The sequence below is a fragment of the Clostridium fessum genome (assembly GCF_027698965.1).
Classification (GTDB): domain Bacteria; phylum Bacillota; class Clostridia; order Lachnospirales; family Lachnospiraceae; genus Otoolea; species Otoolea fessa.
The window spans coordinates 288,356-403,698 of the sequence record NZ_JAQEQF010000002.1; the positions used below are offsets into that span (position 1 = coordinate 288,356).

The following is a 115,343-nucleotide window of genomic DNA, read 5'->3' on the forward strand; positions in this document are numbered from 1 at the left end:
CTTCCTCATAGACATCCGTCTCTTCTTCCTGCCAACCTTCTATCTCGTTCTCCGACGGTTCCGGCTCTTTCCAGACTACCTCACCACGTTCATTTTCTGTCGGAACCGGTCCGGTCTTTTCACTCACTGCCGGATGTTCCATCGTCTGTTCCAGATTTCGATTTCTCTGTGCCTCCATCTGGCGGTTCAGTTCCTCTGCCCCGCGCACGACTGTCGGGGAATTTTCATCAAATTCCGGTTCTTTTTTCAGGAAATCATCGTTTGGATCCACCAGCGCATGGCGCAGATCCGCGATCAGCTCATACGCATTCTGGTAACGGCGTTCCGGCTTTTTTTGGGTACATTTTAAAATAATGCGGTCCAGGCTTGCCGACACCTCCGGGTTGATGCGGCTCGGCGGCTGCACCGGTTCTTCCAAATGCGCCAGTGCCACTGAAACCGGGTTATCCCCGTCAAACGGAAGTTTTCCTGTTAGCATCTCATACATCGTGATTCCCAGTGAATACAGATCGCTTCGTCCGTCGCTATAATTTCCTTTTGCCTGCTCCGGCGAGATATAATGCACGGAACCGACCGCATTGACCCCGATCGTCTGGGACGATACAGCTCTGGCAATACCGAAATCCGCCACCTTCACCTTGCCGTCACGCGAGATAATCATATTCTGCGGTTTGATGTCCCGGTGCACAATATGCTGGTCATGTGCCGCTGCCAGCCCCTGCGCTACCTGGATGGCAATTCCAATCGTTTCTTTGACGCCCAGATGACCTTTCTTGAGAATGTAGCTTTTCAGCGTGATTCCCTCGATGAGTTCCATGACGATATAATGAAGACTGCCCTCATCCACAACGTCATAAACACTCACAATATTTGGATGGGAAAGCCCTGCCGCCGCCTGCGCCTCCATCTTGAATTTGCTGACGAAATTCGCATCCTGGCTGTACTCATCCTTTAAAACCTTGATCGCCACCAGACGGTTCAGAGTGTGGCATTTTGCCTGATACACCTCTGACATGCCGCCCGTACCAATCAGTGAGAGGATCTCATAGCGATCCTGCAGATAAGTTCCCGGTTTCAGCATCATGATTCTCTCACCTCCTTGATCTGCGGGTCAATCAATATGACCGCGATATTATCTTTCCCGCCGTTCTGGTTTGCGAGCGCCGTGAGCGCCCTTGCCTTGGTGTCCAGGGTTCCCGGCAGAAGCACCATCCGGTAAATTGCTGAATTATCCACCATATTGGTTAACCCGTCCGAACACAGCAGTATGTAATCGCCCGGATTCAGTGAAACCTCAAAGAAATCCGGCTCCACATGCCCACCGATCCCGACTGCGCGGGTAATGATATTTTTCTTCGTCTCATATTCCCGGCTGCCGCGGCTCATCTGTCCCAGCGAGACCATCGCCTCCACGTAGGAATGATCCCGGGTAATCTGATGAATGCCGGAGCGCTCAATCCGGTAGAGACGGCTGTCCCCCACGTTTGCCACATAGAGTGTATTTCCCTGAATTGAAGCCGCTACCAGCGTTGTTCCCATGCCGGCAAGCTCCTCGCGCTCACAGGAAAGGGTATAAAGTTCCTGATTGACTGCCTCGATCCCCTTTCGAAGCGCCGCGACCGGCTCATTCTCACCACTCTCTTTGATATATTCCGGCATATGCTCGATCAGATAGCGCGAAGCAAAATCTCCCGCCTGATGACCGCCCATTCCGTCCGCCACGACAAACAGGTTGGAAAGTTCTCCCACCGGCTCCGTGCTGGCAAACTGAGCATCCTGATTGACCTTACGCGTTTTTCCGATATCCGTCAGTGCGTATGCTTTCATTTGACTGCCGCACCTTCTTTCTCCTGCTCTTTATCCATATAGCTCTTCCGGAGCTGTCCGCAGGCACCGTCTATGTCGCGCCCCATCTCGCGCCGGATTGTCACATTGATTCCCTTGGATTCCAGACATCCCTTAAATGCTTCGATCGCTTTCCGTCCCGACTGTACATAAGAGCGCTCCTTGATCGGATTGACCGGAATCAGATTCACATGCCCGTGCTGATCCTGAATCAGCGCCGCCAGCTCGCGCGCCTCGTCCAGATTGTCGTTGACTCCCTGCACCAGGCTGTACTCAAACGTCATGCGGCGTCCCGTTTTTTCAAAATAGTAATGACAGGCCGCCAATACATCCTTTAACGCATATGTACGCGCGATCGGCATCAGGCTCTTCCGCACCTCGTCATTCGGCGCATGCAGAGAAAGTGCCAGCGTGATGGTCAGTCCCTGATCTGCCAGCTCCCGGATCTTCGGAACCAGCCCACAGGTGGAAACCGTCACATTTCGCTGACTGATATGCAGTCCGCCTTCCTCCGTCAAAAGATGGATAAAGCGGATCAGGTTATCGTAATTGTCCAGCGGTTCACCCGATCCCATCACAACCACGTTGGAAACGCGTTCGCCTGTATCGCGCTGAATCTGATAAATCTGGTCCAGCATCTCCGACGGGCGCAGGTTCCGTTCCAGGCCGTCCAGGGTCGAAGCACAGAAACGGCAGCCCATCCGACACCCCACCTGCGAGGAAATACAAACGGAATTTCCATGCTTATAACGCATCAGGACACTCTCGATGACATTGCCGTCCGCGAGGCGGAACAGGTACTTGCGGGTTCCATCGATCTGCGAAATCTGCACCCGTACCTTTTCCAGCGATACATACTCGCACGCGTCCTGCAGCTTCTGCCGGAGTACCTTGGAAAGGTTTGTCATATCGTCAAAGGAAGATGCCAGTTTTTCATGCATCCACTGATAGATCTGGGCGGTCCGGAATGGTTTTTCGCCCAGACTCACCAAAAAGGCACGCAGTTCCTCCTGCGTCATTGATTTTATATCCTGCTTTTCCATATCGGACTGCCTCCCTCTCTCCTATATGCACTCTCGGAGCCTTTCCTGTATTCATACACTGTTCCGTCCAGTTATCCTTTTCTTTTCATCACAGAGATGAAAAATCCATCACAAGGATGAACGCCCGGATAGAGCTGGATGTATCCCTCTTTCAGGCTGTCTTCCTGAAAATCAATCCCCAGACGACCACTGATATCAACCGGCTCAAATGGATATTCGTTTAAAAACCATGCCCGGTTTTCATCATTTTCCAGACGGTTGACCGTGCAGGTGCTGTAAACCAGCACTCCACCCGGCTTCACGTACTGCCAGACCACCGACAGCATCTGCCGCTGCAATGCAGCCAGGTCCCGGATTCCGTCCATTGAAGCGTTGTATTTGATATCCGGCTTGCGTCCGATAATGCCAAGTCCTGAACACGGCAGATCGGCAATGACCACATCCGCTTTCTGCTCCATCGAAGCATCGAATTCACACGCATTCCAGGCGCAGGCAGAGACGTTTGTACAGCCGCTGCGGGCAATATTCTCCTTGATCAAAGATACCTTGTAATCACTCACATCCCGGATCTCAACCTGTCCAGTTCCGTGCAGCAGATCCGCCGCATGAAGCCCTTTTCCACCCGGTGCCCCACAGACATCGAGTACAAAATCACCCTCTTTAATACCCGCCGCATCACCAGCCAGCGACGAACTCAGGTCCTGAATCCGGATTAGTCCTTCGCGGAACGCATCCAGACTCTCTGGATAGTCCACTCCCGTCAGACGGTAAACGCCGCTTCCCGTCGCTGTCTCCTCTGCCGTCACGCCCTGGGCAGACAGGGAGGCAAGAATCTCTTCTTTCCCTGCACGGCTCTCGGCAAACCGCACCATAAACGGACGTTTCTCCAGACCAGCCTGTGCCATCCTGTGCGTCGTCTCTGCCCCATAGTTTTCCTCCCAGAGAGATAAAATCCAGTCCGGCATTGAATACCGCACTGAATCATCCGGGAAGGTCAGTTTGCCTTTTCCACGCACCACAGAACGCAACACACCATTTACAAAGCCGGAAAGTCCGGAAAATCCGCGTTTTTTCGCAAGGCGCACCGCCTCATTGCACGCCGCCGAATCCGGTACACGGTCCATATAATAAATCTGGTACACGCTCATCCGCAGAAGTGTGCGGATAAACGGTTTCATCTTATGAACTTTTGTTTTGGAATATGCGTTGATAATATAATCAATCTGGATTTTATACTCCACCGTCCCGTCCACAATCCGTTTTAAAAACGAGCGGTCTGATTTTTCCAGATACTGATATTTAGAAAGAGCCTGAAAAAGGGCCAGATGTGTATACTGTCCCTTTTCCAGAATCTCGGTCAAAATTTCGACCGCTATTTCACGCAGCGCAGTTCCATCAGTCATCGCGTCGTCCTCCAAATAATATAATCAGACGCAGAAGCTGTAAAATCGAACCAGCCGCCGCTGCCACATACGTCAGTGCCGCCGCACCAAGCACCTGTTTGGTATATCCAACTTCTTCCCCGCGAAGAATCCCTGTTGAATCAAGCAGACGTACCGCACGCGCGGATGCATTGAACTCAACCGGAAGCGTCACCAGCTGGAACAGCACCGACAAGGAAAATAAAAGAATTCCAAGTGAAACGATCGGAGATCCCATGCCGCCGATCAGGACACCAATCAGGATCATAGGCCAGGAAAGCTGTGCGCCGATGTTGACCACCGGCACCATTGAACCGCGCAGGCGCAGCGGAACATACTCAGATGCATCCTGCATCGCATGTCCGCACTCATGCGCCGCAACACCGATCGCCGCGACCGAAGTAGAACCATATACACTCTCAGATAAATTCACAGTCTTGGTCCGCGGATCATAGTGGTCGGTCAGACTGCCTGCCACCTGGCGGATCTGGACATCATAGATGCCCTGTGAATTTAAAAGCTGTCTCGCCGCCTCGGCTCCCGTCATGCCAGTCATGCTCCGGACTCTTGAAAACCGCGCGTAGGTGCTTTTCACCTTCGCAGATGCCCCTAATGACAGAAATACACCAATTAATACCAGAATCATCGTCGGATCAAACATACTGTAATATCCATATCCGTATCCGTACATATCACTCCAACTCCTTTCAAACGCCTGGCTGCCTGTAGCAGTTCAGTTCCTGCTGAAGCATTCATTTTATCCGAGCTTTACTCCCGTTTCCACCGGATATCCGCGTAAAAATGCCGCCGTATCCATCCGCTTCTTGCCTTCCAGCTGAAGTTCCCGAATTGTGAGAAGCCCTTTGCCGGTCTGGACAGAGAATGCATCTTTACCGACACGTACCACCTGTCCGAATGTCTCCGGTGACGGCCTTCCCGCCGCATCTTCCTCGACATCCGCCGACCAGATTTTCAGGGTTTTTCCTTCAAATTTTGTATAAGCGCTCGGCCATGGATTTAAGCCGCGAATCAGGCGCTCAATCACTGCCGCATCCATCGACCAGTCGATCTGCCCCATCGACTTATCGAGCATTGTCACATGGGTTGCCTCTGCCTCATCTTGTTTAACCGGATGCAGGATTCCCGCCTCCGCTTTCTCAAGCGTGGAGAGAATCAGCTTTCCTCCCGCAAGGCTCAAGCGGTCAAACAGGCTGCCGCCTGTCTCTTTCGGATCCAGGCGTACTTCCACGGTATCCAGGATATCTCCGGTGTCCAGACCGACATCCATCTGCATCGTCGTCACACCGCTGACCTCATCGCCATTGATGACCGCCCACTGGATCGGGGCTGCCCCACGGTATTTTGGCAGAAGCGACGCATGGATGTTGATACAGCCGTATTTCGGCAGGTTCAGAATCCGCTCCGGCAGAATCTGGCCAAATGCAATCACGACGATCACATCCGGCTGAATCTTCGTCAATTCCTCAAAAAATGCCTCATCCTTGCGGACGCGCACCGGCTGATACACCGGGATTCCATATTCCAGCGCTTTTTCCTTGACAGGCGGCATTGCCATCGCCTTGCCGCGTCCCTTCGGCTTATCTGGCTGTGTCACCACCGCCGCTACTTCATGCCGGCTCTGATAGAGCGCTTCCAGTGTCGGAACCGCAAAATCCGGTGTTCCCATAAATACGATCTTCATATCTGCCTGTCACCCCACTCTTGTTTCTCTCTCATTCTGGCAATGTGCTTTATTCTTCCTCTGCCGCTACATCCTCTAACGGACCTTCTACCAATTCCACATACAGATGTCCGTGCAGATGATCGCACTCATGGCAAATCGCACGTGCCAGGAAATCATCTGCTTCCAGGACAAACTCTTCCATTTTTTCGTTCAGCGCGCGTACCTTTACGTGGCTCGGACGGGTTACCAGACCAGCCTTGCCCGGAACGCTTAAGCAGCCTTCCTGACCAGTCTGGCTGCCGGACATTTCCTCGATGACCGGATTGATCAGGACATACTGGTTGCCGTCCTCCACGTCGATTACTACGATCTGTTTGCGGATACCGACCTGCGGTGCTGCCAGACCTACGCCACCGGCTGAATACATCGTGTCAAACATATCCTCTATCAGTTCAAGTGTGTGATCGGTTACCTCCGTCACTGCCTTACACTCTTTTTTCAGTACCTCATCGCCAATAGTTCTAATTGATCGGATTGCCATTTTATACACTCTTCCTCTCTATGATATATCGTATTGAATCTGGACCGCCTGCCATTTTGTATCTGCGGCAGCCAAGGTTTCAATCTGACCCCTGATTTGATCCAGTATAGCACATTTTTCACACTTTATATATAAAATTTTTCTGTAGATGTCATTAACTTTGTATACCGGTGCCGGAACCGGACCGATACACTCGGCACTTTCGCGCAGCCGCCGCGCCGCCATTTCCGCACATTCATCCAGCACCACCTCATCGCCGCAGGCAAAATAAACCGCAGCCATCTGGCAGACTGGCGGATAATGAAGCAGCCTCCGGTAATTGATCTCATGGCTGTAAAACAGCTCATAATTCTGCGCCGCTGCCGCCTGCACGGCATAGTGTTCCGGCCGGTACGTCTGGATGACCACATCGCCGGGCTTCCCGGCGCGCCCCGCTCTGCCAGCCGCCTGCGTCAGAAGCTGGAACGTCCGCTCCGCGCTGCGGTAATCCGGCGTATTTAAGGAAAGATCCGCCGCCAGGATTCCGACCAGCGTCACTCCCGGAAAATCATGCCCTTTTACAATCATCTGCGTGCCGATCAGGATATCTGCCTCACGATTTGCAAATGCCTCCAGAATCGCTTCATGTCCGCCTTTTTTTGCCGTTGTATCCGCATCCATCCGCAGGATCCTCGCATCCGGAAACCGAATTTTCGTAAATTCTTCCATCTTCTGCGTTCCGGCCCCAAACCCGGCAATATACGGTGATCCGCAGGACGGACACTGCTTCATCAGCGGAATCGTATAGCCGCAGTAATGACAGACCAGACGGTTCTTCCCGTGTAGTGTCAGGGAAACATCACAATGCGGACAGGTCACCGCCTTTCCGCAGGAACGACAGGAAACAAAATTGGAATAGCCGCGCCGGTTCATAAAAAGCATCGCCTGCTCGCCACGTGCGAGTCTCTCTGTCAACATTGCATCCAACGTCCGGCTGAACACCGATTTATTGCCTACCTGCATCTCCGCACGCATATCAGCGATCTGTACCTTCGGCAGGATACTTCCCGCCACTGCCCGGTGATGCAGGGGCAGAAGCACATATTCGCCATTCTGCGCCCGCAGATACGATTCCAGAGAAGGAGTCGCTGAGCCCAAGACCAGCGAAGCCCCGGAAAGCCGGGCGCGCTCCGCCGCTACTTCCCTTGCATGATAGCGCGGCATCGTCTCGCTCTTATAGGCGCCCTCATGTTCCTCGTCGATCAGAATCAGTCCCAGATTGGAAAATGGGGCAAACAGCGCCGACCGCGGTCCGATCATCACGGAAACCTCGCCCCGCGCCGCCCGTTCCCACTGATCATAGCGTTCTCCCGCAGAGAGACGGGAATTCAGAATCGCGATCTGATCGCCAAATCGCCGGTAAAACCGCATCACCGTCTGATATGTCAGCGAAATTTCCGGGATCAGCAGAATCACCTGCTTTCCATCCCGCAGGACACGCGCCATCAGCTCCATGTAGACTTCGGTCTTTCCACTTCCCGTAACGCCGTGAATCAGATACGTTTCACGTTTCCCCGTCTCATAATCCTCACAGAAACGGTCAACCGCCGCCTGCTGCTCTTCATTGAGATGCACGGTCTGTCCGGCTGGACGCGGCAGTTTTGCATGGTTTAACCCGCGTTCCTCACGGGAAACTTTCACTGAAAGCTGTCCCTGTTCCTCCATCGGGCGGATCGTCGCCAGGGTCAGGTCAAGCTCCCGTCGGGCAAATTCCATCGGAATATCCAGATTGTCCCGGAATGCCTCAAGGAGCCGCACCCGCGCCTTATAATGCCGCTTCTGTGCCGCCAGGATTGCCGCTTCCAGCTCTTCCTGGTTTAAAAGACAATGCAGCGTCTTTTTCTCGCGCGGTTTTATCTTTTCCTTGACGGGAAGTACGGTTTTGAGCGTCTGGTTCATCGTCGCGCCATAACGTTCCCGCATCCACCACGCCAGACAGATAAGCTGAGATTGCACCGACATACTGCCCGGTGCGATCCCAGCTATCTCCTTGATGCGGGATGGGTCATACTCCGCCGTATTTCCCATTCCCACCACATATCCAGTCCGAAGTGAATTACCCTTTCCAAACGGTACCGTCACGCACGTTCCCGCCGTAATCTCCTCCGCCAGATGCGCCGGAATCCGGTACTGAAACGGGCGATCCACCTTCTCATGGGATATATCTATAATAATATCCGCGTATTGATACGCCATGATTCCTTCTCTTTCTATTTCTAATTCAAGTCGAACGTCCGTGAGATTTGGCGCGTGATTCTGGTCAGCGAAGCTGACATATTCTTTACAGAATCACTGCGCATCCTCGCGGAGCGTTTATCTCAGTCGGAGAATGGACTCCTACTGAGACAAACTTGCTATTACTTACCACCTGAAGAGGTGGGAGTCTTCTCGACTGAGATAAACCTCGCTGCCGTCTCCCCCAGCTTCATACTGTTGGAACCCTTAAACAGGACTGCATCTCCCTCACCGATCTGTGCATCCAGCCAGTCAAGCATATCTTCTTTTTCGTCCTCTTCAAACGAAACGACATGCAGATCCGGTTTGACTTTCTTTGCTCCCTCGGCGATCGCCTGCGCCAGTTCGCCATATACAACCAGGATATCGACCGGTTTTTCCGCCAGAAACGCACCAACTTCACGGTGGAACTGAATCGTATTCTCTCCCAGTTCCTTCATATCCGCCAGAACCGCAATTCTGCGTCCTGCCGGCAGGGAAGAAAGCACACCTATCGCCGCTTTCATCGAATCCGGGCTTGCATTGTAGGTATCGTCCACGATCGTATAACCATTTTTATGATAAATCTGCTGACGGTTCTTGAACCCGCCAAATTCAAGCAGCTTTTCCGCTGCATCGGCAAGCGGCACACCGTAGGCATCCGCAACCGCCAGGGCAGCCAGCGCATTCATGACATTGTGCTCGCCCATAACAGTCAGCTTCACCGGGACGCGCACCTCGCCGTGTACCATCGTAAAGGACGGAAATCCATCCGGATATGAAAGATCCTCGGCGCGGTAGTCGTTATCTGCTCCAAGTCCATAACGGACGGTATGGCAGCCTGCTTTTGCATGCACGGTGGAAAGCATATCATTATCTCCATTTACAAACAGGATTCCGCCTGCCTTCATACCGTCCTGGATATGCAGCTTTTCTTTTAAGATATTCTCGCGGGAGCCCAGATTCTCAATATGCGTCACACCGATATTCGTCATGACTGCCGAATCCACCGCCGCAATCTCCGCGATCACCGCCATCTCGCCCGGCTCACTCATTCCCAGTTCCAGCACGCCGATCTCATCATTCTCAGAAATCTCCGAGATCGTGAGTGGCACACCGATCTGGCTGTTGTGGTTTGCCGGTGTCTTGAATGTCTTATATTTCGCTGAAAGCGCCGCCGCCACCATTTCGCGCGTCGTCGTCTTTCCCACGCTGCCGGTGATACCAACTAACGGGATAGAAAGACGTGCCCGCAGGCAGCGCCCGATCGTCTGCAATGCCAGTTTCGTATCTTTCACCTGGATCAGCGCGCCGTGAAAGCCCTCCGGTGCCGCCTCATGCTCCGAAGTCAGTGCGGCTGCCGCCCCATTGTCCATCGCCTGAACCAGGAAACGATGCGCGTCTGATTTCTCCCCGATCAGCGGAACAAACAGATCCGCCCCGCGCATACTCCGGGAATCAATGCTGATGTGTTTTAACTCCGTATCTGCATCTCCGCAGAGCAGTGTTCCCGACACTGCTTCCACGATATGTCTGACTGTAATATGGTCCATATTTTGCCTCCAAATTGATTACATATGCAGCTTCTTCACCGTCTCCTGCACTACTTCCCGGTCAAGGAAATGATAGCGCACGCCCTCGATCTCCTGATAATCCTCATGCCCTTTTCCGATGATCGCGATGATATCGCCATCTTCCGCATGGGACAAGCTGTACTCAATCGCTTCGCGGCGATCCGGGATTTCAACGTATTTGCCATCGGTTTTTGCAAGTCCGACCTTGATATCTGCCAGAATATCTTCCACTTTCTCAAAGCGGGAATTATCCGCCGTGATGATCGACAGATCTGCCAGCTTTCCGCCAATCTCTCCCATCGAGTACCGGCGATCGCGCGCCCGGTTGCCGCCGCATCCGAAGACGCAGACGAGACGCTTCGGCTTGTAGTCGCGCAGCGTCAGAAGAAGACTTTCCATGCTGACCGCATTGTGGGCGTAGTCAACGATCACGGTGCACTTTGCTGATTTATATACAATCTCCATCCGTCCATCGACCTGGATATGTTCCAGCGCATGGCAGACTTTCTCCTTCGGCAGATCAAAGAAGCTGCACACGCCCGCTGCCGCCAGCGCATTGTCCACGTTAAATTTGCCCGGAATGCCGACACGCAGATCGCTCTCATATCGTCCATGCGTCTGAAATTCGACGCCCACGAAATCATGTTCGCGTACATAGTGAATGTCATCCGCTGTAAAATCAGCCGCCTGTTCCAATGAAAAGGTCAGGATCTCTGCTGTCGCCCCTTCTACGATCGCATCAAAGTACGGATCATCGCGGTTGACGAGCGCTGTCCGGCAGTTTTTCAAAAGCTGCTTTTTGTAGTAAAGATATTCTTCAAAACTTGCATGTTCATTCGGGCCAATATGATCATTGGAAATATTCAGGAAAATTCCATAATCAAAGAAAAGTCCATCTACCCGGTGCATCAGGTAGCTTTGGGAAGAAACCTCCATCACGATGTAACGGCAGCCCGCTTCCACCATTTTTGCAAAATATTCTTGCAAAATGTAGGATTCTGGCGTCGTATTTTTGGTCGGATAATGATTCTCACCGATCACAGCGCCGTTCGTTCCGATGAGACCCGTCTTCTGTCCGGCTGCCTCCAGAATCGCCTTGATCATATAAGTGGTAGTCGTCTTTCCCTTCGTGCCGGTCACACCGATCGCCGTCATCTTCCGCGCCGGATAATCAAAACGTGCCGCCGAAAGAAGCGATAGCGCGTTCCGTCCATTCTCCACTTGAATGACCGTCACGTTCTCAGGCGCCTCAACCGGATGCTCGACCACCAGAACCGGCGCGCCCTTTTCAACCACATCCGGAATAAAGGTATGCGAATCGACGTTTGCCCCGCGCATACACACAAACACCGTCCCCGGCGCCGCCTTTCTTGAATCGTAGACCACCTCGTCAACCTCCGTCTCCAGGCTGCCCTGCAATAATGTATACGGCAATTCTTTCAGCCAGCTTTTAAGCTTCATAGGATACCTCCTGATTTTGATATTTTATAATGATTTCGCTTTTTAATATCCTTCTTCCATCATGTTTTCAAACTGCTCCATGCTCATCAGCACCTTACGCGGCTTCGTGCCTTCTTCCTCACCGACCACGCCTGCATCTGCAAGCTGATCCATGATACGCGCGGCACGGTTGAAGCCAATCTTAAACATACGCTGCAGCATGCCGATGGATGCTTTGTCTTTCTCAATAATAAATTTACCTGCCTGTGCAAAATAGGCATCGCGCTCACCGCCGCCAAAGCCCGCATCCATCGCCGTCGAACGGATCTTGGACTCAACCTCGGCGCTGTACTCTGCGGTCAGCCCCTCCTGTTTCAAAAATCCGACCACATCCGAAACCTCATTGTCGGACACAAACGCGCCCTGTACACGCTGCGGTTTCTGATAGCCCGACGGATAGAACAGCATATCGCCCTTTCCGAGCAGTTTCTCCGCGCCATTCATATCAATAATGGTACGGGAATCCACTCCGGAAGAGACGGAAAAAGCAATTCTCGACGGAATATTTGCCTTGATCACACCGGTGATGACATTGACCGATGGTCGCTGCGTCGCAATCACCAGATGAATGCCCGCTGCACGCGCCAGCTGGGCCAGACGACAGATCGAATCTTCTACTTCGCCCGGCGCTACCATCATCAGATCGGCAAGCTCATCCACGATAATGATGATCTGCGGCAGTTTCTCCGGTTTCTTCGGATCGTCGATATCCGCGATCGACTCAACCTTGGCATTGAAACCCTTAAGATCGCGCACGCCGTATTTTGCAAACTTCTGGTAACGGTCGGTCATCTCTGCCACCGCCCAGTTGAGGGCGCCGGACGCCTTTTTCGGGTCGGTCACAACCGGAATCAGAAGATGCGGAATACCGTTGTATACACTTAACTCAACCACCTTGGGGTCGATCATGATGAGCTTGACCTCGCTCGGCTTCGCTTTATAAATCACACTCATGATCAGCGTATTGATGCAGACTGATTTACCCGATCCGGTCGCACCCGCGATCAGAAGATGCGGCATCTTCGCAATGTCGCTGACAACCGTCTGACCTGCGATATCTTTTCCGACCGCGAATGCCAGCCGGGACGGATATTTCTTAAATGCCTCTGACTCCAGCAGATCGCGCAGCAGAACCACATGGTTCTCCTTGTTCGGAACCTCGATACCGACCGCCGCCTTGCCAGGAATCGGTGCCTCGATACGGATGTCCGCCGCTGCCAGATTTAACTTGATATCATCCGCCAGCGCTACAATCTTGCTGACCTTGACACCCTGCTCCGGGTGAAGCTCATAGCGGGTAACCGTCGGTCCACAGCTGATGTTTGTAACCGTCACGCCCACGCCGAAGTTCTGGAGCGTCTGCTGCAGCTTGATCGCTGTCTCCCGGTACTCCTGATCCGAGAAATCGGTCTGTCCCGTACCGCGTTTTAAAAGTGTCAATGGCGGGAATATGTATTCTTTCTGGATCTTCTTTTCTTCCTCTTCCTTGCGCTCGATCTGCTCTGGAACCGTCAGTTCCTCAACTGGAAGTGCTTTTCGTTCTTCCCGTTTCTGCTCCAGTTTTTTCTGTATCGCCTCTGTATCTGTCTCGATCACCTTTCCGGATGCGGTCACGACCGTTTTGGAATCCTCCGGGACAAAGAAACTGCCCTTTGTCTCGCCCCGCTCTGATTCCAGCGTCTTATAATAGCCATCGATTGGTTCGGAATCCGTTTCCCCAGATATAGGTTCGTTCCATTCATCCTCATTCCCCATCGAAACGGTTTCCCACTCGTTTTCCGATGGCTCAAAGACATCCTGATGCCCTAAATCTGTATGAACCTCCTCTGCGGTCAAACCGGACGCCGCCTCCGCAGCCGGTTTCTCCCGTGTCTCTACCGGATAATAGCCTGGACCTTTCTGACTCTCGCCGCCGGCAAATTCTTCCATCGTCCGGGTATCACGGCGTACATACAGGCGTTTCAGAAGCTGGTCGCTCGCACTGTCCTCTGTCTCTGCAGGCTCCTCTGCAAATTCTGTCTCCTTTACTGCCCGCGCCGTCTCGCGCTCCGATTCTTCCTGAAACTGGGATTCTGAACCAGCGTATGCATATGTATCCTGCTCCGATTCCACCGGCTCTTCTTCATGCTCCACCGGCTCTTCTTCATACTCCATCGGTTCTGGTTCTACCGCTCCGCCACCGTGGAATATCTGCCCGCGAAATACATCTGCCGGATTCTCCTTCTCTACTCCCTGTCCGGAATCCTGTGCCAGATTTTTTCCCTCTGCCGGAACATCGGTCCAATCATCATAAGCCGCGGCCTCATCCTGCAAGTTTTCCTGCCTTCCATGCATCTCACGAAATTCCTCCGGTGCATCCTCCGGTCCCAGCACGGTTCCCTCCGGGACTCCTTCCGAGAAATTCCGCATCACTGGCAGCTCGGTCAGCTTGGCACCCTCGAGATCAACGCCACGGACCCGCTGCTCCTCCCGCAGACGGCGTTTTTCTTCCTTTTTCTCCTCATGTATCTCACGGCGGCGGCTCATATCTTCTTTCGCATACTCATATGCCCTTCCGCTGCCCTGTTTAACGAAGTTTACCAGGGAACGCTCCGTAATGCACACAGCACCGAGTGCCAAAAGCACCAGCAGAATCAGAACTGCTCCGATCGTTCCCACTGTTCCGCACAACAGCAACATCAGAATGCCACCGATAAAACCGCCTCCGCCTGCCTGCGCGTAATAATCGCCCAGATTCCAGTCCAGATGCTGACCGCCTCCCATAAGAAGCTGGGAAAGTCCGCAAAATGCCAGAAGCACCTCGCCAACCGCCACCAACTTGGCTACGGCTTTCTGGTTGCCTCGGTTTGAAAGATAAAAACAAGTTCCCATAAATAAAAGGAATGGCACCAGATACCCCATCACGCCGAATACGCCAAGCAGAGTCGATCGCAGAAAACTTCCGACAAAGCCGCAAAGCCCGAAATTGCTCAAAAACAAAAGTACCGATATTGCAAATGATACAATAATCGCCACTTCCGTTCCCATAAATGCCCCTGTACCACTTTTCTCCACCGGCTCCGGCGCCTGGCTGGCGCGGCTTCGGCTTCCTGTTCCCTTCTCGGTACCTTTTCCGGACGAAGCTTTCTTCTTCCCCCTACTCTTTTTCTCGTTCAGCGTCTCCTCCGCTTTCTTCGCCGCAGGGGACTTTCTGGATCGCCCGGCTTTTTTCTCTGTCCCAGCTGTCTCCCCGGCACGCTCTGTACTCTGTCTTTTCCTGCTTGTATCTGCCACCTGTCTCATGCCTCCAACATTTCCCATGTATCTGCGGTTCCTCCTGTTTCACAAAATACAGCCTCCCGCAGACTGCTTTTCTCATTTTACATTCTTATTATCTCATTCAGTATACCCAAATTCAGGGAAAAAAGCAACGCTTTCCTAAAATTTTCGCACGTATGTTCTACCTTCTTTTCAAATTTTCACTAAAATCCGTGTTCGTCATCCGGTCGTGTGCATCTATTTCCTGTTTCTTCCCATCGATCGCCCGGTTCAGCCATGCAAGCGCTTCCCGGATCCCGCCGCATTCATCGATCAGTCCCTCCTGGACCGCCTCCCCGCCAACCAGGACCGTTCCCAGATCTTTTGTCATCATCTCCGTATTGAGCATCAGGCTCCGGAGGCGCTCATAGGAGATCTGACTGTGTCCGGACACAAAGCTTAAAATACGATCCTGAATCATTTCAAAATAATCATACGTCTGCACGGCACCGATCACCATCCCCGTCATCCGCACCGGATGTACCATCATCGTCCCGGTCGGGACAATAAAAGAGTGATCGACCGCCACTGCGAGCGGCACACCGATCGAATGGCTGTCTCCGATGACCAGTGAAACGGTCGGTTTGCTGAGCGAAGCAATCATCTCCGCCAGTGCCAGTCCACAGCTTACATCGCCGCCCACCGTGTTAATCAGGACTAAAACTCCCTCCGTCTCACCGCTCTCCTCGATCTCCGCCAGCTTAGGCAGAATATGCTCATATTTCGTCGTTTTCGTATTGCCGGACAAATTTTCATGTCCCTCTATCTCTCCGATGATCGAGATTAATTCAATGTGATTGCCATTCTTTCCCGTAATATCCGTCTGTCCATTTTCACGCTTCTGAATCGGATCCTCCTGCGCCTGTTCCCGACTTTCTCCCACTTTATCTGCCTGCTTGTCCCACGCTTCATTTTCCCATTCCCTGTTTTCACGATTTGCCCGAATCATATTTTCCTCTTTTCTGCGCTCTTTCCATCTTACACGCGGATTCAATGTTTTTTCTCAACTGCCTAATTCATTCTTAGTATTCTGTCTTCCTATTATCTTTATTCACTGAAACCGCTTTTTATACAAACAAGGATGTGCCTTGGCACATTCGGGCGTCTCGCGCGGTCACTTGCGACATGTTTCTGCTTCGCGCGAGTGCGCATCCCCGCGATGCGTTTTTTATTTCATAGGACACAATTTCCTATGAAACAGAAAAAGAGAGCTGGGAAAAGCTGCCTTTTCTCCCTGCTCTCTTTCAAATATTTTTTATTGACTTTCCATGGAATTAATCGCCCAGTACATTGACGATCTTCGCCGGGGTACGGTAATTCCAGGTGGAAATCTTGATACCATCCCTTGCATTCGATGCATGGCACACGCGCCCGCCGCCGATATAGAGTGCTACATGGTTGATCGTTCCACCGCTGTTTGTGTAGAAGATCAGATCACCCGGACGCATCTGGGAAGAACTGATACTTCTTCCTGCTCCCGCCTGGGAACCCGAATGATGCGGCAGGCCGACGCCGAAGTGTGCCATAACCGACATCGTAAATCCAGAACAATCCGTACCATTTGTCAAGCTGGTACCGCCCCATACATACGGATTCCCAAGGAACTGAGTCGCGTAGTTTGCGATCTGCGCACGCTTGGAGGAGCCGCTTGAAGATGCTTTCTGGCTGCCAGAACCACCGTTACTGCTGCTCTTGCTTCCAGAGCCTCCCTTGCTGCTCGCCGCCTTGGTCTCAGGCTCCGGGGTCTCCTCAACCGGTGTAAACTCGATCGCCTCATTTAACGCATACCGGACATCGACAAATTCAGTCGCTACATAGGCACTCGTCTCATCCAGTGCAATCTGCACCCAGCCATCCTGCTGGCTCATAACCGAATACCGCTCGCTGTTGGAAATCTGCGTCCAGATCGGCGCGTCCGTGTTCGGCTCCGTACGGGCATTCAGACGGTCAGTTGATACGATCGCCATCAGCTGTGCAACCTGCAGTGCCTCCTGCTTCGCCGCATCTCCAGTCAGAATAAATTCGGATTTAACATAGCCAGTAACCGGACCGGACTTGATCTTATACCAGCCGCCATCCTCGGTCGTTTCCAGAATCTCACCACCGGACTTGCTCGTCATCTTACCGATGATCTTCGCATCCTCCTTCGGCTCCACGCGGATATTTAAGTAGTTATTGACATTGGAAATACCCAGATTGTCATACATATTGAGAACCATCGTCCGCAGATCCAGCTTACGCGCTTCATTTAACGCATAGCGCACATCCACATAATCCGCTGAAATATAGCCCCCGCTGATCTGGATCCAGCCGTCCTGCTCGCTGACAATGGAATAACGCTCATTTTTCAGCGCCTGTTCCAGCACCTGCGCGTCCTCACTCGGCTCACTCCGGATATTCAGCTTGTCAGTCGTGATGACCGCCATCTTCTTGACCAGCTCAAATGCCTCTGTTTTTGCCGCCTCGCCGGTCTGTACAAATTCTGAACTGATGTAGCCCTCCAGACCGCCGGAAGATATCTGATACCAGCCTTCCTGGGAATCGTCCAGAATCTCGCACGCACTGCCGCCCATCAGTTTGCCAATGACATCGGAGGTTGTACTGGCGCTCTCACGCATATTAAGATAACCAGATACATCCACAATACCCAGATTCTGGTAGGACTCGACTACATTTTTCTTTTCTTCGTCCTCTTTTGCCTGTTCCTCATCCTCCGGCAGCGTCTCTCCGATCACGGTTCCCTGCGCCTCTGCCTCGGATGCCGATGCCACCCGGGCGTTTCCAGAACCTCCGAACGTGCCGCCCTGTGCCAGCTTCACGATGATAACCAGAGCCAGCACCACAATGACGGCACAGCCCCCGATCATGAACCAGTGCATCGGATCTTTGCCATTTCGTCTCTGACGTGCTTTCTGCAGGCGTTCTTTATAATCTTCTGTCTTTTGCTCTTCCATCTTATCCTCTCCCTATCAGTCTCCCAGCATATTGACAATCCGGTACGGATTCCGGTAATTCCAGGTAGAAATCTTGATGCCGCTTCTCCGGCTCGCCGCATGGACGATCTGACCATTGCCAATGTACATCGCCACATGGTTGACCGTTCCCTTGCGATTCGTATAGAAAATCAGATCGCCCGGACGCATCTTCGAAGAATCAATCTTCGTACCCGTCCGCGCCTGTTCCCGGGACACCCGCGGCAGGGACACGCCCGCCACATGGCTGTATACATACTTTGTAAAACCAGAACAGTCCACACCCGAATGCGGGTCATTACCGCCCCAGACATAACGGTTTCCGACAAACTGAAGCGCATAGTTGACAATCTGGGTCCGCAAGGATTCCTTTTCTTTTAATGGGGTAAATGGGATCGCCTCCGGCAATGCATAACGCACATCTACGAAATCAGTCGCCACATACGCACTCGTCGTATCGAGCGCAATCTCGACCCAGCCATCCTGCTGGCTTATAACGTCGTAACGCTCATTGTTAGAGATCTGCGTCCAGATCGGCGCATCCGTGCTCGGCTCCGTGCGGGCATTCAGGCGGTCGGTTGAAACGATCGCCATCAGTTCTGCAACCTCCATCGCCTCCTGCTTCGCCGCATCTCCTGTCAGGATATACTCCGCCTTCACATATCCAGTGACGGGACCCGACTGGATCTTATACCAGCCGCCGTCCTCGCTCGTCTCCAGAATCTCTCCGGCAGACTTGCTCGTCATCTTACCGATGATATTGCCATCCTCACTTGGCTGATCGCGCACATTCAAGTAATTATCCACACTGGAAATACCTAGATTTTTGTATAAATTCAGCACCATCGCACGCATATCCAGCTTCCGCGCCTCATTGAGTGCGTATTTGATCTCTGCATAATCCGTGGAAATATAACCGCTCGAAATCTGAATCCAGCCATTCTCCGGCTCACTCTCGACCACATAGCGCTCATTTTTTAATGCCTGACCGACAACCTCTGACTCCGTGTTCGGCTCTTTTCGGATGTTCAGGGAATCTGCCGTGATGAGCGCACGCTTTTCAACCAGTTCCAACGCTTTTTTCTTCGCCTCATCCCCGGTCAGAACAAACTCTGAGCTGATATAACCGGAAATACCGCCAGATTCGACCTGATACCAGCCTTCGGCTGAATCATCCACGATCTCACACGCACTGTCGCCCATCAGCTTGCCGATGATGTTGCCATCCGTGCTCGCCGTCTCACGCATATTCAGATAACCGGACACCTGCACGATACCCAAATTTTTATAGGAAGCTACCACTGCTTCTTTCTCTTTGATCTCCTCCGCTCTGGACTCTTCGGATGCCTCGTCCTTCGAAAGCTCTGATGCTGTCGCCGCCCCATTCTTTGCAGTTCCGGCTCCCGCCTGACGGCTGAGCAGGGACTTGCCTGCAAATGCTGCAACTGCAAGAGCAATCACCACCCCTGCTGCTATCACTCCGAAGCGCAGATTCTGACTCTTATCTTCGCCCTGGCGCCTGCGCGAATGTCCCGCGGATTCCCGGACCGGATTTGGTGTCTGATCCTGAGCTGGTTCTGATTCCTGACTCTGAACTGCTTCCGGCTCTTGAATCCGCTCCGCCGCTGGCACCTGTTCTGACTCCTGCGTTTCTTTTTTGTTTTCTTCTTCTAACATATGGATCGCTCCTGATTTTTCTTGAAATTATGACTTAATATCTTAAACGTAATTTTTATTTTATCATATTCGTAGGGAATTGCCAAGGAAGGATGTGGAGGAAAAAATGAATTTTCTATGAATGAATTATTACAGAAGTGTTAAGTTGTATATAAACGGTTAAGTCGTGAAAGGGGGAATTAGTTGGAAATATGGGAGAGGAGAATGCCCTCCGACCGCTCGCGCCGCCGGAGGGCATTCTTTCTCACTTATAGTCGTGGTTTTTAATTTGTTGACCCACTTTTCATTCCGTATACTTTTTGTCTGTTATCGGTTAATGATTTTGATAAAAGCCTTCAAATCTTATAACCCCTGCTTATTTGGCAAGCATCATACGATCATTCGCAAATTCTTCTCCGCTTACCTTTTCAAATCTCTCTAACAGGTCTTCTACCTGCAGATTCTTCTTCTCTTCCCCTGCTACATCGTAGATAATCCGACCTTCGTGCATCATAATCAGACGGTTGCCGATCTGAATCGCATCTTTCATGTTATGGGTAACCATAAGCGCGGTCAGATTTTGTTCGTCTACGATCTTTTCGGTAAGATCGAGGACTTTGCGGGCTGTTTTAGGATCGAGGGCGGCGGTGTGTTCGTCTAAGAGAAGGAGCTTTGGCTTCTGGAGAGTTGCCATCAGAAGGGTGAGCGCCTGGCGCTGTCCGCCGGAGAGTAAACCCACTTTGCTGGTCATACGGGTCTGAAGCCCCAGATCGAGCTGTGCCAATGCCTCACGGTAGAAGTCCTTTTCATTCTTTTTGATGCCCCAGCCGAGTCCTCTGGATTTGCCGCGGCGCAGTGCCATGGCAAGGTTTTCCTGTATCTCCATATTGGCGGCGGTGCCGCGCATCGGATCCTGGAAGACTCTGCCGATATATTTAGCGCGTTTGTATTCTGGCTCCCTGGATATGTTTACACCGTCGATCTCGATTTTACCAGAATCGATCGGATATACGCCTGCGATCATATTTAACATGGTGGATTTTCCAGCACCGTTTCCGCCGATGATCGTCACGAAATCGCCCGGTGCCAGGTGTAAGTTGATACCGTTTAAGGCTTTTTTCTCATTAACAGTTCCTTTATTAAAAGTTTTCTTTACATTTGTTATCGTCAGCATTACTCCTCGCCCCCTTCTGAATAATCTTTTCTCAGCCGATATTTAGCGAGTGCTACCGGAATACAGAGTGCCAGTGCTACAATGACAGCAGAGAGCAGCTTCATGTCGTTTGCATCCATACCCATGCGGAGTACAACCGCACGGATCACAAAGTAAATGACCGAACCGACAACCACGGAGGTCAGTTTCCAATAAAAAGAGGTCAATCGTCCCATCAGGACTTCGCCGATGACGATCGCCGCCAGACCAATGACGATCGCACCCGTACCACTTCCAACATCACCATATTTCTGGCTCTGGCAGACGAGTGCGCCGGAGAGAGCGACCAGGCCGTTGCTGACCATCAGGGATAAAAGCTTCGCCATACGAGTGTCCACGCCCAGCGCACGCACCATATCCTCGTTGTTACCGGTTGCACGCATCGCACTTCCGATCTCGGTTCCGAAGAACCAATAAAGAAACAGAATAGCCGCCACCGCCAGCACAATTCCAACGATCATCGATGCCTGTGCCTGAGTCATCCCGAAGGAAGTAGCCAGACCACTGATAAGTGTCTTGACTTTCAGAAGCGGCAGATTGCTCTTTCCTCCCATGATCCGGAGGTTGATCGACCAGAGGGAAATCTGGGTCAGAATTCCTGCCAGAATCGCTGGTATCTCAAATACAGTATGAAGAATACCCGTTACGGCACCAGCCACGACACCGGCTGCCACTGCAACTAAAAGTGCCAGCACCGGATTTACTCCTTTGTTGACTACCAGGACTGCACAAACGCAGGCACCCAGCGCGAAACTTCCGTCTACCGTCATATCCGCGATATTCATCAGGCGGAATGTAATGTAAACTCCCAATACCATGATTCCCCAAAGAACGCCCTGTGCGACCGCGCCCTGCAGGGATACTAATAAACCGCTCAAACTTTTACCTCCCCGTGTTTCGTATTTTCTTCACCTGATTAACTGTAAAGACTGCCAGATCGGCATATTTATTATATGCTTCTGATCTGACAGTCCATCTCATTTGAAGTTTAGATCTTTCTGGTACTCTTTATTTCTCGAGTCCAGATACATCGATTCCCAGCGTCTGCGCTGTCTCTTCATTGACACTCAGCTCGCACTTGGAAGCGTCCAGATAGCCGATCGGCATCTTAGAAATATCGGCGCCCTCAGTCAGAATTTTAACGGCCTGCTCACCGGTCATGTAGCCTAACTGGTAGTAATCAATACCGTAAGTAGCAAGACCGCCTGCATCTACCATGCCCTTCTCGCCGCAGATAACCGGAAGTTTATTCTCATTTGTTACCATCGTTACGGTCGCCATACCAGCTGCGATCATGTTGTCGGTCGGTGTGTATACGCAGTCTACATTGCCAACCATAGATTCTACAACGGTAGGAATCTCATTGGAATTGGAAACGGTGTAATCTTCATACTCAATACCGGCTGTGTCGAGTGCTTCTTTCGCCATGTCAATCTGAAGAACGGAGTTTGCCTCCGCGCTGCAATACAGAAGTCCGACCTTCTTTACATCTGGAATAATCTGCTGCATCAGGTCAATCTGCTCTTTAACCGGAGTCAGATCAGAAGTACCCGATACGTTGCCGCCCGGAACCTCGTTGCTCTCTACCAGACCGGAAGCCGCCGGATCGGTAACAGCGCTGACAAGAATCGGAATCGAATCCGTCACACCTGCAACTGCCTGTGCTGCCGGGGTTGCGATTGCAAAAATCAAATCATCTTTATCGTTGACCAGTTTCTCTGCGATCGTCTGGCATGCAGACTGCTCGCCAGCTGCATTCTGCTGGTCGATCTCGTATTTGATGCCTGCATCGTCCAGCGCTGCCACGAAGCCCTCATTGGTCTTATCCAGTGCCACATGCTGGGTCAGCTGTAATACGCCAATCTTATAAGTCTCGCCGTCTGCTGTCTGCTCTGCCTCTTTGCTTTCTTCTCCGTCTGCGGACTCCGCTGCTGTCGTGTCCGTACTTGCTGTCTGTCCTCCGCAGGCTGCTAGGGATGCCGCCATCGCGCCAGCCAGCATCAGGGCTGCTAATTTCTTTGTCTTTCTCATAATATCATCCTCCTGAACCTTTTCAACGTATGTAACAGATTTTCCTCTTATGCATCAAACCATGATTTATTTTTCACTTTAAAGAGCTGAACTGTTACGCTTTAAAGCAATCATACTACAAACTCCAAAAAGAGTCAACCTAAAATTCCGCTGTTTTTTAGGGAATTCAGGTTGACTCCTTTTTATTTTGCTTCCGCAATCTGCAGTTTCACCGTAAACGTTGAACCTTTTCCGACTTCCGACTCTACCTTCACGCTTCCATGATAAAAATTCACGATATGCTTGACGATCGAAAGACCAAGCCCGGTGCCGCCCTGTTTGCGGCTGCGCCCTTTATCCACCCGGTAAAACCGCTCAAAAATACGGCTCTGGCTCTCCGCCGGGATGCCGACGCCGGTGTCGCGGACCGTCAGTATCATATCCGCGCCCCAGTGCTTGACCTGCACCCAGATTTCGCCGCCCTCGTTGTTGTACTTGACCGCATTTGTCAACAGATTGTTAAACAGCTCCTGCATCTGGCGCAGATCGGCTTGAATCGTGAAATTCTCGCACTCTTTATGGACTGTGATGCCGCGGGACGCCGCCTGCGCGGCAATCGAGGACAGGCTGTCCTCCAAAAGCTCCACCGTGCGGATCGTCACGATATCCGCTTTCGCCCCGCGGGATTCCAGACGGGAGATCATCAAAATATCATCCACCAGGTTCGTCATCCGCATCGCCTCTTTTTTTATGCGTCCCAGAAAATCACGTGCCGTGTCCGGATTCTGCGCCATGCCGCTTTCCAAAAGTTCGACATAACCGCGGATCGAAGTGATCGGCGTTTTCAGCTCATGCGATGCATTGCTGAAAAACTCCTGCCGGATCTGTTTTTCTTTCTCGATGCGCTCCAGATATTTCTTCATATTCCGTGACATCCGCGTCGTCGTGTCCGCAATGACATTGATCTCCTCATACGGGCATTTTTCAAACTGAAAACGCGTGTAGTCGTCATCCATCCGCACCATTTCATTGGAAATTTCCTGCAAAGGGCGCGTGATTGACTGGGAAAACCGTTCCGCCTCCATCACTGACGCAAAAAAAGCTATTCCAAAGCTCAAAAATGCTGCCGGAATCAGCATCAGGATATATTCACCCAGCCCGGTTGAACTGGCAGAAAGGCGCAGTATGTATTTACCGTCCGATGAACATATCGCCGCGTACGCCATCTGCATTCCCAGCGTTCCGGAGCGGCGCACCGAATATCCATAGCCTGTCTCCAGCGCGTCCTTCACTTCCTTGCGCTCCAGATGATTTTCCATCTGATTCACCTGCGGCACTTCCGTATCCGCTACCACCGTGCCATCCATCCGGATCAGCGTATAACGGCTATTATTGTTGTTCGTAAGGTTGCTCAAACCCATCAGCTGTTCTTCCACATTTCCCGTATAATCCAACATACGGTCAACGGATTCCAATGCAAAATGCATGTCCTCCCTTGACCGTTTGAGCAATACACTGCTGGTAACCACCAGAGCGATAAATGTATTCAGAACCAGCGCCAGAAATAACAGATGAATAAATTTCGTCAAAATCGCTTTTCGCATCGTTTCATCACTTTCCCGCTTCTTTTTCCTTTAAAAACCGATAGCCCACGCCGCGCACTGTCTTGATCTGGGCTCCGGCGTCATGCAGCTTCTGCCGGAGTGTCTTGATGTGCATATCCAGCGTTCTCGTCTCCCCATCATAGTCATAGCCCCAGATATGGTCGAGAAGCTCGTCGCGCGTCACCACCCGGTTGATATGTTCCATGAGATATGTTAAAAGTTCAAATTCCTTGAGTGTAAGCTCCGTCCGGTCGCCGCAGGCAATCACCTCACGCGTCTCCCGGTTGATGCTGACTTCACCGATCGTCAGGCTGGAAACCTCCTCTTTTGCAGGTTCCACCCGCTTTAAAAGGTTTCTGACGCGCGCCGAAAGCTCCAGGATACCGAAGGGTTTCGTCATGTAGTCGTCAGCACCGTTGTCAAGTCCCTGTACAATATCCATCTCACGATCCTTTGCCGTCAGCATCAGAACCGGGGCTGCGGCAAAGTCCGGCATCTCCCGGATCTTGCGGATCGCAGCCATGCCGTCCATCCCCGGCAGCATCCAGTCGAATACAAACATCGCCGGATACTCCCGCTGCGCCTCCCTGCCTCTCCGGAGCAGATCCGAGAGGCTGTCAAGCGCTTCCTCTGCCGTCTCAAATCCGCTGGCGCAGTAACCGAAGTTTTCCAGTGCCACGCAGATCAGATTCCGGATATTTTCATCATCCTCAATCACATATATCCGATATTTCATTACTGCATCTCTTCCTTTACGTAGCCAGCTACATTCTTGGCATGATCCGCGATTCTCTCATAATTTGCCAGTGCATCCAGGAAGATAACACCGCCCTCAATCTTGCAGTCTCCATTGGAAAGACGGTTCATATGGTTATCGCGCATCTCCTCTTCCATACTGTCAACCTCTTCCTCCCAGCGGGCAGTCTGACGCACCTTCTGCATATCATGCGCCTGACGCGCCTCCACGGACGCCTCGACCGATTTAAGCGTTGCATCTGCAATCGTCCGCAGCTCTTCCAGCGCCAGATCCGAGAAATCAATATTCACATTCTCAATCCGCTTCTTAGCAAGCTCTGCCAGGTTTTCACAGTGGTCACCGACACGTTCAAGATCACCGATTGTATAATACATATTCTTGACGAGAAGATGCTGTTCATCATTCAAGGAGAGGTTGTTGATCTTTAAGAGATATTCGGTCAGCATTTTCTCCATGCGGTCGATCGTCTCTTCATTTTCAAATACCTGTTCACAAAAATTATCATCTGCATCTATTAAGGCTGCTGTCGCTATTTTTAAGTTGGCAACCGCTACCTTGCCCATGTTGACAACCTCGTTGCACGCCGTCTCAATCGCAAAGGACGGAGTTTCGAGGATACGGTCGTCTAAGTGACGGATCATCTCGGTCTCGACACTGTTTGCCGACCACTCTTTCTCCGTCTCCTTCGGTTTCGGAACAATCACATCCGATGCCTTTACCAGGAAACCGGCAAACGGAAACATAATACAGGTGTTGACAACGTTAAATACCGTATGGAAAATCGAGATTCCCACACTGTCCGCACGCGTCATCGCAAGTTCCGGATTCATCATAAACACGATGTATAAAGCAACGCCAAATACAACTGCACCTGTCACGTTGAACAGAAGATGAATGACCGCCGCACGCTTTGCCGTACGGGTCGTACCGATACAGGATAACAGTGCGGTCGCACAGGTACCAATATTCTGTCCCAATGTGATAAAAACTGCCGACTGCCAGTTTACCATGCCGTTGATCGCCAGCATCTGTAAAATACCGACGGACGCGGAACTACTCTGGATGATTGCGGTAACTGCCAGACCGACTAAAACACCTAAAAGCGGATTCTGTCCCAGTACCCGGAAGGACTCGGAGAAGATCGGCGCATCCCGGTACGGCTCAATCGAACCGGACATGAAAGAAAGACCGATAAACAGGAGTGCGAAACCGATCAGGACTTCGGCACCCTCTTTTTTCTTGTGGCTCTTCGCAAACATCGTGATGAATGCGCCGATACCGAAGAGAACCGGTGCAAAGAACTCTGGCTTTAACACCTCGCCCCACTCACTCATCGACACAATCCAGCTCGTCACAGTCGTACCAATGTTGGCACCCATGATGATGCCGGTCGCCTGCAGAAGATTGATAATTCCGGCATTTACGAAACCAACGACCATAACCGTCGTCGCGGAACTACTCTGAATGATCGCGGTAACGCCCGCGCCCACCAGCACGCCCAGCAAGCGGTTCGAAGTCAGGATCTCAAGCACACGTTGTAAACGGTTGCCCGCAAACTTCTGCAGACCATCCGCCATCGACTCCATTCCATACAGGAACATTCCCAGTCCTCCAATGAACTGAAAGAGTGTTCCCAAAGTACTAATAGACATACATATTCTCCCATCATCTTTTGATCTTTACACATAGTATGTCTTCACTATATCAAATAAATGTAAAAATAACCAGCAGGAAATGTAAAATCTGTGTAAAATCTGATATTCGCAACACTGTACTGCCTGAATGAGAGGATGGTTACAGGACAGCCCGGTACCAATCCTATAGTGCCGGGTTGCGAAAGCCATCTTCCACAAACCGCCCGCTCGCAAACATCGCCTGAACAGCAGCCCGGTAGTCAGACAGCTTCTGTGCCTTCTTAATCCTCTTCAATTCTTTTTCACATCCCGGAAAATGGCACTGGAAATAGTACCAGAGTTCCTTCATTTTAAACAAAGTATTCCGGTCGCCGGACATGATTTCTGCATAACCGGTCAGGAGGCGATCGTGGAACTGCTGGAAGGATTGGAGATGAGTCGAGGATGGCAGATTCCGCACCTCTCCAAAAATCCACGGACTTGCAACCGCCCCACGCCCAAACATCAACGCGGCTAATTTCGTTTTTTTCCGCATTTCGCCTTTGTCAGACGATTCATCTTGTCCTACAATTTCTTCCATGAGCGCAGACGCATCCGCCGCCGAAAAAAGATTTCCATTATAGCTGACCGGGCAGCGGCTCTGCTCCAGCGCATACGCAAATGATTCCATCCGTATTTTCCCCTTATAATAGTCCTCGCGCACTCTCGGATGCACAATCAGTTCTTCCAGCGGATAGTGATTATAGATAGCAAGCAGGCGTGGAAATTCAGACGCTTCTTTCATGCCGATCCGGGTTTTGATCGACAAACGCACCGGCTTTCCATCCGACGCGTGGATTTTTTCCAATCCGTTGCAGACTTCCTCCAGAAACAAGCTCAAATCTTCCGGCTCGGCTAAAAATCCCGCGCCCTTTTTCTTCGTAACCACCGTTCCCGACGGACAGCCCAGGTTCAGATTAACCGTCCTATATCCATACTCCGCCATTTCCTCGCAAACCCACAGAAAATCTTCCGCCGAATGCGTCAGAATCTGCGGGATCAGGCATAATCCCTGATTATGCTCTGGAAGAATATCGTTCCTCTCCCTGGATGTCAGCTTATGACTGGAACCTGGTGCAATGAACGGACTGTAATACCGGTCAACGCCCCCATAAATGACTGCATGCGCCTGCCGAAATACGTATCCCGTGATTCCCTCCATTGGTGCAAAATCTAATTTTACACTCCTTGCATCGTTCGCACTTATACGATTCGCGCCCACTTTTAATGCCTCTGGCTGAATCATTTTCTTCACGCTTCATTTCCTCCCAGTGATATGATATAGATCGGATTCTGCCCTTTCATCAAATGACTGGAACCAATCTTCTCCGCTTTTGCAATCTGCATGGACAGAATCTCCGCCTCTATCCCGCGCTCTTTCAGGTAACTCATAAGCACTGTCAGAGACTCCAGCGCAATCAGGTTGATCACAATCCGGATATCTGGGTTCAAGCGGAACAATTCATCCAGAATCTCGCGCATCTGTCCGGTTGTTCCCCCGATAAATGCCCGATCCGGTCGGTGAACACTTACCTGTGCAAATGTCTCCGGCGCCTTTCCCGGCACGATCGTGACCGCCTCTGTTCTGGCTTTCTCACAATTTGCCCGGATCAGTTCAACCGCCTCTTCCTTATATTCAAACGCACACACATGAATCCCCGGACAGCTTACCGCCGCTTCCACACTGACAGAACCCGTTCCCGCGCCAATGTCCCAGAACTCACAGCCCTCATACAATTCCAGCTTGGACAATGACACGGTCCGCACCTCACTCTTCGTCATCGGGACCTTGCCCCGGATAAACCATTCATCTCGCATTTGCTACTCCCCATTTTCTTGATTCTCATATAAATTCACTCAATTGATATATTTTTGCTGACTCCCTTTGGCACATACATCCAGCCATTTTCGCAAAAAATCTGGACAGGATGCATAATAGAGATGCGGAAATCCGCCAATCTGTCCTCCCTTTTCATGGATGCAGCGCCAGCTTCGGTTTCCGGTCGGTTTGACTGCCTCCCAGTCGGTGCCCGGATCTTCGCTCTCCCAGTAATGGAACTCATGCCCGTGAATTTCCTGACCGGATGAGGTCAGCAGACGCACATAGCCAAACCGGCGCAGGCGGTTCGTCCGGTAAGCGTCAAATGGATAAACGCCAGCCATTTCCCAGTGTTTTCCATCGCTTCCTTCAAGAGTACGGTGTAAATATAAAAATCCACCACATTCCGCCAGAAACGGCATTCCCGCCGCAATCGACCGCCGGATACTCTCACGCATCGCCGCGTTCTTTGCCAGTTCCCGTGCATAATTCTCCGGATAACCACCGCCAAATAAAAGCCCATCCACTCTGTCCGGGATTTTTTTATCCCTCAGTGGACTGAAATAAACCAGCTCCGCCCCCATCTGTTCCAGAAGGCGGAAATTTTCCTGATAGTAGAAGCAGAATGCCTCGTCACGGGCAACACCGATGCGGACGCGCGAGGTGACTTTTTGCTCTTGACATGCTGGGAATTTCGCTATACTTTCCGCCTCCATTGATTCGTTTTCTGCTTTTTCTTTCTCTTTGTTTTCTATCCTCAATGGCAGCATCCCTGCCACTTCCAGCATCCGCTCCACCGCAATCGATTTTTCCATCTGATCTGCCAATCGCCCGATCCGCTCGCGCAGCCGATCGATCTCGCCCGGCAGAAAAAGTCCCAGATGGCGGCTTTCCATGCGGTATTCCTCGGATTCCGGCAGATAACCAAACACCGGAAGCCCCGACGCCTCTTCCACGGCTGCTGCCAGCCGCTCATAATACATCGAAGAAACCCGGTTCAAAATCACTCCGGCAATATGGCTTTTTTTCCGGAAATGTAAAAATCCAGATGCCATTGCTGCCGCCGACAACGATGCGCCCTTACAGTCCAGCACCAGAATCGCCGGCGTGTCTGTGATCTCTGCAATCTCCCAGCTGCTGGCGGACGTTTCTGTTCCGCCCAAGCCGTCATAATAGCCCATGACACCCTCTAAAACTGCGATTCCCGCCTGTTCTTCCCGCACTGCATCCACCAAAACCTTCCGCACGCCTTCCGCTGGCATAAAAAAGCTATCGAGATTTCGCCCAGGAATGCCGAGCACATAGCGGTGAAACATTGGATCGATATAGTCCGGTCCACATTTGCACGCGATCGGATTCAGACCGCGGCGGCGAAGGATTTCAAGCAGTCCGCAGGTCAAAAGAGTTTTTCCACTGCCGCTTTTGGGGGCGGCAAGCATGATGCGTGGACATGCTCTGACAGAAGCCTCATGTGGCAAAAGTTTATCTGCATCATTTTTATATGATTCTGTTACTCGAACATCGGATGGCATTTTTTCTGACACCATTTTCTGTTCATATATCAACTTCTCTACATTTTTTGTTTCTGTATTGTTACCATCTGTAATCTTTTCCTCTTCGTTCTGCCCACGCTTTATTTCATCCGTGACTTCCAGCAGCATCAAGCTCAAATCCGCAAATTCCAATTTTTTCATTTCTTCCGCGGTTCCGCTCCGGATCTGCTCTTCCGGGTACGATAAGTTTTCACCAACCGTCACCTGTACATTTCCATATCCCGCCTGTGTCAGACGTTCACAAAACTGTCCAGCTCCATTTTTGCCGCCCATGAGGATAAACGCACGCTTAGCCGGTTCTTCTGGATCACACAGACGTTTCATCACCCGATCGACAGACAATTCTCTTCCATGTGCGGAATAAATCGCCGCATCTTCCCAGTGCGTCCCCAGGCGTGCCGCCAGATAACTGACACAGGATGTACCCGGATAGACGGTAAATGGATAACCAGCTTCCCGCAGCCGCTCTGCCATCCTGGATGCCCCGCTGAAAAAGCCGGTATCACCCGAATACAGGATGACCGCCTGCTTCCATTCCGGGTGCTTCGATACAATCTGTATCACATCGTCAGGAAGATATGCTTTATAGCACTTCGTTTCTTTTTCCACCGCAGCCGCTGATTCCTGTCTGTTTTCAGCTTTTCCTTCCTTGCTAATCAGCAAATCATTCTGCAGCGCTCTCTCCGCGGATTCCAGCATACGCCCCGCGCCAATCAAGGCGTCACTCTCTCGAATTGCCCGAAGGACTTCCCCTGTCATCTGGGACGGCTGTCCCATGCCAATTCCCGCCAGAATCAAATGTGTTTTTAACTCTCCAACATTCCCCTCATCCGCCTTCTTCAGCACCTCCATTGCCTCTTCCAGCGAAATACCATCCTCCTCCGGTCTGCGGATCACAACCACTCTGGTTCCATTTTCACGCGCCGCTTCCACCTTTTCCTGAAATCCGCCCGCACGCCCGGAATCTTTCGTCAATAGCCACTCCGCTTTTGTCTGTCGGAGAAATAGCGTATTCATTTCGGTGGAAAAAGGTCCCTGCATCGCAATCAGATGGCTGCCAGTTATCCCCAATTTTTCACATTTCTTCAAAACATTCGAAGTTGGAAGCACTCTCGCATACACCCGTTTTTGATAATCTGGTATCTGGCACAGGGCTTCCAGTTCTTTACTGCCGGTTGTGGCAAAAATCACGCCGGAAACAGAAGAAAGAAATGACACTGCCTCCTGAATGGAATCAACCTCGACCCAATCACGTGCTTTGTTTTGTTCGCCCTCTGCGCGCAGGCACCGTTCCAGGCGGACACCGGTCCGTCCGCACGCTTCCTGGATTTCTTCTGAAACAAGTCTGGCATGCGGATGTGTTGCATCGATCACAAGATGAATCCCCTGGTTTCGGATAAATTTTTCCATCTGGTAACGATCCATCCGTCCACGTAAGACTTTTATCACTGAGGATGCCTGAACCGTTTTCAAGTTTTTCTTTGCAAGGCAAGTATTGTGGTTCAAATCTGGATTCCCTGCATTCCCAGATTCCATCAGCTCCTCCTGCAAAAGCTCCTCTCCATACTCCGAAGCCACGCTGACCCACGCCTCAATCTTTTCCCGGCTACAATATTCCGCCAGCAGGCGCCCTTCTGTCGTTCCTCCAAATATCCATATTTTACACATCGCGGTATCCCCTCGGTGTCACCAGACATCCATTTAACATCTGCGTTTCCTTATTTCCAATAAATACGGTCGTAAACATATCCACCGGCGTCTTTTCCAGTTCTGCCAGTGTCAGCAGGTGCACCGCCTCGCCCTCGCGGCCAATATTCTGTACATATCCGCAGGCAGTCTCACCACTTTTATACTCTAAAAGAATCCGGCAGGCACGCTCCAGATAATCGTGGCGTTTCCGGCTGGATGGATTGTAGAGGCAGATAATAAAATCCGCTTCCGCCGCTGCACGCAGCCTTTTTTCGATCACTTCCATCGGCGTCAGAAGGTCACTCAGGCTGATCACCGCAAAATCATGTCCCAACGGTGCACCGAGAATGGCTCCGCCTCCCAGCGCTGCCGTCACTCCTGGAATTACTTCCACGTTCACATCCGGGTACGCCTCTGCCATCTGCAGCACCAGCCCCGCCATGCCATAGACGCCGCTGTCCCCACTGCAGATCATTGCTGTTTTCCGACCATCCTGCGCCGCTTTTAATGCCATCTCACAGCGTTCCTTTTCCTGGCGCATCGGCGTTGTCAGAAATTCCGCCTGTGGATAAAATTCTTTTACCAGGTCCACGTATACCGTATAACCGATGATCACCTGGCTTTCCCGCAAAATGCGGTCTGCCCGGACCGTCATCTGTTCTCTCGCCCCCGGTCCAATTCCGATCACGTATAATTTTTTTTCTTCCACTGCTGCCTCCTTACTTGCTCCGATGCCGGAACCGCTACTGCTGCCGTCACACCGTTAAACGCCATTTTCTGTACTCTCAGATCAATCGCAGGCAGATTTTTCTCATCCATCTCCCGTTCCCGGTAAATCCGGCGCACCCCCATGACGGCTGCACGCTCACAAACATTTCCTACCCCTACTGTCTTCCGCACAAACGGCGATTCTGCAAACTTCGTACCGGCACTTTCCAGCTCTTCCGGGGTAAAACTCCACAGTTCCACATCCCACTCCTTCGCAAGCGCCAGAAATGCCATCTCATTTTTCTTCCGATCTACCGTTGCAATCGCCCGCACCGCACTTTTATCAATCATCGCCCGAGAAAGTGCCACTCTTGCCATCTCCCGGACAGCATTCAGGGACGAATCCCGGCGGCATCCCATTCCAAGAACAACCGTTCGCGGATACAGGCGCAGAAGTTCCGGCGTACCTGATTCATTTTCCGACTCATAACTTTGCTCTTTCTTCTGCTCACTTTTCTGCCCAGGCGATCCTATATCGGATTTTCCGACAGACATATCTATCTCAGCCGCCTTCGCCGAATCGCCGGTTTCCACTGCCACTACCGCCGCTGCTTTGACTGCATCCCGCTGTTCCTTCTTCTCCTGCAGCCCAATCACCATATCCCGGCGCACCAGAGACGCTGGGGCATTTTTCGGGCATCCGCCCTGTTTCAGCGTCACATAGATGTTTTCCTTCTGCCATACGCCCGGAGTAATCTCTGCCGGAACGATTCCATCTACTGGATAATCACTGAAAAAGCCAATTTTTTCACCGCGCAGCTCCGCCGCGGAGATTTGTTTCGCCAGTTCCCGATCACTAATCACCAGCTCATTTTCCGCTGCAAATACATCAACTGCAAATGCCTGCCGCAGATCCGTTGCCGTCGTAATTACCGGTTCTGCCCCCAGAATCTGCGCCGCTGCCTCTGCCAGTTCATTGCATCCGCCCACATGTCCAGACAAAATCGGGATCGCATAACGTCCCTGCTCATCGATCACCAGCACCGCCGGATCTTTCAGCTTATCCTGCACCCACGGCGCAATCAAACGGACTGCAATCCCCGCCGCCCCGACAAACAAAATTGCTTCCTTCTCCTGAAATGCTTCCTTGACCACCTGTTTCAGCGGTTTCGAATGTTCGGATCCTGTATAATCTAAAAAGTCAAACGCCTCTTCCATCTGCTGGCTTAATTTCTCCAGCAGGCGCGTCGCCGTCTCTTTTCCCTGTGCAGTAAAGCAAATGCAGATACCGTTCCTGACCCGAAGTTTCAACTGCTCCATTTATAACAATCCCTTTCTATTACTCATATACAAAACCATCCGTCCCCTGACGGAATTCAGTTGTGAATTCTGGCGCATATAAACGTGAACGCTCGTATCCCGCCTGGGCAGTCACATCCCCGACGATAATCAGAGCTGTTTTTTTGATATTTTCCCGCTCTGCCGCCTCTGCAAGCGTGGCAACCGTGCAGACAACCCGCTTTTCATCCGGCCAGGTCGCTTTGTACACGATCGCCGCCGGCGTGTCCGCCTCATATCCGCCCTTTATCAGCTCTTCCGAAAGCTTCTTCAGCATTCCCGTGCTTAAAAATATAACCATAGTCGCATGATGCGCTGCAAACGACGCGATGCTCTCCCTCTCCGGCACCGGCGTCCGCCCCGCCATCCGGGTGATAATCACGCTCTGCGAAACGCCCGGCAAGGTATATTCCAGATTCAATGCAGATGCCGCGCCGCAGAAAGAGCTGACGCCCGGGCATACCTTATAAGAGATATTTAACTTGTCCAGCTCGTCCATCTGTTCCCGGATCGCACCATACACGCAGGGGTCGCCCGTGTGAAGCCGTACCGTCATCTTACCCGTCGATTCCGCTTCTTGGATCTTTTCGACCACTTCTTCCAGCGTCATTTTCGCACTGTCATAGACAACGGCTGATTCTTTTTTATAATCCAAAAGCTCTGGATTGACCAGAGAACCTGCGTAAATAATCTGGTCTGCCTGATTCAAAAGGCGTGCTCCCCGCACTGTGATTAAATCTGGCGCTCCCGAACCAGCTCCGACGAAATATACCATATATGTGATTTCTCCTTTTTTATTTAATATTCGAATCTCAACTTTTCGTAATTTACGATTATTCTATCTATCATTACTTCCATGTTTAGCATATATAAAACACGGAAGACTTTTTTTCATAGAGATATTTCTATATCTTATTAATTTTAATATTTAATATCTTCTTCCACGCCTCTCTCCATCTCCAGCAGCTCCCGCACATACGCATCCGCCCCAGCTGTCCGCGCCATCAGTCCATAATTGTTCGAAAATAGCATTACCTCTGTCTGAACGCCGCTCTCTTCTTCCAATACCGCTTTGACCTGATTCGCCACCTGCTCCATGACCTGTTTCAGATATCCATGTTCATATAGGAAATCTGCCGCTTCCTCAGTCGTATTCATCGGCAGCAGGGCATCTGCCTCCGGAAATCCAACGGTCCGCGCGCATGCAGACAAAATCTCCATCCGCCTGTCACCATACCGGGAATGTGTATTCATCACACCACCTGCCACTTTGACCAGTTTTCCAACATGCCCTGCCAAAAGCGCCTGGTGAATTCCTTCCTGTGAAAGCATTTTAAAGCTGGTCCCGATAAAATTACTGCACTTGATGAAATTTTCCATCGAAAGCCCGGTTTCTTCTTTTAAAAATCGTTCTCCATAATTGCCTGGCGCCACTGCCAGCAGCGAAACATCCTCCTGAGCGTGCACCCGGATATCCAGCCGGATCGTCTCAACCAATGCTGCCTCACTCATCGGGTTCACAATCCCAGTTGTTCCAAGCACCGAGATACCACCGATGATCCCCAGATGCGGGTTAAACGTTTTCTCCGCCAGCTCCCGCCCGGCAGGGATAGAAATCTCAATCCGCAAAGGTAACTCCGGCATGCCCGCCTCCCGGCGTGCCAGAGCCGCCTCCCGGAAAATAGCCGTCCGCGGTACCGGGTTGATCGCGTAATGCCCCACCGGACACGAAAGACCGTCCCGCGTCACCATGCCGATGCCCTCGCCGCCGGTTACCTCAATTCCCGGATACGCCGGGTCTGTGTAACCGCTTTCAGTTATGCTATCATGACAAGCCAGGACGGCCCGTGCACAAACCAATGTCCCATTCGTCACATCCGGATCGTCACCGGAGTCCTTCTGTACACCGCATACTGCGCTATCTTCCTCCCGCTCTGCCCGGACAATCGGCAGAATCGCCCGGACGCCGGAAGGTGTCACTGTCTCTGCCGCCGCAGGTGCTTCCCCTGTGCAGAGAAACAACACCGCCGCCCGCGTACACGCCGCCGCGCAGGTTCCGGTCGTAAATCCGGTTCGAAGTTCCTTTTTTTCATCTGTCTGTTTCTTTTCCGTCTCCATCTGCCTCCCTGTATGCCATTTTCTGCCTGAAGATTCTTCTGTCCATTATAGGAGATTTACACCCGACTTTCAACTTATTACTATTTATCTTTATTTAAAATTCCAGTAACAATCCCTCATTTTCCCCTTGCACTTTCCTCAACTGTGCGGTACAATACGGAATATAAATAAGTAGATTTAATTACATATTCAAGAAATAGTTATTATAAATGTGCAAGGACAGCTAACATGTAAATATAAAAAACCGGAAAGATCTTCTCTTTCCGGCATTTTAAGTCTCACACACTTTAAAACAATACAGTTTTAAACAACAACGTGAAACATTATTTGGTACGGACAACCAGATGGGCATTGACATACTCCCAGGAGTATGTGCCCGCTTTGCCGCCGTCCTCAATGAAAAATGGAGTTACCATCTTGTAACCTTCATCCATCATCATGGTTGCAGCTTCCAGACATGATTCCTCTTCGTTTTCAAAATCAACATTAATGCATGGATTCTCTTCCATGGAAGGATTGTCCTCATTCGGATCTAAATGTGCAATTGCGTACTGCATATGAATTCTCCTTTTCCTATGATACTGAGAGTCTGAAAACTCCCTGCCACTCATTATAACTATCTTTCAATCAAGCGTCAAGCACCTGCTGGCGCACCTTTACTATATAAAATTTTGAGGTGAAAACATGAACACAATTATCAATTTAATCGAAAAAACCTACTATTTCCTCTGGGGTGACTGGATTCATCTGCCGCTTCCTGGCGGAACAACCATCAACCTGCCACTTCTGGTTCTTCTGCTCGTCCCGACCGGTATCTTCTGTACTATCCAGACGCGGTTCCTGCAGATCCGAATGCTTCCGGATATGCTGCGCGCGCTGCTGGAAAAGGCCGAAACCGGACACAAAGGTGGCTCTCTCTCCGCACTCCAGGCACTGATCGTGTCAACTGCGACCCGCGTTGGTATGGGAAATCTTGTCGGTATCGTTGCCGCTCTCTCCGCCGGAGGCGCCGGTGCGTTGTTCTGGATGTGGGTAACCGCGCTGCTTGGTTCGGCAACCGCTTTCATCGAGGCGACCTTAGCCCAGCTTCACAAACAGCCGGATCCGCTCTACGGCGGTTACCGCGGCGGTCCTGCTTACTACATTCACGACTGGATCAACAGCAAACGCCAGAAACAGGGAACGTCGGTTTCGAAGAAAAATCTTCTCTCCGTACTGTTTGCGCTCTCCGGTCTGATCTGCTGGTTCGGTATCAGCCAGGTCATCAGTAATTCCGTGACCTCTTCTTTTAAGAATGCATTCGGCATCCCGCCGATCTACTCATGCTTGTTTTTAGTTCTCCTTGCGGCAGTCATCGTTCTTCGGAAAAATGCCTCCGTCAGGGTTCTGGATCTGCTGGTTCCGATCATGGCAGGCATTTACATTATCCTGACCCTGTTTTTAATTATCGTGAACTTCCGCCAGCTTCCAGGCGTTTTTGCCCGCGTTTTTGAGGAAGCACTCGGTCTGCGCCAGGCAATCGCAGGCGGCTTCGGCGCCGTATTGATGAACGGTGTCAAACGGGGACTTTTCTCCAATGAAGCAGGAAGCGGTTCCGCCCCGTGTGCGGCAGCGACGGCAGAAACCTCCCATCCTGCCAAAGTCGGACTGATGCAAGCGATGGGCGTTTTCATCGACACGCTTCTCTGCACCTGTACAGCCATGATCATGCTGCTGGTCCCGGCTGATAAAATCTCCGGTCTGGAGGGCATGGATCTGCTGCAGGCGGCGATGAGCTGGCATTTCGGGGAATTAGGCGTCATTTTCATAGCCGTAATCCTGTGGCTGTTCAGTTTCACTACCTTCATCGGCATCCTCTTCTACGCCCGCTCCAATGTGAGCTACCTCTTCGGAGACACCTGGGCCGCCCAGACGGCGTACAAGATTCTCGCCCTGATCATGATGTTTGTCGGCGGACTGACCGCCTACACCTTTGTCTGGGATCTCGGTGATGTCGGTGTCGGTCTGATGACCGTCTTCAACCTGATCGCGCTGATTCCGATGTCGAAAGAAGCGCTTGTAAGCCTGCGGGATTATGAGGCAAAATATAAGAAATCATAGCCACTTTATTTCGAAATAAAAAGGGCGTGTGAAAAAAAACGAGAGTTTTTTCACACGCCCTTTTTCATTAATGATGGAACAGACGAATTCCCGTAAATGCCATTACAATGCCATATTTATTGCAAACCTCGATTACATTGTCATCACGAACCGATCCGCCCGGCTGTGCGATGTACTGAACGCCGCTCTTGTGCGCGCGCTCAATGTTGTCGCCAAATGGGAAGAATGCATCAGAACCAATGGTTACACCCTTCATGCCGTCCAGCCATGCGCGTTTTTCCTCACGGGTAAATACCGGCGGTTTTACCTTGAAAGTTTTCTGCCATGCGCCCTCTTCCAGCACATCCATATATTCTTCTCCGATATAAACATCGATCGCATTGTCGCGGTCTGCACGCTTGATTCCATCCACAAACTGAAGATTTAACACCTGCGGAGATTGGCGCAGATACCAGTTGTCGGCTTTCTGACCTGCCAGACGGGTACAATGTACACGGGACTGCTGACCTGCGCCGATACCGATCGCCTGTCCATCCTTCACGTAGCAGACAGAGTTGGACTGTGTATATTTCAGGGTAATCAAAGATACGATCATGTCGATCTTCGCGTTATCCGGCAGCTCTTTATTCTCAGTCACGATATTCTCCAGCAGCTCACGGTTGATTGTCAGATTATTTCTACCCTGCTCAAAGGTCACGCCAAATACCTGTTTGCGCTCCACCGGAGCCGGTACATAATCCGGATCGATTTCAATGACATTGTACTTGCCATTTTTCTTTGATTCCAGAATCTCCAGCGCCTCCTTGGTATATCCCGGAGCAATCACGCCATCCGATACCTCTCTCTTGATGATGCGCGCCGTATCTGCATCACAGACATCCGACAAAGAAATAAAATCGCCGAAGGAAGACATGCGGTCTGCACCTCGTGCTCTGGCATATGCACACGCAAGCGGAGATAAGTCTCCCATATCATCGACCCAGTAAATCTTACGCATCGTCTCGTCTAACGGAAGTCCTACCGCTGCACCTGCCGGCGAAACGTGCTTAAAAGAAGTTGCCGCCGGAAGCCCAGTTGCCTCTTTCAGTTCTCTTACCAGCTGCCAGCCATTGAACGCATCCAGGAAATTGATATATCCCGGTTTGCCGCAAAGTACCTTGATTGGAAGCTCACTGCCGTCCGCCATAAAAATGCGGGACGGTTTCTGGTTCGGGTTGCATCCATATTTTAACTCAAGTTCGTTCATCTTCATTCCTCCTGTATACCCATTTAAACGCATGATTCAAATGCTGTTTCAAGTCGAACGTCCGTGAGACTTGGCGCGTGATTCTGGTCAGCGAAGCTGACATATTCTTTACAGAATCACTGCGCATCCTCGCGGAGCGTTTATCTCAGTCGAAGAATGGACTCCCACTGAGACAAACTTGCTATTACTCACCACCTGAAGAGGTGGGAGTCTTCTCGACTGAGATAAACAATTTTGTTTCTGACCTGTTTTCATTTTCAGACGGTTTTTGACTTTTTTTAACTATTTTCCAGTCTGTTCCTACTTATTTTTATTAATGATCTTCGTCTGCGTTTCTCTGGTCGCAATATCAATATAGCGCACAAATAGAGATACCTTATTATCCGGGTTCAGATTCTCCCAGAGTGTCGCTGCAAACTCATCCAGGCTGTCCGGAATCTCGATCTTTTTCGGCTCGCCCTCGAAGCTCGGAAGCGGATTGCCGTCGTGCATATAGGTGTGGATGAAATGTCCCTCGCCTGCAACCGGATTCTCATACGCATATGTATAACGATGGCAGGAATCCGGATTGCCGTCGTTGGATTTCAGAATCGACATCGCATAGTTGTAACCGCCATCCTCGATATGCAGGATACCGGAAATACGAGGCGTGTAGTTCGGCGCATCCGGCTCGAACTCGCGGCTTCTGAGGGACTGCTCAAAGGTCATCTGACGGTCCATTCCCTCATAAATCGTATCCGTCTGATCGCCGTTGGTCACGATCGTTTTATTTCCCAGCACACGGACCGGTGCATAGATAATCAGGCTCGGATCTTCCAGCTTCGCCGGGTCAAATGCCTGTGTGCGGATGCCCTCACCTTCTTCTACAAACACACGGTTGCGGCTGTTCTCGCTTCTTCCCATGATAAAGTACGCCGTAACCGCCTTCTTTCCGTCCGGCGTCCGTCCAATGATAATTCCGCGTCCCGGATAAGAATTGTTTTTCAGTTCCTCTGCTATCGATACAGTCTTCATAATGGCAAAGCTTCCTCCTTCATTGTGGTGCAATAATTCACTACTTTATATTTTACCACATTCTTTTTTCATTTCCAGTTAGATTTATTGAATTGTTTTCAGAAGTATTACTTATATATAGCACAGGTATTATTTTTTGTTCTAATAAACATATAAAAGCACCTGCATTCTTTTGCAAATGCTCTGCACTACTTCACGACAAACCGCGTTACTGTTCACGCATACGTGCCCAGTAACGGAATTTGCCGTGGCTTCGCATTTAAATACGGCAAATTCCTGCTGCCACCACGTTTTCTTACGGCACTTTCGGTTCCAAAAGTGCCTACCCGTGAACAGTCACATCAAAACTTACATTATCAAAATACATCATAAAACAGACTGTTCAATCTGTACAATTCGGTGTATAATTAAGGAAAATATGCCATCAGGGCGATACATTTCATATATGTATACAGATTTTAGGAAATGACGGCATGAAGATAGCACAAAACTCGCAAGCGGTCTGCGCTATGCACCGTTACGAAAAACGTTCATCATCAAAATTCAAGAAAAGGCAGGTTATGAATATGAAAAATGTAACAATTCTCGACCACCCGTTAATTCAGCACAAGATCTCCATTCTCCGCAACAAAAACACCGGAACCAATGAATTCCGTTCCCTGATCGACGAGATTGCGATGCTGATGGGCTATGAAGCGCTGCGCGATCTTCCGCTGGAGGATCAGGAAGTAGAAACTCCGATCGAAACCTGCAGCACTCCGATGCTGGCTGGTAAAAAACTTGCCGTTGTCCCGATCTTACGTGCCGGTCTCGGTATGGTAAATGGTATTCTGGCACTCGTTCCGTCCGCAAAGGTTGGTCACATCGGACTCTACCGCGACGAGACAACCCATGAGCCGCACGAATACTACTGCAAGCTGCCAACCCCGATCGAACTGCGTACCATCGTTGTCACCGACCCGATGCTGGCAACCGGCGGTTCCGCAGTGGAGGCAATCGACTTTATCAAAGCACGCGGCGGAAAGAACATCAAATTCATGGCAATCATCGCTGCTCCGGAAGGATTAAAGAGACTTCATGAGGCACATCCGGATGTCCAGATCTATGTCGGTCATGTAGATCGCTGCCTGAACGAAAACGCTTACATCTGCCCAGGTCTGGGGGATGCAGGGGATCGGATTTTTGGTACGAAATAAATCAGAGTTGCCAACCTTCTCGGCATATCAGCAGACGACCTTCTCGTAGACAGTCTGACACACTCGGCTTCCACTGCCGATTCCGAGATTCACCGTCTGCTTTTGGACTGCAACACACTTGAGCAGGAGATTCTCACCCGAATGGTAAAGGAACTGAAAGCGATTTTATACGGATTGGGAGTATGATTTTGTAACCCGTTGACCACATAACACAAAAACCCGCATAAGCCACAACTGCACTTCGGAGCATGCCGGGGTGCTGTCTGTGGTTCATGCGGGATGAGGCAAAAAAAGAAGCCCACCAGCGTACTATGTAGGATTTACACGGTACACCAGTGGGCAAATCTTTATTTTAACAGATCTGATAAACTATATTCACCTTTAGGAATATTTGCGGTTCTACGGTACTCTTTTATTGCATTAACTAATGTCAGTGGATTACTAAAATAATCTTTTACAAAATCATACGATTTCACATTATGCATACGAAGATCTGATTTACAGAATTCACTCGTTTTCTTTCCTGAACGCTTAAATCGCTCATAAGCTCCTTCGCTATGAATAATCAGCATCTCTATCTCCGGAGCAGTAATAACATTGATCACATCAACCTTCTTCTCATAGGCTTTGCTAAGCCTAAACTCTTCTCTCCGAGAGTCAAGAATCCTTATAACAGAAATCTGATCTTTAAATCCTTTACGTAAGAAGCGTTCCTCAAATGTCTTAGCACTCCTGCAGCGAATAACATTTTCTTCAAGCATATCTTCTCTTGTAAAAATCAAAAGATTATTATCCACTAGAACATCAATAATTGCAGCTTCTGCTGATCCTTCACATACACACGCTATATATGGTGCTAACTTCATCCTACCGCCCCCTTATTTAATTGAAGCGGCCAGATTTTTCTTCAAACGCATATATGCTTCATACGCTGGAGTTGTTCCTTCCAGAAATCCGCTTTGATATGCATCGCTCTTCTTAATGTCATTGCGCTTTAGAATATAGCTCAAGTTTTCCACTGTAATGCCATTTCGATTTCTTACGATACAAATTCCATCATTTCGGTCATATTCATCCAGCAGTTCCGGATAATGCGTTGTAAAAATCAGCGTTCCGCCTCTCTTGTTAAGTCGGCTATCCATGAAGAAACGCATCAGAGTCGTTACAATTTCTTTATTAAAATGATTTTCAATTTCATCTACCAGAAGGTATCCTCCAGATTGAAGAACCTCTTTCACCATCGAAAATGTAATAATGCCCTTAATTGTACCAAAAGACAAATACTGCTCAAGATCTACCGCATTATTCAAGATAATCTCATCTTCATCTCTAAATTTCAGATGAATAAATGTTTTTCCTTCCGCCTGCTCAAAACATAGCTTCTCGATAGTCGGATCAAGAAAAGTAATTACTTCCAGCGGAATATCTTCTGTAAAAGGCAAAACATTCACATTCGTATATGAAAGAAGGCTAAACACCTCAACGGTGTCATTTACCTTTTTATTATGAGCGATAATAAAGCTGACATCATCTGAAAGGTAAGCTTCATTACTATTACGTGTGTCAACAGGCTCTATTCCATCGAAATCCGTCAAATATTTTTTCGACTTAACGCCTGCAATCGGCTTTTCCCATAGTCTTTCAGACAAGATTGAATACACATACTCGCCTGTCTTTACCTTTTTCGCTGTAATCACGGTTTCAAGACAGCAGATATATTTGCGCTTATCATAAAAGTATGTGCGAATCGCAGCTTTCTCTGACCCTCCAAGAATGGTTTTTGCCTCCACATGATTGATTGGCTCATTCTTTATAATGTTCAGTGCTAAATTTATGACTTTCAGCACAGAGGTTTTGCCAGAAGCATTGATTCCAATAAACGCACATGCAGAATGAAGGTAATAGTTGTCAATCAGATTATACAGATTATTCCTGTCATCTTCACTCACACGCTGCTGAGTGTAAAAGCAAATATCCATGTCTTCCTTAAACAACGGAAGCCCTTGTGCTGTAATACGAAGTATTTTCATGTACCACTCTCCCTTTCAAAAACGGATTTCACGTTTTTATTTTCCATCAAGTTCATTATACTCTATTTCTCAGAAATTATCAACGCCTTTCTCGTTTTTATTTTCTGTATTTCAAACTCCGATACGCATCCAGCACGAACTCCAAAAACTGGGGACTCATCTGCTCCAACATGCTCTTTCCATCCACATTCCCCAACATGGTCACACCCGCTTTTGACAGGTCATCTTCTCTCTTCCCCAACTCGTCTGCCACGGCCGCATCGATGAACGCCGCGAACTTTGCTCCGTCAACATTGCTTTGTACCGGCATCGGTGCACTTGACGAATAAAAATGAAATAGAGGAATTGCTCAGAATACGGGCAGAAGATAATAACTGACCAGCGCCCCAATGTGTATCACACACAGCGAGGGCTTTTTTGAACTCCAGAAGTTCTTTTTATTTCCGTTACAAACTATATACTTCCATCATAAGCCGTATCCCGACTTTCAGACCTTCCTCAAAAGCAGTCTTCTCCCATGCACAGCACACTGTTCCCTGCCGGTCCATAATCTTCTCCCAGAGGGGAATCTTTATCTCCGACATAGTCATCTACGAGCCTATTCATACCTTCCAAGCCACGCAGCCACTCTTCCAGTTCCTTTTCCTTGACCTTTGCGGTTTTCCCGGCAACTGTGTTTTTCTCTACTGGATTATTCTCCGTGTAATGTTCGTAGATCAGATCAAGCAGATTCTCCACTGGCGGATAATACTCTGGTTCCGTTTTCCTCAAATACTCCTCCAGCATTTTCTTCAATTTTTCTATAATGCTACCATCCTTCCCAACTGAGATTCACATCCCCAGTTATGGCACATATTACCGTAGACTTCTGTACATAGCAACCTATTTTTTGCGGTTTTTCGGATGCCCCATCTTCTCCTTTACTTCATCCGGCACATCGATCAGCCCGAACCGATAGAATATCCCATAAATGTAAGTCACGCCCCGGATATCGCCCAGAGCTTTCGGGCGGTCTACCACTTCTCCTTTAATATTCTTCAGCGCCAGCAGCACTGAACTCCACGCTAGACTTTTACTCTTCTCCTGGCGGTCGATCCACAGCTCTTTTGTGTACTCACCGTTCCTGCCTTTTTTAATTTCGTAAGAGAATGGCAATCCAGAGTATGTTTTAAATCCTACCCCGGCATAGGACACAACCATGCCCCAGAAGTTTTCTTCTGTCGGATCACCCCTCCACCGCTTCATTGCTCTGTATCTCCGCTGCCGCTCTGCTCCGACACTGATCTTCCCTTTTTCTGCTGTGCTTGGGAAGTACACACCTTTCCGATATGGCAGGTACGAGGTGACGGAGGCTTTGGAAAGTTTCAGAGTGTTTGCAGTTGAGAGTATGGAGGTTTTGTAGTCTTGTGTTTCACGGTATTCTTGAAAGGTAGCTTGCACCTTCTCCGCCACTTCAGATTCATACACACCGGCCGTGATGAGCAGCTTTCTTACTTTGATTGGATTTAATCCCAGTTCTTCGCCGATGGCCTGCAAGGACATCTGAGAATCATAAAGTGCCACAGCACTTTCCATCTGCTCTTTCAGATTTTTCCCAGCATCGTACTCTGGCTTCAACTTCTTCCGGCCACCGCCTGGTTTTCTTGTTTTCTTCATTTTACTCATGCAGCTCCAACGGCAGTCCGTCCGGGTCATGGAAGAAAGTCATCTTCTTGCCGGTGTAATCATCCACACGAATTGGCTCACATTCAATTCCTACCTCTGCCAACTCATTCACTGTCTGCTCCACGCTCTCCACACAAAATGCAAAGTGACGCAGCCCACAGGCCTCCGGGCGGTTCACACGCTTCGGCGGGTTTTCTTCTGCAAAAATCTCCAGCTCTATGTGTTCGTTAACACGCAGATCCAGCTTCCAGTCTTTACGCTCTGGGCGATAGTTTTCTCTGATGACAGAGAATCCCAGCTTGTTCACATAGAAATCCTTAGCTGCTTCGTAGTCAGATACGATGATTGCAATATGATGTATTTTTGATAAATTCATTTTATGTCACACTCCATTTCTTTTATTTCCGTTATAAACTATATAGCGACCTTCAAAAAAACCGTGTGCGCTTTCCAGCTCCCGGAGGAGCCTGTGTTCCTCACACGGCATTTATTTTCTCTTGGATTCTTGTTTTATTTCAGTTTTTCCAGAATCTCATCAGCGCTCATACCGCTGGCTAATAATCTCTTAACCACACTCTCGGCTTCAGCCTTCTTAGCTTCTTCAGCAGCCTTAGCATCTGCCTTTGCCTTCTTCGCTTCCAGGGATGCCACTTCTTTTTCGGCCTTCTTCAAAGCAGTCTTCTTCTCCTTCAAATCAGCCTTCAAAGTGTCAATGTTAGCGGTGATGGAAGCGATCTCAGTATTTAGAGATGCAACAGTCTCCTGCTTCTCTGCGATCTGGGATGCGTAGTCTTTGGTGGTATTGATTTTGGGACGGTTTTTGCTACCTTTGGTTCTGGGCATAGGTGATAACCTCTTTCTTTTTTTAATGTTTTAAGTATAGCACTGCAGAAATATTATTTCAACTTAGCGAGAATATCATCAGCACTTACACCATCTGACAGCATCTTTTCAATCACATCGTCTATCTCAGATTTCTTTGCTTGTTCCGCTTCTTGTTTCTCTGCTAATGCCTTTTCCTCAGCTTTTATTCTATCTTCTTCCTCTTTATTTTGAATTTCTTGTAGCTTTTGCTTCTGTTCAACAATCAAATTATCGATTACTTCAAGAAAACTATTTGCATGTGCCTCAGATATTGGTAAAGATTCAACTCGGCATTTATCCAAAATCTGCAATACACGCCGTTTTAAGGTTTGAAATCCCTCTTCTGGCAACTTAATCTTATAGTCCTGTGTGCATATATTAACCTGCCACATTCTCTTAAAGTAATCTACAAAGCTACTTTTTTCTGCATTTGTCACCTTTTCGAACCCATCCGCTGTGGCCTCGGCCATCTCGACATCAAACATATCAAACCGCTTATTCTGCGTTTGAGCCAGGGCATTCAAGGGTTTTTTCTTCATCAAGCTCACATAAAGAGCTTTGTTCTTTTCAAACATCAATGTGTTCGAACTCAAAAATTCATTAATTATTTTATATGCATTCCATTCTTCCGGCAAAAATAAATCCTTATTGTCATCACCAATAATCATACGGTGGCGTGGTTGCTCTTCTCCAGTATGAATCATTTTCTCAATCTGCTTATGAATCCCATCGCAAATTTTTTCCCACTTAATGTCTGGAAGCTGAATATTATACTTTCTAGCCCAACAACTATTGTACAGCAAATTCACATAATCATTTAACTCCAATGTGCCAGTATATGCTTCTTCTAAAAGTATCGGGTATCCGTCTCTTATATCAACTTCATCTAAATCTAAAAGTCTATTCATTCGCACTTTTTCTTCCGGGGTAATAGCTTTGTCTCTATTTATGACATAATCAAATTCTGCATCAAGAGTATCTTTCGCCCACTCTCCATGCCAAATCCATTGCTTAATTCCACCCGTAATGAATTTATCATCATAAAATCCAGGGTAAAGTATAGACACCTTTTCATCAGAAAAAAGCGTTCCATATCGTGCACTTTCTGGAATCAATCCCGCCCGGAAACACAATACATATGAAAGATATGTAAAAAGCCATTTTTCTCTATTATCAATATGCTTTTCATTAAGTAATATATATATTCTTTTAAAATCTTGAATTGCGCATTTAAGGCTTCGGATGTTATGCGGTCTATGTTTAAGCAACTCCTGAATTTTGTCTTTTTCACTTTCGAGTTCTGCCCTTGAATTTCCAGAATATTTCTTTGAGATCAACTGTTCTAGTGGTATTCCTTCTACTGATGCACCTGAAAAAATAGAACTAATAATTTCCTTATATTTTACAAGGAGTGCTTTGTATTCTTGAGAAACCACATCATCATCCTTACACTCTATACTATCAATTACATTAGAAACCACTGAAGAGTAATCCGGTACATAATGTATCGTTCTTTGGATAATTTTTTCCTTTATTTCACTATACTTAATTTTATCTTTTTCACTTGACTGTATTTTTTCCTCATTTGCCACTACGATTGTATTAATATGAAGATTTTCACAATAATCGTTGATACAGCCTAATAAATCAGACGTTGGAATATCAGTACGCTCCAAATCATCAAATATCAAGATTACTCTTTTATCTCCCATTTTAGGTTCGACTTTTACGAAATCAATAGCATTAAAAGATAATACTCCACTCACAATGCTTTTCCAAGGCTCTGGAAGGTGTTCAGCACCTTTATCCGCAACTGTCTTAAAAACTTCAGTATACTTTTGAGCCTTTTCAACCCATCCAGACGCTGGAGTATTTAATTCAGCTACGGTTCTAAGCCAACATTGCTTTACTTCTTTCTTTACCTCTTCTATCGACGCCATGCCAAATAGACTCACACGCAAAAACACACATTTATCCTTTAGCACATTTGATAAACTATTATTTAATAAATATGTTTTTCCACATCCCCACTCACCAGTGAGCATCAGTGCTCCCACAGGTTGTGGTTCATCACAGTAATATTTCAGTTCTTCTAAAGTATCCATATCGTAGCTCCTATGAGGTCAATCGCTCATTCTTCACATCTCAGCCGATTATCGAATTCCTGATTCTTAGATCGTTGCCTGCTGCCCACCACGGAGAGGTGTGTGATTATCAGAGCAGCGTAGGGAGCTACCGCTCCCAGTATATCACAATTTCATCCAATTTTACAGATGCTTTCTTGCCTTCATCACTGCACAATACATCAATCCGCCAATCATTCCACCTACTGTATTATAGAAGATGTCTGATAGCTGAAACGTACCTAGACGGAGCAATAACTGCAACATCTCAATGCTCACCGAAAAGATAAATGCTATCTTCCCGCTTTGCCACAGGATCTTCTTCCAACCGTTTCCTATCTTTTCTTCGAATGTCCACATCACTACGGCAGAAAACGGCACCATCATGATCACATTCTCAATACACTCCGTTGTCAGCTTCTGTTCGCCGTTCACTGTCTCCCAGATGCCCCAGCCGCCCATGACATCGGATAAAGGATTCATCCACAACTGACGGTTTAACAGAGTTCGGAACATAATAAGTGAAGTCACAAAGGCCAGGAAGAATAGTTTCCGAAAGAACACACTCTCCTTGAATTTCTGATACCATGTCACTATGGCACTCTTCCAACCTTTGCCTGCTGCGGTAGGCTCATACGCATACAGGTAGAAAAACATAGCAAGAAAAGAAAGCAAGAGTGAGAATCCAAACGGCTCATACAAAGCAATCAGGATGTTTGTGAGGATCTTTCCGAGTAAATCAATCGTTTCTTTCATCGTCATTTACAGATCACTGAACAAGTCAGCCTTGTACACACCATTCTCCAGCATCTCCTTGAAGCTGTCCTTTACAGCTGCGACATCCTCATGATAGGTCATGCCATACCATGTATCATTGGTTTTCAGAACCTTTACGGACATCCTGCCTTGCTCTAATAGCTCACCGATGAAGATAGGGATTAGATATTCTGCCTTCATAGGATTGCCGGGTACTTCTTTCCCAAAGAACTCTTTGAAGCCTTCTTCCAGCACACCCAGGAAATCAGGAGTTAATCCCCACATATTCATAGAAACAAGTGAATTAGCGTCGATCACCACACCATCTGCCTCTGCTCCAACAGCAGTTTTTACGATGTTCTTGGTCTCCATAACCTCTGTCAGGTTATGCTCCTCATCCATCTTGCAGACACCACGGGTTACACCGCCATAATCGGACAGAGTATTCTTCAGAACAAATCCCGCCATGCAGGACTCGCCGCCATTCACCAGATACTCATGAACAGCCTTGAATCCTTCTTTACCATAGTAGTCATCTGCATTGATAACTATAAACGGAGTCTTCAGCAATTCGTTAGCTGCCAGTACCGCCTGACCGGTTCCCCAAGGTTTTGTACGACCTTCCGGAAGTTCTCCTGGAATATCGTTAATATCCTGGAAAGCGTAATCTACAGTTACATTATGAGATGAGCAGATAGATGCAATACGGTCACCAATGACCTCTTTGAACTCCTTCTTGATATCCTTACGGATGATAAATACTACATGGTTGAAGCCAGCCTCAATCGCATCATGAATTGAGTAGTCCATGATGATATGGTTCGCATCATCCACCGGCTCTAACTGTTTAATTCCTGTTCCGAAGCGGCTGCCGATACCAGCTGCCATGATAAGTAATGTTGTTTTTATCATTCACTTTCCCCTCATACTGTTTATGTTTAACGCCGTACTAGCTGAATATTACGGTTCAAATGTACCCCTGTTCCGAAGGAACGGATACCGGCAGTCTGGCGCTATGATACCGTGAGTCCGGAACAGGGATACCACATTTGCTACATGTGAGTTTACTCGCTTAATGCCGGATCCAACCCGTATACTTCACGCATGGATCTGTAATTCGCCGGGTCCGTCGGGATGATGTTGATCTTGTACGCATCATGCTTGATGCGATCCAGGATCGCTTCCGCGAGCGGACTGTCATCGCCTCCCAGTTGATCGAACCAGCCATTGCAATCATACTGAGAACAAAAGATGGTTGACGACTTCTTGTGTCTCCTATGGAGGAGTTCCAGTATATCGTGCTCTTCTGATGCGGTTGGCTTCAACAGCAGCCATTCATCGATGATCAGTAGAATCGGATTGGCATATTTGCTCTGGACCTTTTTGTAAGTTCCATCGTTACGTGCCATCTCTAACTCCAGGAGCAGGCCCGGAAGTCGAACGTATTTCGTAGTGTATCGACGCTTACAGGCCTCCATACCGAAAGCGCATGCCATGTAGGTCTTTCCACTCCCTGTGGCACCTGTGATGAACAGGTTTCGATGCTCTGTGATGTACTCACAGGTTGCAGACGCTCGATCAGGCTGCGGTTGAGTTTCCGCCCGGAGGTATAGTTGATATCCCCAATGTATGCATCTGGCTGGTCGAATCCGGCATTACGGATCAGCCGTTTCAGGCTGTTGCTCTTACGGTTGCTGTATTCGATATCCACCAGCATTCCGAAACGGTCTTCAAAGGAAATGTCCCTCATTCGGGCGTCCTGCAGCTGGGTCAGGAATGCATCCGACATGGATGTTAGACGCATTTCGATGAGTTTATCTATAGTGCTCTGTGTAGTCATGGTTCCTTACCTCCTGTAGTAATCCGCACCCCGTGTAAGTGCGTGGCTGCTTTTTTCTGAGCTCGTATGGCTATCGGTTACCGCAGCTTTGTCAGCTGGCTCTGTTCGATCACTCCCGGTATCAAGTATGTTCTTGATGCTTTTATAGCTCGGAGTGGCTATAAAGGTGAGCGCCTTGCAGCAGGCGGCTTCCAGCCGATCGACAGAATACTTGTCGGCCAGCTTTAAAAGTCCCATGCAACTACGGTAGGATTGCTGTTCTACCAGCTTGGAGGTAAGGATTGCATCCACGGTCTGGTAGGTACTGGAACCGATGCGCTTCGCCCATTGCCGGAAGCGGTCGCCGTTCCACTCAAGATACTGCTGATGAGAAGGCGGCATATGCTCTGTGATTGTGCTATACTGACCTTTGCGACCATACAGTCGACGGTGGGACGCGATTCGATTGTGGTTGTAGAAAACCTCAATGGTCTTGTTTGTGACTCTCACATCAACTTTGCGCTTTATATACTCATGTGGAACGGAGTATAGCATTCCTGCAAACGCTATGTGATAATTGAACTGAACGGTGGCTTGTCTCCATTCCGCCAGTTCATATGGGGTAGCAGGTAACGGAGCCAGCAATGGCAGTTCTTCGTCGCGGAAGATTTCATACCGACTCCCCTCTTTCTTTTGGAACGGGCGATGGCTGAAATCTTCCAGTTTCTGCCGGATCGCCTGATTTAACTCACCGAGAGAAAAGAACTGCTCGTTCCGTAGCGCTGCTGTAATCCATGTGGAAATATTGCCTACACTGCCCTCGGCATTAGGCTTATCCTTTGGAGAACGGACGCGTGCCGGAATAATGGCGGTGCTATAGTGTTCTGCCATTTCCTGAACGGCATTGATCCGTGGATCATTCCAGCTTTTATTATTATGATCCACAGCAGTGCGACAGTTGTCTGGCACGAGGATCTTTGCAACACCGCCAAAGTACTCGTACATGTGGATGTGTGCTGCGATCCATGACGCCTGTTTCTGATCTATAAAGGCTTCTACGTATGGATACTGACTGTAGGTCATAACACCTACGAAAATCTGGGCATCCAGAATTTCACCGGTATCTGGGTCGATGATGTGCGCAGGATCACCTGCCCAGTCGACCTCAACCTGCTCCGCAGGCTTGCGGTTGATATGCATAGTGGCGCGGCGCTTCTGCTTATCCTGCTGGATGTAGTAGCAGAACTGAGAGTACATAAGTGGCTCTTCTTTGGAGAGACGGCATTCTTCAAGATACTCTGTCCAAAGGAGCTTCTTATTCACCCCGTTTCGAAGAAGCTCTTTGCGGACATGCTCAAAATCGGGCATCCGCTTTGAAGTGGCTGGCTTCGCTTTCACTTCAGGGAAAAGCAACTTGCCTAAGACTGGATCGCTAAGTTTAGGATCCAGAGGCCAGACAAGATTTTGCTATTTGGCTGCCTTCAGCACCTTGTTGACAGTTGTCTTGGATGCATTGCAGCTAAGGGCAATGTTGGTTTGGCTGAGATTCAATCCGGCAAGCCGGATGATCTCACGATACTTGGTCATAATGGTGACCTCCTTCGTAATGAATTTACGCTGCAAAGCGTATGAATTCATTATAAAGGAAACGGTACCATCTGACCGGAACCTCGGTATCCGATTCCCAGAATCGCGGTATCGTCTAAAACGGAACAGCGGTACTGTGGCGCCGGAACGGCGGTTCAGAATCGCCCGGAATACTCACTAGCTTTATGCGATATATCGTGTTATCTATGTTTTTGTTCTCCTAGCGCTATTGAATATCAACATCCAATCAGGTTTTGAGTTTAGGTGGAAAAAAATAATTTTGTTATTAATGTGTCCCACTTATAATTCTTTAATTTTTTTAGCAGGAACTCCACCGTAAAGACAATCACTTTCGCAATCTTTTGTCACAACAGAACCTGCTGCAATAACAACGCCATTACCAATAGTAACCCCTGGCATAATCAATGAATTTGCGCCAATCCAACAACCGTCGCCAACAATTATAGGCTTTGGATGATACATACCTGCCCTGCGCTCAGAATCGGCCACATCATGATCACTATTCATAAATGTTACATTCATTGCGATGTTGCATTTATTTCCAATAACAATATCTGCACCTAAATCAAACCAGCATTCATAATTAACAAATGTACCCCCCCCCCCATTTTCAAATGGCCTTTTCCCAGTCCCAAATAACATCTTGGCTTTATTTCACAATCCGCTGGAATTTCCGCACCATATAAACGATAAATTTTCATTCTTAACCGTCTATGACATAATACTCCGGCCGCAATTGAATTCAAAATAAAATCCTTAATTATTCCCTTCATCCTCATATGCTCCTTATCTATTTTCTTGCAAAACTTTTTTTAGGTAGTTCATAATAGTATCACGCTTAACAACAGCCATCACTATAGCAATACCAATCAACATATATTTTAACCACAGGATACTATTTACAGCCATTATTGCGAATCCACCGATTATAACCCCTATGGACAATATTAAAATAAATTTAATATCATAAATCTGAATTCCGTCAAGTAGTTCCTTGCACACTTTCTTATAAAACAAATAGTGAACAAAGCAAAAAAATAAGTAGCAAAAAAATGTTGTATATGCCGCTGCTTGATATCCGAAAATATTAATAAAAATATAGTTCAGTATCAAATTTAAAACTGCGCAAAAGATAGATGGAATAACAACTGTAAGCTTTCTCTCATAATATTCTTGAAGTCTTGCAAATAGCTGAAACAGGTAATTAAAAAATACACCTATACAAATCGGCACAATAACAGTAGCACTTTCAATGTATTTTTTTCCTCCAAAAATCAGAACCACTTCTTTGCTAAACAGCATCAAACATCCTAACATTATTGCCACAAACAATAAGACTTGATTAGCTACATTTGATAAACGCTCAAAATTTTTTGCTTTAATTTGTTGATATTGATACGGAGCAAATGATGAATTCAGAGCTCCTGTTATTAAATTAATTAGCGATCCTACTGAATAAGAAACACTATATATTGCCACATCGCGTGCGCCACTCATATAATTTATCATCAATTTATCGGAACTTTGTAATACAAACTCTGACAAGTAATGCGGCAGCAAACTAACACAAAAAACCAATGCAAATGACCACATTTTTTTATTATAAACTGTATAGTTGTGCTTAAATATTGATATATATATTCCCAATCCAATAATCGCAGTTACTATGCTTTGTGGAACTAGCCGACCTTCAGCAGTATCAGATACGAAAAGTACACACAATACTCCTAATAAAGACGAAACCGCAGTGAGAAGGATCGTAACTATAATCAGACTTCGATATTCATATGTATACCTTTTATAAACTTGCCAACAGTGAATGCCTGCTTGGGCAATAAAAGTCGCAAATAGGCATATAACCAAGGTTTTTGACATTTGCATCCATCTGGATATCTGATCTACAAAAGCTAAAGACACAATAAACCATACTAGTGTAAGAATTAAACTAAGTCCGCTTACTGCTGATAAAACTTGTTCTTTATTGTCATATTTGACATAGAGGTTCATCATTGCCTTATATAAAGATAATGTAGTGATTAAAATCAAGACATTCTGCCACGATGTAAAAGTTGACACCAGACCGTACTGTTCTTCCGACAATACTCTGGTAAATATTGGTGTCGTTATCATGGTGATACCACGTTGCATGAAATTGCAAATGGTAAACCAAAAGCCAGCCTTTACCGGCAATGACATATTTTTATATTTCTTCTGAAATGTTTTCCATATATTACTAACTCTATTCACGGTCATGTGGGCTACCTTCTTCACATCTTTTCCTTTAAGAAAATTTGTAGTTCCTCCGGTGTCCCAAGAACATGAACTTTATCAGAATCTACAATGCTGATAGTAACATCCATGCCCTTCTCAATCATATAATTATAAAGAGGTGCGATATATTTTTCATTTTTTTCCATGTGCCTGTCATCCACATAGTATTCTTGATATAAATCTTCATAAAGTTTGGCCGAAGAAAAATAATATGCTCCTAAGGTGCAGTTGTCAGAAATTCTCACTTTCTCCCGCACTTCTATGACTTTTCCAGCATTGTCAAGTTTTGCAAAACTCCAGTGGTCACCTTCTGCATGGAAGCATGGGATGTGTCCATCTCCCGAAATATCCTCATATTTCATTTCACCAGGCTCAACATAAGTGTCAATATTGTAAACCACAATTGCATCATTTAGATTACAATAAGGAATTGCCAACATACATGTAGTTGCCTGCCCATCTGTCATATGATCAATTTCCACAATTTTCACATCATGGATTCCGTATCTCGCGCAATGTTCTTTTATAAACGCCTCTGCTTCATCTTCTTTTCTTACCACAAACACATATCTGCTTACAATTTTGTTATATCCAATCAAACTATCCATTGACCAATCAAAAAGTGTTCTCCCTTTTGCGTCAATCATATATTTAGGACAGTTATATCCTACCTTGCGGAATCGACTGCCTAAACCAGCCATCGTGATAATTATAGTCATGCCCATATTTTATTCCTCCATCAGTAAAATCTTCATTGATACTACTTAGTTGCTCCGTTCCCTCGATTTATTACAAATTTCATTCAATTCGTCTACAGAACAATTAAGGAATTCATCTGGCCTTACAGTTCGATCATCAACATAAAATCCCATATGTCCTGGCCATGGTTTCCCATATAAAATTTCATCGTATGGAATTTCCCATTTATCTAGCCATGAAAGCAACACTTTTGCCGTGCTTTTATTTATCAATCCCATATTTCCATTGTAGGAATTCATGTTTCTAGATGTAAAAAGAATAATTTTAGCTCCGTGATCATGGTAAAATCTTAATTTTTCTACCATTTCCTTATAAGGAACTAAGTCTTCATACTTTTCATTCTTTTTTTTAATCGGACACAATGTGCCGTCTATATCAAAGACAAATGAATATTCATCAAACATTCTTTTTTTCTCCTATCTGTATATCAATTACTCTGTTTAGAATTTCCAATCCAGTGCCAAGCATAACCATTTGATGCCTAATGCTCTCGCCATGAAGCGGAATCATACTCAAGAAAAGCAAGGCCTCAATCAATTCAATTTTTTTTAAATCACTATCAATTTCTGCAGCAAATGTACTCAAAAATACCTTATACAAGTTAAATTCCCTTTTTCGATCCTGAATACGGTAATTAATACACGCTCTCTCCGAATTGTAATCAAGGTCAAAAAGATCTTTTATAATGAAATCATATTTTCCATCCACACTATGGAACAGTTTTGCGAGTTCATAACGAAAATCACCAAAAATATCGTAGGTGCCAAACTTTCCTCGCGGATCAATCACTTTAATAAACGAAAAGTTTGAATCCACCATAATATTTGCAAAACATAAATCTCCATGAATGATATTAAAAGTATCTACATCATACAGCATCTCAGGTATCGCCTTTTCCAGTGCTATGATAATTTCATTTAAAGGTAGATACTTTTTTCCATTCACTTCTATTGGTGACTCAAAAAAAGCTAAAAATCGTCCATCCTTTTTCATTTTTTCAAAACGCTGCAAAGTTTTTGTCAGGTACATTTCTTCTAATGCAGAGTGGATATTAGTATCCTTCACCGTGTAGCGTTTAAAATCATCACACACAAAACGAATTCGATTAAAAATGTCAATCCACTGCTGTAATGTCAAATCGCCATAGAGGAACAGCTCGTGGACAGTATGATATGCATAGTATTCCATAGAAACATATGGATTAACATACGATGTCGAATAATCAAAAATTCTGGGTCTGACATACTCAACGTCTGCTGGCAATTTTAAATACCATTTAATCTCCCCAATAAACTTATCCTTATCATCGCTTGTCTTTTTCAGAATGCCACGGTTTTTATCAATTGTAATATGGTTGAATTCTCTAGCACGTACCTCTAGTTTTGAATTATAGTACTTATCCTCATGGCCAATATCGAACCAGTTATTCGCCAGTACTGCTTTCATGGGATACTTTTTACTATACTCCTGTAAAGCATAATAAAAGGTACTCATCTGTAATGATTCTTGTTCAAAGGCCATTTCTAGGCATCTTCTAAAATAGACAGCATCAGTAAATTGAAATACACCAACAAATAGCTTCTTCTTTATTTCTTCCTTTACAGGTTCTTTATCATAAATCTGTACAATGGTACCGTCTTTTTCATCAAAATATGTCCAAGTATCAGACATATAGTCTTCCTGGCAAAAAAAAGCATTTCCCTTGATTCCTGTAACGCTATCTAAGACAATTGTATCTGCAAAATTAATAATAACTGTACCTACAGCATCTTTTAATCCAAAGTAAATAGTATGCCCTAAATCACTTAATTCTGGAAGAATCTTAATATTCACTTTTTTTCCAAGATAATTCTTCAACCTTCTTTGTACTTTATCTGCATTTTCATAACATATAATATCAATAGAATTCGTCTTTTCTTTATACTGTTCATACAAATAATCAAAGGTAATTCTCTGATTTATTGGGTAAATGATTGCCGGAAGTTTTCCTAATTTTTGGAGCTCTTCTGGAACCACTTTAGCAGATGGTATTATTAGCCTCATCAGATTTTTCCTCCCTTATATCTTCAAATTAAGTTTGTCACAGGTCTGCATATAATATTTTTCAAATTCTGGCTTGTATTTAAAAAATCCCTGATTGAGCAACAGCCAGTTCTGAAAAGTCCAATTATATTGCAGATATAAATCTGTATTGTCATTTTTACTATATGTTCGAAAAAGTTTACTTTCATTATATCTATCGTATTTCGGCCAAAACAATCCTATATCATCCCAAGAAACTGTAATTAGATAATTGCTAACAAAATCCCAGTACCCCCTCACTGTATCTTCCAAATTCTCTGTAATATGTTTTTTGATATAATTTTTTACAATTTTAATTTCTGGTGCAGTAATATTATAATAATCTCCAATTCTTGGATTACTACTTAATAAATCTCTCAACCATATTCTTCGCTCGTCTTTTGTTCTATTTGGGCTTACATCCAACTCTATGTCAAAAAGATTTCTGATATCTTGTACCGTTCCAAAATACAAGAAATCCGCAATGAAATACGGAATAAACATTCCTCCACCAACTGTTGTTTGGACTACTATAATTCGTTCCTTCTGTTTTGCACTGTCAACTTCTTGCTTTATTGGAAACTGATCTATTAATGTTTTAAAATATTCCAGCATGTGCGGTTTGTAAATCCGCTGATCTGAGCGTGTCTTTAAAATATACTTAGCACCTGCATCATCTGCACATTGAATGCCGCCTTTTGTGGAAACAATTTGGAAATTCATATTTCCCAGTCCAAAGATGCCCGGTGCTGCATTTAACACTATATCCGCTCCAGCTGTCTTTAGACTATCAATTTCACTCTTATTAGAATCATTCCATGTAGAAACAATGACCTTACATCCGGGATAGTAACGTTTGTAAAGTTTAACCGTATTTAAGGTAAAATGATTATCTAAAATTAGCGGTCCCTGTATCACGATTGCGACATCGCTCATGTTTGAGAGCATCCCTGAATGCACAATCAAATTTTCTGCCGAACCTGATCTTTTTCTATAAGAACAGTAATCTCCTGTTTCTTTTTCATAAGACATACAGCAATCCCGCATTAAAATATCTGCATAATGTCTATCTTTTTTTGTTACAATTGAAAAGAAAAAATCCGTGATTCTTTCCACCGTATGTTTTATTTTCATTGTCTATTTCTCCTCGTCCAACTCATCATTCAATTTGTGTTCCATATAGCACATAAGAAAGACCATACCCCATGTCCAACTTGGCTTATTCCACCAAAATGTAATATTGTATAGCAAGATTGTCAATGAAATAACAAAGCCAAGAGGCCAATATATATTTTTTATCTTATATAATTTCCAAGCACTTTTATATAATTTATAAAACCACTTGATAACAACACTTGCTCCTAGCAATCCATAAACATATACAAAAGCGAAAATCCCATTGTCCACCAATCCGATTCTTTCGTTTCCCACCGCAATATATGCTGTTGATGCAGTGCCAGAATATCCAATATTAGGATATCCGCATCCAAAAATTAAGGTTGCAGGACTTTGTTTAAGCTGTCTCACAAATTCATCTCTAGCTACTTTTCGGATTGCCATCGTGTCAATACCTGTTGTAGTATTATAAAATTGCATCTGCAAAGCTTCATTAAAACGTTCAAAAAATGCACTATTAATAAATACCACAACTGCAATAACACCAATCAAAATCATACATATTTTTCTAAATGAAAGCCTTTTCATCAGTAATATCATTACTGCATATCCAAGAACTACTGAAGCTAATTCCAATCTTGATTGTCCAATAATCAATTCGTATACAAGTTCTATCGCCACAAAAAACAGATATTTTTTGTTGTTCTCTTCCAGATATTTGCTAAGGCCCAAGAATCCGATAATAACACACATAAAACTGTCTACATATAAGCGTGTCACTCTTGCTGCCTTATATACATGCACAAACTGAACATAATCAATTAAATTCACTTGAAGCCAATAGATTATGACAGAAAGAACTCCACAAAACAGCAGACCGTTAACCACTGTATTGATATCGATTTTATCTAAAGCAATTAGCTTTCGGATAGTAAAATAACTTACTAGTATAAAGATATAATTTCGTTGTGGAGCAAATCCCATTGATAACGGTTGACCAATAAGAAAATTACATTGAACGATTGATATAATCGCCAAAACAATCAATGCACTAACATCGGATGAAAAATACATCCGAACAGATTTTCTATTTAACCTATATCGAATATACAAAAGAACAATTCCTGCCATAAAAAGCAGAAACCAAGTCATCGCATAATTAAGAAATATGATCCTAAATGTATCTGTATTGATTAGATAAAAGCAATGTTCCATCAACACAAAGACAAAGATTATAAAATATGAGTTTAATGATTTTGTTCCCACCTTAATTTCCATAAATTACTTTCCTCTACTGTTTATATTCGCGCAGAATGAACATAAAAATTCTCTAGTTGTTGAGCTGTATTTTTAATGTCGTATCCTGCATCTATTACTTCTGCTCTGCAATCCGAGCGTTTATCACAATCTGGCACAACTTTCAGCATTTGATCTGCCCAATCATTTGGATTCCATCCATGTACACGAATAAACTTCGGTGTAATATCAACTTCATCAACAATAGTGTCTGCACAAATCGTAGGCAATCCAGCAGCTTGTGCTTCTATTGCAACAATTCCAAGACCTTCAAATCTTGATGGGAATATGAACATATCCATAGCCTGTAATATGCCCGGAATATCATACGTCACACCATAGAAAATCACAGAATCTGCAATTCTCATATTTTTTGCCTTATCTTGAATGCTTTGAAGAAGTTCACCCTCTCCAACAAGCAACAATACGCTATTCAGACAGTGTTTGTGAAATTCCGCAAATGCTTCCAGAATAAAATCATGGTTCTTCTGATATACAAAACGACCTACATGACCTACTACAACCTTATCCTGTATACCAAGTTCTTCCCTGATTCTTTTTCTGGCATCTTTATTGTAAGCATACTGCTCAACATCAATACCATTCTTTACTAAGGTATAGTTTCCACTTTCGTACACAGATTTAGGAAACATAAATTTTGCTGACTTTTCTGAAATTGTGAAATAATCCGTTACAACTACCTTCATCAGCAATTTATAAATTGGGATAAAAGCATCTCTCAACGGCTTTTGACTTTGGAAATTATCATTATGCGAGTGCATGACAATCGTTGGAACGCCAGCGATTTTAGCTGCAATCGCTACCATGACATCATATGGTGTTGAAGCATCCACATGAACAACATCATATTGCTCCCGTTTGAACAGGTTGACCATGGCTCTCATTTTGATAAAAAATTTCAAAAAATCATTCTTTATGTTCGCAACATCAATTACCTGTTTTTTTCCACCAAGAGAAATTGCTTTATCCTCTAAAAATTCTTTTTTATTTCTAAAAACCAGATAATCAAATTGAATATTATCTGCTATCAGCTCATTGATCGTAACTGTAAGTTTTGAGATACCTCCGCTTCCCAGAGGTGCCATATGTATAACTTTTACGGTCTTTTGATTATCATTCATTTTCTTTTTCTCCTGTTCATTCTTACCTTTTTCATTGTTCTAAAGAAGAAATGCGAAAATGGCATCTTATGGATAATCGGCTTCAAAGCAGTCGCCATTTTGTCTTTTCTCGATGCAGGCAAATATTTTTGAATCAAATCATCATAAGACATTCGCCCAGAATCTTCAAAAAATTGCGATCTATTTTTCGGTATTTCAAAAGTATAATCTTCTTTATAGATTTTGCTTTTCAAATCATCGTTTTCTAATGTCTCAACATGAATCTTTTTAATCTTTTCCGAACCAATATCATTCAGAAAATCTTCACCTTTTCTTGTATTGATCTGTACAATGGATGTTCCTCTATCATCATCCATTTGCTTAGAGTAGTCACCAATCTGCCAGAAATCTCCAATCGTAAAATCTGACATCTTATTTCTTCCACGATAAACACACTTATAACAGGACGGTCTCAATCCTAGTTTGGAGAACATTGTCTTTGTATATGTTTTAACATCAACAATATCTTCCAATGCCTGTCCATTTTGCAGCATTACCTTAATATTGACACCTGCATATCCATATTTTTTATCGCGGAAATATACTCTTGAAACTTTACTGCCATGTTTTTGAGCAATATCCTGAATCCATTCTTTGTAAAGCCCTGGTGACGGAACACCATAGCAAACCAGATCAACCGTAAGCAAGTGTTCTTTTTCTTTTTTGCCAAGATAATATAGTAAACCTTCTACCTGGCATGGAGTACCTACAAACAAAACTGTTTTATCGCTTGTAATTAGTTCTTGTCTGATTTTTTTGAATGTGTCTTTCAAATCTGACTGAACATATTTCGAGCCATACAAATCATTCAGCTCATCAAACTCCCTTGCTTCCTTATGCACAACAATGGCTGTATCATCAAATCCTGCCGCCCAAATTGTGCCACCTGAAGAAATCACCTGTTCTGCCAACAAACCAAACATACCGCCACTTGTACTAACTTTGCGAACATTCTCATTTATGTTCTGACAAGCGATATATTTAACACGATCTGTTCGTTCTTCCTCATGTTCTGATAACTGTGAGCATATTCTCTCACACAGACCACAATTCACACATGAATCAGCATCAACTACCGGATACAGAAATCCTTCTCCATCACATTGCATTGATATGCAATTTTTCGGACAAACACTCGCACACGCGGTACAGCCGCAACATTTTGTTTTATCAGATATCTGTATCATCTTCTATCTCTCCTACTTCAGAGCTGTCTCCAAGTATTTAATTGAGTCTGCTCTTAATTTTTCCAGTTTTTCTTCAACAGCGTTGTAATTGATGTCCTTTTCGACATTCATAACGTCTCCGCTGTATCTTCTCTCACTAAGCCCCAATAAGGTACAAAGGCTATCAATTCTACTATTTCTTGAATTTGCTCCTGCATTAAAGCGGTTAAACGTCATAAATTTTTTGTGATTCAGAATGCTGAAAACAGAGCCGTGGAAAGAATCTGTCAAAATATACTCAGCATGACGAATCAAATTCACAAAGTCTACTGCATCCATATCGAAGAGCTGAATATCGCCAAAACTCAAATCACATTCCACATAATTATCCAAGAACGGACAAGTAATCAGTTTCAGCCCTGTCTTGTTTTTGAACTCATTAGCAAACTTTCTATGCTCTTCATTTGTTCCCAAAAAATAGCAGAACACATACGGTTCTTCTACAACTTCTTTTTCCGGAAGCATTTGTTTCCATCCCTCTGCGTCAAACAACAGAGTGGGATCGCATACTACCTGCGCTGTTTTCCCTGTTAATTCTTTAATGATTTTTTGTCCAGCAAGTTCTCTGGTACTCAAATGCTGAAAACGGTTCAAATATTTTGCGGTAGCCTTTTTTTGAGAATTTGGAATTTGGCTCACTCCAAAGCTCGTTGCATATGCAATCTTGGACTTATTATCGGGTGCAAACTCAAGCGTGTAGAAATGGCTTCCCAGATTATTCGGCAGCCAAAGCTGGTCACTTCCACAAAGAAATGCATCATAGTTTTTCTTGCATTTTGCCACAAGTGTTTCCCAACCACCATAAGATTCCGAAAACAATGGAGCAAAATACTTGTCTACAAAAGCATCAAAACGTTGATTTCGTTGTTGCACTTGTGCCTGATAAAAAGGTTTGCTTTTTAGTGCATTATCTTTTTGGTTCCCAGAAAGTTTCGATTTCAAAAACGAGATATTAAATAATCTAGGAATTGTTTGAACAATAAAAGTTGGCGTTATTTTTTTTTTATAACGAATTATTTCCGACTTATAACCAAGCTCCTCAACTTTTTTTACTGTGGCAAGCACCTGTAATTGACTTCCGAAATTTTTTGTGTCATAGCATACTGCTAATCCGATTTTTTTCATACTCTTTTCTCCTGCATCACATCAATATAATATTGAGCTATTTCTTGATGCATCGCGTCCATGCTGTACTTTGTATGAATAAGCGCAATATTATTTTTTCCTATTTTTTCTACTGTCTCTTGATTCATACAATATGTTATTAAAGCTTCTGAGAGCTTTTCAGTGTCTCCTGGCTCTATTAATATTCCATTTTCTTCTTTCACTACTTCTGGAATTGCGCCAACCGTTGTGCTTATAATAGCCTTTCCACAAGCCATACCTTCCAAAATCGCCATCGGAAGTCCCTCATTATAAGATGGAAGCACTAATACACTAGATTTTTTTAGCAGTTCTAATTTTTTATCAAAATCAGCCCATCCCACAATAAAGATATTGCTCTTGAGATTTTTTTCCTCAACGATCTGCTTGCATCTGTCAATATCCCCATCGCCAGCCAAATAACATTTAATGTCCGGTATTTGACCCTTAACTCGTTCTATTGCTTTGATGAGGTCATACGTTCCTTTTCTTTCTCCAAGTCGCCCAAGAGATACAAAAGTATGTGGATGATCTTTGACACTCGTTATAGCGGGTTTCAATCTCTCAGTGTCTATACCATTTTCAAGAACAACACAATTTTTTAATCCAAATGTTTCATCAAACTTCTTTTTCCATTCGGCAGACAACGCAATAACCTCATCTGCTTCTTTCAATATTGAAACAATCTTATCCTTTTGATTGCTTTTTTCATAAAAGAGCATATATTCAGCACCGTGAATATGTAAAATTACTTTTTTGCCCCACTTTTTCGCGGCATGAACATACAAACCTTTTCTGAATGTACTTCCGTATGAAGCTGCATGTATATGGTAAATATCATAATTTCTTTTTGTGAAATAAAACCTAATAAATGAAAATAGCGAAAAGAATAAAACCTTTAATTTATTTCCGTCAATATAGGATTCATAAATATCTATATTAAATTTAGAATTTAATGTCTTATCTTTTTCAATTTCTTCTATAACCGTTGCCATTCCACCCTTTGATCTTGTCGGACTTGGCCCAACTACCAAAATTCTCATTTTTTTATTTTCTCCACATTGTTTCTCTTAAAATAATCATTTTTCATTTTAACGGCTTCATTACTCAACAAAATAATACCAATAAGATTAGGAATTATCATCAATCCGTTAAATGTATCGGCCAAATCCCATGCAAAGCCGAGTGTACTTTGTGATCCAATTAGAATAATAACAACCCATAACGCCTTGATAATCGGCTTTATCTTCTGTCCAAAAATATATTCTCCAGCTCTTTCTGCATAGGTGTAATAACTAATCAAACATGAAAATCCAAAAAGAACAACCGAAGCCAGACAAATAAATCCACCAATTCCGCCAGGTAAAAGTGAATCAAAAGCTCTCATCGTCAGCACCGCACCATCAAGACCACTACTCCATAATCCCGAAAGTACAATTGCAATTCCGGTTACACTACAAATAAATACAGTATCAAGAAATACTTCAACTGGTCCCCATACAGCTTGTTCAATGGGATCGTTTACTTTTGCACCACAATGCACCATTGCCGCAGTTCCCAACCCAGCCTCATTAGAATAAATACCTCTCGCAATACCATATCTCATGCATACAAATACCGAACCCACAATTCCGCCAGTTGCCGCTTTCGGATTAAATGCTGCTGTAATAATTTCTACGATTGCTCCCGGAACCTGAGTAATATGAACAATCATGATTAGCAGCCCAGCAAGAATATACGCTCCGCCCATAAAAGGTGCAACAACCTCACAGACATGACCAATTCTTCCAATTCCACCAAATACAATAATCCCGACCAATACTGCTAAAATCACTCCAGTTACTACTGTCGGGATACTATATCGTTCATTTAATGTCAATGCAATTGTATTGGTATCAACCACACCAGATATAACAAATGCAAACGGAATAACCAAAATCGAAAACAGAATACCAAGCCATTTTTGGTGCAAGCCGTCTGCCAAATAATACATTGCACCGCCGCTGACCGTCCCATCCTTATGTATTTTACGATATTTAATACCCAGTGCAATCTCAGCAAATTTAGTTGCCATACCGACAAAAGCCGCTAAAATCATCCATACAAGTGCTCCCGGTCCGCCCATAACAATTGCCGTTGCTGCACCTGCAATATTTCCGGAACCAACTATCGCAGATACCGATGTCATCGCCGCTTGAAAACTCGTAAGTTCGCCTTGTGCGGTCGGCCCTTCATCCTTTTTCTTAAAAGCCTTTATAATTGTTTGCTTCACAAGCCATGCTGGATGGCGAAACTGCATAAATCCGAATCGGACTGTATAATAGACACCAGTTCCAAGAATCAGAAGCATAATGGGAACGCCCCATACAATTCCATTCACAAAATCATTAATCTTAATAAGTGTTTCCACAATAAACCTCTCTTAAATTTTATTTTTCCTGTAACACACGGCCCAATTTAATTCTTTTAGCCATTTCAAGATCAAACGAGCGTGGGGTAAACGGATCAGATCCTGCTCCATCTGTAAATGTCAACTCACCAAAATAAATGTGGTCGTTTGCCATGTACAAATCCACCCTTACAAACTGGAATGGTTTTGCCAGCTTTCGTACCACATCTATCATTTCAGGAAAATTTTTCCCTTGTGGCAGAACATAATCACTATTTTTTACTCCACCGTTAATAATACCCTCTAATTTATTTCCGTCCATATCGTACATATCAACAGTTTCATCTGTATAACGGTCTGTAAAAACGCCATAATAGAGAGGTTCTCCATCATAGCAGTAAAACTTATAATCTCTTAACGCTCCCGATTCATCTTCCAAATATTCTTCTGCAATTATTCTATTCTTCACGCCTTTATATTGTGGTTCTTTTTTCATCTTGTAAAAATCATCTTTCAACCACTTATTCATCGTAGTAGCGGCATTCTTTTTATTAAGAGAATTTTTATCTTTGCAAATAAGAACCGCACCACTTCCATTTGTGCACTTAAGTACAAATTTATTAGGCAACCTATCATAGTTGATTTCATCCGATCCGTTATAAACGCCATACAATTTATTCAAGTACTTATTCCCAACAGTTTTCTCTACAAAATCTCTGACTTCATATTTATCAACATACCGACTTAGCTCATCAAGATGCCCGTATAATTTCAACCACTGAATTTTTTCGCCAAAATACTGCGGATTTTTCAAATTCAGTATTTTTTGATATCCTCTAAAGTAAATCAGGTAAAGAGCCGGCTTATCCGGCAAAACACGCAGAATATTTCTATATAAATTTTTCGCAAATCCCATAATTATCTCCTCAATGTTTCTATATAATTTTCAATGCTTTTTACGATAGTATTAGTATTCGATTCGTATTCCGAATACTCTGTATGTTTCACTGTTTCTATTGCCTCTGCTAATTCATTTGTGTCTCCGCACGGACAAATCAGATTCAGATCATCAAACTGTTTAACCAACTGAAGCTGGTGGTCATCAACGTGTTCTCCATATTTTGCAAGACGTGGAACAGCAATGACTTTCTTTCCTTTTTTTACTGCACCAATAATCGCACCCGTTCCACCATGAGTAATCACTATATCCGCTTTACCCATTTCCACGCTAAATTCTTCTCTGTCCATGAAATTATTATAGCGATAATTTTGGGGAACATAATCGCTGTAACCAATCTGCGCAAATACATCTTTTCCGCAAATGATTTCTTTTTCACACAGCTTATCCACAGCTATAAGCAATCTATTGAATTGAAATTTCTGGGACCCCAATGTTATAAAAATTTTCTCTGCCATTTAATAGATTCCTCCTAAATATATCGCTTTAGGATAGAACTTCAGCATCGGTTTCCACTGCACATAGAATTGATCGGCAAACTTGTAAAGTAGCTTTCCTGTTTCAGTGGGCGAAGTCACCTTTGCAAATGATTCTATATAAATAAGCTTTTTCCCCATAAGTTTTGCAATAAGGCAAATTGGAATCATCGCCAGAACGCCCGTACAGATAACCACATCTGGCTTTTCTTTCCTATAAATACCAATGGACTTCCATGTATTTACAATCATTTGCCAGACAAAATCTTTTTCCCGGCGGTTCACTTGATTCATGTAGTATGTTTTTTCGCCTTTTGCCTTTGCGCTATAATCTGTTTTTTCGGTTATAACAAAACTGTCATATTTTTCCATCAAAGGTTTTAACATCATTAGCTGCTCATAATGTCCACCCGATGAAGCCGCAAAACATATTTTTTTATCTTTCATACTTCATCTTCCAAATTTCTATATTATTCTCTAAACCACACATTTCCGTGGTCACTTACTCGTATTGCAGGATTTCCCGCTATTGTACAGTTACCCTTTTCAAACGATTTATTTACGATTGCACCAGCACCAATCATCATATTATCGCCAAGAGTTATCTTGCCAAACATTTTGACACCTGGTCCAATCCAAACATTATCTCCAATTACCGGAACAGAGCCTTTTTCGATATTTTGTCCAATGTTCACACCTTGGTGAATATCACACCATTCTCCAATCCTTGCCAACGGATGCACTACAATCAGACCATAGTGATTTATTTTCAGCCCCCCCCCGAAACAGTTGCATGGAATTGAAAACCCCAATTTTAATCCTAGCTGCTTATGTCGCCATTTCCAAAAAAGTCCAGCCAATTTGTTCTTTTGAGTATTTCTATAAAATTCATCCATCCTCAAAGCGATTTCAAATTTCCATACTTCATCTCCAATAATGGACGGTCTGCTTTTCTTCATCCCCAAAGCTCGTTTATCTTTATCCAGACAATCTTGTAAATCATCTCGTGTTTTTATCATGACTTTTTCCTCAATCTCTCTGGAAAATATCTCTCGTGTAAACTTTCTCTTTTACATCATCCAGGCACTTGTCATAGCGGTTCGCAATGATGGCGTGGCTCATTTCCTTGAACTTTGCCAGATTGTTGACCACCACAGAGCCAAAGAATGTCTCTCCGTCCTTCAGAGTCGGCTCATAGATAATGACTGTTGCGCCCTTTGCCTTCACACGCTTCATAACCCCCTGAATAGAACTCTGACGGAAGTTGTCGGAGTTAGATTTCATCGTCAAGCGGTAAACGCCAATCGTGACGGATTTCTCCTTGTCCTCATCGAACTCATTCTCTGCATCATATCCATAGTAGCCAGCCAGCTTCAGAACGCGGTCTGCAATAAATTCCTTACGAGTACGATTAGATTCCACGATTGCTTCAATCAGATTTTCCGGCACATCGGCATAGTTAGCCAAAAGCTGCTTGGTGTCTTTCGGCAGGCAATATCCACCATAGCCAAAGCTTGGATTGTTGTAGTGACTACCGATACGCGGATCAAGGCAGACACCATCAATGATCTGCTGGGTGTTCAGCCCCTTGCTTTCTGCGTAGGTGTCCAGCTCATTGAAGTAAGCCACGCGCAGAGCCAAATAGGTGTTAGCGAACAGCTTGACCGCCTCGGCCTCAGTGAAGCCCATGAACAGCGTGTCAATATTCTCCTTGATTGCACCTTCCTGGAGCAGACCAGCAAACTCATGTGCGGCTTTCACCAGACGTTCATCGTTCGGGTCAGTACCCACAATGATACGAGAAGGATACAGGTTATCGTAAAGGGCTTTAGATTCACGCAGGAACTCCGGGCTGAAAATGATATTCTTGCTGTTGAACTTTTCTCTTGCACTTGCCGTATAGCCCACAGGAATTGTAGACTTGATAACCATAATGGCATTAGGGTTATATTCCATGACCAGCTTGATTACAGCTTCAACCGCAGACGTATCAAAGTGCTGGGTGTGGCTATCGTAATTTGTGGGGGCGGCTATTACAACAAAATCTGCATCGGAGTATGCTTCCTTTGCATCCAGAGTTGCGGTTAAATTCAAGTCCTTTTCTGCCAAGTATTTTTCAATATAATCATCCTGAATCGGAGATTTCTTGTTGTTGATCATATCGACCTTAGCCTGCACAATATCGACTGCAACCACCTGATGATACCGGCTCAGAAGCACTCCCAGCGAAAGCCCTACGTATCCCGTGCCGGCCACAGCGATTTTATAATTTCTCATAGTTCTGTTCTCCCTCACCAATTTTTTATTTGATAAAACAGCAAACAAGCCCACGGCGGATTGCTCAATGGCAATCCACCGTAGGCTCGATTCGTTCTCCTTAATTTTTTACTTGCTGCTCATTTTGTGGGTCAAAACAGAGCTGCACCAAAACCTCCCACCTATAACCTCTGGATTTCAGCTTCTCCGCAGCCTGTCAGCAAATAAACACTTTTGTCGAACGAGTCGAGCCGTCGAAATCCTTTATTTATCGTGGTTTTTCTTGGTTGACCCTATTATATCTCCATCCCCAGTGCCAGCAACAGCGATTTTGAAATTCTTCATAATATTTACTCCTCCGGTCTTCCTTGGACCCAATTCCCTCAAAAGGTGTTTTTATCTATGTACACATCCCGAAGGATGGTATTTCTTGCCAATCGTATTCTTTTACCCCTCAACTTACTTCACAGCACAACAACAAGCCTGTATACAGATTGCAACAACAATCTATACGCAGGCTTGTCCTCGTACCTCCTTATTCTGTTTTCTGCTCTATCAGCTTTCGCTGTGGTGGGTTAAGTATAGAGCGCAGCCAGAAGCCATTAACCCCTGAAAGCACGCTGGCCGTAACGCACCATGACAGGCAGAAACAAGTTGAGGTGAAAAGGTCAAGCCGCGCAAACCCGCATGAAATCAGGCTTTTCTCTGCTCTCAATCGAAGCCATCCACTTATGGATAACTTGTCCCCCCTTACACCGCCCCATCTCTCCTCAAAACCACCATCACCGTCTTCATCAGAATCTTTATATCCATTCCGATATTCCAATTAGTGATATACTCCCGGTCGAGGCGGACAACTTCTTCGAAGTCCGTGATTTCACTTCGGCCGCTGACCTGCCACATACCGGTAATACCCGGCTTGATCGCCAGTCTGGCTTTATGGTGCAATTCATAGAGATTGGTCTCTGAAATCAGCGGCGGGCGGGTGCCTACAAGCGACATATCCCCTTTCAGCACATTGAAAAACTGAGGAAATTCATCCAGACTTGTCCGGCGGATAAATTCACCGATTCCGGTCTTATGGCTTCCATCCGGCATGATTTGATTTCCGATCACGCGCGGGTCGAAATCAAGCTTGAACATCTTTCCATCGCCCAGCTTATTTTCTTTCATCAGCTCATCACGGCGTGCTTCGGCGTCCATGTACATACTTCTGAATTTGTACATTTTAAACCGTTTTCCGTTTTTTCCGACTCTTTCCTGGGTAAAAAAGATCGGTCCCGGTGATGACAGATAAATCGCAGGTGCAAGAAATAAAAAGAGTACCGCCGTCAATGCACAGCCGATCAGTCCGCCTATGACATCCATCATCCGTTTGAGAAAAAGCTGGAAAGACGACGCATAATTGATGCTCGTTGTCAGCACGGTATACGGTCCTATTTTCTCCACAAACTGTCTCTTTCCCGGCACACTTGTCACTTTTGCAAGGTTCAGATGCACCGTTACGCCGGTTTCTGTCAGCTGGTTCAGCAGCTTATCCGGATATGGCACCATCTCTGAGGTTACAACAATAACCTCATCAATCCATCCCTGGCAGACATAATGGGGAAGTTCTTCCTCATCCACTATCACGGGAATTTCTTCGATTTTTTCTCCTACATGCGATTCGTGATCTCCGATCAGGCAGACCCCCGCAATCATGTATTGTGCATAATTGTTTTCCTTGATCGTTTTGACCGTCCGTCCGGCTATGTCCTCATTTGTCACAATCATCAGAACGCGCTTGTTTCCATCGACTGTTTTTTTTCGCTGCAGATGCCATTTCCAGCATTCACGCACACTATACGCGGTTCCGATATAGAAGACAGCCGTCAGCATCAAAGCCAGTCTGGAATACTTCTGCCCTTCCTGCAGAAGGAACAGATATAAAAGAGCACTGCCTTCTATAAAAACGGCCTGCTTGACAGCTACTATAAATTCCACAAAATGGTCTCTTCTTATGACTCCCCGCATTGTCTCCCGGCAAACCAGCAAAATCAGATCCATCATTCCTAAAAAAATCGCCATATTCCGATACAAAATCGGTGTGTATATATCCCATCCATACCCACTGCATGCATAGGCAAGTATTAATGCCGCCTGCAGAGAAATCACATCCAGGATGATGAAATCGATATGCTTCATCCATCCGCCTGAATTTCTTCTGTACATATCTACCGCTCCCCCCGTCAATGCCTATTGCAATCGACTTTGTAAATCAGCCTCTCAAGGTACCGGCAGGTACCTCTCTTACCAGGTACCTGCCGGCTTCCGCGGCCTTATCAATTAGTTCTTATGAACTAATGTAAAGACTGCATTGCCCGGAATTGTTACATTAACAGAGTTTGTTGCATGATCAATCCCGTTGACCGGAGCTAATTCCCACTTATGATTGGTTTCACTGTAGTAGTAGATTTCTACATTCTGAACATCACCCAGAGCTGCTACTGCAATATTTACCGTGACCGGATCACTCACTGCAACGCCATTTGCATCGGTTGTCATGAGCTGCTGTGCCGGCATAAGCGGAGAATATCCAACCAGTGCCGGATCACCCGTTACACGATACAGCGGAACACCTGCATTGATCTCAAACACTTTTTCTGCAACAGCCCAGCTATTGCCGTCTTTGATCTGCTGATCGGATGCGAACCCAACCGAACTGCCATTTGCAGTATTTCCCTGCGAAACAGTAATACCGTTGGAACCATTCTGACCACTATTCTTGATACCCGTAGATGTCTTGTTGGTAATGGTTCCCGCATTTACATTGAGACCTGCGCTCTTGGAAGAGGCAGAACCTGAACTGCTTCCTCCGTGACTGACTGTCACATTTGTGTTCGGGCTCGCTGCCATTGCCAGTGTGCCCGGCACTGCCATGATTGCTGCTGCCATCATGAGTGCTGCGTACTTCTTTTTCATTTGAACCTTCCTTTCCGGCTTTCAAAGCCTTTGCTTTTTAAGCTTTTTCTTTATAAAAAAGATTGATGACAATCTCTTTTAGCTCATCCATATCTGGGTAAAACTCTTCGAATTTTCCCTGATATATTTTTCCCGACAGTTCAATAAAATCACCGTCTTCCATGGCATCCGGACTGTTCAAAAGCGCCAGTCCCATGTCCATGTACTGGTCCTTCGCCATGTTGGTGATCGCCAATTTCTGTATTCCATCCACCAGCCGGGTTATGGTGGTTTTGTCTGCCGCCTGACTTTCCTTTGCCTTCTGAATAAACGCTTTCAGATATCCTTTCTGCCGGTGAAGACGAATACTTGCGGACCCCTCTTCGTCCACATCCCGGAAGCGGACATATTTTTCTGTCAGATCTCCGGTCAGGTTGACTGTTTCTCCCATCTTGAAATCTTCTGGATACTGGTTTGCGACCATCTCATCATCCACGGTAACCGGCACACCACCGACTGCATCATTAAAATAGGAAATCGAATCCATATTGACTGCAAAGTATCCGTCGATCTTAAGACCAAATAAAAGTTTAGAAAGGGCTTCTGCTGTCAGTTCACAGCTTTCTTCCCGCCCATCTCCAAACGCATACGCCAGCGTCAGCTGCTGTGTCTCGGTCCCCAGAGGTTCCCCAAAATAGTCAAATACCTCTATCTCCGTCATTGTATTTCTTGGAATCAGTACAATCTGAGCCTGATCTCTGGACGCGTCCTCGGCGATCAGAAAGATGGCATCGGCATCGCCGCCTTTTCCCGAAACTGCCTGTGATGCCATCTCGCCCTTCGTATCAATACCCATACAAAGAATGGCTCTCATCGCTGTATTCCGGCGATATTTCTTTCCATTCCAGGTCAAAATCCCATTTTTCTGGTCTTCTGCATCCTCGTTTTCCTGCTGCCCACGTGCTTCCATCTCCTGCACGGCTGCTTCTCTCTCTTCATATCTGTAATACGCATGGATACCGAATCCCACGCAGGCGATTCCCACCGCCGCTCCGGCAATCCATCGAATCATATTCTGCTTTTTCATTTATCCGACTCGTTTTCGTAATATTTACTATATTTGGAATATTTTCCATAATATCTATGATAGTATCCGCTGCCTGCCATATCGACACGATTCAGTACGGCTCCTAAAATCCGGCAGCCTGTCCGCTCAAGCTGGTTTTTTGCTTTCTGCACCAGGCGATAACTGAGCGCCCCGCTTTCAACTACGAGGATAGCTCCGTCACAGCGCTGGGAAATAATAGCTGCGTCAATGACACTTCCAAGAGGCGGCGTATCAATGATGATCGTATCATATTCATTTCTTGCCCATTCAACCAGCCGCGCAAATGCGTCCTCTCCCAGCAATTCCGCCGGATTCGGCGCCATCGGGCCAGAGAAAATGATGTCAAGATTTGGCAGATTGGTATGATACAGAATATCCCCCAGCAGTTTCTGTCCTGTCAGGTACTGCGTCAGACCGTAAATCTGCTGCCCGAATCCGAAGCGGGATACCAGCACGGATTTACGGATATCGGCATCAATAAATAAAACTCGTCCCTCTGTCTGTGCCATTGAAATCGCCAGCTGGGAAGATGTCTCACTTTTTCCCTCATCCGGCATCGTGCTGGTCAGCATGATCACTTTCAATCCACTGCCCGAAAACTGAATGTTGGTACGGAGTGTTTTCATTGCTTCCTCATATTGATAGTCTTTTTTTTCATCCTGTGTAACCGGGATGAACAGATTCTGGTTTGCCATGCTCTCCTACCTTCTTTCGTTTTTCTCTTTTCCGGCAAATGGATTGATGATATCCCAGATGCCGGAGGTACGTTTTACTTTTTTCTCGCCTCTTCCGTGAATCTTGCTCTCCGGAATCACAGCCAGTACCGGCAGTTCCAGATATTTCTCCACATCTTCCTCTGACTGAATCGTATCATTCAAAATAACAGTCAGGCTGATGTATGCACACACCAAAAAGGCTGCTATCAAAGCGCCAATCGCAGCATTTTTGGTATTGCTCGGACTGGTCTTTTTAACAGCTACCTCACCGCTCTCGATGAGTTTCGGCGGTGTCATCTCCATGATTTCTCCTACATAGTCCGATGCCACTTCTGCCGTCGTATCAACGATCTTTTTTGCCATTTCCGCATCCGGATCCTGCGCTGAAATGCTCAGAATACGTGTATCTTTCGGATTCTCCACTTCAATCTTCTTAACCAGCTTTTTATAGTCCATGTCCAGATGAAGTTTATCGACTACCTCTTCCATGACCGAGCGGCCGGTAATGATCGTCTTGTAATCCTGCGTCAGCTGCGTGCCAATCTGCAGGTCGGCCAACGATGTCAGCGTTGTTTCTTTTGTCAGTACATAGATTTTTGCGGTTGAAGTGTACTGCGGTGTGAGCAAAAAGTAACTATATGCCCCTCCAATTGCTCCTCCAATCACAAGCGCTCCGATGATAATCCAGAGTTTCCGGAGCAATGCATACAAAATCTCTCCGACATCAATTACATCCTCATCATCCCACGCCTGTTTTTGACTCTCTTTCGTTTCCATACCTTACAAATTTCCTTTTCTTTCTTTTTTTCTGACCGGCATTCTGCCAATCTGTTTCAGATGTATTTTAGAGTTCCTCTTATAATCGTTCATCCAGGATTATTTTTTCTGGATTCTCCACTGACAATTGTCTGGCCAATGTATCCCCGCCTTTTTTTCGGATCCAGGCAAGTGCCCTGTCACTGTCCGGTGCACGGTGATGAACCCCATGCATATCGGTTCCCAGAAAACTGATATATCCCGCCAGCAGCACTTTACGGCACCAGCGCCGTTCCAGTCTCTCACGTAAATTCCAGACATTTCTAAGCTTTATCAGACTTCCGTAATTCATCTGAAGATAAGCGCCCTCCCTCTGAAGCTCTGTCAGACGTCCTGTCTTTCTTAGACACTGATAACGCTCAATATGCGCCAGCACTGGGAAATATCCCGCCAGCAGCAGCTCCCGGACTGCATTCTGTATCTGGCTCCACTGCGACTGGGGAAGGAATTCTACCAGAACATAATGACTTCCCGCCAGTGTCAGCAGTTCTCCCCTCTGAAGCATATCAGCCATGCCTTCAAAATATTGTATTTCCTGCCCGCTATACAGTCGCAGCTCCGGCATCACCTTCTGAACCGCTTTTGCCATCTGCTCCATAAGTCTCTGTATCTGTTCCGGTTTTGTCCGCCAGTGATAGACGGTATAATGAGGGGTTGCTATCACATTGCGCACACCTTGCTGATATGATTTCCGAAGCATCCGAACACTGGCGCTTATGCTTTTCGAGCCATCATCAAGTCCCGGAAGAACGTGTGTATGTATGTCCGAAATTCTTTGTTCTTTTTTTTTCGGCTCTTCCTGCGATTTTTGCAACATTCTATTCTCTCCCTTCGCTCTCAGCGCCGCTTTGTTCTCCATGATATTTTTTTAGGAATGTATCATAATACTGTTTTTCTGCATTCGCGCCCTTGTTTCTCCCGTCAGATCCAGCCATCCATGCGTCTGCCTTTTTCTGCGATAACAGCCGCAGCTTTTTGTATGTCCACTTTTTAAATGCGTTCCGTAAACCAGACAGATGTTTCCGCAATCGCATTGGCACACCCAGTATCGGTGAACTCCTGTCTTCTTCTCGCTCTGTCTTATAATCAAAAGATGTCCATATTTCCGCCAACCAGATTTTCCTGCTTTATATATGTCCCTGTATATGACATAATATGTATTATGTCATTGCTGCATTCCTTTTTTTTATAAATTTTTTATTATTGTACTATAAAATATTACAAACTACAACCGCAACGCAAACTGGAATATTGCGTTTTTTTTGTTTTGAAAATAATGTAATCAGAAAATCAACGTTTTCCTTTTTTCTTTTCTCTCATCGGCTGTAAAAGTCCTCATATCACGGCACACTGTATATGACATGATACATATTATGTCATTGCCGTATTCCTTTTCATTTTACACTCTCTGATTTCTGAATATTTGCCTCTACAGCATTCACTGCAATCGGATCACTTACGTGATTTCCATTTGCATCCGTTGTCTGGCGAATGATCTACCGCGTAAATTTCTCCGCGATCGCACCGCTATAGTACGCATTCAGCAGTTTTTCCAGATCTTTGATCTTCTCTTTCAGTTCCCGTCCGATATCGGTATCCCCGACGCACTTGCGCTCCGGCACCCATTTGACCATACGGCTCTCGGAATGGATATCACTCTCCTTCTCGATCGCCGCCTCGGTGGACTCAAACGGATCGTGCGCTGCCAGAATCAGACCGTAGGAGTTGTAAATCAGCGTATACCCCGCGATACCGGTTTCTTTCTGATATGCCCTTGAGAAACCACCGTCGATGACGAGAAGCTTACCGCCGCATTTGAGCGGGCTCTCGCCGTCTTTGGATTTGACCGGGACGTGACCGTTGATGATGTGCGCGCCCTCCGGCTCCAGACCAAACTCACGGAGAATGCGGTCAAGCACTTCCTCATTTTCCAGCATATCGTAATACGGATTTTTTACTTCTTTATGTGTCTCTTTTTCTGCCAGAAAATAGCGCTCAAACGTTGCCATCTTGTCCTTGCCGAACAGCGGGGAATTTTCATTCAGCCAGATATACCACATCATGTCCCTGCCTTTTTCCCGCTCTGCCTTATCGACCGCGACAAACCCCTTGCGGACATAATTGTCCAGAATATCGTATAGCGCCTTTCCCTTATATTGCTTGCCGTAGATCTCTACCTCCTTGAAGGTACCGTCCTTATTTAACGGAACGCAGCCATGGTAGAGAAGATTGTTGTTGTATACTTTATAGAGACTTCCCTTCGCCAGCAGAAACTTCATATGCTGCTGCAGCTTCTCGCAGTTCATGAACGCACGTTCCAGACGTTCCATGATATCCGCTTCTTCTGGTGTAAATGCATATGGATCCTTTGGATCCACCGTCGGGAAATTCATATCAAGCATCTTGTACTCTCTGCCATCCATTTCCAGAACGCCGCGTTCAAAATCAATATGATGCAGAAGATTTCGTTTCTCCAGACCAAATTCCGGATGGCGCTTGATGATCTGCCCTTCCGCCTTGAACTGGATGATCGAGATCGCCTTGTGCATCTTCTGGTTCATCTCGCGCTCAGACGCACTGTAAGAGTCACTGCCCTTTAACTGGAAGCAGGTGCACGGGTCATCCCCATATGTATTGATCGCAAAGGTTGCCAATGGAAGAAGGTTGATGCCGTAACCATCCTCCAAAATATCCAGGTTTCCATATCTCGCGCAGATACGGATTGCGTTTGCAATACACCCCATCTGTCCCGCTGCCGCGCCCATCCAGAGCACATCGTGATTGCCCCACTGGACATCAATCGAGTGATAGGTCATCATCTTGTCCATGATGATATGCGGTCCCGGACCCCTGTCATAGATATCGCCTACGATATGAAGATGATCGACCGTCAGGCGCTGAATCAGCTCGCTTAGCGCTATAATAAAGGCTTTCGCCCGTCCCACACGGACAATCGTCTGGACGATGGCATCGTAGTAGGATTCCTTGTCCTGCAGATCACCGCGCTCAGTCAGAAGTTCTTCCAGCACATAGGCAAATTCCTTCGGAAGCGCCTTGCGGATCTTCGAACGCGTGTACTTGCTCGCTGCCCGGCGGCAGACCGCAATCAGACGATAGAGTGTGATCTTATACCAGTCATCCGGGTTCTTCTCCGTCTGCAGAATCCGGCTCATTTTCTCCGCCGGATAGTAAATAAGGGTTGCCAGTGACTGCTTATCCTGACGGCTCAGGGTATTTCCAAATACATCGTCAATCTTTCGCTTGACGGAACCGGAACCATTTTTCAATACATGAGAAAATGCCTCGTATTCCCCATGGATATCGGTCAGGAAATGTTCCGTTCCTTTCGGCAGATTTAAGATCGATTCCAGATTGATGATCTCCGTCGATGCCGCTGCAATCGTCGGGTAAAGCTCTGCCAGTCGATCCAGATAACGCGCCTGCAATGATTTCATGTTTTCTCTAACCCCTCCTGTTTGCGGACGCCCCTTTTGACCCTTTTTCACCCAATCCCGTGCGCCTGCTTCCGATGCCCGTTATGCATATAAAACACACGCAAAAGATACACGCAGAAAGATGGAAAAGAATTTGTAATGCTTGTTGCAAACAATTACAAAAAATCGAAATGGCGTCTCATTTTTAATTCTGATACTTGTATCTTATCACACTTCTATTAAAAACGCCATTTCGATTCCTATAATAAGTATTATTAGTATTTGCGGGCAATCACGTATTTCTTCTTAAATTTAAAACTTATACCGCATCTGATACCAGATCACGTTTCCATGCACCGATTCCGAGATCCCCTCATTCACAAATCCAAACTTGGCATAATAGGCTATCAATTTTTCCTTGCACGTCAACACAAGTCCCTTCCTCCCCTGTTTTCTGGCATCCTCGATGGCGCACTGGAGCAACTGTCCCGCATAGCCATGTTTCCGGTATGCCGGGATCGTATTGACACCAAAAATCATCTGCCATGCGCCGTTTTCATCGTGCATTTCTGCCCGTTCGTACATCTCATCCGTCAGATCCGGCTTGTCTGTGACGAAGCCGTCCACAAACACAATCAGCTTTTCGCCTTCAAACATGAGCCAAAAATGATTTCCATAATACTTAATTCTCTCCTCAAACTCCTCTTTCGTTGCGGCTTCCGCTGCCGGAAAGCATTCTGCTTCCACGGCTGCAATCTGAGCCAGATCTGCTATTGTCGCTGTTCTTATCTCCATAATATCTCGTATCATCCAATTATCCTCGTTCGAGGATAAAAAAATAATCTCCTTTCTCTCTTCAAAGGCATTCGCCCATATAATTCAAGTCGAACGTCCGTGAGACTTGGCGCGTGATTCTGGTCAGCGAAGCTGACATATTCTTTACAGAATCACTGCGCATCCTCGCGGAGCGTTTATCTCAGTCGGAGAATGGACTCCCACTGAGACAAATTTGCTATTACTCACCACCTGAAGAGGTGGGAGTCTTCTCGACTGAGATAAAAAACAGAATAATTTCGGTTCTTTCTTTGCAAATAAGCCAATGCATATAGTTTTCCCCCTACACATCGGCTTATTTCACGCATCAGGCGGATCTCTCGATCCTGCCTTTTACTTCATATTCAACTATTTCCGCAGCTGTGCCAGGCGCTCCTGTACCTGTGCCATCATCTGGCGGTATTTCTCCAGCTTCTCACGCTCTTCGGCAATCTTTGCCTCCGGTGCGCGGCTGACGAACTTTTCATTACTTAACATGCCCTCGGAACGGGCAAGCTCTTTTTTCAGCTTCTCCTCTTCCTTGGTCAGACGCTCGATCTCCTTGTCCAGATCCACCAGCTCTGCAAACGGCATATAGATGGTTGCCTTTGCAGTCACAGCCGATACGGCATCGTCTGCGATTCCGCTCTTGTCCTTCTGAAGGACAACCTCGCTCGCGTAGCCAAGAGTTGCGAAGAAGACACGGCTGTGCTCGAAGATGGCCAGAACTTCCGGATCTTCGGATACAACGTATACCTTTGCCTTCTTGCTCGGCGGTACGTTCATGGATGTGCGGACGCCGCGGATCGCGCGGACTGCATCCTTGATCGTCTCTACAGCTTTCTCCTCGTCTGCGAAATTCCACTCATCCTTGTACTCCGGCCAGGAAGAAATCATGATGGACGGTTCCTCATCCTGCAGGTTGCAGAAGATTTCCTCGGTGATGAACGGCATATATGGATGCAGCAGTTTCAAGGACTGGATCAGAACCGTTTTCAGGGTCCAGAGTGCAGCTGCCTTGGTGGTGTCTTCCTCGGACCAGAGTCTCGGTTTTACCATCTCGATGTACCAGTCGCAGAACTCCTCCCAGATGAAATCGTAAACCTTCTGGAGAGCGATTCCCAGCTCGTACTTATCCATGTTCTCGGTAACATCTTTTGCCAGCGTGTTGACCTTGGAGAGGATCCAGCGGTCAGCCATCTTCAGGTCAGAAAGCTTCACATCCGTTACCGGCGCTTTTTCGATGTTCATCATAATGAAACGGGATGCATTCCATACCTTGTTTGCAAAGTTACGGCTGGCTTCCACACGCTCCCAATAGAAGCGCATATCGTTGCCCGGTGCGTTACCGGTCATCAGGGTCATACGAAGTGCATCGGCGCCGTACTTGTCGATAACCTCGAGCGGATCGATACCATTTCCAAGGGATTTACTCATCTTGCGTCCCTGGGAGTCGCGTACCAGACCGTGGATCAGGACGGTGTGGAACGGCTCTTTGCCCGTCTGCTCCAGACCAGAGAATACCATACGGATAACCCAGAAGAAAATGATATCGTATCCTGTTACCAGCACGTCGGTCGGATAGAAATATTCATATTCCGGTGTATCCTTCGGCCAGCCGAGCGTGGAGAACGGCCACAGGGCGGAGGAGAACCAGGTATCCAGCGTGTCCTCATCCTGATGCAGGTGGGTGCCGCCGCATTTCGGGCATACCGCCGGTGCACACTTGGCAACGGTCATCTCGCCGCAGTCATCACAATAATAAGCCGGAATCCGGTGTCCCCACCAGAGCTGACGGGAAATACACCAGTCACGGATGCCCTCAAGCCAGTGCAGATACGTCTTTCCGAAGCTCTCCGGAACGAATTTAAGTCTGCCGGATTTAAGTGCCTCTACCGCCGGTTTCGCCATCTCTTCCATCTTGACAAACCACTGCGGTTTTACCATCGGCTCTACGGTTGTGCCGCAGCGGTCGTGGGTACCTACGTTGTGGGAATGCGGAACGACTTTGACTAAAAGTCCCATTTCCTTCAGATCCTCTACCATGGCTTTTCTCGCCTCGTAGCGGTCCATGCCCTGATATTTGCCCGGTACGCTGATGGTTGCATCGTCATTCATGATGCAGATCTCTTCCAGGTTGTGGCGTTTTCCTACCTCAAAGTCGTTCGGGTCATGTGCCGGTGTGATCTTTACGCAGCCGGTACCGAACTCTTTATCTACATACTCATCCGCGATGACCGGAATCTCTCGGTCGGTCAGCGGCAGTTTTAACATCTTGCCTACGATATCCTTGTAGCGCTCATCCTCCGGGTTGACAGCTACCGCAGTATCGCCTAACAGCGTCTCCGGACGGGTGGTTGCGATCTCGACGAAACGTCCCTCTTCGCCGACGATCGGGTAATTGATGTGCCAGAAAAAGCCGTCCTGCTCCTCATGCTCTACCTCGGCATCCGAAATGGAAGTCTGGCAGACCGGGCACCAGTTGATGATACGGGATCCCTTGTAAATATAACCTTTTTCATACAGTCTGGTAAATACTTCCAGAACTGCCTCGGAACAGCCCTCGTCCATCGTGAAACGCTCGCGGTCCCAGTCAGCGGAGGAACCCAGCTTGTGAAGCTGTTTTACGATACGGCTGCCGTACTCTTCTTTCCACTCCCATGCTTTCTCCAGGAAGCCCTCACGACCCAGATCATGCTTGTCAATGCCCTGCTCTTTCAGCTTATTGATAACCTTAACCTCCGTTGCGATCGCCGCATGGTCGGTACCCGGCTGCCACAGTGCCTCATAGCCCTGCATTCTCTTGTAACGGATCAGGATATCCTGCATGGTGTTATCCAGCGCATGTCCCATATGAAGCTGTCCGGTAATATTTGGCGGCGGCATCACAATCGTGAACGGCTTCTTGCCGTTTCTGCGTCCGCGCTCTGCATCGGCGTGGAAATATTTGCTGTCCAGCCATTTCTGATACAGGCGATCTTCAATATCCGCCGGATTATATGTCTTTTCCAGTTCTTTCATTGATCGATTCTCCTTTTGTGTTTTAACTCATCAAATGCTGTTTATCCTCGCATTCTATCATGAACCGCATCTTGTTTACCTTCATTTTGTGTAATTTCCGATGCAGTTTCTTACATCTGTTTCCGGACAATCTTGTACTCATCATCCGTCTGGTAGTACGGGCAGACAAAACGCTGGTTGCTTAAAAATGCCGCCATCTCGTCCTCATCCAGATCTGCCTCGCACAGATAATACCCATAATCATCGTCATAGACATAATTGCCGCACGTGTCACAGCTTGTCAGCGGACCTTGTTTTTTCATCTGTTTTGTCCTTTCCGAAGCGCGTTTCCTATGAAAAAGAATGTGCCTTGGCGCATCCTCGCGGAGCGTTTTTTGTTTCATAGGACGTAATTTCCTATGAAATGAAAAAGCCCCTTGCAGACATATCATCTGCAAAGGGCGTCATATACGCGGTACCACCTTAATTCAATCAGGATTTCCATCTGCCGGTGTTTTCTTCGCACACATCCAGATTTTATCCCAATCCTCTTGATTCTATAACGGGAACTCCCGGGATCTCTTATCCACCACTCTCTTTCACACCATTCCTAAGTCATAGCAGAACGCAGTTTTTCAGAAATCCGGCTCCGAAGCTACCTTCCACATCCGTTTCCCGGAACCGTCTCTCAACCTGCGCGGTTCTCTCTGTCAGGGCTTCTATGTGTACTCCTCTTCTTCACTGCCTTTCATTTTTCAGTTCCTTGTTATCATAGAGGTTTTTCGGGAAAATGTCAAGGTTTTCGGCACAGGTTGGTAAATGATATATGCCCGTTACTGGGCACGTATGCGTGAACAGTAACATATGCCCTGGCTCCCCCCACTTTAAAGACGCCCACCTGTAACAGCTGCACAGCCCCTACTTCGGCAGCGTATCCTTATACTGTGGATACGTCCCATCTGTCACCAGCTTTGCGTATGCATCATATGCCTCCTGCAGATTCTCATACTTTTTATCCTTCGAAAGATATTCCTTATACTGTGTTGGAGTCAGATGACCAGCGATTGCTACATAATTACCAGCTTTATTCACTCGCATAGCGGTAGTTGTTTCTGAAATATAAAACCTTCCATCTGCTGTACTGATAATAACCGGTATCTTCTTTCCTGCACCAACCGAATCTGAGGATATATCTACAGATGTCCAAAATAAATATCGCTTCGACTTATCCGTTGCATCTCCCAGATAGGCTCAGGTTCCCTTTTTTAACAGGCTGTCCCCCTCAATCTTCGCCTGTATCTTGGGAAGCATATTGGATTTTGTACAGTTGGAATCAATTTCAAAATTGTTGTTATTACCCAGCATTTTCAATATGCCGCTGTCATTCAAGGGCGCATGTACATCGCAATTGATATTAAACGCGTATTTCTGTTCCGAACCGCCTGTACCATTTCCGCTTTTCCAGTTAAGAAGCACTCCCGAATCAGGCCGATAGGAAACTTCGCACTCCCCATCCGGAACCGGATAACCAATCCAGTTGGCCGTATCACCCTGATCATTATAATGCATCACTCCACCTATCGTCACCGGGTCATGCGACTGCCATTTTTCTTTTTTCTGCTTCAGCTTTACAACCTTCACTTCATTCTCTGTATCCTCAATCATGACCGCTGCCATCACCTCTGCATATGCAGAACGGACATTGGCAAGATCCGTGGCCTCCCGGCTGGTCTCCAGCTGCCTGGTAAAAATGGGAATAGAAATTGCAGCTAAAATGGCAACTATCGCAACGACTACCAAAAGCTCCGCCAGCGTAAAGCCCTTTTTCCTGTTCTGCATATGAATTTCCATTCTTATCACCCGCCTGTCACCTTTATCTTTTTCTTATTCTATCACATGATTCAAAAAAATTCACGCAAAACATTTTTCATCTGACGCACATTCCCATAAATTGAAAGAAGAGACCTCCGCCTGCGGTTTTCACCGCAAAGCATCCGCCTCTTCCCAATTTCGTTGCTGTAATCAGGTTCCTGCCGTCAATTAAAACAGCGGAACAACCGCTCCATCGTACTTCGTCTCGATAAATTCTTTGATATCATCGCTTGTCAGGACTTCCATCAGAGCTTTTGTCTTGTCGCTCTCCTCGTCACCCTCACGGACTGCTACAACATTTCCGTATGTCTGGGCTGCCAGAGAGTCAGAAGCCTCTACTGCCAGAGCATCGGTTACCTTTAAACCAGCCTCGATTGCATAGTTGCCGTTGATAACTGCAATATCAGCATCCTGTAAGGAACGCGGAAGCTGTGCTGCCTCAAGTTCTACGATATCCAGGTTCTTCGGGTTCTCTGTAATATCATTGATAGTTGCGGTCAGACCTGCATCCTCTTTCAGTGTCAGAAGACCCTGATCCTGAAGAAGCAGAAGTGCTCTTGCCTCGTTGGTTACATCGTTTGGCACCAGAACCTCTGCGCCGTCAGCCAGCTCATCTAAAGAATCGCTCTTGCCTGCGTAGATGCCGAATGGCTCATAATGGATTGCACCTGCACTTACCAGGTGAGTGCCATTCTCCTCATTGAAGGTATCCAGATATGGTTTGTGCTGGAAGTAGTTTGCATCCAGATCGCCGGACTCCAGTGCGTTGTTCGGCTGTACATAATCAGTATACTCTACGATCTCCAGATCGTAGCCCTTGTCTGCCAGAAGGTCTCTTGCAGCTTCCAGGATCTCAGCATGCGGTGCCGGGCTTGCGCCTACTACCAGCTTCTCCAGATCGCCGTCTGCCTCTTTTGCCTCTGCGGTGGTCTCCTCTGCTGCCTCTGCAGCGGTCTCAGCAGTTGTCTCATTCGAGCTGGAAGAGCAGCCTGCTAAGGATGCAGCTGCCAGCAGTGCCAGGAATGTGGTTCCTAAGAATGATTTTTTCATAGTGATTTCCTCCTCTTCGTGTGTTTAAACAGTTCCTTTAAATTTATATTTCAGAAATGTCCTGCATCTGCCACAGACGATAGGCTGCATTTCATTTCTGTAAATATCTTATTAACGGATTCTCTTATCACTTCTTCTCGAACTCCGCGTAAAGATCTCCTGAATCAGCTGTGCGATAATAACGAGAATCACAACGGTAACCAGCATCATATCTGCCTGATAACGGTGGTATCCATATCGGATCGCCACATCGCCCAGACCGCCGGCGCCGACACAGCCTGCCATCGCGGAATATCCGAGGATTGTCGTGATCGATATCGCTGCGCCGACTAACAGGGACGGCTTGGACTCCGGAAGCAGCACCTTGAAAATAATCTGCCAGGTTGAAGCGCCCATTGATTTTGCTGCTTCAATCACGCCTGCATCAATTTCCTTTAATGATGCCTCTACCATACGGCTGATGTACGGGAACGCCGCGATTACCAGCGGTACAACTGCCGCATTTGCTCCGATCGTCTTTCCCACGATCGCGCGGGTCAGCGGCATTACCATCGCTAACAGGATGATAAACGGCACCGAACGGAGCAGGTTGACAATCACGCCCGCCACTTTGTTGAACAGCGGCACCGGACGGATGCCGTCTTTATCGGTTACAACCAGCGCCACGCCGAGCGGGATGCCGATCAAATAAGAAATCAGGGAAGAAAGACCTACCATATATAAGGTTCTCCAGGTCTCTTTTACCAGCATACTGACTGTCTTCGCATCAAATACCATCTTAGCGCACCTCCTCATAGGTCACACCGACCGTTTTTAAATAATTGCAGATACGCCCTGCATCTACCTCGTCCTCCGGGAGCTGCAGAAGCATCTGTCCCATCGCCTTGCCCCCAATATCGTGGGTATCCGCGAGAAGGATATTGACCGGAACCTTGCAGGCTAATACCATATTAGAAATAATTGGCTCCGAAGATTCCTGTCCATTGAAAATAACGCGGATCTGGCGCGCTCTGGCAAAGCTTGTCTTCTGCCCTGCCGTCTCTCCTAGAATCAGCTGCCGCCCAATCTCCGACTTCGGACCGGAGAAAATCTCTGATACCCTGCCAGACTCTGCAATGTGGCTGTGGTCGATGATCGCCACACGGTCGCAGATAGACTCAATAACCGCCATCTCATGGGTAATCACGATCACAGTAATGCCGCGTTCGCGATTAATCTTCTTGAGAAGCTCCAAAATCGATTTTGTCGTGTTCGGGTCGAGCGCACTCGTCGCCTCATCGCAAAGCAACACCTTCGGGTTCGTGGACATCGCACGTGCAATCGCCACACGCTGCTTCTGTCCGCCGGAGAGCTGTGCCGGATATGCCTTCATCCGTTCTTCCAGACCGACTAATTTTAAAAGCTCAGCCGCCCGTTTCTTCGCCTCTGCTTTCGGGACACCGGCAATCTCCATCGGAAAGCACACATTCTGGAGTACATTTCTCTGTGCCAGAAGATTGAACTGCTGGAAAATCATCCCCATCGACTGTCTGGCCTTCCGAATCTCCGCCTCCTTCATCATCGACAGGTTCTGTCCCTCAAAAATAACCCGTCCCGCCGTCGGTGTCTCCAGATAATTGATACACCGGACCAGCGTACTCTTTCCTGCACCTGACAGACCGATAATTCCAAAAATCTCGCCCTGCAGGATTTCCAGGTTAATATCATCTAACGCGGTCACCGTTCCGTTCGTTGTCTGGAATTGCTTTCCCAGTCCTTCCAGGCAGATGATCGCTTCCTTTCTCTGCTCCATTGTCTTTTCCCCTCTCTTTTTCCGAATATACAGCATTGATACCCTGTCGCATAAAAGATGCCACTACTGTTTTTCTGTCACAGGAAGCAGTTAGTGCCTTTTTGTGTCATAAGGAATTCCAAGGAATTTCCTATGACACAAAAAAGCCGCGAATCCAGTACGGATCGCGGCTTCCTATGCTATACTTACAGGTCTATCCGACCAGCCCGTTCCGTCTTTCATGCACACAAATATGACAGCACATCATACACATGCCGTTCATCATCATATTCATCTGCATGGCTTTACTCTGACGCATCGGACCTGTCCCCTTTCAGCTTATATTCCCTTATTCCTGATAGGAATTATTCGTTTATGAAGATACACCCATTTTCCGGGTTTGTCAAGTGTTTCCTGAATTTTTAAGAGCTATTTTTTAGAGCTATTTCACTCCTGCTCCGGTTTTTGCACAGCTTCTCTTCTTTTTGATGTCTGGAGTTCCCGTGCTTCTGCACGGCTGCGGCGCAAATTTTCTCCTGGCATCTCCTGTTTCCGGCTGCGCCCTTTCTCACGCTCGCGGATGCGATCCGGCGTGCGGCTCTCAATGATATAGCGCGGGCGGTGCTTCGACTCCAGATAAATCTTTCCGACATACTCTCCGACGATTCCGACCGAGAGAAGAAGCAGTCCGCCGATAAACCAGAGCGATACCATCATGCTCGCCCAGCCGGTGATCGTATTGCCCCGGAAGAAATCAACCACCGCCCAGATAAGGAATCCAATACTGACAAAAAATGCCGCAATTCCCATGAACGTAATCATCCGGATCGGCTTTGTGCTCAGCGAAGTGATGCCCTCGATCGCAAAAGCCAGCATCTTTTTCAGCGGATATTTGCTCTCCCCTGCTGCCCGCTCTTTACGGTCATAATATACCACATCGGACGGATAACCGATCATCGGGACAATCCCGCGCAGAAACAGATTGACCTCCGAAAATTCCGCCAGCCCTTCCAGTGCCCTCCGGCTCATCAGGCGGTAATCCGCATGATTATACACGGTGTTCGCTCCCAGCGCATTCATAATCTTATAAAATCCCAGCGCAGTTGTACGCTTAAAAAATGTATCCGTCGCCCTGTGACGGCGCACACCGTACACGATGTCACAGCCAGCCATATACCGCTCGATCATCGCGTCGCATGCGTCCACATCATCCTGCAGATCGGCATCCATCGAGATCGCCGCGTCACACCGCCGTCTCGCCGCCTCAAAAAGCCCGGCTAAAAGCGCGTTCTGATGACCGCGGTTGCGGCTCAGCTTCACACCTGCAAACCGCTCGTCCTTCTCATGGAGTTCCTCGATCAGCTTCCATGTTCTATCCTTCGAACCGTCGTCTACCATCAGCACCCGGCTTCCCGGATGAATCCGGCGGCTGCGGGTTAAATCATCTAATTTTTTACCTAAAAATTCTGCCGTCAATGGCAGAACTTCCTCTTCGTTGTAGCAAGGCACCACGATATAGATAACCGGTGCATTTCTCATACTGTCATCTCCTGCCCGGGTCACTGTCCCTTCTATGCAGACAAGTCCCCTCGTATTTTCAAAAGCAGGTTTCCAGATACAGGTATCTTGCCAGAATCCCCCTGTAGCTGAAATCTGCTTTTTCCGTATTTTCCTATTATATAGGAACTACATTAAAAAGAAAAGTAAATTTTTGACACATCCACCCGATTCCGGTATAATAGAATTGATATTTTTATCACTTTACTATTACTCGCCACCTAAAGAGGTGGGCGTCTTCTCGACTGAGAAAAAAATCAAAAAAAGCCATCTATCAGGAGGTATTCATATGTCAAAAAACGAAAAAGCAAAGGTATATTTTACAGATTTCCACACCATTGCATTTGGCGACGGTCTCCCTACCAAATTAAAAAAACTGATCCGTAAAGCCGGGATCGGTTCCATCGATATGGATGGTAAATTTGTCGCTATCAAGATGCACTTTGGTGAACTTGGAAATATCAGTTATCTGCGTCCGAATTATGCCAAAGCCGTTGTTGATGTCATCAAAGAGCTGGGCGGCAAACCATTTTTAACAGACTGCAATACGATGTATCCAGGCAGCCGCAAGAATGCGCTCGAGCACCTGGAATGCGCCTGGGAAAACGGATTTACCCCGTTGACTGTTGGATGTCCAATCATCATCGGTGATGGATTAAAAGGCACCGATGACATCGCTGTTCCGGTGGCCGGAGGCGAATACATCAAAGAAGCTAAGATCGGCCGCGCCGTCATGGACGCCGATGTCTTTATCAGCCTGACCCATTTCAAGGGACATGAGATGACCGGCTTCGGCGGTACGATCAAAAATATCGGCATGGGCTGCGGTTCTCGCGCCGGTAAGACCGATCAGCACAGCAGTGGAAAACCACACGTCAAGGAAAAGCTCTGCCGGGGCTGCCGCCGCTGTCAGAAGGAATGTGCCAACGGCGGTCTCGTTTTCGATGAAGCCTCCAGAAAAATGCACGTGGATGCTGAGCACTGCGTCGGCTGCGGACGGTGTCTCGGCGCCTGCAATTTTGACGCAATCGAATTTGACAACAACGCAGCCAACGAGCTGTTAAACTGCCGTATGGCGGAATACACAAAAGCCGTTGTGGATGGACGTCCAAACTTCCATATTTCCCTGGTCGTTGACGTCTCCCCGAACTGCGACTGCCACGGTGAAAATGACGTACCGATCCTTCCAAATCTTGGTATGTTTGCTTCTTTCGATCCGCTGGCACTCGATCAGGCCTGTGTGGACGCCTGTCTGGCCGCTGCTCCGATGCCGGGCAGCCAGCTTGCAAAACATCTTGCTGATCCGGATTTCCACGATCACCATGACCATTTCACAAATTCCACACCAGAATCTGAGTGGAAAAGCTGCCTGGCACACGCGGAGAAGATCGGTCTGGGAAGCCGGGAGTATGAATTGATCACACTATAATAACATCACCCCCATCTGCCAGCTGTTCCGCCGGTCTTTTTGCGGCCGCAGAGCTGTGAAAAACGGAGCCGCCCCGGTCTTTTCTGCCGGTCGGCTCCGTTTTATGCTCTTCTTTATTTCTGAATCCAGACACCATTCGCATCGACTCTATATCCGTCCGGTGTCGTTCCATTGACAAACAATGCTCCGTCAGCACTCACATAATACCAGTATCCATTCGTCTGAATCCAGCGGCTCTTCGCCATAGCCCCGCTTTCGGTATAATAATGCCAGGAGCCGTTTACCATCTGCCAGTCACGCGCCATCCACGCATCTGCATGGAAATAGTATGTCTCCCCCTTGATCAGGAGACTCTCATTTGCCGCGTAGGTTCCGTTTGCTTTCAGGTATTTCCATTCATTTCCAAACTGCTGCCACGCACCGTCGCCCTGAGCAGCTGCATTGCCAGCTCCAGAGCTACCCGGTCCACCCTGGCTGCCGGAAGATGAGGTGTTCGTGCCAGCCGGTGTGCCGGATGCGCTTCCCGCCACCGCAAAACCATAGTCCAGCAGCTTCTTCGTATCGTCATAATGGGTCTGCGAACTCTTTAAAATAACTGCAATCAGGCGCACGCCATTTCGCTCTGCACACGTTACCAGCGTGTTGCCTGCCAGGGAGGTATAACCGGTCTTTCCGCCTATGATTCCCTCATAGTACTGGGAATTTGCCGGATTGAGCATCTTATGTCCCATCGTAAGCGTCCGCACCGTCGGCACGCTGGCAGTCGCCGGGAAATCGTAATGCAGGGTCGATGCAACCTGACGCACCGTCGCATTATTGAATGCAGCATTTGCAATCAGCGCCATATCATGTGCGGTTGTAAAATGGTTCGCATTGTTCAGACCGTTCGGGTTTGCAAAATGCGTATGTGTGCATCCTAAAGACGCTGCCTTCTCATTCATCTTATCCGCAAACGCGCTGACACTGCCGGACACATGCTCCGCCAGTCCGTTTGCCACCTCATTTGCCGATTTTAAAAGCAGACCATAGAGACAGTCCTTAACCGTAAAGGTATCGCCCGCCTTGACCTGCAGCGTCACCGCGCCCGATTCCAGATTCGAAACTGCCGTCTGGGAAAAGGTTACCGTATCACTCAGATTACAGTTTTCCGCTACCAGAAGCGCCGTCATCAGCTTCGTGATGCTGGCTGGATAATACTGCGTATCCGCATTCTTGGAAAACAGGAACTGGTTGTGCGTCGCATCATAGAGCACTGCGCCCTGCGCTGCCACCGTCGGCTGAGCTGCATTCTGTGAAGTAACCGTTGCTCCCGAAGGAACTGCGCCGGAGACCGAGCCTCCTGCCGCCTGTCCCGGACCGGTCGCCCCATCTGTCGCAGCAAATGCCGTCCATGACACAGACATCATAAGTGCCATTCCCAGGCAGAGGGAACGCACGGATTTTTTCCATATATTCATCGTATATTGTCCTTCCTGTATGTATTTTCGCTTTTCTCCTACCCGCCAGCTCCCGCAAACGTAAAGTTACGTTCACTCATTGCGCGGACTTTAACGGATTTTGCCAGTGCTGCGCAGGTACAAATCATGCAAATCTGTCTTACATTTTACTTCATTTTAAGCGACAATACAAGTTGAAAGGAAAATTTGAAATTTTTACAGATACTTCTTCCGCAGATCTGCCCCACTCTCTGCCGACAGATACGCCGGTGCCACATCAAAGACGGTCTTGCAGCCCTTCTGGCCTTCCTGGTTCATCTTGTATGCCGCGCGTGCGTATGCCACGATGATGGAGGAAGTAAATTCCGGGTTGGAATCCAGCTTTAAGCTGTACTCGATGATATGGTGGTTCTCTTTGTTCCAGCCGGTCTTACCGCTGCGGAGTACGAAACCACCGTGCGGGAGACGGTTGTGATCGCGTTTCAGTTCTTCTTCGGTGATGAAATGAACCGTTGTGTCATAATCAGAAAAGTAGTTCGGCATGGTCTTGATCTCATTCTCGATCTTTGCCTGATCCGCTCCCTCTTCTGCCACAACAAAGCACTCTCTGGTGTGTTTTTCGCGGGTGGTCAGCTCTGGGCTGCTGCCGCTTCTGACTGCCTCCAGTGCACTTTCAACTGGGATTGTGTACTGTCTGGCATCCTTGACGCCCTCGATCCGGCGGATCGCATCGGAATGTCCCTGGCTGACGCCCTTGCCCCAGAATGTATAATTTTCGCCCTCCGGCAGGCATGCAGCTGCATAGAGACGGTTCAGGGAGAACATACCCGGATCCCAGCCAACGGAGATGATGCCAACCTTTCCGGATTTCTGTGCGGACTCATCGACTGCTGCGAAATGCTCTGGAATCTTTGCATGGGTATCGAAGCTGTCCACTACGTTAAACCACTGTGCATATTTCGGGGTCTGAACCGGCAGATCCGTAGCCGAACCGCCGCAGAGAATCAAAACGTCGATCTCGTCTTTCTTCGCCTCTGCCTCATTTACATGATAAACCGGTACGCCCTCGGTCAGGATCTTGACCGTTTCCGGCGCACGCCGTGTAAATACTGCTTTCAGTTCCATATCCGGATTCTGGCGGATCGCACACTCCACGCCGCGTCCCAGATTTCCATATCCTAAAATTCCAACTCGGATACTCATAGATATTCCTCCTAACGGTACAAAATTTGCCACGGATCCGGCTCTATTTTCCAGCTTACGCGATCCGATTTTACTTAAAAATTTCAAGTGTTCCCATTATACACTAGATCCATCCGTTTTTCAATATAGGTGAGTTCACGCGTACAGGAAACAAATTCTCATTTAATTCTCAACGAAAGCCTTATTCCAGCTCCTTCATTCCGGTATACAGCTCAAAATACCGCCCTTTCTGCGCCAGCAGATCTTCATGGTCGCCGCGCTCAATGATCTGCCCGTGCTCCAGCACCATGATCGCATTGGCGTTGCGGACTGTCGAAAGCCGGTGGGCGATGACAAAGGTCGTCCGGTCCGCCATCAGCCGGTCCATGCCGTGCTCGATGTGCTTCTCCGTCCGCGTATCGACCGAACTCGTCGCCTCATCCAGAATCAGGATCGGTGCTTTAGAAACTGCTGCCCGCGCAATGTTTAATAGCTGGCGCTGTCCCTGGCTTAAGTTTGCACCGTCGCCCTCCAGCATCGTGTCATACCCATCCGGCAGACGCATGATAAAGGAATGCGCCGATGCCGTTTTTGCCGCCTCAACAACTTCTTCATCCGTGGCATCCAGCCGCCCGTATCGAATATTTTCCCGTACCGTGCCGGTAAAAAGATGCGTATCCTGCAGAACCATCGCGATATTTTCCCGCAGCTCCTTCCGGTGCATCCGGCGGACATCGACGCCGTCCACCGTGATCGAGCCGCCCTGTATATCATAAAAACGGTTGATCAGATTCGTGATCGTCGTTTTTCCGGCTCCCGTCGAACCGACAAAGGCGATCTTCTGTCCCGGCTTCGCATAGAGCGAAATATCCTTCAAAATCACCTGCCCCGGCTCATAGCCGAAAGTCACATGGTCAAGCACCACCTCACCGCGGATCGGCGCGATCGAAACCGCATCCGGCGCATCTGCCGCCTCCGGTTCCGCATCCAGCACAGCAAACACGCGCTCCGCGCCTGCCAGCGCCGAAAATACGTTTCCAACCTGCATGGAAAGCTCGTTGATCGGTCTGGAAAATTGCCGCGAAAAACCTAAAAATACGGTCAGTCCACCAACATCAAAATTCCGGAACACACAGAGCAGACCGCCAATGCAGGCTGTCAGTCCATAATTTAACTGGCTTAAATTGTTCATGACCGGTCCCATCACACCGCCGAAAAACTGTGCCCGGATCTGTTTTTCTTTCAGATCCGCATTGAGCCATCCAAATTCTTCCTCTGCGATCTCCTCATGGCAGAATACCTTGACGACCTTCTGCCCCTGCACGGTCTCCTCAATATAGCCGTTCATCGCGCCAAGCGCCGCCTGCTGGGCAGAGAAATATTTCTGGCTCCGTCCGGCAACAAATTTACCGGCACTCAGCATCACCGGCATCATGGCAAGCGTAATCACCGTCAGCCACACGTTCGTGTAAATCATCAGCACCAGCGTTCCCACAATACTGAGTGCGCCGGATAAAAGCTGCACCAGCGTACTGCTGAGCATCATGCCGATCGTATCCACATCGTTTGTAAAACGGCTCATCAGATCGCCGTTGCTGCCGGTATCATAAAACCGGAGCGGAAGCGTCTGCATATGGTTAAACAGCTCTTCCCGCAGCCGCTGCAGCGCGTTCTGCGCCACCTGCAGCATGATGCGCGACTGCATATAGGAAGCGGCAACGCTGGCTAAATAAACCGCTCCCATCACGCACAGGGAACGGAACAGCCCCGCCACATCGCCCCGGCTGCCATCTAAAGGCACAATATACCGGTTGATGATCGGGCGCAGCATATAGGCGCCCGCCAGATTTGTCACCGTCCCCAGGATCACACAGAAAAAGGCGGCTGTCATCGCCATCCGGTCGCGTTTTAAGTATGAAAGCAGGCGCAGCATCGTCTGACCGCCCGCCTTGGGCTTTCCGCCCTTCATAACCGCCATCCGTTCCGGTCCCCGGCGGCGTTTCGGTGCGTCGGCTATGCGGCTGCCATATCGGCGTTTCAGGCTTTCAATCTGTTTTTCATCCATCATGCCATTACCTCCCCGCCAGCCCGTTTTCCATATTGCGTCTCATAGATCTCCCGGTACGCCTCACAGGATGCCAGCAGCTTCTCCTGCGTTCCCTCTCCGATAATCCTGCCGTCCTCAAGGACGAGAATCCGATCCGCGTATTCCAGCGAACTCAGCCTCTGTGCGATAATAAATTTCGTCGTATCTTTCAAATCTTCCCGGAATGCCGTCCGGATCGCCGCCTCTGTTGCCGTATCGACAGCACTGGTGCTGTCGTCGAGAATCAGGATCTTCGGCTTCTTTAAGAGTGCCCTTGCGATGCACAGCCGTTGTTTCTGACCGCCGGATACATTGACGCCGCCCTGTCCCATCTCCGTTTTGTAGCCTTCGGCAAACGAATTCACAAAGGAATCTGCCTGCGCATACACTGCTGCCCGCCGCACTTCTTCCTCCGTCGCCGTCTCATCACCCCAGCGCAGGTTTTCCTCGATCGTGCCGGAAAACAGGACGTTTTTCTGTAAAACCATGCCAACGCCGTCCCGGAGATTTTTCAGGGAATACTCCCGCACATCGATACCATCCACCCGCACACTCCCCTCTGTCACATCATAGAGGCGGGAAATCAGCTGTACCAGCGACGTTTTTCCGCTTCCGGTCGCACCGAGGATGCCGATCGTCTCCCCCGGCTCTGCCGTCAGGCTGATGTGGGATAGAACCGGCTCACCGCCTTCGCGGTAGGAAAAGGAAACATCCTTAAATTCCACGCGTCCTTTCTCAACCTTCCGGTCCTTCTGTGATGCATTTTCATCGCTCAAATCAATCGGCTCATCCAGCACCTCATCGATTCGCCGGATGGACGCCATCGCGCGGGAACTCTGCAAAAATACCATTGAGAGCATCATAAGTGACATCAGAATCTGTACAATGTAGGTCGTAAATGCCGTCAGATCTCCGACCGCCATCCGTCCGCCGATAATCAGGTTTCCGCCGAACCAGACAATTGCCAGTGTCGTCACATTCATCGCGAACATCATGACCGGCATCGTCGCAATTACGATCTTCAGCGCCCGCAGCCCTGCCTCCTTGAGCTCCCGGTTCGTGTCGGCAAACCGCTTTTCCTCGTAGTCTTCCCGCACAAAGGATTTCACCACCCGCACGTTCGTCAGCACCTCCTGGATGCCGCTATTGAGCGTATCCAGCGCTTTCTGCATGGCTGTAAACCGCGGGTAGGCAGTCCGTAAGATCCAGACGATCGCCGCCGTCAGAAGCGGAATCACCACCAGGATGACAGCTGCCAGTTCCGCATTCATCCAGAACGCCATCACAAGCGCCCCCAGGAACATGCCCGGCGCGCGCAGCATCATCCGAAGTCCCATCATAATCAGGTTCTGTACCTGCTGGATATCGTTCGTCAGACGGGTTACCAGCGATCCCGTGCTGAACGTATCGATATTTTTAAATGAAAACTGCTGCACTCTGGCAAATAAGTCGCGGCGCAGATCGCTGGTAAAGGAAATCGACGCCTTCGCTGCAAAATATGCCCCCAGAATGCCGCCTGCCGCCATCAAAAAGGAGGTAATCGCCATCACAAGTCCCATTTTGAGAATGTATCCGCCGTCTTTCTGCGCCACGCCATGGTTAATAATCATCGACATAAATTTGGGCAGCAGAATCTCACCCAGCACCTCCGTTACCATCATGAGCGGTCCCAGAATAAAGGCGCTCTTATATGGCAGTATATATGATTTGTATCGTTTCCATTGCTTCACGCTTTTTCCTCCTGCCCGTTATTTCTGCAAATTTTTTTATGGATTCTGTTCAAACAGCTCCATCAGTTCATTCTGGCTCAAATCGCCCAGTGAAACCATTCCCTCTGAAACCACCTGCGCCGCCAGCGCAAGCTTCGCATTCTGCAGCTTCAAAAGATTTTCTTCTATCGTATCCTTTAAGATCAGTTTGTATACCGTGACCGGCTTTTCCTGCCCGATCCGGTACGCGCGGTCGGTCGCCTGGTTCTGCGCTGCCACATTCCACCACGGATCGTAATGAATCACGATATCCGCCGCCGTCAGGTTGAGTCCCGTTCCCCCGGCTTTCAGGGAAATAAGGAACACCGGAACCTCATCCGAGGCAAACGCCTGCACCATCCGGCTGCGTTCCTCCTTCGGGGTCGCGCCGACCAGAAGATGGGACGAAATGCCCTCCTGTAAAAGGCGTTCCCGAATCCGCTCCAGCATCGAGGCAAACTGGGAAAAGAGCAGGATCTTATGTCCCGCCGCAGACGCTGATGCGATCAGCGAAACACAGGTCTCCAGCTTCGCCGATTCCCCCGTATAATCTTCAAAACAGAGTGCCGGATCGCAGCAGATCTGGCGCAGCCGCATGAGCTGGGAAAGCACTTCCAATTTTCCATTACCCGACCACGCGCCGCCAGCCAGCGCCTCTTTCAGTTTCAACGCCGACGCCGTATAAAGCTTCTGCTGCCGCCCCGACGCCGCCGAATAAACGATCCTCTCTTCCTTGGTCGGAAGCTCCCGCAGCACATCCTTTTTCAAGCGGCGCAGGACAAACGGTCCCGTCATCCGCCGCAGTGCCGTCAATGCTTCCGGATCCTGATTTTTCACGATCGGCAGCTCATACCGCTCACGGAACTTCCGGTAACTGTATAAAAATCCCGGCATCAGGAAATCAAAAATGCTCCAAAGCTCGCTGAGCCGGTTTTCCACCGGCGTTCCCGTCAGAGCGAAACGGGCATTCGCCGAAATCTCCTTTACCGCCTTCGCGCCCTGTGTCTTTGCATTTTTAATGACCTGCGCCTCGTCAATAATCTCATATTCAAACGTGCGTCCCAGATACGCCGCCCGATCCCGTTTCAACAGATCATAGGACGTGATGATCACCTGCGCCCCCTCAGACGCCTCCATCCGCATCTGCTCCTCCAGCTGTTCCTGCCGTTCTTTCGCCGTCCCGGCAATCAGAAGCACGCGGATCCCCGGCGAAAACCGGGCAAATTCCTGTCCCCAGTTGTAGACGAGCGACGCCGGGCAGACGATCAAAGACGGAAGAGGTAATTCTGACCCACTGCCTTCATTTCCAGCCGCTTTCTGCTCGGTTTTTTCCTGATAAAATGCCGTCAGAAGCGCAATCACCTGCAGCGTTTTTCCCAGTCCCATATCATCTGCCAGGATCCCACCGAAATGATACCGCGCCAGCGTCCGCATCCACGTATATCCGATCTTCTGGTATTCCCTCAGCGTCTTTTCCAGCACCGCCGGAACCGCATAGCTGACACTCTGCGCCGTTTTTAGATCGCGCACCATCATCCCGTAGGCTTCATCCCGCTGAAACAGTTTCATCCTGCCGTCGCCCGAGAGACTGTCCAGATAAAAAGCACGGTAAGCAGGTATCTTCGCCTCCCCCGCCTGAAATTCACTCTTTGTCAGTCCCAGATCCGCAGTCAGGCTGTCAAGCGCCTGCAGGCCGCCGCCCGAAAGCTGCAAAAATTCGCCATTTTTCATGCGGTAATATTTCTTTTTTTGGCGGTATTCACTGAGTACCTGCAAAAGCTCCGCCGGGTCGATTCCCGCCGTCTCAATCTTCAGATCCAGCCAGCCGCCTCCAAGAGAAACCCCCATCGACACTTCCGGCGGGGGCAGGACGCGCAGATGGCGGACAGACTCTGACAGCCATACCTCGCCCACCTCCTGAAACTGCGGCATTCCCTCGCTCAGAACCTGGTACAGCGCTTCTTCATCCCCGCGGATCACCAGCTCGCCGCTCTCATCCTCCCAGTAAGAGAAGTACCGCGTGATCAGGCGGCTGATATAAAATTCCGCCGGTACATCCCGGCAGATCTCCCGCGGAACATGCTCGTCCGCCAGCGGCGAAAACGTAAAATCTCCGTAGGAAAGCGTCGGACGCAGACGCAGCTCGTCCGGCGAATCACTGTCAAACTCAAACCGGGCTTTCAACGCCTCTGGGCGGTATTTCTCCCAATCGATCTCCGGGCTCTGCAAGATCCCAAGTGCCTCCATGCCTTCCAGCACCCGCGCATAAAAGAGCGGAATATCCCGGCTTCCAACCAGCAGCTCCCGCTTCTCTTTCCGGCTTCTGCACTCTCTTCCGCCCTGTTCCATCTGCTCCAGAAAAACGCCCATCGTTTCTGTATACAGTTCACTGCATCCAAACAGATGCAATCCATCTGCCACATACAGACGCTGTTCTCCCCGGAACGAGGTTAGAGCCGATGGAACCGTAACCGCAATTCCATCGCCCCTTGCTTCCACCTCCACCGGGAAACGTGGATCCTTGCGCTCAACCCGGCACACACGTTCAGCACCTTTCTCGTCCTCCGTCTGGACTTCTTTTCCCTCTAAAAGATCAAACAGCCGATCCCTCGCTGCAGATCCCAGCGTTAACGCCCGCATCACCGGAAGCGGCAGCCCCGCATGACCGCGCATCTCCTCATAATGGCGTATGTAGGCGTCCGCCTCCTCCAGCAGAAGATCTAAAAATGGGCGGCTTTCCGGCGCAAAGGCAGACGGGACGTGTTCAAACGCCATGCCTTTTCCGTATTCCACCCGTTTTCCGCTGTGAACCGCCTGTGCAAATTCCAGCAGGTTTTTCACAATATACCGTTTTTCCCGTCCGATCCGTGCCTCCAAAAGCACTTCGCCGCGCCGGATCTGTAAATAGGGATGCAGATAGACCGGTTCCCGCTCTTCCTCGCCCAGAATCCGCGCTACTTCCCGGTTCGTGTACTCCCGGATCATCATCCGGATCTCCGGCGAAGTCGAAACCGGCGGTGTATGCTCGGCTTTCTGCTGGCGGGCAAACGCCTCCTGAAGCGCTTTTGCATGCACGCAGGGACCCCGGAATGAATTTCCCTCCGCACAAGAACAAGAGTAGTCATAGATCTGACTACCCTTGATAAAAATTCTTGTCTGATATACCTTTGTCTCATCCTCAATCTGTCCCTGTACCCGTACTTCGCCCTTCCAGAAGGTATCTACGGACATTTTTATTATTTTCATGAGGATTCCTCCATATTACAGATTACATGTGTTCCGGCGATTCCATTCCGAGCAGATCCATACAGGTATCCAGCACCCGCTTGGTCAGCGTGATCAGGCTGATAAAGGCTGCCTGCTTCGCTGCGTCCTCCTCGGAGAGGATCTTATTTTCCAGATAGAATGCATTGAACGCATCCGCCACTGCCGCCATGTATTGGCAGAGCTTATGCGGCGCCGTCTCGTAGAATGCAGATTCTGTCACCTCGCCGAAACGGCAAAGCGCCATCTGAAGTGCTTTCTCTGTCTCGCTCTCAGCCGGACGGATCGGAACCACTTTAGCATCCGCACCGCGCAGTTCCTTGTATTTCTCCAGAATGGACTTGATGCGGACGATCATATACTGGATATGTGGACCTGTATTTCCCTCGAAGGAAATAAAGCGGTCTACATCGAAAATGTAATCTTTGGTCGCCTGATTCGAAAGATCGGCATATTTAAGTGCCGCCAGACCGACAATCTCCGCCGTGCGTGTCATCTCGTCCGCCGGAACCTTCTGCTTCTCCTGAATCTTCTCATATACCTTCTCATCGATATTCTTGATCAGGTGCTCCAGACGCATAACACCGCCCTCACGTGTCTTGAACGGACCACCGTCCTTGCCGTTCATCGTACCGAAGCCCAAGAAGATCATCGGCGTATCTTCTTTGACGATGCCCGCCTTCTTCGCCACACGGAATACCTGGATAAAATGAAGCTCCTGGCGCTTGTCTACGACGTAAATGTAGCGGTCCGGATGGAAATCCTGCTCACGTTCGATGATCGTCGCCAGATCGGAAGTCGCATACAGCGCCGCACCATCGGATTTGCGGACGATACAAGGCGGATATTCCTTCGCATCCCCTTCCTGTGCGATATCGACAACCAGCGCGCCATCGCTCTCATAGGCAAGACCTTTTTTCTGTAAATCCTCGATCAGTCCCGGAATATATGGCTGCGCATCGCTCTCGCCCTTCCAGAGGTCGAACGATACATTTAAATTGCCATAGTTCTTTTTCAGATCCTTCAAGGACACGTTCATGATGTGCTTCCAGATCGCATGGAACGGTGCATAGCCACTCTGCAGTTTGAAGGTTGCCTGCTGTGCCCGCTCACGAAATGCCGCATCTACCTTGGATTTCGCGCTCGCTGCCGGATAGATATCCTCCAGCTCGGAAATCGTAAACGGCGGCTCCGACGGATACTCGCCGGTATAATCCGGGTCAAAATATACCAGATCCGGCTGACGGTCATGCAGCTCCTCGATGATCAGTCCCATCTGCAATCCCCAGTCACCCAGATGCACATCGCTGATGACATGGTGTCCCATATAGCGGCTGATGCGCTTGATGCTCTCTCCGATGACCGCAGAACGTAAGTGTCCGACATGCAACGGTTTTGCTACATTGGCTCCGCCGTAATCGATGATGATCGTCTCCGGCTTCTTAGCTGCGTTGAGTCCCAGCTTTTCATCCTCTGCCACCTGCTGTACATAGGATGCCAGGTAGCACGGATTCAGGCGGATATTGATAAATCCAGGCATCACGGCATTGATCTCAGAAAACATCTTGCTTCCGGCTGTCTTTTCCACCACCTCATTGGCAATATCGATCGGTTTCTTTTTATACGCTTTGGCAGCTGCCATCGCGCCGTTACACTGATACTCGCAGAGATCCGGGCGGTTTGATACCGTTACGCGGATGTACTTCTCATCGTACCCGCAGCCGGTAAACGCCGGTTTCAGTTCTTCCACGATCAAATCTAAAATCGTTTTCATACTAGATTCCCTTTCATAATTTATATCGTATATTATATATCTTTCCGCATTGCCTTTTTCACATCCTTGCGGAACTGCTTCCAGGCATCCTCATGATCCACGAAATACTTCGGGCACGCCTTTCCAGTCACATCATAATGACGGATCACGTCTTTCGGACTTAAATCGAACTGCTTGCACAGCCATGCAGTCAGTTTTACCAGCGAGTCATACGTCTCGTCTGTGAACTTTCCGTCTACCGCCGGATGGCAGCACTCAATCGAAACGGTGTCCGCATTCCTCTCATTGGAGGCATATGCCTTCTCCCCGACCGGAACGCACTCAATGATCTCGCCGTCCAGACCGATCACGAAATTGCTGCTGACGGAAACAGTGTTACTGCCGCTCTGATCTTTCAACCCCTCAAAATAATCATGGTTCTGCTGTGCCGTCGTCCCAGGATTTGCCACATAGTGAATCACGATCCCGTTGATGACCGGGATATTCGTCCCCGGTCTGGAATATCGGTTGACCGTGAGAAGCTGCTCATCAACCCAGTTTGGCATCTCGATCGTGGACGGATCGATCAACTTGCGGATCATTTTCCCGCGCAGCGTCCAGCCTGTTCCCGCACCCAGGAGGAAAATAAGCAGACACAAAAACAGCCGCATCATCACACGGTGCTTCTTCTGCTGCCTCGTCCGCTCCCGGCGGATTGCCGTCTGCCTGCCGGATGTACGCCTCTTTCTGCCACCAGATCTGCGCCCCGGCTCATCCTCTTCCCCCAGACGCAGACGGTCTTCTCTTCCGTTCTCCATATTTATCACTCCCCATGAGCACCGCTCACTCCGAACCTGCTCTCTGAGATGAACCAACGGACGCGTCATAGACGCCTCCCCGATATGTTAAGCAAAAAAACTGTTGTAAAATCTCGACGTTTCCTCCGGATCTTACAACAGTTTCTCTGCTTGCTACTGTTCATGCGCTGCATAACCAGCAAAGGAAAATGCCTGCCACAAACAGTAATCTCTGTTTCCAGTCAGAAACCTGTCAGTGACACGACTGCCTCCCCACAAGGGTACAAACGGTATCGTGAAGACCTTTCTGACGTATATGTTATAACTTAGACTCTGGACAGATATTCACCAGTACGTGTATCGATCTTGATCTTATCGCCCTGGTTTACGAATAACGGTACATATACAGTAGCGCCAGTCTCTACAACTGCCGGTTTGGTAGCGCCTGTAGCAGTATCGCCCTTGAAGCCCGGCTCTGTATCTGTGATCTCAAGCTCTACGAACAGCGGCGGTTCTACGGAGAATACCTTGCCGTTGTAAGAACAGATCTTGCACATCTCGTTCTCTTTTACGAACTTGAGTGCGTCGCCGATTGTCTCCTGGTTTAAAGCTACCTGCTCATATGTGTTTACATCCATGAAGTTGTATAAGTCGCCATCGGAATACAGATACTGCATATCAACTCTGTCGATTCTGGCAGACGGGAACTTCTCGGTCGGACGGAAGGTTTTCTCTACAACGCCGCCATTCATTACGTTCTTAATTTTAGTACGAACGAACGCAGCTCCCTTTCCCGGTTTTACGTGCTGAAATTCCATGATCTGGTATACGTTGCCATCAATCTCCAGTGTGATGCCGTTTCTAAAATCGCCCGCTGATATCATAAATGATGCTCCTCCTTGAAAATACTCGCTTTATCTTTTTTATTTTATACTATAAAATCTTCTTTTTCAACTACTTTTTTGAAAACGCAGGGCACATCATGTCAATTCCGCCCCTTATTTTTCTAAAATTGCCGATATTTTTTCTGAAAACAACTGATTTTCCACCGTTTCCGGCACTCCTGTCAGCATCCGGTTCTGCCGCCTGGCAAGCTCTTTCAAACCGTTCAAAAACACCCGGCTACAAACTTCCGCTATTTTTTTCCTGTCTTCTCACATAGAACCACAGGACAATTTTCTCCAGATACCGCTTTAACACAATCTGGATCTCTTCCTTCGGATTGATCGGCTTTACAAGAATCGAATAGATGCCTGTCCGCCTCGCCCCGTACACATCCGTAAAGAGCTGATCCCCGACAAACATCGTCGAGCGCTCGCCCGTTCCCATCCGGCACATCGCCTGTCTGTATCCGCTGCGCTTCGGTTTTCTGCCCTTGTAAATATAATCCGAACCTACCTGTCCGGCAAACGGGGCGACCCGCGCCTCCTTATTATTCGAGAGCAGACAGGTGTGGAACCCTATCGCCCGCAAACGTTCAAACAGCTGTACTGCCCGCTCGTCCGCCGGGGCACCGTGCGGCACCAGCGTATTGTCAATATCAAATATGATACCCCGCATTCCCTTCTGGTAAAACTGCTCATACGGGATATCATACGCAGAATCCAGCCATTCATCCGGATAAAACGCATTTCCCATCATCTGGTCTCTTCCCCGTTCTTTCCAGACTCATACGACGGCACATTCCGCTGCTGTATCTTCTGCAGTTCCTCCATAAATGTATCGACGTCTTTAAACTCCCGGTATACCGATGCAAACCGCACATAGGTAACCACATCCAGATCCTTTAACCGCTCCATCACAAGTTCCCCGATCACCGCGGTCGAGATCTCCCGTTCTTCCCGGTTAAATAAATTGTTTTCCACATCGTCGATCAACGCCGAAATCTGTCCCTGAGAGACTGGGCGCTTGTGGCAGGAATGCAGGATTCCTGCCTCTATCTTCGCCCGGTCGTACATCTCCCGGGTATTATCCTTTTTGACAACCATCAGAGGGATCGTCTCAAGTTTTTCATATGTGGTAAAACGCTTTCCACAAGTCTCGCACTGTCTCCGGCGTCTGATAGAACTGTTGTCATCCGCAGGCCGTGAATCGATTACTTTCGTGTCAGCCGCGTTGCAAAATGGACACTTCAATCGCTCTTCCCCTTTTCTGGTTTTATTGATATGCCCCCGCCAGGTTTTCATAACATATCATACTTATTATAATATCGCAGGAAGTGCGCTTCTGCAAGCAGAAGTTTTCCGCTATTCCTTCTTTATTCGTTACTGTTCACACATGCGTGAACAGTAACGGAATTTGCCGTGGCTTCGCATTCAAATACGGCAAATTCCTGCTGCCACCACGTTTTCTTACGGCACTTTCGGTTCCAAAAGTGCCTACCCGTGAACAGTAATCTTTATTCCTTCTTTTTCTCTTCTTTCAGCCTCACCAGAATAATGTCATCCCCTATCTGGCAGATGTCGCAGAATGGAATTATGTACTCCTTTTCCCGCCCCAGAAAGCCCCAGACACAGCCCGGTCCCGGCACGATGATCGCAAGCATTTTTCCCGTGCTGATGTCAAAATCGACGTCGCCCACAAAACCAAGGCGCTTGCAATCTTTTACATTTATAACTTCCCGCTGTTTGAGTTCACAGATACGCATAGACATAAACCTCCCGGATCCTTCTGTAATTAAAATATGTACAAAAGGACCGGGAGGTTCTTCCTGGACAGGTATTTCTATCTACTTTTATTTCGTAACTTCTGATAACGTCACGCTGTCAAAATGCAGCGTATAATCAATCAGATGCGGCTGGCTCATCGCCACCGTCAAGGCACTGACCGCCACATCCTCATCCAGCGTTACCGGAATCTGGAACTCGGAATTGCCCTCGGTCTGGATCGGATCATACTGCACGTCATCCACCAGCATATACTCATAGTTCGGGCTGCTCCAGACAATATCGGCAGTCACCTTTCCATCCTTGACGATAATAGTCGCCGGGCTGTCCACCGATGCTCTGCCGGAACCTCCCTGCAGGGTTACCTCACAGGTATAAGTGCCGTCTGCCACATCTGCAGTCTGCCCTGCCGGTTTCTGGGCATCTGCCGCATCATCGCTATTCTCCGTCTCGGATGATGCCGCTTCCGCGTCCTCTGCCTCTCCGGAAACCGGATTTTCTACCCTTACTTTGTGGTCGTACCAGGTGCCCTTCTTACCAATCAGAGCCAGGTCAAATTCTTCTCCGAGCGCCGGAACCGGCACATCGAAGCCGTTGACCTCCTCGCTCAAACCGTCGCTGTAAGTAACCGTGTCCACGGTTGGCTGCAGCCAACCGGCTTCATCTTCCTTTGCCTCGTCCGCAGTACCCAGATACAAATTCACGATATTTTTCGAGGTCAGGCTGATATGGAGTGTCGCCTCGCCATCCTTGACCGTCAGGACGCCTTTTCCATTTTTCGATTCATTGACCTTGAACATGCTGCTGTCCGTCTTAAAATCGACGGTGTAGACGCCGTCTGCAAGGTCAATGCTGCTCTTTTGATCGGCATTCTCGGTTTCTGCGCTCTCTGTCTGCGCCACGGTGTCAGCTGCGTCCTGTTTCTGTCCTCCGCACGCTCCGAGAAAAGCGGCAGCAAGCAGAAGCGCCGCTAAATTCAATTTCTTTTTCATATACATTATTTCGCAATAGAATCAATGGCTGTCCGTGTATGAGCAACATAGAATGATTCTACCGCTTTAATTCTGCCCAGACCGGAAATCTGAGTATCTACCTTGTCAAATGCACCTGATGCCTCAAACTGGCTCTTCCAGGAATCATCATCATCGCCTGCCATATCGTTGTTTGCGTGATCACCTGCAACTACCATCAGCGGACGAAGAACGACGTTCTTATAACCAGCTGCCTTCACTGCCTCGATAACAGACTCACAGGAGGTCTCTTCCGGCTCGCCCTCTACGGTACCGATAAATACATTGCTATATCCAAGATTCTGCATCTGGGTCTGCATCTGGCTGTAGGTTACCTTTGCAACATGTGCGGTACCATGCCCCATCAGAACAAATGCAGTTCCCTGATCGGCTGCGTCAGCTGCATCTTTAAAACCTGCTTCCGAAGCTGCCTCTGCTACAACTGCTTTTGCAACTGCCTCTTTATCTGCATTGATAACGGTTGCATCGTCGCCAACCTCACCCAACAACGGCTCTGCGACAGCTATCTGCTCGAATTTATCCTGATACTTCTCGAGCGCCTCAACCATCTCGTCATACTCAGCACCGTGCATCAGGTGGGTCGGCTGGACAACCAGCTCTTTAACTCCGTTCTCCACGGCGCGCTCCAGTGCCTGATCCATATTGTCGATGCACTCGCCGTCACGAGCCTCAACGTGGTTGATAATGATCTGTGCGGTAAATGCACGGCGGACTGCCCAATCCGGGAATGCATCCTGAATGGAATCCTCGATACTCTTGATATCTTTCACACGGCTGTCGTTGAAGGAAGTACCAAAGCTGACTACCAGGATCTCCTTGTCGCCAATCTCATCCTGATTGCGCGGATCGTCCAGGCTCGCGTCGCCGGTATCACGACCAAAATAATCTGGATCTGCGTTCTCGCCTTCTACCAGCTCCTTCTGCTCGTCAGTCAGGGCATCCCATGCCTCTTTGGCTGCCTTGCACTGCTCATCCGTGTCATCGGTGCGCTCCTGTACATAGATGTCATCGATCAGCTTTGCCACCTTATCTGCCGCTTCCTGATCGGAATCGGCGCTCTCAGCTGCCTCGGTCTCTGCCTCAGAAGCCGCCTCCGTCGAGGTTGCCTGGCTGGATGTACTGCCGCCGCAGGCTCCAAGCAATACGGACATCGTAACTGCCGCTGCACTTACAACTACTTTTTTGTTTTTTCTCATGTTTTCCTCCTTGTGTGACTCGCACAAAAATAGTTTTAACTGATATGTTCACGACAGCCGGCAGGTTTCCTGGCTTTCGGGTCATCATGCACGCCGCGCCTTCTCACTTTCGCAATGGCATCTGCGGCGCCACTCTCCGGTTCACAGTGACGAGATCGCACAGGTTTTGCACCTGTTTCCCTTTTACCCCCTGTCCATGCCTGCCAATCCGAGCAATCTGACTGGTCTGGCACAAACAGCGGCACCCACTGCCCATATCAGCTTGTTTCATTATAGATGGGGTATGTTTAAAAGTCAATTTATCCTGAAAATTATATTGAAAAAGAATGTGCCTTGGCACATTCTCGCGCCGAGCGCGGTCGCTTGCGACATGTTTCTGCTTCGCGCGAGTGCGCATCATTGGCACGTTAGTGCCTTTTTGTGTAATAGGGAGTTCCAAGGAATTTCCTGTTACACAAAAAAGCACCTCTCATCCGGATAAAAGGTGCTCTCCTCCTCTTAATGATTTTATATTTTTTATGGCATAAATTTCCGGTAAATCGAAATAATTTTCTCATTCTTCACCGTCACAGCCGTGTTGTATGGCTTAAACTCCCCGATCAGCCGATCACGGATCGCGAATAATTCTTCCGCGGTATACACCTGCGGCGGTGTATCCGGGTCAGAATCATCTGTCAGGACAAAGTTCTCATCCATCTGCAGCGTAACCTCTCCCAGCTTATGGTAACTTCTCCCGACTGCCATCTCCGAGCCATAAAAGGAATCCTCCTCTACCATTCTCAGCTCTTCTCCCCCCTGTGCCGGACCGCCATTGATCTCGATCCGCCCAGACTCCTGTCGGTCAATCGAAGTAATGAGACATTCTTTCCCATCGATGAGCAGCGTATCTCCCGCCTGCAGTTCATCGATATCTGCCTTATGAAAATGCTCATAGTCATAGACCGTCAATGTGATGATAACATTGCTTTCATCCTGATGGATCTGCTGCGGTTTGAACCCAGCTGCAAAGGTACAGTTGTCAAAATGCGTCATATTGAGGGTTTCCCGGACTGGTTCAACCGTGAGCGGTTCCGTCCGCTCAGTTTCCTGCGTTTTATCCCGTTTGGGCTGCTCCTGCGCCTGATCATTTTCAGCCACAGCCTCACGGATCGCCCCCTGGCTCTCCTCATCGACAGCCCCTTCCTGTGTGGCTGTCTCCGATGCCGCGCCCGCACAGGCGGTCATCCATACACTCATCCCAAGTGCTGCGGCGATCCATGTTTGTTTCAATCGTCTCATGTTTGCTGCCGCCCCTTTTCGGCTTCTCCTTTTTCCTGCCATTTTCGTAACTGTTCAGTACCTTCACAGTCACGCGCAAAAATCCATCAAAAATTGCCTACGGCAATGGGATTTTTCTGCTTTTTCTTCGCCGCCTCAACCAACTTCTCCATCTCCCGCATTACCTCTTCAAAATTCAACGCAGAAGTATCCAGTAAAATGGCGTCCTCCGCCTGCTTGAGAGGCGACAATTCCCGGTGCATATCACGGTAATCGCGCTCGATAATATCCTGCTCGATCGCCTCCAGGGAACAGCTTTCCCCGCGTTCGGTCAGCTCTTTATAACGGCGTCCAGCTCTCACACGGCTGCTCGCGGTCAGATATACTTTCAGGGTCGCATCCGGCAGAACCGCCGTTCCGATATCCCGGCCATCCATCACGACATCCCGGCGTCCGGCTAATTCACGCTGCAGCTCCACCAGTTTTTTGCGGACCGGCGCATAGACAGAGGTATTCGAAGCCATATTTCCAACCGCCTCCGTCCGAAGCTCGCGGCTGACATTCTCCCCATTTAAATAAACCTGCTGGATCCCATTTTCATATTCCAGTGAAATGGAAACCGTCTCACAGGCGCGTCCGATCGCCGCCTCATCATGGCTGTCGATGCCCTGGCGCAGAAAATACAATGCCATCGCCCGGTACATCGCCCCCGTATCAACATAAATATATCCATAATCTTCCGCCAGCTTCTTTGCCACTGTGCTCTTTCCAGCCCCGGCTGGTCCATCAATCGCTATATTAATCGGCATTTCGTTTCCCCTTTTTCATATCGTTATAATTCATGATTTTCCGCTGCGCTCCGTCCCGCCAGCATGCCGGTCGACCACGCAATTTGTAAGTTGTAGCCGCCGGTGACTGCATCGAGATCCAGCACTTCCCCTGCAAAATAAAGCCCTGGAAGCTTCTTCGACTCCATCGTGGATGGATTCACTTCTTTTACCGTCACACCGCCCTGGGTAATGATCGCCTCATTGAAACCTCGCAGCCCGGTCAGCGTCAGTGTAAAATGCTTTGTCACCTCCGCCAGCCGTCTCCGCTCTTCCTTCGTCACGGCGTTGACCTGCTTGTCCGGCTCAATGCCGCTGCGGCGAATTATGACCGGTATCAGTTTTGATGGGTACAGATGGTTCAGCGCATTTTTAAACTGTTTATTCTTCTCCGTCTCAAAATCGCGCAGAATCCGCGCATCGAGCTGTTCCATGGAAAGCGCCGGTTTCAGATCGATCATCAGAGTCAGCGGACCCTTTTTCAGTTTTTTCGCCGCATAACTGCTGGCACTCAAGAGTACCGGACCCGAAACGCCGTAATGGGTAAACAGCATCTCACCAAATTCACGGTAAACCTCTTTCTTTCCATTTAAAACAGCAGCTTCCACGTTCCGCAGGGAGAGTCCCTGCAGCTCCTTCACATCTTCCTTCGTCTCAAACGGAACAAGCGCCGGCGAAAGTTCCGTCACCTTGTGCCCTGCTGCCTCCGCAAACCGGTAACCATCGCCGGTTGAGCCGGTCGTCGGGTAGGACAAACCGCCCGTCGCCACGATCACTGCATCCGCAGCTATGTAGGAGTCCTTTTTCCCACGCTCATTACCGCCCTGCGCCAGAATCACACCTTTTAATACACCATCCTCCAGCCACAGTTCCCGGACTCCCTGATTCAATTCTACTTTCACGCGCAGTTCCCGCAGCCGTCTTGCAAACGCCGATGTCACATCCGATGCCCGGTCAGACACCGGAAAGACACGGTTGCCGCGCTCCACCTTAACATGACAGCCGTTCGCCTCCAGAAAATTCTTCATATCCTGGTTACTAAAACCGTAAAATGCACTGTATAAAAAGCGGCTGTTTGTCACAACACTGTCAAACAGGCCTTCCATATCACAGTCATTCGTCACATTGCAGCGCCCTTTTCCCGTGATATAGATCTTTTTTCCCAGTTTCTCATTCTTTTCATAGATCGTTGCCGCGCAGCCATTTTCCGCCGCCGCAATCGCAGCCGCCATGCCGGCTGCCCCGCCGCCGATCACGATTATTTTTTTCATATTGCTATCCTTTTCGTTTTTATATCGCCTGATGCTATCAATCCTGTACCAGGTGGATCGCAAATCCGCCGACTTCTTCTTTAAAATAGGCGAAAATACAGCGCCCCTGCTCATCAAAGCGCTTCGTCTCTTCCCGAAGCGTCATACCGCGGTTCACAAAGTATCGGATCGCCGCCTCGCAATCATTTACGCCAAAGCCAATATGGCCGTAGGTTCCGTGGCTCTCCACCTTCATATTTTCCGTCAGGTCACCGCTGAACACAGCTTTCTCCGTCTCGCGCGGCATCAGCCCCATCAGGCGCGCCAGTGTCTCAGCAACCTCCCAGGCCTCGTCTTCCGATTTTGTATTGATTCCCACGTGTTTTACGTGCATATGAAATAATTCCATCGGGGTTGGATCCCCCGCATGCTCTGCCATAAATGCTAGTGTGCGCTCTTTTGCTGTCTGCTCCATTTTGTCCGCTTCCTTTCTATCGCTACACTTAACGCAAAGTTACACAAATGTTTGTGTTTTTCAAAATTGCCGTCTTTTTCTTTAAATATTGATTTTACTGTATCTTACGAAGAATTGCAACCGCGCTTCTTCATATTTCCACACATGATTACCAAATCGGCCGTCCGCTTCTTTCTATCACTTACGCAGCTTTTTTACCTCACGGATCTTCTCCTCCATCGCCTCCACAACCGTTTCCAGCACCTTGACGCGCGCGAAATATTTGGAATTTCCTTCTATGATCGTCCACGGGGCATAGGTAGTAGAAGTCCGCACCAGCATCTCATTGACTGCCTGCTCGTATGCGTCCCATTTTTCACGGTTGCGCCAGTCTTCGTCCGTGATCTTCCACTGTTTTGCCGGAGCCTCCATGCGCTCCTTAAAGCGGCGTTCCTGCTCATCTTTATCAATATGAATCCAGAATTTCACGATCACCGCGCCAAAATTCGCCATGTGCTCTTCCATCTCGTTGATTTCCTGATATGCCCGTTTCCAGTCCGCCTCACTGCAGAAGCCCTCGATCCGCTCCACCATCACGCGCCCGTACCAGGTGCGGTCGAAGATCGCAATATGCCCCGCTTTCGGCATCTCCCGCCAGAAACGCCACAGATAATGGTGTACCTTCTCCACATCATTCGGTGCCGCCGTCGGATTGACCTTGTAGCCGCGTGGATCCAGGTGGCTTGTCAGGCGCCGGATCGCACCGCCTTTTCCCGCCGCATCCCAGCCTTCAAAGCCGATCACCACCGGAATCCGCAGCCGGTACAGCTCGCCGTGCAGCACCTCCAGCTTTTTCTGCAGCTTATCCAGACGTTCCTTATATTCCTCGCGTGTCAGCGTTTTCGTCAGATCCACGCCGGAAAGCACGCCATTTTTAAACCGCTCATCTGGAAGTTTGACCGGCGGATGCACCGCCCCTTCCTCGCGTTCCATTCGGCGGCGGTTCAGCTCATACTCCAGCCGGTCTGTGACGGTGGATAAAATCTTGACTGCCGCATAATTTTTATCAGTCGCTTCCACGATCGTCCACGGCGCGTACCCGGTATCCGTCCGCTGCAGCATTTCCTCATTCATCTCCAGAAATGTATCGTAATCCTTGTTGCGCTTCCAGTCCGCCTCCGTCACACGCCACGCAGTCTCTTTGCTTTCTTCCAGCCGTTTAAAGCGCTTTTTCTGCTCGTCCCTGGAAATATACAGAAACAATTTGATCAGAATCATGCCGGAATCTGCCAGCTGCTTTTCAAATGAAAGGATATCCCGGAACGCCCCGTTTAGCTCCTGCCGCTTCGTCTCTTTGTCAAACCGGTCAACGGTAACCTTATCGTACCAACTCTTGTCAAAGATCATCATACGTCCATCTTCCGGTGTCTTCGTCCAATACCGCCAGAGAAATGGACGCATCCGTTCCTCCTCCCCCGTCTCCCGGCTCGCATAAACATCAAAGCCGCGCGGATCCAGCGGCTGGATCAGGCGGTTGATCTGCGTTCCCTTACCGCCTGCCCCGAATCCGTCAAATACGATGACAACCGGGATCTTTTCCTCCTTACAGGCGCGCTGCAATTCTCCCAGCTTCACATCCATCTCTTCCCGAAGCTTCTTGTAGTTTTCCTTATCCACTGATTTATTCAAATCAACTTTTTCCAGCATCTTTCCACCTCCACATCAAGCAGTAAAATGACCTTTCACCAATCCCATGGCATCACAATGCTTCGTCTTTACCTTTCCCCGTCATCATCTCATGCTCTTTTTTGATCTCTTCATATAATTGTACCGAATCCCACTTCATATTATACGGTGTCAGGACTGCTTTATAATCGATCCGTCCGACTCCCTTTTTTCGAAGTGCATAGATAAATGCATCGATCTGGGTGGAAGAAAAGCCTGCCATGATCGCCATCTCATCCGAGAAATCTATTTTCCTGGAAGAATCATTCTCCGGCACTTCTCGCTGCAGCCTCCCGTCCGCCTGTTTATGAGCGGTCCCTTCTTTTTGCGTTTCCTCCCCGGTCTCTATTGCCTGTCTGGCTTCCTTGAGGACATCCTCATCCAGTCCTTTCACGCCAGCCAGCACGCCCACCGGCAGCCCGTACTCCTCCTTTTTCACTGCCCTTAAACGGAATCCCAGTGGCATAAGCGCCTGCTGCACCTTCATTTTTCTTTTGGAATCAGTAAAATTATACAATAATACGGTTGGTTTCATCGTAATTTATCGGTTCTCCTCTCTGTTTCTTATTCCCGCCTCATCAATTCTCCGGCTTCTCAATATGATTCTCTATTATATCCTTTTTCTCCCCTGCTGTGCAAGAAAAACAAAAAATGGCACAACCCTTCCTCGTAAAGCAAAAAGGCAGCGGCATCAGCCACTTGCTTTCGCTCGTCCGCTGTCTGCCGCTGTCTGATTTTTATCTCAGTCGAGAAGACTCCCACCTCTTCAGGTGGTAATTAATAGCAAATTTGTCTCAGTGGGAGTTGGATCTGCAGCCAGATACCTCCTTAGTGAAGAACACCATTTGCATCCGCTATCATACCGTTCGGAGCTACCATGTTAGTCCAGAGTGCTCCGCTATTCAGGTCAAACAGATACCATGCGCCATCGATGAACTGATAGCCTGTCTTTCTTGCACCGCGAGTGCCGTCGGATACCGGATTCAGATAATACTTGTACGGTCCAATCTGCTGCCAGCCGGTCAGCATCTTGCCTCTCGTACCATCGGATACCGGGTTTAAATAGAACCAGTTATTATCAGTATAGATCCAGTCTGTATCCATGAATCCGTTTGCATTCAGATGATACCACTCATTATCAACATATACCCAGTTGTTCTTAACCGGTACACCATTGATGTAGTAAGACCAGCCGTAAATGCTGTTTACCCACTGACCATTCGCATTTGCCGGAGTGGAACCACCAGAAGAATTATCGGTCGGAGGTGTACCTGTATACACATCTGAAGAATTCATATAATATTCATCGGACTCGTCACTCCACTCACCCTTATCGCTTCCGTCAACCGCGCGCACCTTAAAGGTATAATCGCCGGTTTTCGTCATGTATGGGTAGAAATTGTAGCTTGTGCCTGTAGTTGTAACAGTCGTTACGGTAGAACTGTTGCGGTACAGTTTAACTTCATACTTGCTTGCATACGATACGCTGTCCCAGGTTGCGGTACGATTGCTCCAGCTAAGATCTTCGACCGTATCCAAATCGCCGTCAACAGCTGACATCGTAATCTTAACTTTCCACTCGCTCTTATCGCCAGATCGCTTCGTAACTTTGTAAGCCGACTTGGTTGCAGAAAGCTTTGTGCCGGATAACTGATAACCGTCCTTTGCCTCGATCGTCAGGTAGATGACCGGCTTATCACCTCTCTCCCACTCGCTGTCGTCATTGTCAAACTCCTGCTCGGTAATCTCAACATTACCCTTCGTAACTTGTACATCCGGATCCCCGATGCTGTCGCCCGCTTCCGGTTTCGCATTGACACGGAACTTAACTTCCGAGATCTTTTTGTCAGCCGCGTATGCCGGAATACTCATCGCCAGCGCCGCCATGATAGCAAGAACGGAAACCGCCGCTGCCTTCAGGTTATGTCTCATATCCCATCCTCCTTTTTTAATGTACTCTCGCGTACAAAATCTTGTTTCCATTATAACAAACATATCCGCCTGCGTCAAAATAAACTGTCGGTATTTTCAAAATTTTCCCCTTGTTTTTTTGAAGTAGATGTCTGCTTTCTGTTATTGACAGGATAGCACACTTTTATTACCTGAGAATAACTTTTTGTTTAAGGTTTTCTGACATTTTCGTCAATGGTAGAATTTATATCATAATTGATATTTCCTGTGACATAAAAAAGAATGTACCTTTTTGTGTGATGGGGAATTCCAAGGAATTTTCTATCACACAAAAAATAGACCGGGGCAGATTTCTGCGGTCCGGTCTATTTCTACCTTACTTAAAAGCAGGTGTTCATTTTATTTGAAATACTCCACACCTGAAGCAAACAGC

The 115,343-nt window shown here is 47.7% G+C and carries 97 protein-coding genes, 2 pseudogenes, 1 riboswitch and 1 other annotated feature (2 of these 101 running past the window's edge); of the genes and pseudogenes, 3 read left to right on the forward strand and 96 right to left on the reverse strand.

From position 1 onward, the window contains the following. The 28 genes from pknB to PG862_RS04155 form a co-directional block, all read right to left on the reverse strand. Positions 1 to 1,084: the start of a Stk1 family PASTA domain-containing Ser/Thr kinase gene (pknB, locus tag PG862_RS04020; protein ID WP_270706590.1), read on the reverse strand. It extends 1,163 nt beyond the left edge of the window; the window shows 1,084 of its 2,247 coding nt (coding positions 1-1,084); the start codon lies at positions 1,082 to 1,084; the stop codon falls past the left edge of the window. Further along, on the reverse strand, positions 1,081 to 1,827 hold the full coding sequence (locus tag PG862_RS04025; RefSeq protein ID WP_106999962.1) for a Stp1/IreP family PP2C-type Ser/Thr phosphatase: 747 nt from the start codon (positions 1,825 to 1,827) through the stop codon (positions 1,081 to 1,083). Before PG862_RS04025 ends, pknB begins: the two co-directional genes overlap by 4 nt. Then, positions 1,824 to 2,888, reverse strand: coding sequence for a 23S rRNA (adenine(2503)-C(2))-methyltransferase RlmN (gene rlmN, locus PG862_RS04030; protein ID WP_022358690.1), 1,065 nt, complete (start codon positions 2,886 to 2,888; stop codon positions 1,824 to 1,826). Before rlmN ends, PG862_RS04025 begins: the two co-directional genes overlap by 4 nt. A 71-nt stretch (positions 2,889 to 2,959) precedes the next feature. Beyond that, entirely contained in the window at positions 2,960 to 4,291 is a 1,332-nt protein-coding gene (rsmB, locus tag PG862_RS04035) for a 16S rRNA (cytosine(967)-C(5))-methyltransferase RsmB (RefSeq protein ID WP_118637202.1), read from the reverse strand. Next, positions 4,284 to 5,000, reverse strand: a complete 717-nt coding sequence (locus PG862_RS04040; RefSeq protein ID WP_118482174.1) for a zinc metallopeptidase — start codon at positions 4,998 to 5,000, stop codon at positions 4,284 to 4,286. The genes rsmB and PG862_RS04040 overlap by 8 nt, the downstream gene beginning before the upstream one ends. A gap of 66 nt (positions 5,001 to 5,066) precedes the next feature. Beyond that, complete coding sequence (gene fmt, locus PG862_RS04045; protein WP_106999965.1) at positions 5,067 to 6,011, reverse strand: methionyl-tRNA formyltransferase; 945 nt, start codon at positions 6,009 to 6,011, stop codon at positions 5,067 to 5,069. 49 nt (positions 6,012 to 6,060) lie between these two features. Beyond that, positions 6,061 to 6,534 (reverse strand): peptide deformylase, encoded by a 474-nt coding sequence (gene def, locus PG862_RS04050; protein ID WP_022358693.1) that lies wholly within the window; start codon positions 6,532 to 6,534, stop codon positions 6,061 to 6,063. Positions 6,535 to 6,552: 18 nt separating this feature from the next. Next, positions 6,553 to 8,769 carry a replication restart helicase PriA gene (gene priA, locus PG862_RS04055; RefSeq protein WP_270706594.1) on the reverse strand — a complete coding sequence of 739 codons (2,217 nt, stop codon included), beginning with the start codon at positions 8,767 to 8,769 and terminating at the stop codon, positions 6,553 to 6,555. A gap of 161 nt (positions 8,770 to 8,930) precedes the next feature. After that, a complete protein-coding gene (locus tag PG862_RS04060) occupies positions 8,931 to 10,340 on the reverse strand; it encodes a UDP-N-acetylmuramoyl-tripeptide--D-alanyl-D-alanine ligase (RefSeq protein WP_117795534.1) in 1,410 nt (469 codons plus the stop codon). An 18-nt stretch (positions 10,341 to 10,358) separates the two neighbouring features. Next, positions 10,359 to 11,822 (reverse strand): UDP-N-acetylmuramoyl-L-alanyl-D-glutamate--2,6-diaminopimelate ligase, encoded by a 1,464-nt coding sequence (locus PG862_RS04065; RefSeq protein WP_117795536.1) that lies wholly within the window; start codon positions 11,820 to 11,822, stop codon positions 10,359 to 10,361. A 42-nt stretch (positions 11,823 to 11,864) separates the two neighbouring features. After that, positions 11,865 to 14,888, reverse strand: coding sequence for a DNA translocase FtsK 4TM domain-containing protein (locus PG862_RS04070; RefSeq protein ID WP_408639992.1), 3,024 nt, complete (start codon positions 14,886 to 14,888; stop codon positions 11,865 to 11,867). Positions 14,889 to 15,300: 412 nt separating this feature from the next. Then, positions 15,301 to 16,107, reverse strand: coding sequence for a ClpP family protease (locus PG862_RS04075; protein ID WP_270706597.1), 807 nt, complete (start codon positions 16,105 to 16,107; stop codon positions 15,301 to 15,303). Positions 16,108 to 16,432: 325 nt separating this feature from the next. Next, the gene (locus PG862_RS04080) at positions 16,433 to 18,112 is read right to left on the reverse strand and encodes a C40 family peptidase (protein ID WP_270706598.1); all 1,680 of its coding nucleotides are present in this window, start codon (positions 18,110 to 18,112) and stop codon (positions 16,433 to 16,435) included. Positions 18,113 to 18,127: 15 nt separating this feature from the next. Beyond that, positions 18,128 to 19,807 (reverse strand): C40 family peptidase, encoded by a 1,680-nt coding sequence (locus tag PG862_RS04085; RefSeq protein WP_106999971.1) that lies wholly within the window; start codon positions 19,805 to 19,807, stop codon positions 18,128 to 18,130. Between the two features lie 355 nt (positions 19,808 to 20,162). Further along, positions 20,163 to 20,960: an ABC transporter ATP-binding protein gene (locus tag PG862_RS04090; protein WP_117795542.1), complete on the reverse strand. Its 798-nt coding sequence runs from the start codon at positions 20,958 to 20,960 to the stop codon at positions 20,163 to 20,165. Beyond that, a complete protein-coding gene (locus PG862_RS04095) occupies positions 20,960 to 21,877 on the reverse strand; it encodes an ABC transporter permease (RefSeq protein WP_117795544.1) in 918 nt (305 codons plus the stop codon). Before PG862_RS04095 ends, PG862_RS04090 begins: the two co-directional genes overlap by 1 nt. 130 nt (positions 21,878 to 22,007) lie before the next feature. Then, a complete protein-coding gene (locus PG862_RS04100; protein WP_106999973.1) occupies positions 22,008 to 23,030 on the reverse strand; it encodes an ABC transporter substrate-binding protein in 1,023 nt (340 codons plus the stop codon). A 182-nt stretch (positions 23,031 to 23,212) separates the two neighbouring features. Beyond that, complete coding sequence (locus PG862_RS04105; protein WP_270706601.1) at positions 23,213 to 24,613, reverse strand: sensor histidine kinase; 1,401 nt, start codon at positions 24,611 to 24,613, stop codon at positions 23,213 to 23,215. A gap of 7 nt (positions 24,614 to 24,620) precedes the next feature. Next, a complete protein-coding gene (locus PG862_RS04110; protein WP_270706603.1) occupies positions 24,621 to 25,349 on the reverse strand; it encodes a response regulator transcription factor in 729 nt (242 codons plus the stop codon). Beyond that, positions 25,349 to 27,022: a Na/Pi cotransporter family protein gene (locus PG862_RS04115; protein ID WP_270706604.1), complete on the reverse strand. Its 1,674-nt coding sequence runs from the start codon at positions 27,020 to 27,022 to the stop codon at positions 25,349 to 25,351. Before PG862_RS04115 ends, PG862_RS04110 begins: the two co-directional genes overlap by 1 nt. A 166-nt stretch (positions 27,023 to 27,188) precedes the next feature. Further along, positions 27,189 to 28,289, reverse strand: coding sequence for a tRNA dihydrouridine synthase (locus tag PG862_RS04120; RefSeq protein WP_333563188.1), 1,101 nt, complete (start codon positions 28,287 to 28,289; stop codon positions 27,189 to 27,191). A 5-nt stretch (positions 28,290 to 28,294) separates the two neighbouring features. Then, positions 28,295 to 28,861, reverse strand: a complete 567-nt coding sequence (gene cbiT / locus PG862_RS04125; RefSeq protein WP_118523384.1) for a precorrin-6Y C5,15-methyltransferase (decarboxylating) subunit CbiT — start codon at positions 28,859 to 28,861, stop codon at positions 28,295 to 28,297. A gap of 39 nt (positions 28,862 to 28,900) precedes the next feature. Beyond that, positions 28,901 to 32,083 (reverse strand): cobyrinate a,c-diamide synthase, encoded by a 3,183-nt coding sequence (locus PG862_RS04130; RefSeq protein WP_270706608.1) that lies wholly within the window; start codon positions 32,081 to 32,083, stop codon positions 28,901 to 28,903. Beyond that, positions 32,076 to 32,759, reverse strand: a complete 684-nt coding sequence (gene cobJ / locus PG862_RS04135) for a precorrin-3B C(17)-methyltransferase (RefSeq protein WP_117795792.1) — start codon at positions 32,757 to 32,759, stop codon at positions 32,076 to 32,078. The genes PG862_RS04130 and cobJ overlap by 8 nt, the downstream gene beginning before the upstream one ends. A gap of 29 nt (positions 32,760 to 32,788) precedes the next feature. Further along, the gene (locus tag PG862_RS04140; RefSeq protein ID WP_106999979.1) at positions 32,789 to 34,132 is read right to left on the reverse strand and encodes a cobalt-precorrin 5A hydrolase; all 1,344 of its coding nucleotides are present in this window, start codon (positions 34,130 to 34,132) and stop codon (positions 32,789 to 32,791) included. Positions 34,133 to 34,151: 19 nt separating this feature from the next. Beyond that, positions 34,152 to 34,925: a precorrin-4 C(11)-methyltransferase gene (cobM, locus tag PG862_RS04145; RefSeq protein WP_022358712.1), complete on the reverse strand. Its 774-nt coding sequence runs from the start codon at positions 34,923 to 34,925 to the stop codon at positions 34,152 to 34,154. Between the two features lie 146 nt (positions 34,926 to 35,071). After that, positions 35,072 to 36,268 carry a cobalt-precorrin-5B (C(1))-methyltransferase CbiD gene (gene cbiD / locus PG862_RS04150; RefSeq protein ID WP_270706609.1) on the reverse strand — a complete coding sequence of 399 codons (1,197 nt, stop codon included), beginning with the start codon at positions 36,266 to 36,268 and terminating at the stop codon, positions 35,072 to 35,074. 323 nt (positions 36,269 to 36,591) lie between these two features. Continuing rightward, positions 36,592 to 36,825 carry a hypothetical protein gene (locus tag PG862_RS04155; RefSeq protein ID WP_022358715.1) on the reverse strand — a complete coding sequence of 78 codons (234 nt, stop codon included), beginning with the start codon at positions 36,823 to 36,825 and terminating at the stop codon, positions 36,592 to 36,594. Positions 36,826 to 36,952: 127 nt separating this feature from the next. Between PG862_RS04155 and PG862_RS04160 the strand changes: the two genes are divergently transcribed. Continuing rightward, positions 36,953 to 38,368, forward strand: coding sequence for an alanine/glycine:cation symporter family protein (locus tag PG862_RS04160; protein ID WP_270706610.1), 1,416 nt, complete (start codon positions 36,953 to 36,955; stop codon positions 38,366 to 38,368). 67 nt (positions 38,369 to 38,435) lie between these two features. Here the strand turns inward: PG862_RS04160 and PG862_RS04165 are convergent, their stop codons facing one another. Beyond that, positions 38,436 to 39,614, reverse strand: coding sequence for a phosphoribosylaminoimidazolecarboxamide formyltransferase (locus tag PG862_RS04165; RefSeq protein WP_022358717.1), 1,179 nt, complete (start codon positions 39,612 to 39,614; stop codon positions 38,436 to 38,438). Positions 39,615 to 39,914: 300 nt separating this feature from the next. Continuing rightward, positions 39,915 to 40,628 carry an IMP cyclohydrolase gene (locus PG862_RS04170; protein ID WP_270706611.1) on the reverse strand — a complete coding sequence of 238 codons (714 nt, stop codon included), beginning with the start codon at positions 40,626 to 40,628 and terminating at the stop codon, positions 39,915 to 39,917. Between the two features lie 566 nt (positions 40,629 to 41,194). Here PG862_RS04170 and upp point away from each other — a divergent pair. Then, the gene (gene upp / locus PG862_RS04175; RefSeq protein WP_270706612.1) at positions 41,195 to 41,824 is read left to right on the forward strand and encodes a uracil phosphoribosyltransferase; all 630 of its coding nucleotides are present in this window, start codon (positions 41,195 to 41,197) and stop codon (positions 41,822 to 41,824) included. A gap of 347 nt (positions 41,825 to 42,171) precedes the next feature. Here the strand turns inward: upp and PG862_RS04180 are convergent, their stop codons facing one another. The 45 genes and pseudogenes from PG862_RS04180 to PG862_RS04400 form a co-directional block, all read right to left on the reverse strand. Further along, the gene (locus PG862_RS04180; protein ID WP_270706613.1) at positions 42,172 to 42,690 is read right to left on the reverse strand and encodes a hypothetical protein; all 519 of its coding nucleotides are present in this window, start codon (positions 42,688 to 42,690) and stop codon (positions 42,172 to 42,174) included. 12 nt (positions 42,691 to 42,702) lie between these two features. Continuing rightward, positions 42,703 to 43,854, reverse strand: a complete 1,152-nt coding sequence (locus PG862_RS04185; protein ID WP_270706614.1) for an AAA family ATPase — start codon at positions 43,852 to 43,854, stop codon at positions 42,703 to 42,705. A gap of 97 nt (positions 43,855 to 43,951) precedes the next feature. After that, positions 43,952 to 44,164, reverse strand: a complete 213-nt coding sequence (locus PG862_RS04190) for a hypothetical protein (protein ID WP_118637182.1) — start codon at positions 44,162 to 44,164, stop codon at positions 43,952 to 43,954. Between the two features lie 188 nt (positions 44,165 to 44,352). Next, the gene (locus PG862_RS04195; protein ID WP_147353135.1) at positions 44,353 to 44,625 is read right to left on the reverse strand and encodes a hypothetical protein; all 273 of its coding nucleotides are present in this window, start codon (positions 44,623 to 44,625) and stop codon (positions 44,353 to 44,355) included. 111 nt (positions 44,626 to 44,736) lie between these two features. Next, positions 44,737 to 45,510 carry a hypothetical protein gene (locus PG862_RS04200; protein ID WP_270706615.1) on the reverse strand — a complete coding sequence of 258 codons (774 nt, stop codon included), beginning with the start codon at positions 45,508 to 45,510 and terminating at the stop codon, positions 44,737 to 44,739. Position 45,511: 1 nt separating this feature from the next. Continuing rightward, complete coding sequence (gene gloA2, locus PG862_RS04205; RefSeq protein WP_118490802.1) at positions 45,512 to 45,895, reverse strand: SMU1112c/YaeR family gloxylase I-like metalloprotein; 384 nt, start codon at positions 45,893 to 45,895, stop codon at positions 45,512 to 45,514. Positions 45,896 to 46,029: 134 nt separating this feature from the next. Beyond that, a complete protein-coding gene (locus PG862_RS04210) occupies positions 46,030 to 46,362 on the reverse strand; it encodes a hypothetical protein (RefSeq protein WP_270706617.1) in 333 nt (110 codons plus the stop codon). A gap of 53 nt (positions 46,363 to 46,415) precedes the next feature. Continuing rightward, on the reverse strand, positions 46,416 to 48,488 hold the full coding sequence (locus PG862_RS04215) for a P-loop NTPase fold protein (RefSeq protein WP_270706618.1): 2,073 nt from the start codon (positions 48,486 to 48,488) through the stop codon (positions 46,416 to 46,418). Between the two features lie 162 nt (positions 48,489 to 48,650). Beyond that, on the reverse strand, positions 48,651 to 49,262 hold the full coding sequence (locus tag PG862_RS04220) for a VanZ family protein (protein WP_118637522.1): 612 nt from the start codon (positions 49,260 to 49,262) through the stop codon (positions 48,651 to 48,653). Between the two features lie 6 nt (positions 49,263 to 49,268). Further along, positions 49,269 to 50,174, reverse strand: coding sequence for a sugar phosphate nucleotidyltransferase (locus PG862_RS04225; protein ID WP_333563186.1), 906 nt, complete (start codon positions 50,172 to 50,174; stop codon positions 49,269 to 49,271). Positions 50,175 to 50,326: 152 nt separating this feature from the next. Then, positions 50,327 to 51,102 (reverse strand): annotated as a pseudogene (locus tag PG862_RS04230) (ATP-binding protein). Between the two features lie 6 nt (positions 51,103 to 51,108). Then, positions 51,109 to 52,668: pseudogene (gene istA / locus PG862_RS04235) on the reverse strand (IS21 family transposase). Between the two features lie 300 nt (positions 52,669 to 52,968). Then, positions 52,969 to 53,331, reverse strand: coding sequence for an acyltransferase (locus tag PG862_RS04240; RefSeq protein ID WP_270706620.1), 363 nt, complete (start codon positions 53,329 to 53,331; stop codon positions 52,969 to 52,971). Between the two features lie 144 nt (positions 53,332 to 53,475). Continuing rightward, positions 53,476 to 54,942 (reverse strand): lipopolysaccharide biosynthesis protein, encoded by a 1,467-nt coding sequence (locus PG862_RS04245; RefSeq protein WP_118637176.1) that lies wholly within the window; start codon positions 54,940 to 54,942, stop codon positions 53,476 to 53,478. 14 nt (positions 54,943 to 54,956) lie between these two features. Further along, positions 54,957 to 55,685, reverse strand: a complete 729-nt coding sequence (locus tag PG862_RS04250) for a glycosyltransferase family 2 protein (protein WP_333563187.1) — start codon at positions 55,683 to 55,685, stop codon at positions 54,957 to 54,959. A gap of 39 nt (positions 55,686 to 55,724) precedes the next feature. Next, on the reverse strand, positions 55,725 to 56,123 hold the full coding sequence (locus PG862_RS04255; protein WP_118490792.1) for an HAD family hydrolase: 399 nt from the start codon (positions 56,121 to 56,123) through the stop codon (positions 55,725 to 55,727). Continuing rightward, positions 56,116 to 57,762, reverse strand: coding sequence for an aminoglycoside phosphotransferase family protein (locus PG862_RS04260; RefSeq protein ID WP_270706622.1), 1,647 nt, complete (start codon positions 57,760 to 57,762; stop codon positions 56,116 to 56,118). Before PG862_RS04260 ends, PG862_RS04255 begins: the two co-directional genes overlap by 8 nt. Positions 57,763 to 57,777: 15 nt before the next feature. After that, on the reverse strand, positions 57,778 to 58,914 hold the full coding sequence (locus PG862_RS04265) for a WavE lipopolysaccharide synthesis family protein (RefSeq protein ID WP_270706623.1): 1,137 nt from the start codon (positions 58,912 to 58,914) through the stop codon (positions 57,778 to 57,780). A gap of 3 nt (positions 58,915 to 58,917) precedes the next feature. Beyond that, on the reverse strand, positions 58,918 to 60,174 hold the full coding sequence (locus PG862_RS04270) for a hypothetical protein (protein WP_270706624.1): 1,257 nt from the start codon (positions 60,172 to 60,174) through the stop codon (positions 58,918 to 58,920). A 20-nt stretch (positions 60,175 to 60,194) separates the two neighbouring features. After that, the gene (locus PG862_RS04275) at positions 60,195 to 61,334 is read right to left on the reverse strand and encodes a glycosyltransferase (RefSeq protein WP_118490784.1); all 1,140 of its coding nucleotides are present in this window, start codon (positions 61,332 to 61,334) and stop codon (positions 60,195 to 60,197) included. Next, positions 61,331 to 62,560 carry a Coenzyme F420 hydrogenase/dehydrogenase, beta subunit C-terminal domain gene (locus tag PG862_RS04280; RefSeq protein WP_270706625.1) on the reverse strand — a complete coding sequence of 410 codons (1,230 nt, stop codon included), beginning with the start codon at positions 62,558 to 62,560 and terminating at the stop codon, positions 61,331 to 61,333. Before PG862_RS04280 ends, PG862_RS04275 begins: the two co-directional genes overlap by 4 nt. Before the next feature lie 12 nt (positions 62,561 to 62,572). Then, the gene (locus tag PG862_RS04285; protein WP_118637166.1) at positions 62,573 to 63,724 is read right to left on the reverse strand and encodes a polysaccharide pyruvyl transferase family protein; all 1,152 of its coding nucleotides are present in this window, start codon (positions 63,722 to 63,724) and stop codon (positions 62,573 to 62,575) included. Next, complete coding sequence (locus tag PG862_RS04290) at positions 63,721 to 64,785, reverse strand: glycosyltransferase family 4 protein (RefSeq protein WP_118490778.1); 1,065 nt, start codon at positions 64,783 to 64,785, stop codon at positions 63,721 to 63,723. The genes PG862_RS04285 and PG862_RS04290 overlap by 4 nt, the downstream gene beginning before the upstream one ends. Next, entirely contained in the window at positions 64,782 to 66,152 is a 1,371-nt protein-coding gene (locus tag PG862_RS04295; protein ID WP_270706626.1) for an alanine/glycine:cation symporter family protein, read from the reverse strand. The genes PG862_RS04290 and PG862_RS04295 overlap by 4 nt, the downstream gene beginning before the upstream one ends. A gap of 19 nt (positions 66,153 to 66,171) precedes the next feature. After that, positions 66,172 to 67,047, reverse strand: coding sequence for an ATP-grasp fold amidoligase family protein (locus tag PG862_RS04300; RefSeq protein ID WP_118637162.1), 876 nt, complete (start codon positions 67,045 to 67,047; stop codon positions 66,172 to 66,174). A gap of 2 nt (positions 67,048 to 67,049) precedes the next feature. Further along, positions 67,050 to 67,547, reverse strand: a complete 498-nt coding sequence (pssE, locus tag PG862_RS04305) for a PssE/Cps14G family polysaccharide biosynthesis glycosyltransferase (protein ID WP_118490772.1) — start codon at positions 67,545 to 67,547, stop codon at positions 67,050 to 67,052. Continuing rightward, positions 67,548 to 68,012 carry a PssD/Cps14F family polysaccharide biosynthesis glycosyltransferase gene (gene pssD / locus PG862_RS04310; RefSeq protein ID WP_118490770.1) on the reverse strand — a complete coding sequence of 155 codons (465 nt, stop codon included), beginning with the start codon at positions 68,010 to 68,012 and terminating at the stop codon, positions 67,548 to 67,550. 23 nt (positions 68,013 to 68,035) lie between these two features. Then, a complete protein-coding gene (locus tag PG862_RS04315) occupies positions 68,036 to 68,584 on the reverse strand; it encodes an LbetaH domain-containing protein (protein WP_270706630.1) in 549 nt (182 codons plus the stop codon). 10 nt (positions 68,585 to 68,594) lie between these two features. Beyond that, a complete protein-coding gene (locus PG862_RS04320; RefSeq protein ID WP_270706632.1) occupies positions 68,595 to 69,842 on the reverse strand; it encodes a nucleotide sugar dehydrogenase in 1,248 nt (415 codons plus the stop codon). Positions 69,843 to 70,571: 729 nt separating this feature from the next. Beyond that, complete coding sequence (locus PG862_RS04325) at positions 70,572 to 72,032, reverse strand: sugar transferase (protein ID WP_270706634.1); 1,461 nt, start codon at positions 72,030 to 72,032, stop codon at positions 70,572 to 70,574. 114 nt (positions 72,033 to 72,146) lie between these two features. Next, complete coding sequence (locus tag PG862_RS04330; protein WP_270706636.1) at positions 72,147 to 72,782, reverse strand: hypothetical protein; 636 nt, start codon at positions 72,780 to 72,782, stop codon at positions 72,147 to 72,149. Positions 72,783 to 72,819: 37 nt separating this feature from the next. Further along, positions 72,820 to 73,848: an LCP family protein gene (locus tag PG862_RS04335; RefSeq protein WP_117795582.1), complete on the reverse strand. Its 1,029-nt coding sequence runs from the start codon at positions 73,846 to 73,848 to the stop codon at positions 72,820 to 72,822. After that, positions 73,845 to 74,564 (reverse strand): CpsD/CapB family tyrosine-protein kinase, encoded by a 720-nt coding sequence (locus PG862_RS04340; RefSeq protein WP_118472777.1) that lies wholly within the window; start codon positions 74,562 to 74,564, stop codon positions 73,845 to 73,847. Before PG862_RS04340 ends, PG862_RS04335 begins: the two co-directional genes overlap by 4 nt. Positions 74,565 to 74,570: 6 nt before the next feature. Continuing rightward, a complete protein-coding gene (locus tag PG862_RS04345) occupies positions 74,571 to 75,362 on the reverse strand; it encodes a YveK family protein (RefSeq protein ID WP_117795586.1) in 792 nt (263 codons plus the stop codon). A 79-nt stretch (positions 75,363 to 75,441) separates the two neighbouring features. Continuing rightward, positions 75,442 to 76,218 carry a CpsB/CapC family capsule biosynthesis tyrosine phosphatase gene (locus tag PG862_RS04350; protein ID WP_118472775.1) on the reverse strand — a complete coding sequence of 259 codons (777 nt, stop codon included), beginning with the start codon at positions 76,216 to 76,218 and terminating at the stop codon, positions 75,442 to 75,444. A 679-nt stretch (positions 76,219 to 76,897) separates the two neighbouring features. Beyond that, positions 76,898 to 78,856, reverse strand: a complete 1,959-nt coding sequence (locus PG862_RS04355) for a fructose-1,6-bisphosphatase (RefSeq protein WP_118523389.1) — start codon at positions 78,854 to 78,856, stop codon at positions 76,898 to 76,900. Between the two features lie 291 nt (positions 78,857 to 79,147). After that, positions 79,148 to 79,630: a GNAT family N-acetyltransferase gene (locus PG862_RS04360; protein ID WP_270224245.1), complete on the reverse strand. Its 483-nt coding sequence runs from the start codon at positions 79,628 to 79,630 to the stop codon at positions 79,148 to 79,150. Positions 79,631 to 80,017: 387 nt separating this feature from the next. Beyond that, positions 80,018 to 82,669, reverse strand: a complete 2,652-nt coding sequence (locus PG862_RS04365; protein ID WP_270487595.1) for a valine--tRNA ligase — start codon at positions 82,667 to 82,669, stop codon at positions 80,018 to 80,020. 110 nt (positions 82,670 to 82,779) lie between these two features. After that, positions 82,780 to 82,971, reverse strand: coding sequence for a DUF6472 family protein (locus tag PG862_RS04370; RefSeq protein ID WP_022358726.1), 192 nt, complete (start codon positions 82,969 to 82,971; stop codon positions 82,780 to 82,782). A 131-nt stretch (positions 82,972 to 83,102) separates the two neighbouring features. Continuing rightward, positions 83,103 to 83,399 (reverse strand) — a binding site (T-box leader). Positions 83,400 to 83,566: 167 nt separating this feature from the next. Continuing rightward, entirely contained in the window at positions 83,567 to 83,746 is a 180-nt protein-coding gene (locus PG862_RS04375; RefSeq protein WP_270706639.1) for a hypothetical protein, read from the reverse strand. Between the two features lie 153 nt (positions 83,747 to 83,899). Further along, a complete protein-coding gene (locus tag PG862_RS04380; protein ID WP_270706641.1) occupies positions 83,900 to 84,499 on the reverse strand; it encodes a type IV pilin protein in 600 nt (199 codons plus the stop codon). Between the two features lie 189 nt (positions 84,500 to 84,688). After that, on the reverse strand, positions 84,689 to 85,570 hold the full coding sequence (locus PG862_RS04385) for a MetQ/NlpA family ABC transporter substrate-binding protein (protein WP_117795596.1): 882 nt from the start codon (positions 85,568 to 85,570) through the stop codon (positions 84,689 to 84,691). A 111-nt stretch (positions 85,571 to 85,681) separates the two neighbouring features. Beyond that, the gene (locus PG862_RS04390; protein WP_022358729.1) at positions 85,682 to 86,347 is read right to left on the reverse strand and encodes a methionine ABC transporter permease; all 666 of its coding nucleotides are present in this window, start codon (positions 86,345 to 86,347) and stop codon (positions 85,682 to 85,684) included. A 1-nt stretch (position 86,348) separates the two neighbouring features. Further along, positions 86,349 to 87,362: a methionine ABC transporter ATP-binding protein gene (locus PG862_RS04395; protein ID WP_270706643.1), complete on the reverse strand. Its 1,014-nt coding sequence runs from the start codon at positions 87,360 to 87,362 to the stop codon at positions 86,349 to 86,351. Between the two features lie 426 nt (positions 87,363 to 87,788). Continuing rightward, on the reverse strand, positions 87,789 to 88,880 hold the full coding sequence (locus PG862_RS04400) for a glycosyltransferase family 2 protein (protein ID WP_106999988.1): 1,092 nt from the start codon (positions 88,878 to 88,880) through the stop codon (positions 87,789 to 87,791). Positions 88,881 to 89,187: 307 nt separating this feature from the next. Here PG862_RS04400 and PG862_RS04405 point away from each other — a divergent pair, with 307 nt between their 5' ends. After that, a complete protein-coding gene (locus PG862_RS04405; protein ID WP_106999989.1) occupies positions 89,188 to 90,327 on the forward strand; it encodes a DUF362 domain-containing protein in 1,140 nt (379 codons plus the stop codon). A 113-nt stretch (positions 90,328 to 90,440) separates the two neighbouring features. Here the strand turns inward: PG862_RS04405 and PG862_RS04410 are convergent, their stop codons facing one another. From PG862_RS04410 to PG862_RS04510, 21 genes are all read right to left on the reverse strand, one after another. Further along, positions 90,441 to 91,784 carry a D-alanyl-D-alanine carboxypeptidase family protein gene (locus PG862_RS04410; RefSeq protein WP_270706645.1) on the reverse strand — a complete coding sequence of 448 codons (1,344 nt, stop codon included), beginning with the start codon at positions 91,782 to 91,784 and terminating at the stop codon, positions 90,441 to 90,443. Positions 91,785 to 91,979: 195 nt separating this feature from the next. Beyond that, positions 91,980 to 92,966: a diaminopimelate dehydrogenase gene (locus PG862_RS04415; RefSeq protein ID WP_118482125.1), complete on the reverse strand. Its 987-nt coding sequence runs from the start codon at positions 92,964 to 92,966 to the stop codon at positions 91,980 to 91,982. Positions 92,967 to 93,147: 181 nt separating this feature from the next. Continuing rightward, entirely contained in the window at positions 93,148 to 95,013 is a 1,866-nt protein-coding gene (locus PG862_RS04420) for an ABC transporter ATP-binding protein (RefSeq protein ID WP_270706647.1), read from the reverse strand. Beyond that, the gene (locus PG862_RS04425) at positions 95,010 to 96,692 is read right to left on the reverse strand and encodes an ABC transporter ATP-binding protein (RefSeq protein ID WP_333563189.1); all 1,683 of its coding nucleotides are present in this window, start codon (positions 96,690 to 96,692) and stop codon (positions 95,010 to 95,012) included. Before PG862_RS04425 ends, PG862_RS04420 begins: the two co-directional genes overlap by 4 nt. 105 nt (positions 96,693 to 96,797) lie before the next feature. Then, positions 96,798 to 100,025: an SNF2 helicase associated domain-containing protein gene (locus PG862_RS04430; protein WP_270706649.1), complete on the reverse strand. Its 3,228-nt coding sequence runs from the start codon at positions 100,023 to 100,025 to the stop codon at positions 96,798 to 96,800. 22 nt (positions 100,026 to 100,047) lie between these two features. Continuing rightward, complete coding sequence (gene argS, locus PG862_RS04435) at positions 100,048 to 101,817, reverse strand: arginine--tRNA ligase (RefSeq protein WP_022358738.1); 1,770 nt, start codon at positions 101,815 to 101,817, stop codon at positions 100,048 to 100,050. A gap of 32 nt (positions 101,818 to 101,849) precedes the next feature. Further along, the gene (locus tag PG862_RS04440; protein WP_270706650.1) at positions 101,850 to 102,614 is read right to left on the reverse strand and encodes a peptidoglycan recognition protein family protein; all 765 of its coding nucleotides are present in this window, start codon (positions 102,612 to 102,614) and stop codon (positions 101,850 to 101,852) included. A 305-nt stretch (positions 102,615 to 102,919) separates the two neighbouring features. Then, positions 102,920 to 103,477 (reverse strand): elongation factor P, encoded by a 558-nt coding sequence (gene efp / locus PG862_RS04445; RefSeq protein WP_022358740.1) that lies wholly within the window; start codon positions 103,475 to 103,477, stop codon positions 102,920 to 102,922. A 238-nt stretch (positions 103,478 to 103,715) separates the two neighbouring features. Further along, complete coding sequence (locus tag PG862_RS04450) at positions 103,716 to 104,231, reverse strand: YqeG family HAD IIIA-type phosphatase (protein ID WP_270706688.1); 516 nt, start codon at positions 104,229 to 104,231, stop codon at positions 103,716 to 103,718. Then, positions 104,231 to 104,728, reverse strand: a complete 498-nt coding sequence (nrdR, locus tag PG862_RS04455) for a transcriptional regulator NrdR (RefSeq protein ID WP_118472763.1) — start codon at positions 104,726 to 104,728, stop codon at positions 104,231 to 104,233. The genes PG862_RS04450 and nrdR overlap by 1 nt, the downstream gene beginning before the upstream one ends. Positions 104,729 to 104,991: 263 nt before the next feature. After that, entirely contained in the window at positions 104,992 to 105,240 is a 249-nt protein-coding gene (locus PG862_RS04460; protein WP_118637140.1) for a YlmC/YmxH family sporulation protein, read from the reverse strand. Between the two features lie 87 nt (positions 105,241 to 105,327). Then, on the reverse strand, positions 105,328 to 106,251 hold the full coding sequence (locus PG862_RS04465) for a hypothetical protein (RefSeq protein WP_118650944.1): 924 nt from the start codon (positions 106,249 to 106,251) through the stop codon (positions 105,328 to 105,330). Between the two features lie 5 nt (positions 106,252 to 106,256). After that, on the reverse strand, positions 106,257 to 107,486 hold the full coding sequence (locus PG862_RS04470; RefSeq protein ID WP_270706653.1) for a sirohydrochlorin cobaltochelatase: 1,230 nt from the start codon (positions 107,484 to 107,486) through the stop codon (positions 106,257 to 106,259). A gap of 42 nt (positions 107,487 to 107,528) precedes the next feature. Beyond that, positions 107,529 to 107,705: riboswitch (cobalamin riboswitch) on the reverse strand. A gap of 297 nt (positions 107,706 to 108,002) precedes the next feature. Continuing rightward, complete coding sequence (locus PG862_RS04475) at positions 108,003 to 108,764, reverse strand: hypothetical protein (RefSeq protein WP_146143890.1); 762 nt, start codon at positions 108,762 to 108,764, stop codon at positions 108,003 to 108,005. Between the two features lie 86 nt (positions 108,765 to 108,850). Beyond that, positions 108,851 to 109,552, reverse strand: a complete 702-nt coding sequence (gene cmk, locus PG862_RS04480) for a (d)CMP kinase (RefSeq protein ID WP_270706655.1) — start codon at positions 109,550 to 109,552, stop codon at positions 108,851 to 108,853. Positions 109,553 to 109,575: 23 nt separating this feature from the next. Continuing rightward, the gene (locus PG862_RS04485) at positions 109,576 to 110,841 is read right to left on the reverse strand and encodes a BaiN/RdsA family NAD(P)/FAD-dependent oxidoreductase (RefSeq protein ID WP_270706657.1); all 1,266 of its coding nucleotides are present in this window, start codon (positions 110,839 to 110,841) and stop codon (positions 109,576 to 109,578) included. A gap of 37 nt (positions 110,842 to 110,878) precedes the next feature. Then, positions 110,879 to 111,295 carry a VOC family protein gene (locus PG862_RS04490; protein WP_227589675.1) on the reverse strand — a complete coding sequence of 139 codons (417 nt, stop codon included), beginning with the start codon at positions 111,293 to 111,295 and terminating at the stop codon, positions 110,879 to 110,881. Positions 111,296 to 111,472: 177 nt separating this feature from the next. After that, positions 111,473 to 112,981, reverse strand: coding sequence for a polyphosphate:AMP phosphotransferase (gene pap / locus PG862_RS04495; RefSeq protein ID WP_107000001.1), 1,509 nt, complete (start codon positions 112,979 to 112,981; stop codon positions 111,473 to 111,475). A 52-nt stretch (positions 112,982 to 113,033) separates the two neighbouring features. After that, on the reverse strand, positions 113,034 to 113,534 hold the full coding sequence (locus tag PG862_RS04500; protein ID WP_270487584.1) for a DUF3783 domain-containing protein: 501 nt from the start codon (positions 113,532 to 113,534) through the stop codon (positions 113,034 to 113,036). A gap of 293 nt (positions 113,535 to 113,827) precedes the next feature. Continuing rightward, positions 113,828 to 114,931: an N-acetylmuramoyl-L-alanine amidase family protein gene (locus PG862_RS04505; protein WP_270706658.1), complete on the reverse strand. Its 1,104-nt coding sequence runs from the start codon at positions 114,929 to 114,931 to the stop codon at positions 113,828 to 113,830. Between the two features lie 378 nt (positions 114,932 to 115,309). After that, positions 115,310 to 115,343: the 3' end of a phosphoribosylformylglycinamidine synthase gene (locus tag PG862_RS04510; RefSeq protein ID WP_270706660.1), read on the reverse strand. Its footprint extends 3,731 nt past the window's final position; only the last 34 of its 3,765 coding nucleotides appear in the window; the start codon falls outside the window, past its right edge; its stop codon occupies positions 115,310 to 115,312.

Bases quoted from the DNA above. Each gene is read 5' to 3' on its own strand.
- PG862_RS04025 (WP_106999962.1), bottom strand. From the start codon at position 1,827: ATGAAAGCATACGCACTGACGGATATCGGAAAAACGCGTAAGGTCAAT.
- rlmN (WP_022358690.1), bottom strand. From the start codon at position 2,888: ATGGAAAAGCAGGATATAAAATCAATGACGCAGGAGGAACTGCGTGCC.
- rsmB (WP_118637202.1), bottom strand. From the start codon at position 4,291: ATGACTGATGGAACTGCGCTGCGTGAAATAGCGGTCGAAATTTTGACC.
- PG862_RS04040 (WP_118482174.1), bottom strand. From the start codon at position 5,000: ATGTACGGATACGGATATGGATATTACAGTATGTTTGATCCGACGATG.
- fmt (WP_106999965.1), bottom strand. From the start codon at position 6,011: ATGAAGATCGTATTTATGGGAACACCGGATTTTGCGGTTCCGACACTG.
- def (WP_022358693.1), bottom strand. From the start codon at position 6,534: ATGGCAATCCGATCAATTAGAACTATTGGCGATGAGGTACTGAAAAAA.
- priA (WP_270706594.1), bottom strand. From the start codon at position 8,769: ATGGCGTATCAATACGCGGATATTATTATAGATATATCCCATGAGAAG.
- PG862_RS04060 (WP_117795534.1), bottom strand. From the start codon at position 10,340: ATGGACCATATTACAGTCAGACATATCGTGGAAGCAGTGTCGGGAACA.
- PG862_RS04065 (WP_117795536.1), bottom strand. From the start codon at position 11,822: ATGAAGCTTAAAAGCTGGCTGAAAGAATTGCCGTATACATTATTGCAG.
- PG862_RS04070 (WP_408639992.1), bottom strand. From the start codon at position 14,888: ATGGGAACGGAAGTGGCGATTATTGTATCATTTGCAATATCGGTACTT.
- PG862_RS04075 (WP_270706597.1), bottom strand. From the start codon at position 16,107: ATGATTCGGGCAAATCGTGAAAACAGGGAATGGGAAAATGAAGCGTGG.
- PG862_RS04080 (WP_270706598.1), bottom strand. From the start codon at position 18,112: ATGGAAGAGCAAAAGACAGAAGATTATAAAGAACGCCTGCAGAAAGCA.
- PG862_RS04085 (WP_106999971.1), bottom strand. From the start codon at position 19,807: ATGTTAGAAGAAGAAAACAAAAAAGAAACGCAGGAGTCAGAACAGGTG.
- PG862_RS04090 (WP_117795542.1), bottom strand. From the start codon at position 20,960: ATGCTGACGATAACAAATGTAAAGAAAACTTTTAATAAAGGAACTGTT.
- PG862_RS04100 (WP_106999973.1), bottom strand. From the start codon at position 23,030: ATGAGAAAGACAAAGAAATTAGCAGCCCTGATGCTGGCTGGCGCGATG.
- PG862_RS04105 (WP_270706601.1), bottom strand. From the start codon at position 24,613: ATGCGAAAAGCGATTTTGACGAAATTTATTCATCTGTTATTTCTGGCG.
- PG862_RS04110 (WP_270706603.1), bottom strand. From the start codon at position 25,349: ATGAAATATCGGATATATGTGATTGAGGATGATGAAAATATCCGGAAT.
- PG862_RS04115 (WP_270706604.1), bottom strand. From the start codon at position 27,022: ATGTCTATTAGTACTTTGGGAACACTCTTTCAGTTCATTGGAGGACTG.
- PG862_RS04120 (WP_333563188.1), bottom strand. From the start codon at position 28,289: ATGATTCAGCCAGAGGCATTAAAAGTGGGCGCGAATCGTATAAGTGCG.
- cbiT (WP_118523384.1), bottom strand. From the start codon at position 28,861: ATGCGAGATGAATGGTTTATCCGGGGCAAGGTCCCGATGACGAAGAGT.
- PG862_RS04130 (WP_270706608.1), bottom strand. From the start codon at position 32,083: ATGTGTAAAATATGGATATTTGGAGGAACGACAGAAGGGCGCCTGCTG.
- cobJ (WP_117795792.1), bottom strand. From the start codon at position 32,759: ATGACGGTCCGGGCAGACCGCATTTTGCGGGAAAGCCAGGTGATCATC.
- PG862_RS04140 (WP_106999979.1), bottom strand. From the start codon at position 34,132: ATGGAGCAGTTGAAACTTCGGGTCAGGAACGGTATCTGCATTTGCTTT.
- cobM (WP_022358712.1), bottom strand. From the start codon at position 34,925: ATGGTATATTTCGTCGGAGCTGGTTCGGGAGCGCCAGATTTAATCACA.
- cbiD (WP_270706609.1), bottom strand. From the start codon at position 36,268: ATGGAGACGGAAAAGAAACAGACAGATGAAAAAAAGGAACTTCGAACC.
- PG862_RS04155 (WP_022358715.1), bottom strand. From the start codon at position 36,825: ATGCAGTACGCAATTGCACATTTAGATCCGAATGAGGACAATCCTTCC.
- PG862_RS04160 (WP_270706610.1), top strand. From the start codon at position 36,953: ATGAACACAATTATCAATTTAATCGAAAAAACCTACTATTTCCTCTGG.
- PG862_RS04165 (WP_022358717.1), bottom strand. From the start codon at position 39,614: ATGAACGAACTTGAGTTAAAATATGGATGCAACCCGAACCAGAAACCG.
- PG862_RS04170 (WP_270706611.1), bottom strand. From the start codon at position 40,628: ATGAAGACTGTATCGATAGCAGAGGAACTGAAAAACAATTCTTATCCG.
- upp (WP_270706612.1), top strand. From the start codon at position 41,195: ATGAAAAATGTAACAATTCTCGACCACCCGTTAATTCAGCACAAGATC.
- PG862_RS04180 (WP_270706613.1), bottom strand. From the start codon at position 42,690: ATGAAGTTAGCACCATATATAGCGTGTGTATGTGAAGGATCAGCAGAA.
- PG862_RS04185 (WP_270706614.1), bottom strand. From the start codon at position 43,854: ATGAAAATACTTCGTATTACAGCACAAGGGCTTCCGTTGTTTAAGGAA.
- PG862_RS04190 (WP_118637182.1), bottom strand. From the start codon at position 44,164: ATGCCGGTACAAAGCAATGTTGACGGAGCAAAGTTCGCGGCGTTCATC.
- PG862_RS04200 (WP_270706615.1), bottom strand. From the start codon at position 45,510: ATGAAGAAAACAAGAAAACCAGGCGGTGGCCGGAAGAAGTTGAAGCCA.
- gloA2 (WP_118490802.1), bottom strand. From the start codon at position 45,895: ATGAATTTATCAAAAATACATCATATTGCAATCATCGTATCTGACTAC.
- PG862_RS04210 (WP_270706617.1), bottom strand. From the start codon at position 46,362: ATGCCCAGAACCAAAGGTAGCAAAAACCGTCCCAAAATCAATACCACC.
- PG862_RS04215 (WP_270706618.1), bottom strand. From the start codon at position 48,488: ATGGATACTTTAGAAGAACTGAAATATTACTGTGATGAACCACAACCT.
- PG862_RS04220 (WP_118637522.1), bottom strand. From the start codon at position 49,262: ATGAAAGAAACGATTGATTTACTCGGAAAGATCCTCACAAACATCCTG.
- PG862_RS04225 (WP_333563186.1), bottom strand. From the start codon at position 50,174: ATGATAAAAACAACATTACTTATCATGGCAGCTGGTATCGGCAGCCGC.
- PG862_RS04240 (WP_270706620.1), bottom strand. From the start codon at position 53,331: ATGTTATTTGGGACTGGGAAAAGGCCATTTGAAAATGGGGGGGGGGGT.
- PG862_RS04245 (WP_118637176.1), bottom strand. From the start codon at position 54,942: ATGACCGTGAATAGAGTTAGTAATATATGGAAAACATTTCAGAAGAAA.
- PG862_RS04250 (WP_333563187.1), bottom strand. From the start codon at position 55,685: ATGGGCATGACTATAATTATCACGATGGCTGGTTTAGGCAGTCGATTC.
- PG862_RS04255 (WP_118490792.1), bottom strand. From the start codon at position 56,123: ATGTTTGATGAATATTCATTTGTCTTTGATATAGACGGCACATTGTGT.
- PG862_RS04260 (WP_270706622.1), bottom strand. From the start codon at position 57,762: ATGAGGCTAATAATACCATCTGCTAAAGTGGTTCCAGAAGAGCTCCAA.
- PG862_RS04265 (WP_270706623.1), bottom strand. From the start codon at position 58,914: ATGAAAATAAAACATACGGTGGAAAGAATCACGGATTTTTTCTTTTCA.
- PG862_RS04270 (WP_270706624.1), bottom strand. From the start codon at position 60,174: ATGGAAATTAAGGTGGGAACAAAATCATTAAACTCATATTTTATAATC.
- PG862_RS04275 (WP_118490784.1), bottom strand. From the start codon at position 61,334: ATGAATGATAATCAAAAGACCGTAAAAGTTATACATATGGCACCTCTG.
- PG862_RS04280 (WP_270706625.1), bottom strand. From the start codon at position 62,560: ATGATACAGATATCTGATAAAACAAAATGTTGCGGCTGTACCGCGTGT.
- PG862_RS04285 (WP_118637166.1), bottom strand. From the start codon at position 63,724: ATGAAAAAAATCGGATTAGCAGTATGCTATGACACAAAAAATTTCGGA.
- PG862_RS04290 (WP_118490778.1), bottom strand. From the start codon at position 64,785: ATGAGAATTTTGGTAGTTGGGCCAAGTCCGACAAGATCAAAGGGTGGA.
- PG862_RS04300 (WP_118637162.1), bottom strand. From the start codon at position 67,047: ATGGGATTTGCGAAAAATTTATATAGAAATATTCTGCGTGTTTTGCCG.
- pssE (WP_118490772.1), bottom strand. From the start codon at position 67,547: ATGGCAGAGAAAATTTTTATAACATTGGGGTCCCAGAAATTTCAATTC.
- pssD (WP_118490770.1), bottom strand. From the start codon at position 68,012: ATGAAAGATAAAAAAATATGTTTTGCGGCTTCATCGGGTGGACATTAT.
- PG862_RS04315 (WP_270706630.1), bottom strand. From the start codon at position 68,584: ATGATAAAAACACGAGATGATTTACAAGATTGTCTGGATAAAGATAAA.
- PG862_RS04320 (WP_270706632.1), bottom strand. From the start codon at position 69,842: ATGAGAAATTATAAAATCGCTGTGGCCGGCACGGGATACGTAGGGCTT.
- PG862_RS04325 (WP_270706634.1), bottom strand. From the start codon at position 72,032: ATGTACAGAAGAAATTCAGGCGGATGGATGAAGCATATCGATTTCATC.
- PG862_RS04330 (WP_270706636.1), bottom strand. From the start codon at position 72,782: ATGAAAAAGAAGTACGCAGCACTCATGATGGCAGCAGCAATCATGGCA.
- PG862_RS04335 (WP_117795582.1), bottom strand. From the start codon at position 73,848: ATGAAAAAGCAGAATATGATTCGATGGATTGCCGGAGCGGCGGTGGGA.
- PG862_RS04340 (WP_118472777.1), bottom strand. From the start codon at position 74,564: ATGGCAAACCAGAATCTGTTCATCCCGGTTACACAGGATGAAAAAAAA.
- PG862_RS04345 (WP_117795586.1), bottom strand. From the start codon at position 75,362: ATGGAAACGAAAGAGAGTCAAAAACAGGCGTGGGATGATGAGGATGTA.
- PG862_RS04350 (WP_118472775.1), bottom strand. From the start codon at position 76,218: ATGTTGCAAAAATCGCAGGAAGAGCCGAAAAAAAAAGAACAAAGAATT.
- PG862_RS04355 (WP_118523389.1), bottom strand. From the start codon at position 78,856: ATGAAATCATTGCAGGCGCGTTATCTGGATCGACTGGCAGAGCTTTAC.
- PG862_RS04360 (WP_270224245.1), bottom strand. From the start codon at position 79,630: ATGGAGATAAGAACAGCGACAATAGCAGATCTGGCTCAGATTGCAGCC.
- PG862_RS04365 (WP_270487595.1), bottom strand. From the start codon at position 82,669: ATGAAAGAACTGGAAAAGACATATAATCCGGCGGATATTGAAGATCGC.
- PG862_RS04370 (WP_022358726.1), bottom strand. From the start codon at position 82,971: ATGAAAAAACAAGGTCCGCTGACAAGCTGTGACACGTGCGGCAATTAT.
- PG862_RS04375 (WP_270706639.1), bottom strand. From the start codon at position 83,746: ATGCGAGTGAATAAAGCTGGTAATTATGTAGCAATCGCTGGTCATCTG.
- PG862_RS04380 (WP_270706641.1), bottom strand. From the start codon at position 84,499: ATGGAAATTCATATGCAGAACAGGAAAAAGGGCTTTACGCTGGCGGAG.
- PG862_RS04385 (WP_117795596.1), bottom strand. From the start codon at position 85,570: ATGAAAAAATCATTCTTAGGAACCACATTCCTGGCACTGCTGGCAGCT.
- PG862_RS04390 (WP_022358729.1), bottom strand. From the start codon at position 86,347: ATGGTATTTGATGCGAAGACAGTCAGTATGCTGGTAAAAGAGACCTGG.
- PG862_RS04395 (WP_270706643.1), bottom strand. From the start codon at position 87,362: ATGGAGCAGAGAAAGGAAGCGATCATCTGCCTGGAAGGACTGGGAAAG.
- PG862_RS04400 (WP_106999988.1), bottom strand. From the start codon at position 88,880: ATGAGAAATGCACCGGTTATCTATATCGTGGTGCCTTGCTACAACGAA.
- PG862_RS04405 (WP_106999989.1), top strand. From the start codon at position 89,188: ATGTCAAAAAACGAAAAAGCAAAGGTATATTTTACAGATTTCCACACC.
- PG862_RS04410 (WP_270706645.1), bottom strand. From the start codon at position 91,784: ATGAATATATGGAAAAAATCCGTGCGTTCCCTCTGCCTGGGAATGGCA.
- PG862_RS04415 (WP_118482125.1), bottom strand. From the start codon at position 92,966: ATGAGTATCCGAGTTGGAATTTTAGGATATGGAAATCTGGGACGCGGC.
- PG862_RS04420 (WP_270706647.1), bottom strand. From the start codon at position 95,013: ATGATGGATGAAAAACAGATTGAAAGCCTGAAACGCCGATATGGCAGC.
- PG862_RS04425 (WP_333563189.1), bottom strand. From the start codon at position 96,692: ATGATGGTAACGGAGGTGCTGGGTGAGATTCTGCTGCCCAAATTTATG.
- PG862_RS04430 (WP_270706649.1), bottom strand. From the start codon at position 100,025: ATGAAAATAATAAAAATGTCCGTAGATACCTTCTGGAAGGGCGAAGTA.
- argS (WP_022358738.1), bottom strand. From the start codon at position 101,817: ATGAAAACGATTTTAGATTTGATCGTGGAAGAACTGAAACCGGCGTTT.
- PG862_RS04440 (WP_270706650.1), bottom strand. From the start codon at position 102,614: ATGGAGAACGGAAGAGAAGACCGTCTGCGTCTGGGGGAAGAGGATGAG.
- efp (WP_022358740.1), bottom strand. From the start codon at position 103,477: ATGATATCAGCGGGCGATTTTAGAAACGGCATCACACTGGAGATTGAT.
- PG862_RS04450 (WP_270706688.1), bottom strand. From the start codon at position 104,231: ATGGGAAATGCGTTTTATCCGGATGAATGGCTGGATTCTGCGTATGAT.
- PG862_RS04460 (WP_118637140.1), bottom strand. From the start codon at position 105,240: ATGCGTATCTGTGAACTCAAACAGCGGGAAGTTATAAATGTAAAAGAT.
- PG862_RS04465 (WP_118650944.1), bottom strand. From the start codon at position 106,251: ATGAAAAAGAAATTGAATTTAGCGGCGCTTCTGCTTGCTGCCGCTTTT.
- PG862_RS04470 (WP_270706653.1), bottom strand. From the start codon at position 107,486: ATGAGAAAAAACAAAAAAGTAGTTGTAAGTGCAGCGGCAGTTACGATG.
- PG862_RS04475 (WP_146143890.1), bottom strand. From the start codon at position 108,764: ATGAGACGATTGAAACAAACATGGATCGCCGCAGCACTTGGGATGAGT.
- cmk (WP_270706655.1), bottom strand. From the start codon at position 109,552: ATGCCGATTAATATAGCGATTGATGGACCAGCCGGGGCTGGAAAGAGC.
- PG862_RS04485 (WP_270706657.1), bottom strand. From the start codon at position 110,841: ATGAAAAAAATAATCGTGATCGGCGGCGGGGCAGCCGGCATGGCGGCT.
- PG862_RS04490 (WP_227589675.1), bottom strand. From the start codon at position 111,295: ATGGAGCAGACAGCAAAAGAGCGCACACTAGCATTTATGGCAGAGCAT.
- pap (WP_107000001.1), bottom strand. From the start codon at position 112,981: ATGCTGGAAAAAGTTGATTTGAATAAATCAGTGGATAAGGAAAACTAC.
- PG862_RS04500 (WP_270487584.1), bottom strand. From the start codon at position 113,534: ATGAAACCAACCGTATTATTGTATAATTTTACTGATTCCAAAAGAAAA.
- PG862_RS04505 (WP_270706658.1), bottom strand. From the start codon at position 114,931: ATGAGACATAACCTGAAGGCAGCGGCGGTTTCCGTTCTTGCTATCATG.